Source organism: Bradyrhizobium sp. USDA 4461 (genome assembly GCF_054055655.1).
In genome coordinates this window covers 6,295,433-6,406,979 of the sequence record NZ_JBSRXM010000001.1, presented here as the reverse complement: position 1 = coordinate 6,406,979, position 111,547 = coordinate 6,295,433, and the positions used below count along the sequence as shown (strand labels likewise).

The following is a 111,547-nucleotide window of genomic DNA, read 5'->3' as shown; positions in this document are numbered from 1 at the left end:
GATAGTCCCCTGAAACGGGTCCTGCGTCCCCGCCTGCTCGAGCAAGCCGTCATAGTCGCCGATGCCCGTCTCCGCAGGATCCTTCTCGAGATCGCGCTGCCCGCCCACGGCCCATCGCTCCTGACTGTCATTCTGGTCAAGGCTGCCGAGGCTCGGCTCAATATCCGCAGTATCGTGCTCGGCGTCGGGGGCTGCCGGCGCCTCGACAAAGTACTGCCGGCCCGCGTGTGTCTGGTCCATCATGCGGTCGAAGGTCCCAAGGTCAATTTCCCGATCGTCGCCTCCACCTCCCATACCGAGACCTGGATACGCTTCCTGGAAGCCGAGCCACGGTTCGTCGTCGTCCGGCTCACGCTCCATGTGATTATCGGTGTCGTCGAGAAACCGGATCAGCCTGGCGATCTCGTCCATGGCCTCGCGGCGCAGGCGCCAGATGGTCTTGAATATCTGCTCTGGGGGAATGTCGGTCTTGAGGAAGAGCGCACCAGCGGAGTCCGCTGCCGTTTGTGGAGACGTGCTTAAGGGTGGCGTGCTAAGCACGCTGTCAGCCTGGGTCATTTGGATTCCACTCCTTCGTGGCCTCGGGTTAGGGCCGAGATGGAAGTTCGCGGCTTCCTCTCGGCTCGATTTTATGGTAGCACCGTAATTATGGCAAAGTCAATTATGGTAGCACCAAAAAAGAAGCGCGGCCGGCCACCCACCGGCGGGCGCGACCCTGGAGTGCACATCCGTCTTCCCGAGGCGATGATTGAGGCGATCGACGCCTATTCGGCCACTGAAGCCTTGAGCCGCTCCGAGGCTATCCGCCGGCTGGTCGAGATTGGCTTGACGTCGGCCACTGCAGTCCGACCCAAGAGCGAAAGCCAGCGCCAGCGTGCTCGCGACATGGCAGACAAAGCAATCGACAAAATAGCGGACCGCACCGCCAGTTCGGAAGAGCAAGCCGACCGCAAGCGCCAGCTCGTCAAGGGGCCCGACGAATTCCAAAAGGTGCGGCGCGACCGCAACCGGAAATGATCCGCCCGAAACGAGCACCCTTCGTCCTGATAGGATCGAAAGCCGGCGCCGTTCGTTGATTCAAAGGAGGTGCAGCAATGGCACACGATCGAGAGCGAAGGAGCATGCCGACAGGCGCAGAAAGAGAAGCTCGTAAGGTCTTCAGGCAGGCGGAAGCCAAGGAAGCTTTGACTGATTACGCCAAAGCGCAAAAGGCATTCCACGAGAACCGAGAGCGCCTAAAGGCAGAACGGCTTGCGCGAGAGGCAGAAGCCGCCAACCGCGCCAAAGCAGGCTAAGCGCCAGCGGCTGGATGCCCACGCAAGACCAAAGTTTGGGCCGCCCACGGTGGAGGACGAAATGGCTCGGGCCATAGCATTGATCCCGCCTTCGGGCCTTCCCTTTCCCGCCACTTTCGTCTCAACTTGAGACGAAACTCTTTCTGTGATCTTGATCCATTCGGCGAAGCCCCCTCCACGCGTTGATGGTGATAGGACGGGCAAACTTTCAGCGATGTTTGGGCTAGACCGCCGCCCGTTGTTTATATCCGCGCTCCCATGGCAAGCTCGGCATCTTCAATGCGAGCGCCCCATCTCCTAGCAGTGCCTGGACAAGCAACATGACTGACCACGCGAATGGCATTGCCCATCCACCTTCCACGAACCAGAAATTTTTTCGAACCATCCAGTAGTGGGTCGCTCCAAGCATCATTGGGAGCGTGTACAAGCTGACCCAACGCGCATAGACGCCCAGCAGCAGCAAAATTGCAGACGCGAATTCGGCGCTAAGGGTGTATGCAAGCACCCAGTCCGGGTAGCCCGCTTTAACAAGCCCCTGCCACCAGGCGCTGATCCCTCTCAGAAAAAATTTGCCGTACAGCGCGGCGATGAAGTATCCGCTAATGGTGATACGCAACAGCAGCGCCGCATAAGGCGCGGTTCTTTGATCAATCATCTGTCGCTCCTTAAAATGCGCGAAGCCAGTCGACTCTGCATCGCAGATTGAGAATGACAACGCCTAATCGGACCAGGCTGATTCCGTAAAACTACGGCAACGGCCTGCGTATAACAGCGACCGGGCTCAGCCCAGCGGCCATCAGCGTTTGAGATTGCTTCCCCTCTATCTCTCACCAGCCTCCCATCGTCTCAAGGAGATAACGTCCATTCGAGTCAGCTTGCTGTCGACTTTGATCGGCGCGTCCAATGACCTAAGGCCGAACTTGCCAACACCATGCTTGTTGGCTTCGCGATAGTGCGCCCTCACAAACTCTTTGACCCGAGCCTGCACCTGATCCAGTTGCAATGAGCCCTCTAGAATTGCCAGGAAGATGGATTGAATGACGTCGTCCCTGATGTCGTGTGGCAATTGATACGGCACGAGTCGAGCGACGCGCTGATATTCTTGCTGCGCCGGCGTGAGGGTGACCTCGCGATGCGTGACCATATTCGATCGAGGCCGAACGAGTAAAATCTTGGTCGTGTAAAGCCTGTCGAACTCCGGATTGTTCTGTCGAAGTATCTTCAGCTTGTTGAAACCGAAGATCCGGTCAGGAGATCCGTTGCCACAGAATTGAACCGCTCTCTGACCCGCGTTGATCGCGGCCGTCACGCGCTCGACCTGTTCTGTGGTCGGCGGGCTCGGCTCAGCATTGCGCCGCAGTATACAAGTCATGCACCTGCGAAAACCGGTTCTCTTTTCGATATAGAGATTGGTTCCGGACAGGGGATGGCCGGCCTTGCAGTGCGTCTGGTTTCGCTTCAGTGCGCCCTTGCGCTTATTTGAGGCCACGAGATTTGCCGCTAAGAGCGGCAGCGCGATCTCCGCATAGGCCGGATGAGAGTCGCAATATGCTTTGAACTTAGCCGTTGGCAAATGATAAGGACGCAGCGTGCTGCCGGCTCGAAAGCCTTCGAGCATGCGCGTTGCCTTTTCATCGGTCAGCCCTTTCCTCTGAATAACTCCCTTCGGCGAATGCCACATTGTTTCCCTCCACTTGGCGCGGGACAGCGTCGGGAAACAAGAAGGGTGAGTCGCATCAAATATTTGGGCAGCAAGGGTGACGCTCGTCCGGTGTTCTCCACTGCAAAAAATCGCACGACGTGAACGACCGACGGGTCGGATTAACCCTTGCGCTCAACTCCTGGCTGATTCAGAATCTTGGAAGTTCTCACCGGGAGCTAGACGATGGCAACCATCGGCACCTTGGCTTTTCTCGCAGTAGTCGGCATTCCTGCAGCATTGTTGATCGCGGCTCGCTTCAACGCACGCGCGGCCTACCGGAAGCAAATGACCGAAAATGCTCTGCGCTCAATGGGCAATTAGGCCCGGCCGCGGCGCTTGCCCATCGCCCGGTGAATTGCGGGTATTGCGGGGACATCAAGTCAGAGAAGCATTCCAACCTCCTGAGATCAGCAGAAGGCTCAAGGCTGCGTGGAGGCGCGCCCCGATGCCGAACCGTGCCGATCAGTGGACTCAGCAGGAAGACGCGATAATCAAGGAGTTTGCTCCAGCTGAAGCGGCGCGGAGGCTGCAAGGTCGATCATGGGGAGCCTGCCGGGCCCGGCGAAGGGCGCTCGGTGCCACCACACCGAAGCGTTGGACAGCCGAAGAGGACGCAATCATATGCGCGAACTCGATTGCGCGGGCAGTCGAGTTGCTTCCTGGCCGAACGCAAAATGCCGTACAGGGCCGACGTAGCGCGATGGGCTTCTCCACACAGCCGCGGTGGTGGACGCCTGCGGAGGATAGGAAAATTCGTAGACACGCGGCCAAGCCAATTCGGGAATTGGCAAAACTGTTCAAGAACCGCACGCCCGAAGCAGTGAGGGTCCGGAGAAAGGCACTAGGATGCAACGCCTATGTAAACTCATGGACTGGCGCCGAACTGGTCAGGCTTCGGAAAATGTGGCCTTCGTGCAAGCGCGCCGATCTGAAAGGTGCATTTCCACGTCATTCCGAAAGCTCGATTCTTCAGCAGGCAAAGCGAATGCAGTTGAAGAAGGACAAGCCAGCATTGCCTGATGATCTGCGACAGCAAATCAGGCGTCGAGCCGAAGAGGACAAAATCAGCATCAAGAAGTTGAGCCGGCAGCTTGGTTGTGGCGAATACTTCGTTGGTCCTCGCCGCAAGTCCAAAGGCGATGACTTCAATAAGATCGCGCTTGCCGTCGATTTTTTTGGCGGTCGACTCGTCATCGACTGGCAGGACGAGTGAGTTTTCCGCACCCACTTGACGGCGCAGTAGCTCACCGCTGTTGAGCAGGCCTTTTGCTACTTCCTTGCTCCGCAATCGCCCGACCAGCAACCTTACTTAGGGTGTTGTTCCGTCGACTGTCCAAGTTTGCTCGTTGGAATTATCGATGATCTTCAAAGCCGATGAGCGGGCGAAACTCGCCATGTAGCAATGATGGACACTCAGGATCCGTTCTTGCAGTTCCTGATCTGACTCTATCGCTTCGATGCTCAGCCCGATTTCAATACACTTGTCGATCAGGAAATGATGCGAATGTTCGGTTGTGCCGCTATAGTCCATCAGGCTCTTGGTTACTGCCTCTGCAGCGGTCAGCGGATCTGAAGCGCCTGATAGCATGTTGTGCTGCAGCCATTCCTTCACCATCGTCCGAGCTCCCTCGACCGATCGTTCGCAGTCGGAGATAAACGCGGGCGGGTACTTCGCGAATACCTGTTGCCACAGGAGGGCCTTCATCTGGTCCTTCTTTATCTCGTCCATGGCACGATCAACCTCGGCCAAGATGCCCATCGCGGCGAACCCGCGTATTTGCGGATCGGTCGGGCCCAAGCAAGAGTGCTTCCCAAGAAGGATGGTCTTCGTCGCGCAGGCCATCATCGTACCGGCTGACATAGCCATGTGCGGCACTATCGCTCGCAGGTCTTTGCCGAAGATCTTGTAGAGGTATTCGACGATCCCTCGGGCGGCCTCGATCCCGCCGCCCGGCGTATGCAGGATCAGATCAAGCCCCTTGTCCTTGGGCAGACCATGGATGACGGCCATGAAGCCGTTCATGTCGAGGTCGCTGATCGCGCATTCCGCGTGGAAACGACCTTCCTTGTCCCGCTTCCAAAGGAAGCCGGAATAGTACCCAATGACGGGGCGCCCCGTCTTGGAAGTCAGAGCCTTGAGGTATTTCTTGCGGACTTGGTCGTGCGCATCGGGCGCACTAAGACTATCAATCTCTTGATTTATTTCGTTCCACGCCGGCATGATCGGTCCGCGTTGTGTGTGACCTGACAGTGACCGGAGTGTAATCGGAGTAGGCCGAGAAGTTAGTTTCCCATGCGGCCTCGTACGAGCCCAAGGTAGCCTGATGGCCGCCAACGGCTATTCCGAGTGTGCCTAGTACGGCTTCGCGATTTCCCATGACGGCCCCATGTCGTTGCTTGTTGGACGCCCTGCTTCTCGTCCGATTCTGGCCTGAGTCTGGCTTGCCTATCATGGAAATCCCTCAATGGGCATGGTTTTTTCTACCAAACCACAACGGAGCTTGCCGTACGCGGGTTCCGGGTAGGAGGCCCGATTCGCGGTTAACACACCGTTGACCATATTCATTCAGCCTGATTTTGCGTACACGAGCTGCGACTTGCCCCCTCTCGCATCCCCCACCGCCGGCCCCTCCGATGTCAGACCCCACCGCCGAGACTGCCCGTCTGATGAAGGTCGCCGAGGCGGTCGTGTACGAAATGGACCGTCAGGGCGTCGCCAACATGCTGGCTGATCGAGGCTTCAAGATCATGGATCTGGCCAAGGTCGTGATCCGCGCCGCGGACGGCGATGTGATTCCATTCTGAAAGCCGTGATGGCAGAAGACGACCGCGGCCGGATCATCAAGCATACTCCGGTCGCTCCCAGTGAGGGCTCACCCGTCCGCCGAATAGAAAAGGGGCCGCTCGCGTAAACGGCCCCCTGCCGGAAATTCTCGAAATACTGATCTTCGCTGAAATCCTGCCCCGGCCCGAAAATTGTAGCCCACTTCGCACGCGCAGCAATCCGGCAAAGCACGGTAGCGCCAAAATGGAAAACCCCGTCACGCTGAGACGTGACGGGGCCGAATTCCAAGGCATCAATATGCAGGTGATCCGGACGGGCAAGGTCAGGATCGAGAAGTAAGGTAACTTAGATACCCTAATTATTTCTTATGAGGTCATCGAAATATCGACCGGTCTTTTACGGGGCCGGCGTAAGCTTGATGTCAGCTGAAATGTGTAGATACATAGGACTGCAACATGGAGACGACAGTTATCGCCCGGCGGCTTCAGGCTGCCGGGCGTTATTCGACGGCCATCTTAATTTGTTCTGTCGACCGGTCGAACTAAACAGCCCCCGACGGTTCGAACTTTTCCTCCGCCCGTCGTCATTAGCTACGCCATGCCCATGACAGAAGCCGACCCCGATCGATTGATGAGGGTAAGCGAGGCGATCGTGCGCGAGCTAGACCGTCAGGGCGTCGCGGATGCGCTTGTGAATGTCGGGTTCGACGCATTGGAACTGGCCAAGGTAGCAATTCGTGCGGCCGACGGAGTGGTGGTGCCTTTTCGGAAGCCGTCGTCCTGACTCCTGATTGACCAAAGTCTCGCATTTCCAGCACACGCCGGACGCCAGTCCTAGCGGCTTCCAGATCGCCGGATTCAGCGCGATCAGGGCCGCATGGGCTCGAAATCCCGGGAGTATATGTTCGGCGCCACCGTCCGGCATCTGGCCGAACGGGCTGTGGAGGCACGCCGGGATGCCGACTCGCTTGCCTGTCAGGCATGGAATGCCCGCATGCTCGCCTTCCAGGGACCAGCCCAGCCATCCCCTGCCCTCGGCGATGCTCTGAACGCCGGCTACGGCTATCTCGAGGTGAAGTGCCTCGGCTGCGACACCCATCAGACGGTCGCACTGGACATCGTCAGACGCCCAAAGTGGACGCCGATCCACGAGTTGGAACGGTACATGCGGTGCAAGCAGTGTTCGCGCCGGAACGGCCATCCGTTCAAGCGCAGCCACCTGGTGGCATTGCGGACGAACAAAATATCCGCGCTGAACCCGCCGTCGACGTGGTGGCCGGGAGAGCGGTGACACACTGCGGCGCCGCCAGAAGGACGTCCCCTCCGCCTCAGGGTTTACGAGGCTGTTGGCTCTCCGGACGCACTGCCTTGTTGCTTTCGGGCATCGCATCTCGGCCCTCATCCCCGGTAGCGTCCTTTCCGCCAGAGGTGGACGTTCCGCTTCCGCTGCTCGTGCTTTGGGACATACCGGTAGTGCCCCGGGGGTCTCTGCTTGGTGTCATCGAGCTGGCTGCCGGATCACCGGTGACAGCACCGCGGCCGCTGGGACTCCCTGAAGGCTGCGCAGAGACGGCTGAAAGGGCGAGGACCAGGAAGGCCGGCGCGGCGGCTAGAAGTTTCATAGTGATTGGCTCCAAGATTTCTCCCGGGCAACTGAAGGAAAACGGTCCGCGTTCCTATTTGGCGTGGCCATTGCCGCCCTCTGCTCGTTGAAAGAAACAGCAGCGCCTACCCGGCGCTGAGCGCGATCCCCATCCGGCGTGAGAACTGCGCGTTCCGGCGAAGCTCAATTGAAACAATCGGCGAAATCTGCTGGTAATATTTAACTACTAGCCTCTCCGCATTGATTTGGGGAGAATTTCAGATGGTTGCTCTTTCGAAGCCCGTAACGGATCTCCGGGCCACGCACCGGCCGATGTCGAGCCTTGCGGTGGTCACTCTATTCAGCCTTTTCGGTTTGGTGCTGTCGATCGCCCTTGCGCGATACGGGATCGACGTCGGCGCCGGCCTGTAACGAACATTGCATGGCGCTATGCTGGCACGGCCTTACACTCCGAACGAATGTCTCATCTGAGCCGCCATACGCTGGACGGCGTCGGTGTACTGACCGTGGTTGAAATGCTGGTCGGCGACGTAAAGTGCCAAAAGGATGCCGAAAGCGAGCAACAAGCCCTTCATGAAATCACGCTCCTTTAAGGTCTGGGCGGCTCCGGATGTCGTGACGATTCCTGGGTTCTAGCTGGCGCTTCGGTCCGCGTCGGCTCCGGCAATCGGCTTGCCTCCACCGTTCTGTTGTCGCGTACCATCCAACCCGCCAGTCGAACGTAACCGCGCCTCAACAAGGGCACGAGCCGTTCCCGTGGCGGGTCTTGATCCATCGATAACCAGGATCGCAGCGCGGCTTTAAAGAGTTCTTTATGGATGTATCCGGAGAACTCCGGGGTCGAATGGAAGCCCCCGCCAGCAGCTTGGGGAGAGTGGAAGCGCCACCAATCGAGCCGCCCTTACGCTAAAACGCGATAAAGAAAAAACCCAGGAGCAATAGGGTGAGCAAAACAGACACTCCAGCTGCCATCTTTAGCGCGTTGCTGGGCTCCGCGGATCGGTTCATGTCGTAGACTGTAGTCTGGGACCGCGCAGCCATTCGGTCATGCTTGCACCAGCCTCAGCTTGCCGCGCCAGCTTCAACAGCGCTTCCTTCTCGGTCCCTGGGGCCAGCATTGCGGCTTGGTCGCGTAATTCCTTGGCTCGCTCGAAAAGGCGCTCTTCAAGTGAGTTGGTTTGCTTGACGCGACGGCGTACTTGACCCATGCATTCCCCTCCCAGCTAGGTTCCTGCGGAACGGGAATGTAAGTTTCATGTAAGCTATATGTTCCCCCAATCTTCGAGCTAGAACTTCAATAGGTCCGCTCTGAGGTGGCCAACCGCTCGGGCGTTCGATGCGAGGAGAACCTTCCCGAAGCTTTATGCGTGACCGTCAGCGAGCTGCCTTGCCCGCTCACCGCGGCGAACGTTTGTGGGACTATCAATTTTGATGGGAATCAAACGTCGGATCAGGTTCACCGCCGCCTCGGTACCCTTCCGACGTTCAGGCCCGGTTTCGCTGGTCGGGCACTTCGGACTGATTACAGGGTGTCAGGCGTTCGGAGCGGTGAGGATCGGTCTTCGTTGATCAACTCCTGCTCGGCCAAGCGCCAAAATTCTTCGTCGCGACCATCGGGCTTTCCCGCTTTTTCCCACAGCTCATAAGCTCGCACCGCTACCGCCTCGTCAATTCGTTTGTTCATGCGGCTTGCGTCCTGCTCCGCCGGTAGGCATCGATGGCGCGGTTCGCCAGCATAAGTTTGCGCCGCTCACCAGCCAGCGCGAGCTTTCCTATCGCGGCCACGAGGAAACTGGTTGCTTCATAGCCATCAATAATCTCGCCGGAACCATGAAGGAAATTCCAAGCGATCCGGACGGCATCCTCTATAGTTGCCTGTACGCTCTCACTGGTCATGGTGAACTAACTCTGGACGGAACACCGCGTTCCTATAGCGAAGGGCGCAGTCGCTGAGGCCAAGTCTACATGATGAGAGGAAGGCGTTCAGCCGACCCGATCAAGCCCTGCCCTACGACTAACGGCGAGTACCGGAAACTAAGAGCCTGACGGGTCCAGCTAGTCGCGCCGATTGTTCAGTTTCTCTTCCGCTTTTTGCGAGGCCGCGAGTGCTGCTTCGCTGGCAGCCAGGATTCGATAACCATGCTCCATCCGCTCAAGAAAATAGCGCGTGAACGTGTCGTCGGCTGTCTCTCTGGCCCGACGGTACTGTTCAGCCCTCTCGAGATAATCGTCCGCGCTCATGAACGGAAAAATCCATCAGCGTTCGGACCGTTCCAGAGCGCCAGGAGCAGTGCCCAGCGGCCCGACATAGGCGCGAGCGCGCCTCGCGGCCTCGCGCCTTCCTCGCCGATGAGCCGAGCGGCCCCTCGTCCCGGGCGCCGATAGCATTCAACGCCGGACATAGACTAAACCCTTTTCATCCTGCCGCTCCCACTTATTCCCACCGTGACCTTCCTAAAAATCCTCCAGCGTAAGGCTTTAAGGAACGGCGAGCTCTTGGAAGTGTTTAAGCTCACACGGCTGTAACCGCACAGGTGCGCGCGACTAAGATGTACAAAGACGCGATCATGGACGAGTTGAGGCAGATTGAACTCGACGTGGTCGAAGGTGAAAGGCGGCTCGCTGAGCTTGAGGCGTTGCTGATCGAATCGAAGCGGCTGAATCAAAACGTCACCAAGGTTGAAGCCGAACTCGAAGTGATGCGCAAAAATCAGCTCGACAGAGAGCAGAACCGCCAACGCCTGCTTTCGCTTCTACACCCCTAGTAGGCATTATTGATGACCCCCCGAGAGCGCAAAGACATGCCTTGGATTATCGCCGCCGCCGCTTTGTCTTTAGTCGTCGCGGCCGTGGCGGGAGGAATGACCTATTTTCATTAGCCAGATCGGGTGCCTGCAGGGGGCGAACCCGCTCGTTTCACTCCTCCTTCGGAGGGTAATCCGTTCCAAACTTCTGTACAAAACAGCACACGCGAGGCCCCGGCTTCCAATCCCTCTGGACGCCAGGGCCTATCACCCGCCTCTCCGTCATGATCGTCCGCACAAAACATTGTTCTTAGCTACACCACGTGCTGCGCCCGTCACTGCGCGTTCTAGGAACGACTCGGACCCCACCGGTTTGCCGGATGGGGCACATTCGGAGGAATACCCATGAGAATTACGAAAGTGGTTTTGGCGACGGCGTTTATCTTTGGATCGATTGCAGCGGCGTCCGCTCAAGGTGGAGGCGGCGGCGGTGGTGGGGGTGGCAATTCGCCCTCTCAGAAGAGCGGTCAGGGCGCTTCAAGCAGCCCGGCGTCGGCAAATCCTGGCGCAACGGCCAATGACACTGCCGAAAAGGGTGGGATGAAGAGCGGAACGGGAATGAAGAGCAGTTCTCATAAGCGCCATAAACGCCATAAGAAATCGATGTAGTGCTACATTGACCTGGAATTTTGGTCCCGCCGCCAAAGAGCGTCGGGACCATTTATGCGGGACGTGCGATGCGTGCGCCCGCCGACCAGAACGTGCCCATGGAGCCGCGACCTTTTGACCATCTCGCGCACGTCCTGAACCCTATCAATTGGTCAGCAATGCAGCTGCTCAGAGCCATGGGCTCAGAAACATTATGAGCTTCTGGCCATGAGGCATGCCGGTTGGCAGATTCGGTTAGCGCCGCCGGGCGACCCAGATCCCGATCAAGAAGGCGACGAAGAGCGACTGCAGGGGCGCTTTCACGGCAACCTCACGCAAGCGCTCGGCCAAGCGCAGAGCAACGTCCTTCGAAGGCTGCTGCGGCTGTCGACCGGGCGCTTCGAAAGTCCGACTGCTGCCGTCCTGCTCCTCGATTAGCCCAGAAGCTTCCGTCATGGCCGAGGTTTCTTTCATGTCCATGCGGCTCTCCTTATTGCAGGGCCAGGCGGACTTCCGCGTCGGCTTCGCGGTGAGCCGCTTCGCTGTCGTTCTGGCAAAACGCAAGCTAAGATCGCCAGTTCCAATTGCGGACCTCGATCGACGGAACGATCGCGACTGTGACAGTTTGAATCAGCTCATCGTTTGTGGAGTTGCGTTGTGGCGTTTCAGCGGAGGAAGCCCGAGCCGATCGGGACCAAGGCGCGCTTTCCCGGCTTCATCGCGCCGGCACTGGCGACGCCGATCGAGAAGGTGCCGAGCGGTACCCGCTGGATTCACGAGATCAAGTTCGATGGCTACCGCGTCCAGGTCCACCTCGCCAACGAGGAAGTGAAGATCTTCACCCGGCGCGGGCACGACTGGACCAAGCGCTTCAAGAAGGTCGCCGAAGATGCCTGGCACATCTCGGCCGCCTCCGCGATCATTGACGGTGAGATCGTCGTTCCGGCTGCAGATGGCACCACCGATTTCTCGGTGTTGCAGAACGAGTTGCGCGGGCACTCGACCAGGATCGTGCTGGTGGCTTTCGATCTGCTCTATCTCAACGGCCGCGATCTGCGGAAGCTGCCATTAACTGAGCGCAAGGCCGTGCTGAAGAAGCTCATTGCTGGCACGGAGATTCAGTTCAGCGAAAGCTTCGAGGTCGACGGGCCTGAGATGTTCGCCCATGCCTGCAAGCTCGGCTATGAGGGCGTCGTATCGAAGGTCGCCGACAGCGTCTATCCGACCGGCACCCGCAGCCGCGACTGGGTGAAGAAGACGTGCGTCCAGCGCGAGACACTGACCATCGCCGGCTTTGCACTCGACGGCAACGACTGGGACGGCATCTATGTCGGCCGGCGCGAGGGCGGCGAGTTTATCTATGCTGGCAAGGTCGACCATGGCTTTGACAAAGCCTCGGCTGCCGATCTCCGGAAGCGCCTGACCCCGCTGATCCGACAGACGCAGCCCTACACCAAGCGCATCCGGCACAAGGGAATCTGGGTCGAGCCAAAGATCCTTGCCGAGATCGAGTACCGGGCCAGATCCGCCGAGGGGAAGGTGCGGCATCCGTTCTTTCGTGGCGTGCGGGAAGACCTATGAGTGAGCCCGCCTGCATCCTGTGTGACGATACCGGCTGCGTCGCGAGAACCACCCGGATCAGCCTTTGGATCGGCAATCATGCTTGTCGGTGCGGCGGCGCCGGTGCTCCCTGCCCCAAGTGCAACAGGCCGAAGCCGGACAATGAATCTCGTCGGCTGCCACGAGGGTTTCGGAGCATGTTCCGCGGGCGCGGCCGCCGATAAGTGACGCGGAAAGGTTAACTGCACGCCTGACGTGTAGAATGCTTGCTCGCTAGGAAGGTGCGAGATAGTCTCTCGACCATTGCAGGGCAAAAACATTTTTGTGGTGACGCGTTTGGAATTTCAACAGACTGAGCGCGGCCCCGATTTGAGTCCGTACCGGTCCAGCGCAGAGCGCAAACGTCTTTTCGATCCAGGTTTGCGCTGGATCATCGCAATCGGGTGCGCGATCGCTGCCTTCGCGCCATTTGATACGATATTCGCTGCGGCCACCTTCGGGAGCATGCTTGCCCGAATCGCGCTGATTGCCGTCATGGCCTGGACAGGCTGGCTCGCAGCATCACGATCCGGATGCGGCCTACACATCGAAGGACATAGCGCCAAGCGTCCATTCTGGATCGGCACTATGGCTGCGCTCGCCGTCGCGGTCTATGTCGCCGTGCTCGATTGTTACCTGTTCAGGGCGAAGTTGCGGCCCGAACTCGTCGAGCTGCTGCAGCAGCCGCTCTATGTGCGACTCATCGGCTTCATGATGCGCGCCTTTCTCGAGAACATCATCTACCGCCTTTTTGTGTTTTCCGTCCTCGCCTTCGCGCTGAGCAAACTTCGGCTGGCCTCCACTCCGAACATCGCCGTGGCGATGATCATAGCGCAATGCATCAATATCTCGTTCAACGTGGTGGTTTTGGAACCCGTCACCGCGTCACTTCTGTTTTACGACGCCATCCGCTACGTCGCGCCCGGCGTACTCTGGGCGTGGCTCTATCTCCGCTTCGGCTTCGTAACGGCTGAGGTGGCGTCCGTGGGATGTCACATATTCCTGCAGCCAATGTTCAGCGGATTCCTGCGCTAGCTTGAAGTTTCATTGTTTAGTCGATGTCGGACAGCTCTGCTGGGCGCGATCTGCTGGTCGCCTGTTGCGCTGGCCATCTCGTCACCTCTCGCCTACTGTTGAGGAAGCACTGGCAGCCAAAAAATTTCGCCGCCGGGGACGCTCCACCGCGATCCGCAACCTCAAGCCACCAAGTTCCTATAAACGCAATTGGGCGCACGCTCGGACGAGAAATTGATCCCGTCAGAGAGGCGCCGCTATGGCCAAGAACTATACCCTCCCATCGTTCGATGACATGACGGACGAACGTCCCCTCATGTTCGATGATCTTCCGGATTGGGCCGGCAAGGAGTGGGATCAGCGCTTCCCGCGAGCTGATGCTGCGCCGGTTCAGACTTCAGGTGAAGACCAGTGGGCCGGTGAGGAGTGGGATCGGCAGTTTCCGCGGGCAGACCAGCAACCACAGCGCCGCGCAGCACCGCAAAATGGTGAACAATCCTACTTGTCCGACGCCGACGTCGGATTGCTGTCCGACGATCAGTGGCCGGGAACGGAGCATCCGCCGGAACGCCCCCAAGCCGAGAGCAAGTTAAAGACATTCGGGCGCGAGGCTGCGCATGGTGCCTTGCCAGCTGCCGGCGGTGTTGCCGGTGCCGGAGCGGGCGTTGCGCTAGGTACGGCTGCAGCGCCATTCCTTGGCCCCTTTGCGCCGGCCGGGCCCATCATTGGCGGATTGATCGGTATGATCGGCGGTTCTACCGCGACCGATAAAGCGCAGGCGATCGCCCTTGACGCTATTGGCTTCAACGATGACGCGCAGCGTGCCGCCAACATCCAGGCGAACCCGAAGACGGCGTTTGTCGGCGGCATTGCTCCGGCCGTCGCAACAATGTCTCCCGCAGCCGGCGCCCGTGTCGGTGAGCGTGTCCTCGGCGGCGCGCTCATGGGCGGTTTCGAGGCCGGGCAGGAACTCTACAACGAAGGCTCAGTCGACCCGACGAAGCTGGCGGTCGCAGGCGCCGCGGGCGCAGCGTTCCCGCGCTTCAACCGCGCTGGTGAAGCCCTGTCCGGCGCTGGCGCTCGCGCAGTTGGCCGCGTCGCCGGCCGCCCCAATGTCGACCTCAACCCAGCTGCCCAGCCGGCACAGGAAGAGGCGCAGGTATCGCAGCAGCCCGCCGTCGAGGGCGAAGCTGCGACCGTCCAGCCCGCTCCTCCCGAGACCGGCGACACCGTAGGCAATCCACAATCCAGTCCGGAGCGGTCGGAGCGCGTTTACGGAAAAGACAACGCGCCGTCCGAACAGGGCGACATGCTGACCACAGGGGATGTGGATCCGGCAACGGCGGCGGCGTTGCTGGATCAACTCGAGGGAAAGCCTGCCCGCCAATCTGCGCCACAGCCAGTACAAGAGCCCAACCAGCAGCAAGTGGTTCGTCCCGCACAACAGGTTGAGGGTGTGCAGCTGCCATCATTTGACGAGATGCCAGGTGAACCCGAACCCGGCGCATCGATGCCGGCCGCCATGAAGGACGATAAAGTCCAGGGCGAAGTCGGCGCCGAAGGACTACCCGGCACGAAGCCCGACCTGCCCGAGACAGTGCGCGACTCCAAGTCGCCCACCGTGCGCGGCCTGATGGACAAGCTCCTGAAAGACGAAGGCGGCTGGGTCGACCACGGCAAGATTGTCGACGACCTGAAGTCCAAGCTCAAGGGATCGGCCTTTCTCCATTCATTCCTCGAGCCGGGACGCAAGCCGACCAAGAGCTACATCGCCCGCGGCGTCCACGATGACAATCTCAGCCCCCAGGAGGAATACGCACGCTCGCTCTCGGACGAACTCTACAAGGTGCGCAAGGCGAAAGAACAACACGTCATTGACCTGCAGAAGTGGGCGGCGTCACTGCCGGAGGAGCTGAACAACCCAAAGACGCTCGAGCGGATGTATTTTGCGCGCGAGGCCGGCAAGATCGGCCAGCTCGATCCGCATGAACAGGCGCTCTATAATCAGCACCTGAAACCCCTCTTTGACGAAAACGACCGGCTTTTCGATCAGGTTTCGAAGCTTGATCCGGACATGCTTGGTCCCAAGATTACGGAACACATCTACCGCATCGGAAAAGGCGACTCGCCGGAGCGAAACATCCTGAACCCGGGTGAGAGCGCCGATCCGATCGAGGGCACGTATGCGCTCGCCACGCGTCCTCGCGGCACGATGCTCGATCGCAAGTTCGTTGCGTTGGAGAGCCCGGAGGGTCGTCGCTATGTCATCTCGCTAAACCATGACGGCTTCACATTGTGGAACAATGGCCGACCGATGAAGGTGGTCGACCCCGGCTTCGAATACAAGAATGGCGAGAGCTATCAGTTGGGTCACCGCGACTTCACGATGAAGGAAGCGACGACACCGGAGATCGAAGAGCACGCCCGCGTGGCCGGCGGCGGCAAGCCCGAATATTACCACAACGCCGCCCTCTCCGCCTCTGCGGCCAATCTCGACCTTGGCGAGATTGCGCGGCACCTGCAGTTCCTGCAGGATCTTAAATCAAACCCCGAATTCCTGAAGCACGCCAAAAAGCCAGGCGAGAAAGCACCGGACAACTACATCGAGACGCGGCTCCAAAACTTCAAGGGCTGGAAGATGGACCCGCAGCTTGCGTATGTCATGGATGACTTCGCCCGCCCAGGGATCAACGAGCCTGCAATCAACCGCCTGCGGCAACTGAGCCAAGCCGTCACCAAAACGATCTTCTGGATGCCGACGGCGCACATCCGCAACGTGGGAGAACATTGGTTCGTTGAGCGCGGCTTCCGATGGCTCCCCGGTACTGGCGGTTATAAAAGCCTCGCCCTGGATGGCCTGAAGGCGATCAAGTCCGTCGTTCGCCAGGACGAATTGCAGAAGCAGTTGCGTGAGAGCGGAGCCGGTACGATCTACGGCGGCGTGATTTCGCGCAGCGCTCTCGAGAATCTCGCAAAGGGATTTGGGGAAGCGGTCAAAAAGAACCCGTCAAGATGGGACCCTATTGCGCGCCAGTTCGGCGTCGGTCCAAGCGATCTTGTGAAGGCTGTTTACAAGGCTTCAAGCCACGCCATGTGGGCCGCTAACGATATGTTTCTCACTCATTCCGTGCTCGAGCACATGCGCGACGGAATGTCGATGCAGGACGCCATCACGAAAGCGGAGCGACACATTCCGAACTATCGGATCCCAACCACCATCATGGGCAGCAAGCAAGGAGCGCGGATCTTCTCTCAGATTTTGTCCGAACCTACTTTCATGGTCTTCGGCCGCTACCACTATGGGGTCTTCAACTCCTACGTCAACATCGCCAAGGACCTCGTGCGCGGATCTCGCGGCAACAAGCTGGACGCGATCGGAAACTTGTTCGCCATGGGGCTGCTCTCATTCGCCGTCTATCCGGTTCTGGATAAGGCCGCGCGGTGGATCAGCGGCAACGACCACGCAAGCGCCTCGCGGCGCGGGCCTCTCGCGATCCCGTACCATCTTTACGAAGCGGCACGGGGCAAGGAAAACCTCACCACGGCAGCACGCGATACATTCACCCTGTCTCCGGCGCTCTCGACAGCCATGTCGCAGCTTTCAGGTCTCGATTGGCGCGGGAAGCCAATCATCGAACCCGGGGATGTTGCCAAGGCCGCCCGTGGCGATTGGCGCGGTGCAGCTAGAGCGGTCGCGCAGGAGGCTGATTTCCTGGGGCGCGGTCTGGTCTCGCCCTACTCCACCCTGACCACTACGATCAACAAGAACCAAAGCATCGCCGGCGGCCTGCGGGACCAGGCTCTCGATATCAGAAACCCGAGTCAGGGCGCGATCCGCTACGACCAGCAACTGCCCAGGAAGCTGCAAGAATCGGCGATCAACCGCCAAAAACATCCTGTTGGGCTAGCTGAGCGATTGGCGAACAAGGTCACTCGGCCCTAGGACAGCGGAGTGGTCATGTCCCACGCCGCGTGTTAATCTTGGTCATCGCCATCGTATTTCGAGGTCATTGCACCATGATTAGCAAGGCCGACGCGATTATTATTGGTTCTGGCGCATTGGGCGCGGCGACTGCCTACTACCTCAGCAAACGTAATGGCCTCAGCGTCGCTCTGATCGATAAGCATGAGATCGGATCGCAAACGTCACCCCGCGCGGCAGGCATGGTGAGCTGCGTTCGCAAAGGCGAATTGATGATAGGCCTCATCAAGGACGCATGTCGGAAGATCGAAACGTTCACGGAAGAAACCGGGCAGCCTCTAGATTGGGTGCACTCGGGCAGCCTCAGAATCGCGCGTCGCCCGCAAGACGCGGAGGTTATCAAGGGCGACCTTGAGCGAGGTCGCCGCATGGGCCTTGATGTCGAGTTGATCTCTCCAGAGCAGGCCAATCGGCTCAATCCATTCTTGAAGCCGACAGGCGTTGAAGCGGCGATGAGGATAGGTGACGACAGATACTTCGACCCGGCGCAGGTTGCCATTGGCTTCGCCAAGGCCGCCGCGGCTAATGGCGCAATCTTGCTACCAAAGACCGACGTACGTGCCGTGAACATCGTCGGCGGCGCGGTGATCGGCGTGACCACGGCGAACGGTGTCATTGAAAGCCCTGTCGTTGTCGATGCGGCCGGCGCATGGACGCGGCAGGTCGCGGAGGCAAGCGGGATCCGCGTGCCGCTGGTGCCGACACGGCAGCAATTGATCGTCACCGAGCCCCTGGATGGCGCGCGTGCCGACCTGCCGATGATCCGCATCATGGATGCCGCCGTGTATGTACGCCCGTGTCAGGGTGGATTCCTGTGGGGCGTCTACGAGGAAACGCCGCGCTTCTTCGATATGGAGAAGCTTGGGACCGGCTTCGACATCAAGGACATGCCGCTCGACATCGGCGTGCTTCATGCAGCCGCCGATGAGGTGAAGGATCAGCTCCCGTTCCTACAAACCGCCAAGGTGCGCGAATTGCGCGGCGGCATTCCGACGATGACCTCTGACGGCCACCATGTCCTCGGCCCAGCCGACGGCGCGAGCGGCTTCTATTTTGCCAGCGGCTGCAACGTCGCCGGTCTTTCGATCTCGCCGGCCGTCGGTGAGGCGCTTGCGGCCTGGATCGTGGACGGCAAGCCGCCTGTCGATCTATCACCGATGTCGGTCACTCGGTTCAAAGACCAATCGTGGTCTGAAGCACAATTGCAAAAGGAAGCCGCCTGGCAGTATCGGCACTTCTATGGTGCGGTCTGAATGCTGCTTCGGATCAAGCCGCGAAGAACTCAGGTTGAACACATCTTGTCCGCCCTGCCGCGCAAGCGGACCACCGTCAAGCACGGCTCAACCTCGCAGATGGGCTAAGAAGCCAGTTCGGATGGGATTTCACGTCGGAACGGCGACTTCGCATTCAAGGCCTTCCGAGCGCCAGTCAAAGCGCACCATACCGCCAAGTGGTTTGATGGTTCCTTCGATGAGGCGACTACCAAAGCCCTTGCGTTGTGGCGCATTTACGCTCGGTCCGCCCAGTTCGGTCCAGCGGAGCACCAGCTGTCGATTGTCGGCGCGCGACCAGGCCAATTCTATCCAGCCTTTTTTGTCGGATAGCGCTCCATACTTGATAGCATTGGTCGCCAACTCATGCAGGACAACAGCAATCGCTTGCGCCGCGGTAGGTTCTAACACGGTTTGAAGACCGTCCATCCGGACCCGCGTGCCGTCTTCATCAAGATAAGGGGCAAGTTCCTGCTTGGCGATCGCCGAGACTTCAGCGCCTATCCACCGCGTTTCAACAAACAGCGAGTGAACATTTGCCATCGCTTGGATACGCCCGCTGATCACCTCCTTGAGACCTTCGGAAGTGTCGGACTGAGAAAGATTGATGATTGCCTGTACGTTCGAGAGGATGTTCTTGCTTCGGTGCTCCGCCTCGCGAGCGAGAATGCTAATCTGCTCCTGAGCCCGCTTCTGCTCGGTAATATCCCTGGCAATCTTCGATGCGCCAACGATGTTGCCGTGGGCATCTTTGACCGGAGAAACAGTGAGCGAAACGGCGATTGAGCTACCATCCTTACGTCGCCGAACAGTCTCAAAGTGGTCGATCCGTTCACCACGTCGGATGCGCGTTAAAATCTCACGTTCTTCGCTTAGCCGCTCCTCGGGAATCACAAGCGTAATGGGCCGACCTACCGCCTCAGAGGCCGAGTAGCCAAAGATGCGCTCGGCCGCCTTGTTCCAGCTCGTAATAATGCCGTCCAGATTCTTGCTGACGATCACGTCGTCGCTGGACTCAACTATAGAGGCCAGCAGATTGGCCAAGCGCTCGGCACGTTCGCGGGCCGGCTCGTTGACGAGAGGCCCGCGTTGAAGTCCCGACTGGTCTTTGGATATCAATGGGGAATTCCCGAAACGTGGATGCTGCACTGCCGTTAGCGACTAATCATAGCACCAAAAACGGCCTAAATGTCTCCGTTGGATCCGAAGCAGTAAGCCTAGGTTAGAGCAGACGCCGGACTCGGTTTTAAAACACTCCCTGGGCCGGTGCTTTCGCCCGCTGCAGCAGCACCTGAAATCCGCTTGCGCGCGCCCTGAGGTTGCGCTTGGATGGAGTCTGGCCTGGAGAGCGAGTTGTGCGCATACTGGCGTTTGTCGCGCTTTGCGGCGCATTGGTTGCCGCGTCTGCGAGCGCTGAAACGGTCGACGTCAAATATCGGGGCGCGGTTGATCTCAAACCGTTCGCCTGCACCGACATAGCCCGTAGCAGCTTTATTCAGCGCGTCTGCTACGACAAGGCGCAGAGCTATATGCTCATCAATCTTCGCGGCACATACTACCACTATTGCGAACTACCGCCGGCCGTACTCGACGCATTCCTTGCCGCGCCTTCGATGGGACAGTTCTACAATCAGAACATCAAGGGTACCGGTGCGGATGGGCCGTATGACTGCCGAACGCATAGGGTTCCGAAGGCCGCCGCGCCTGATCCAGCAGGCATTGCTATGGCGTTACTGGGAGATTGAGGCTCATGGCTGACCTGTCTCCGCTGATACTGATCGTTGCGACGCTGAATTTAAATATCTCCGAAAGGATCAACATCGTCTCTCAGCCATCGCAGAACCTGGACCAATGTCAGCAAGCTGGCGAACTTGCAATTAAAGCCGGGACCCAGTTGGCGGGCTCTTGGTCTTCCTATGTGTGCCACGACAACACTCGCCAACAGGCAATAATGCGCGCGCTGGGCGTGATTGCCTTTGTGAAATCAGACGGCAACATAAAAATATCTGAGGGCTACAAGCTGACGATGGAGGAGTGCAAGACCATGGGGATGGCGACAGTCGCGACAGGGTTGTTCCCGAGGGGAAGTTGGGTTTGCTACGACTTGAAAGACTTTGAGCAAGCCCCACCGTAGTGAACGCCGCGCTACCCAATGTTGCTAGTGGACAACGACATCCCCGCTCCTATAAAATCGCCATGACTGAAAAGCTTGGTTTAGCCACAGGCGGTGATGCGAGCCCTGAGAAGGCCGTTCGCCTCACAAGCCCCGCATACCAAAAGGCCCATGGGTCGGCGCCCCACGCCAGCAAACCCTGCGGAGATACGGCATCGGCCGAGTACATCACGGCAGAGATCAGCGCCAAGCTGGCGTGCGTGGTGGCCTGTCCGCCGATATAAAACGTCGCCGCGGCCGGTGTCGTCAGGGCGTTCACGCCGAAGGTCATGCCGGACCACGTCTCACCGGTCAGAAGATCGACCATCACGCCTGCCCAGCACGCCGTCGAGACGGAAGCGGATGGGTATTCGCTCATCGCGACAAAGTATGGTCGTCCCACCACATAGCTAGGAAATCCGGTGATGGCCTGGACGTTTCCGTGCGTGTAAATCTTGAACAACAAGCCGCTGCTGGTTGTCAGTCCGTAGTCATTATTGCTCGACGCCCCATTGCCTGTGTAGAATACGCCCCCAAACGTCACTGACGCATCCTGAGGCGTAACGATCGCAGCCATGGTCACGCCAGAGACCGGCGTGTCTATGATCCCTGTAGCAGTGAGCCCTGCCCCACTCGGGAAGTACACGCCGGCACCTTGAAGCGGTGAGATCTGAGCGACCGGCGATCCGCTGACGGTAGCTCCCTTTCCTGTCAGCAAGTTCACAAATGAATTGCCAACCGGAACACCGACATAGCGCAGATGCGGCGTATAGGCAGGATGATCGCGATTGATCTCGGCCCGGAAGCCTGGATAGACCAATCGATTGCGCGGGATAATTAGCCCCATGACCGATCATGCGTTCAGGTTTTGATTGTATGTTCGGTATTTCACGGTTTGTGTTCCGCTGGTCAGCGCAAAGCCAGAATTGTTCTGGAGCGCGAGACGGAACGAGCCCGGCGGCAGCAGAATTCCCTGAACAGCGCCCACCAGCAATGTTTGCGACGCCGCAGCTATCAGCGGAATTACACCGCACGGCGCGAACGTTGGTGTCACCGTCGCCTGCGTTCCAGCCGTCAATTGCCCGTCACCATACGTCGAACTATCATCAAGCAATTGATAGAGCCACAGCGCCAGTGTCGCGCCAGAGGCAATTGTCGATGACGCAATCGCGCAGCGCACCGACACGTCCATAAACTGATCGAGATTGGTACCGTTGGCGATGTCACTGACGGTAGACAGAACCGTCTTGCCGTTTGCCATCGACACGAGATCGGAGGAATTGATGCCGGTGGTCCAGGTTAGCCCGGCGCCATTGCCCCCGGTCCATGCAGTACGACTGGTCATGGGGTCTTCTCATCTACGGGCACCGACCCGTTGTTTAAACGCCAGGTCAACAGACCAAGCGAGATCAACCAATGTGTCGGCCTCCTTGCGGCTTCGTTTACAAATTCGGTTTCGAGGTCCTAGGTATTTTTGGGGCACTGTTAAGCGCGCGCGAGGCCCCCGGCCTGTCCAGCTACCCCCAGGGAGGTCCATCGAGCGCCTACGCGTGAAGCCGGCGCGGTGTGGGGCGTCGTTTGGATCTCGAAGCGCTGCGGGAGAAATTTAGAATTTGGACGGCGCGACGATCAGCGTTAGCCGGGATGCCCGCCGCGCACTTCGGGTGAAGTTGATGCTACAGCCATCAGTTCTTCATACGCGCGTCACGGAGCCGACGTGCTCCGAAACGCACGGGCGAGCTTATCTCGTATGACAATGAACCAAGCCCACAGCTTCGCAAACCAGTGAAGCTTCAGCAGCTTTGGCTTCACCACCGCGAACAGTCGTTCCACAATGAGTAGACTGGCGGCATACGCTGCGATGATCATCGCTGTGCCGCTGATCCAGTGGCCTTCACCAGCCACCGCTAGAGCGATGAGTTTCAAAGGCTCAACCAGACAGACCGGTACGGCTAACAGCGCGAGTGATTGGTAGGGACCAAGTTTCTCTATGGCTTGCCGCAAGCTAGTCACTCCCAACATACGCATCTCCCCCCTCATACGGATCCGTCCGCCGAGATTTTTTGCCGCCGGTCGCGCCACAGATCCGCCGACCTACGTTTATTTTCCGACTCGAGCCCGGGGGGGGGTCCCGTCGCGGCCAAGAGCTGACATGGCTAACAACGGGACCAGCGCAGCCAGTTGACCAAGTGCGGCGCGCGCTTTTGAGGCTGCAACTGTGCTGCTGTGCTTTCGTTCCTGGGCCGACCGGGAGCAACGTGTCGGGCTCGCAGCTGTCGGGCGGCCACGGGGACCTCGCCGCCAGCGCGCGCGTTTACGCACCCCATGACCACCATAGACATCATTCGCGTTCGCGACGGGACCTATGCCGTCACCCTCAACGACGACGTCGTCGCGGTCGGACTAACCAAAGCCGCCGCGTGGCGCGCGGCGGAGGAGCTGGTGATGTCCGACACCGCCGAGGACGCGCTTCTATCCCCCGCCCCGCGTCCCCAGCACCGGCAAGGCCGGACAGCGAACTCATGGCCTACGCAGCAACGCGGCCCGCTTGAAATCAGATGCGAGCGGCGTTCCGCTTGCGGAGTACCTCGGCAAGGTCGAGCAGACCAATCTTGCTCATAGCCCCGGTTTGTAGTATTTTCCTGAGATATAACTACAAATCATGGTTAAGGCCATGTCCGAGCAAGAGAAACGCCAGCGTAAGGCAGCCATTGGTTACACGCGGACCAGTTCGGCCGCCAACGTCGGCGACGACAAAGACTCGGTGGTTCGGCAGCGCAAAGCCATACAGGCGTATGCAAGCCGCGCGGGCTACCGCATCGTTGCCTGGCACGATGATCCGGCCGTCAAGGGCGCCGATGCTATCGACGCCCGGCCGGGCTTCGCGGCGGCCTTAGAACAGATCGCCGGCAATGGCATCCGCACCATCATCGTCGAGACTGCCAACCGCTTCGCTCGTGATCTAATTGTGCAGGAAACCGGCTTCCGGCGCCTGCAGGCTGACGGCATCACGCTAATCGCTGCGGACAAGCCGGACTCGTTTGTCGACGATACACCGACCGCGGTGCTGGTGCGGCAAATCCTTGGTGCTGTAGCGCAGTTCGACAAGGCGATGACGGTGGCAAAGCTACGTGGCGCCCGTGAGCGCAAGCGCCGCTCTGGCGCCCGTGTAGAGGGCCGCAAGCCTATCGCTGAAAGCCATCCGGAGGCCGCTGCGATGGCTCGGCAGCTGCGTGCACAACAGCCACGCATTTCCCTGCGGGACATCAGCAAGGCGATGGCGGAGGCTGGCATCGTCACCAAGCCCGGCAAGGGAAAGAAGCGGCCCGGCGGACAGTCCTACAGCGCGAGCGCGATTGCGGCGATGCTGGCCTGATCCTCCTCAGATTCGCCGGCTGCGCGGCTTGCCGGCAGACCTAGCGGGCGGCCCGCGCGTCACGTCGACAGAAGCAAGGATGTGCCAAAGGCCAACAAGCCGGCGGATGCCACCACCAGGCCGTCGAACATCGCACAGAGAACGTCGAATTCGCGTTCGTGCATCTGCCAATCCTGCGCTTGCTGACTGCGTCTCCCAAACTGATACACCCGGCTGGGGCTCATAACCCAGCAGCTAAGGGTGGTACCGTAGTCGCACGGGGGCGTAGTCCCGCGCCGGAGATTGAGGCAGCCTGCCCCCATGATCTCGCGCTTGGCGCCGGGGCGTGAGGGCCTAAGGGCGTTTGGGAGTTATTGGCTCCGCTTCTCGGTCCATCTCAGTATGCCCAGCACGAGCATGCCGATCGGCCAAACAATGAAGATAACTCTCTCCCAATCTTTGTACGCCCGATATTGATCAGCGGTATGAGAATAGCCCCGCGTCGAGCAATAGGCGCTATGGCAGTCGTGCGGTAGGCAGCCGCCATTCGCGCACTCCCGAATTGGACCATCTCCAAACCGGCCCGCACCGTAGATGAACAAAATCATCATGGGGACGCTGACCACCCAGGCAATGGCCCGCCGACCAGACTTGAATGAAAACCTCCAACCCATGCCGCCGAATATGCGCCGTAGGCCGCCGACATGCCAGTGTGGAAGATTTGTGGACCGCCCCGCCTGCCCGGCACGACCGCTGCCAGCGGGCCTCGTAAGATAAGCGCTACCTTGTCCCGATAAGTCCAGGACAGCGGGGCCGCGGGCTCTGCCGTTCGCGATGACCAGGCCAAGAGGGGATAGAATGAGCTTTGCCAGCAGGATGAAAGAGGCCAAGGCGCGGCTCGAGGCTGCCGAAGGGTACGATGATCCCTGGTGTACGCAGCTCGAGCCCGAGCTGAAAAACGTGGAGTCCATTTCGACCCACGCCATCATGGATCTGCTCCGAGTCAATGCAACGACTGCCCGAGGGCGACGCCTTGCCGCCGTCATGCGCACGCTGGGCTACGTGCCGATCCGAAGCCGCCGCCTGATGCCTGGCGGGTTCAGAGACACGTGTACGCGCGGCTGGGCCAAGCCCCTAAGGTCCAGTTCGGCGCACTGAAAGAAAAGAGCCGGAACGGGTTACCGGCCGAATTGCGCGCCAAATGCACCAGACATACCTCTCCCCCTTTCCGCCTTCAGTATGGGGCCAGCCCTTCCTGAAGCTCCTGACTAGGGAGAGGACCTCGTCGGCCCCGCGTACTAGTTTGCCCTTCCGACCCTCATGGGGTTCAGCACGGCGTTGCCCCCGCCGTGTCCGCCCGCCAAGCCCTTCTGGAAGGGGCCGGCGCTTGAGACGATTTTTTCGGCTCGTCTCGCAAGACGCCCGGGGCGGGTTGTCATCCCGCTGACGGAGCGACTTGCCTTGCAACCGTTCCCGGGGTTACCGGGCGCCTGAAGGCCGCGGGAAGGAATGGGGACACCTGAACCCGCGTGTTTTGATTCCGGTTCGATCAAACGATCGTCGAGCACACCGGCGTCACTCACCGCTTCGAGGTGCGGTGCCCTGCGGTCATTCATCTGCGGATGCGAGGTTTGGCCTCACGTTGCCGGCGACAGGATCATGGCCGATCTCGACCTGTCGCTATTCTCGCGACGATCGGCTGTGGTTCGTTTGATTTGCGGCGGGAGCCTCCGAGCAGACCCGCAATCACGTGCCACGGCCGATCGAACGTGGTGGTTCGTATCAGCGCGTGGGCCCGCCAAAGCTGGGTATACCCAGCGCATCGGTGAGCTTGTCGATGAATTCTTGCTGGCAGTTGGGGGCAACGAAGATCAAGTTGTCCTCGCCCGGCCATTGCCTCTGTCGAATTACGAGATCGCCGCTGTCGTTGAAGTAGATTGCAGTGGCTAATTGCTCCCGGAGCACCATCGCCCCGTCGACAGACCAATCGAAGTCATCTCGAGCGCCAGCGGCTGGCACCTCGGCGGCTGGGGAATTTCCGCGCTTCAACTTCCCCACTGGGGAATTTTGAATTTCCCCACGGCGCGCCCTGACGGTCTTATGGTCGCAGCCAATTTCTTCTGCGATGGACCGAGCGCTGCGCGTTGGATCGGTCGCTATCGCCGCATCGATTGCCGCGCGCGTTTCCGCCCTGGTTGCTTTGTGGGAGGTTAGATTTTCCTTGCGTTCTGAAACGGCTTCTGCCAAAGATAGCACATTCATATTTCGATCCCTGTCGAGATGTGGTTGCGATGCTCTCCCTAGGTGGTGGCCGAAAGAGAGTAGTGAGAGTTTCAAGGCGCCTCCGGCTTCGTCACCCGGGGGCGCTTTTGTTTTTGAAGTACAACTCGGAAGACACAGCGCTCCTCCGAGCGGAGACGCCCTGCCATCGATCAGACATGTGCACTATGGTGTGTGGTGGTGGGAGGCGTTTGTGACCGCGGCGACGCAGCGATGAGTGACTCAACCCATCGGTCCAAATCAGAGGCCCTGTAGAACGGAATCCTTCCTACATGGATGACGTCCGGTCCAACTCCACATGATGCGTACCGCGCGAGCGTTTGCACACTGCGGGCAATTCCGAAATTGTCTAGCAGGTAGTCTGACGCCTGACGTCGGCGAAGCAGTTTGCGATTTTCCATGATGGCCACCGTTTCGAGTTTCTCGGGATCGCCGAGCGTTGCCTTGCAATGTTGTGGGTGGTGCTTGTGGCTTCGTTTACGGGCCATCCGCGGCGGCGGCGCCCAAGTGCGACGGCGGCAGCAAGGCGTCGCGGTCGCGAGGGCATCCGGGGCTCTGGCGACGTCCGTATCGAAAGCAGCCCAGCGCCGCCTCATGGAACACCGTTACGAAACGGCGACCTTGAATATCGTCACCCGATGATTTGCGATTCCTGCTCATGGGCCGGCCCTCCAGCCCGATAGGATCGTTTGCAGGGACTCCAGCTCAGCGGCGTTGACTGTTTCGCAACGTGCCCACGCAACGGGCTCGATTAGCCCCCTGACTGCTGCCTCGACACAGTCGCGGAGATCACGCGGATCCATCGCGTCGAGTTCCCAACACCGCTGACCGTATCGTTCGGCGAACCATCGATAGCGGGGGTCCTTGCGCTTGTCCGAGACCGGGAACGACGGCAGGCCGATCACCTGGTTCGCCGTTAACGCAATCCGCCTGAGGTCGATGTGACTGCCGCCGTACTCAGCGAGTCGCTGCGGCAGATCGTGCTCGGACATGAACAGGCCGCTCGGATCGCGGTCCCCAACGTAGAGCGCCACCATGGGACGCCCGTCATCGTCGCCGGCGATATCATAGACCGCGGTCGCGCTGCCAAACCCGTGCATGACACGAAATCCAACCGCGTAATGGTCGAGCACGGGTTTTAGGACGCCCCGGATCGTGCCTTTCTCAGACCAGACTTCAACGCGGCAGGGCTGCTGATCCCAGAAGTCGCGGCGATAGGACCGGGCAACGGTGCGAGCGTATGCTGCGGGATCTTTCCACGTCGATACCCGCTCGAGTTCTCGGGTCTCGTCGACGATCCATTCCCATGGGATGAGACCTTGCTCGCGCGCAATCCGCAGCAGACGGTAAACCTTCTGCATCTCGTTGGTGGACATGGACGTGATAAGCCCGCGCGTGAACAGCTTGTAACCGATGCCGCGTCCGGTGATCGGCTGAGCCTCCTCGGCGATGTCGCGCATCTGCGCAATCAGATCGAGCGAGGCCTTCGCCATGCCGCGGCCGGGCTTTTTTGATCCTGTTTGAAAATGCTCATTCATGACAACGCCACCACGGAACAAGCCAAGAACACGCTCCGGGACTTTTTCCGGGACTTTGCGCCGTCAGACCCTGATTTTTGCTGTCTTTCGGCCTGTTTTTGTTCGCGGAGCCCTATTCCGGTCGGCCCGCAAAACTCAAACAATTCAATGGGTTTACAGGTAAAAACACGGCCTGCGCCGCTTACGCATTCCAGTTCTGGAAGCTCGGATGCACCAGCGCCTCCGGCGCAATCGCGAGCACGATCAGCGCCGCCACCGCCAGCGTGCGGAAGGTGATGGCGCGGCGGTCGACCATCACCGCGATCAGCACCACCGCCGTCATGAAGAACGATCGCTGGGTCGCGACCTCGGCTCCCGACAGCAGCAGATAGAACGCCGCGGCGACGAGCGCAGCCGCCGCCGCCCATTTCTTGATCGGGTATCCCGCCGTCAGCGCCGGAAACAGCGCCAGCAGCGCGCGGATCGTGAAAAACACCACGCCCGCGACCACGGCCATGTGGTAGCCGGAGATCGACAGCACATGGCCGAGCCCCGAGATGAACATCGCATCGTTGACCGGCGTCGTGATCGCGTCGCGCCGGCCGGTCAGCAGGGCGGTCGCGATCGCGCGCTGATCGCCGTCGAGCGTCGTGCGGATCCGCGCGTCGATGGCATCGCGCAGCCACTGCATGAAGGCGGCATAGCGCAGCGCGAGGCCGCCGGCGGCCGGCGGCTCCCTGGTCTTGACCGCGCCCATCGCGAAGCCGGAGGCGCCGATGCCCTGGAAATACAGGTCGCGGCCGAAATCATAGGAGCCCGGACGTTGCGGCCCGAGCGGCGGCATCAGCCGCGCCTTCAATTCCACGAAGCTGCCGACGTCGGGCGCGGTGCCCTTCTTCACCGAGAGCCTGACGCGCTCGAGTTTTGGCACCTCGCGCTGGCTCTCCATCGATACGACGCGCAGCACGAAGCGGTCGGTCTTCTCGCGGATATCGCGCGTCTCGACGAAGCCGGTCAGCGCTACGGAATATATCGGACGCGCCAGCACGCCGTGGGCGATCCGCGCCGTCTTCCATGTCGCCATCGCAAAGCCCGCAGCGACCGCAGCAAGTATCACGACGGCGGGAAACACGCTGCGCCGCCGCAGCAGCAGCGCCAGCAGGCAGAGCGCGATCGCGACGCTCGCCGCGACCGGCAGCACCGGCTCGTGCTCTGCCGCGAAGTAGAACGCAATGCCGGTGCCGAACGCCACCGGCACCCACGGCAACAGCCGTCCGGCGCCGGCTTCCGCGCGCGCCCATTGCCGCAAGGTCTCGACGTAAGGCCGCCAGATACTGGCACGTACCGGAAGATAGCTGCCAACCGGCGCAGCCGCCCGCGGCGGCCACGTCCCCGCGTAGCCGCGTTTGCCGCCCGGCGTCGTGCCCTGCTCCGCCATTCCGCTCGCGATCCCTGCCGGGCAGCAGGCTAGCGGATGCCGCAGTCACCCGACTAGCGGAACGGAACCGAAACACGCAACCGAAGGCTGTGATCTCCGGGGACAGGGGACGCGCTGAGGTGCGCTAGATCAACGGCGTCTGTGACGAGACGTGATGGCAGGCGATCTTCCAGCCGCCGTCCTCGCGCGCGATCACCCAGGTGATCTTGACGGCGAGCGAAGGCGCATCGCCGTCGAGAAAGAACGACGCGATGCCCGCCATGTTGACGAGATCGGTATTCACCCGCTCGGTCCTGACCTCGCTGAAGCGAACGCGCGGCGCCTGCCAGCGCGGCAGGCCGTCGAAATAGGCTTTGACGTCGTCGCGGCCGCGATACAGCGTCGGGTTCGAGCCGAAGAAGAACGCGTGCTGCGAGTACAGCGCGGCAAGCGCCTCCGCGTCGAGCTTGCTGAATCCCGCGGACCATTTCGCGACTATGGCGGAGGCGATGTCGTCGCTTTCACTTGGCATCGATCGCCCCGTCAGCTGTCCTTGCCGGACTGTTCTAGCCCTTGTCTAACCCTTGTTGCCGCCGACTTCCTTGGCGAAGGTGTCGCGCAGCCCGATGGTGCGATTGAACACGAGCCTGTCCGGCGTCGAATCCGCGTCGCGCACGAAATAGCCCTGCCGCTCGAACTGCATCACCTCGGGCGAATTGCTCTCGGCGATCGCAGGCTCGACCCGCGCATCGCTGAGCACTTCCAGCGACTGCGGATTGAGGTCGGCGACGAAATCGGCGGCGTTCGGGCTCGGATTGGCGAACAGCTGATTGTAGATCCGGATCTCCGCCGGCTTCGACTGCGCCGCCGGCAACCAGTGCATGGTCGCCTTGACCTTGCGGCCGTCCGGCGCGTTGCCGCCCTTGGTCGCGGGATCATACGTCGCGCGCAGCTCGACGATCTCGCCGGCGTCGTTCTTGATCACGCCGGTGCACCTGATGAAGTAGGCGTAACGCAGCCGCACCTCATTGCCGGGTGACAAACGGAAGAACTTCTTCGGCGGATTCTCCATGAAGTCGTCGCGCTCGATATAGAGCTCGCGGCCGAATGCGATTCTGCGCGTGCCGGCGTCCGGATTGTCGGGATGGTTGATCGCCTCGATCTCCTCGACCTGCCCTTCCGGATAGTTCTCGATCACAACCTTGAGCGGTCGCAGCACCGCCATGCGACGCAGCGATGTGCGGTTCAGCTCCTCGCGGATGCAGAATTCGAGCATGCCGACATCGACCACGCTGTTGGCCTTGGCGACGCCGATGCGCTTGATGAATTCGCGCACCGCGGCCGGCGGCACGCCGCGGCGCTTGAGACCGGCGACGGTCGGCATCCGCGGATCGTCCCAGCCCGAGACGTGGCCGTCACGGACCAGCTGGGTCAGCACACGCTTGGACAGCAGCGTGTAGGTCAGGTTCAGCCGTGCCATTTCGTACTGGCGCGGCTTCGAGGGCACCGGCAGCTTGTCGAGCAGCCACTCATAGAGCGGACGGTGATCCTCGAACTCCAGCGTACAGATCGAATGGGTGATGCCTTCGATCGCGTCCGACTGGCCGTGGGCGTAGTCGTAGCTCGGATAGATCGACCATTTGTCGCCGGTGCGCGGATGGTGGGCGTGCAGGATGCGGTACAGCACGGGATCGCGCAGGTTGATGTTGCCGGCCGCCATGTCGATCTTGGCGCGCAGCACGCGGGCGCCGTTGGGAAACTCTCCGGCCTTCATGCGGCGGAACAGGTCGAGGTTCTCCTCGACCGAGCGGTCGCGGAACGGCGAGTTCTTGCCCGGCTCGGTCAGGGTGCCGCGCGACGTGCGGATCTCCTCCTGCGACTGATCGTCGACATAGGCATAGCCGGCCTTGATCAGGCCTTCGGCCCAATCATACAGACGGTCGAAATAATCCGACGCGAAGAAGAGGTTGGTGCCCCAATCGTAGCCGAGCCAATGGACGTCGGCCTGGATGGAGTCGATGTATTCCTGCTCCTCCTTGGTCGGATTGGTGTCGTCGAAGCGCAAATTGCACTGGCCGCCGAACTCCTGCGCGATGCCGAAATTCAAGGCGATCGACTTGGCGTGGCCGATATGCAGGTAGCCGTTCGGCTCCGGCGGGAAGCGGGTCACGATCCGGTTGTGCCTGTGGGAGGAGAGATCGGCCTGGACGATGTCGCGGATGAAGTCGCGCCCTGCCTCTGCCGTCGTGTCAGTCGTCATCAAAGGGTTCCCTGGAGGAGTCAGTTCAACCTTCTGCCAAATTCGTGCCCTCCGGCCAAGCCTGGTTTGAAGCTGGTTTCAGGTCTGGTTTGGCGGGCAAAAGGCCAACCGAGGCTTTAGTTATGTCCGGTTCCTGCTATACACCACCGCCGTTCCCAGCATACGTCTCGTTCGATCATGACCAATCCCGTCGTTACCCGCTTCGCCCCCTCACCGACCGGCTTCCTCCATATCGGAGGTGCCCGCACCGCGCTGTTCAACTGGCTCTATGCCAGGAAGCTCGGCGGCAAGATGCTGCTCCGGATCGAGGACACCGACCGCGAACGCTCGACCAAGGAGGCGATCGACGCCATCCTGGACGGCCTGAAATGGCTGGAGCTCGACTGGGACGGCGACGTCATCTACCAGTTCAGCCGCGCCGCCCGCCATCGCGAGGTCGCCGAGGGCCTGCTCGCTGCCGGGCGGGCCTATTACTGCTACGCCACGCCGGAGGAACTGGCCGCGATGCGCGAAAAGGCGCGCGCCGCGGGCCGCACCCGTCTCTATGATGGCATGTGGCGCGACCGAGATCCGGCGACCGCGCCGTCCGACGTCAAGCCGACCATCCGCCTCAAGGCGCCGCAGACCGGCGAGACCGTGATCGAGGACCAAGTCCAGGGCCGCGTGGTCTGGCAGAACGAGAACCTCGACGACCTCGTCCTGCTGCGCGGCGACGGCACCCCGACCTACATGCTCGCGGTCGTGGTCGACGACCACGACATGGGCGTCACTCACATCATCCGCGGCGACGACCACCTGATCAACGCCGCGCGCCAGAAGCAGATCTACGACGCGATGGAGTGGGAGTTGCCGAGCATGTCCCACATCCCGCTGATCCACGGCCCCGACGGCTCGAAACTGTCGAAGCGGCACGGCGCGCTCGGCGTCGACGCCTACCGCGCGCTGGGCTATTTGCCGGCCGCCTTGCGCAACTACCTCGTCCGGCTCGGCTGGAGCCATGGCGACCAGGAGATCTTCTCGACCCAGGAGATGATTGACGCGTTCGACCTCTCGGGCATCGGCCGCTCGGCGGCGCGGTTCGATTTCGCCAAGCTGGAGAACCTCAACGGGCACTACATCCGGCAGAGCGACGATCAATCCCTCGTGACCCAGTTCGAGCGCGTGCTGGATTATGTTCCTGAAGGTGCCGCGCTGAGGGCCAAGCTCAACGATACGACCCGTGCGCAATTGCTGCGGGCGATGCCGAGCCTGAAGGAGCGCGCCAAGACGCTGATCGAGCTGATCGCGGGCGCCTACTTCATCTTCGCCGATCGGCCGCTTGAGCTCGATCCGAAAGCGGCGGCGCTGCTCACGCCGGACACGCGCGCGCTGATCGGCCGCCTGCGAACTGCGCTGGAAGCCGTCAACGACTGGACGGCGGAAAGCACCGAGACCGCCATGCGGAATTTCGCCGAACAGAACAATCTCAAACTCGGCGCCGTCGCCCAGCCGCTGCGCGTGGCGCTGACCGGACGCACAACGTCGCCGGGCATCTTCGACGTGCTGGCCGTCCTGGGACGCCAGGAGTGCCTCGCCCGCCTCGCCGATCAGGCGGCGTGATCCTGCATGGACCCCCTCCAGGGTCCATCTTGCAGCGCACATTGCAATGAGCTACCCATCCCCGGACGCCTTCTCAACAAGCCGTTCCGCCCCGCCATGGGCCGCAATTTAGCGACTGGGCAAGGTCGGTTTTCGCAACGAATTCATCGGGGATATCGCGATGGACGCAAAATCCAGCAAGACAGCCACACTCACCATCGGCAACAAGAACTACGATTTCCCGATCCTGAGCGGCACGGTTGGGCCTGATGTCATCGACATCGGCAAGCTCTACGGCCAGGCCGGGGTGTTCACCTACGACCCCGGCTTCACCTCGACCGGCAGCTGCCAGTCGAAGATCACCTATATCGACGGCGACGCCGGTATCCTCGAATACCGCGGCTATCCGATCGAGCAGCTCGCCGAGCATGGCGATTTCCTGGAGACCTGCTACCTCCTTCTCCGCGGGCAGCTTCCGACCCCGGCGCAGAAGAAGGAGTTCGACTACATGGTCACGCACCACACCATGGTGCATGAGCAAATGGCCCGCTTCTTCCAGGGCTTCCGCCGTGACGCGCATCCGATGGCAATCATGGTTGCCGCGGTCGGCGCGCTGGCTGCGTTCTATCACGACTCCACCGACATCAACGATCCGAAGCAGCGCGAGATCGCTTCGATCCGCATGATCGCGAAGATCCCGACCTTGGCTGCGATGGCCTACAAGTACACGGTCGGCCAGCCCTTTGTGTATCCGAAGAACTCGCTCTCGTTCGCCGAGAACTTCCTCAACATGTGCTTCGCGGTGCCCTGCGAAGACTACAAGATCAATCCCGTTCTCGCCGACGCGCTGGACAAGATCTTCATCCTGCACGCCGACCACGAGCAGAATGCCTCGACTTCGACGGTGCGTATCGCCGGCTCCTCGGGCGCCAACCCGTTCGCCTGCATCGCGGCCGGCATCGCCTGCCTGTGGGGACCGGCCCATGGTGGCGCCAACGAGGCCGCACTGGCAATGCTGGCCGACATCGGCACGGTCGACAAGATCCCCGACTTCATCGCCAAGGTGAAGGACAAGAACAGCGAAGTCCGCCTGATGGGCTTCGGTCACCGGGTCTACAAGAACTACGATCCGCGCGCCAAGATTATGCAGAAGATGTGTCACGCGGTGCTGAAGGAGACCGGCCACGGCGACGATCCGATGCTCAAGGTTGCGCTGGAGCTCGAGAAGATCGCGCTCAGCGATCCCTACTTCATCGATCGCAAGCTGTATCCGAACGTCGACTTCTATTCGGGCATCACGCTGAAGGCGATGGGCTTCCCGACCTCGATGTTCACCGTGCTGTTCGCGGTCGCCCGCACCGTCGGCTGGATCAGCCAGTGGAGCGAGATGATCGAGGATCCGCAGCAGAAGATCGGCCGTCCGCGCCAGCTCTACACTGGCGTCGCGCGCCGCGACTATGTGCCGATCGACAAGCGCAACTAAGCTGCATCACTGGGAATACCGAGACGGCGCCGTCATTCCCGATGGCGCCGTTTTCGTTTGCCGCGCGCAACCTCGGTTGCGAGCGCGTCGAGGCGCGGCAGCCAGAACGCCCTGAACCGGTCGAGCCAGTCGTCGACCTCGCGCAGCCGCCCCGGCTCCACCGCATAGATGCGGCGGGTACCGTCGGCGCGCACCGACGCAAAGCCGGCGTCCCGCAAGATCCGCAGCTGCTGCGAGACCGCCGACTGCGTGATGCCGAACTCGCGCTGCACGACCACGACGACCTCGCCCGAACTGTGCTCACCGGTCGCCAGCAACTCCAGGATGCGCCGGCGGACGGGGTCGCCGAGAATGTCGAAAGCGTGCATGGGCCGCTAGCCCCCGCCGCCCGGCTCGGGCTCGCCGCAGTAGAACGCTGTCGTGTTGGCCCCGGCCCTGCGCGCCGCCGCCTCGTCCGTGCCCGCCTTGATCGAGGCGCTGCACCAGTCCGCGCTGCTGCGGCGAATGAAGTCCTTGCCCTCCTCCGAGCCGGGCCACGCCGCCGCGGCCGCGCGATCGAACTGCCCGCCAGGGCCTGCGGCAATGTAGAGCGCGAGCCCCATCAGGGCGAGGTCCCAGCCGACGCCGACGGCGCCGGGCCCATAGCGATCCCAGAAGTCGCCCTCGATCAGCGAGAGATGCTCCAGCTCGAGCCGCGTGCCGCCGGCATTGTCGTCAGTCAGGGTCACGGTGACCCAGCTGATCGTGCCCATCGCCTCCCAGGTCACCGCAAGCCTGCGCGGCGGTTCGCAGGTCGTGATCTCGCCGCCTGCCTGCCCCTGGAACTGGTAGCGGCCGCCCAACCTCAGATCTCCCGAGATCGGCAGGAACCAGCGCGGAATGCGCTCGGGATTGGTCAGCGCATCCCAGAGATCGGCGATGTCGGTGTCGTAGCTCCGGGTCGCAATCACCGCCCGCGCGGGTTTGCCATCGCGTTCCCGGACGGCGACGTCGCGAACGACGGCTCCGACATAGGCAACCGGATCGATCTTCATGGCGGGCTCTCCCGTAATATTAAACATAGCTAATATTAGCGTTATCTAAAATTCCAGCGCAAGCGAAACCGTTGCGGCAGGATGTCGCCGCGGACGAGGTCATCGATTGGCTAACTCGAACGCCGGTCCATCTCGGCCAGCACGATGTCGGCGGCGCGGACGCTGGGCGGCTGGTCGCCGGTCGACATCTTGCCGTCCATCGTCGCGAATGCCACGAGCTGCCGCAGCCGATCGGGCGAATCCTTGAGCACGTCGCCCAGTGCCGCCGCGAGCTTGTCCGGCGTGCAGTTCTCCTGCAGGAACTCGGGGATGATGTCGCTGCCGATCACGAGATTGGCGAGGATCACCGACGACACCCGGATGGCGCGGCGCAGGATGAACGCCTCGGCGGCGCCGACGCGATAGGCCGTCACCATCGGAATGCCCGACAGCGCGAGTTCCAGCGTCACCGTGCCCGACTTCGCGAGCGCCGCCCGGGCTGTGCGGAACGCGGCGCGCTTCTCGGTCTCGCCGATCGCAAGCCGCGGCACCACCGGCCATGACGCGGTGCCTTCGCGCACCATCGCCTCGAGATGCGGCATGGTGGGCAGCACGAGCTCGAACGGCGTCTGTGTGCTGAGCCGGCCGAGTGCCGCGCCGAACAGCGCGAGATGATGCCGGATCTCGCTGCGCCGGCTGCCCGGCAGAACCAGCAGGACCGGCGGTTGCGCGTCGCGCCGCTTCTGCTCCTCCTCGTTCGGCCGCAGCGCCGCAAGCTGCTCGGTCAGGGGATGACCGACATAGCTGCACGGCGGTCCTTGCAGCTTGCGGTATTCCTCCGGCTCGAACGGCAATAGCGCCAGCACGTGATCGACATAGGTTCGCATCGCGCGTGCCCTGCCCGGCCGCCAGGCCCACACCGATGGCGACACGTAGTCGACGATCGGAATGTCCGGATTGCGCACGCGAACGCGACGGGCGACGCGATGGGTGAAGTCGGGGCTGTCGATGATGACCAGCATGTCAGGCGCGTCGGCGAGCACGGCATCGGCGGTGCGGCGGATCAACCGCAGGATCTTCGGCAATTGCTTCACGACGGCGGCAAAGCCCATGATCGAGAGCTCCTCGATCGGAAACAGCGGCGTGATGCCCTCGCCGGTCATCGCGCGGCCGCCGACGCCGGAAAACGTCACGGCGTCGCCGAGACGTTCGCGCAGCACCTTCATCAGCGCCGCGCCGAGGCGATCACCGGATTCCTCGGTCGCGATGAGGAAGACCTTGCGGCTGGTGGTGGGACGAGGCGCCTGCATCAGCCGGCCAGCCCGATGACAAACAGACCTTTGGCGTCGGCAGTCTCGATCAGCGCCTGCGGCTCGGCCGCAAGCGTGTTGCCGGCGATCACCGCGATCCCCGCGATGCCGGCCGCCGCGGCGCCCTCGACCGTGCGCGGACCGATCGTCGGCAGATCGAAGCGCAGATCCTGCTTGCTCTTCGGCGCCTTCACCAGCACGCCGCGGCCGGCCTTGGCGCGGATACGTCCCTCGGCGCGCAGCCGGGCCACGCGCGCGAGCAAGCCGTCGGTGCCTTCGATGTCCTCGACCGCAACCACATGGCCGTCGATCACCACGGCCGCCTGGCCGATGTCGAACGGGCCGAGCGCGTCGAGCACGCCGCGGCCGCGCCCGATATCGGCGAGCGCGGCGCTGTCCGGCGTCATCCGCGTCACGGCGCCCTCCGCGCATCAGGAGATCGGGCGCGACGTCCTTGATGCCGACCATGCGAAAGCCCTGCTGCTCGAGGATGCGCCCGACGCTCGACAGCAAATGATCGTCGCCGCCGCGAAAGGCGCGCACGACGTGGCCGAGCAGGCGCAGCGTGCCCCAGTCGAGCCGGATCTCCGACAGCGCGGGACGCACCAGGGTGCCGATGAAGATCAGGTCGCGGCAGCCTTCGTCGCGGAACAGCCGGGTCGCCCGCCCGAGCTGGCCGACCGAGATCCAGCGGTGGCGAAACTTCTGCAAGCGCGCCGGATCGCAGGCGCCGCGCAGCGCGAACAGCACCGGCGTGATGCCGCGTGCGGCGAGCTGATCGGCAACCGCGAACGGCATGGCGCCGCCGCCGGCAATCACGCCGACCGGCGAGGAAAGCGAGGGAGCCGCGGACGTCATGCTGGCGGCCATCCCCTGCTCATTTGCTATCGGCGGGAAGACAGAGCGGCCGGTGCTTGCCACCCTCGATGAAGGTGAGGATTTCCGCGATCGCGGAATCCTCGCTCGCGAGCGGCTGCACCGCGGCCAGCCGCTCGGCGAAGACGCCGGGGCCGTGGAACAGTTTTTGATAGAACGCGCGCACCGTGGCCAGCCGCGCCTTGGTGAACTGGCGCCGTCGCATGCCGATGATGTTGAGGCCTTCGAGCGCCGCGTACTGACCGTTGGCCAATCCGAACGGAATGATGTCGCCGCGCACGCCGCAGACACCGCCGATCATCACCTGCGAACCAACGCGGGTGAACTGGTGCACCGCCGACAAGCCGCCGATATAGACGAAGTCGCCGATCTCGCAGTGGCCGCCGAGCGTCGCCGAGGTCGCGAAGATCGCGTTGTTGCCGACCGTGCAGTCATGGCCGACATGGCTGTTGTTCATGAAGAAGCCGCGGTCGCCGACGCGGGTGAGCCCGCCGCCCTTGATCGTGCCGACATTCATCGTCACGCCCTCGCGGATCGTGCAGGCCTCGCCGACCTCGAGACGGGTCGGCTCGCCGCGATAGCTGAGATCCTGCGGCGGCCCGCCGAGCGCGGCAAATGGCGAGATGACGCAGCCGGCGCCGATCTTGGTGTGGCCGCTGATGGTGACATGCGCGATCAGCTTGCAGTTCACGCCGAGCACGACATTGGGGCCGATGATGCAGTACGGACCGATCTCGGTGCCGGCCCCGATCACAGCTCCATCCGCAATCCGCGCAGTGGGGTCGATCATGCTCATGCAGTTCAGATCCGGAATTCGTTAATGGCGCCAAAGCGCTACGCTGTCGATTGGGCGGTCGTTAGCGCGACTTTGCCCGCCCTGTCCAGTGACGTATCATGACCACCTGTTGCAAGAGAAGGTCGCAACCGATCCCATGGTCCGGGCCGCCGCGCTGATCCTCAGCCTGTTCTCTCTGCCGATCGGCCCGGAGACGGTCGATCTCGGCAACAGCACGACGGTCGATCTTTCGCGCTTCGACTGCCGCGACATCAATCGCAGCACGATGGTGCAGCGGGTCTGCTACAGCGCCGGCGAGCGCACGCTGCTGGTCGCGGTCAGGGGCAGCACCCAGCGCTATTGCGGCGTCCCCAGCGCGACCTTCGACGCACTGATGAGCGCGCCGTCGATGGGCGTCTACCTCAATCGCGTGTTACGAATCGCGGGCGCCGACGGCCGATATGGCTGCGCGAGGTCGTAACGGCTAGCGCCTTTCCCGCTCGGATGGAATCGGAGCGGGGCTCTAGATTCTTGTTTTAACGCATTCTCTTTACGCGAACCGGTTTTCACTTCGCTCGAAAATGCTCTGGTCAAGTCAATCCGTCAGCATCGCGCCGACATCGGCTTCGGCGACGACCTGGCCGTTGACCTTGGCATCGCCGTGAAACCACCACATCGTCTTGCGGCGGCCGAGCGAGCGCATGTGGTACTCGATGGTGTCGCCGGGCATCACCGGCTTCCTGAACTTGCACTTGTCGATGGTGAGGAAGTACACCGCGCGCGGCTTCGCGGTGCCTTCGACCGACTTGATGCCGATCACGCCGGCGGTCTGCGCCATCGCCTCGATCATCATCACGCCGGGATATACCGGCCGCTCCGGGAAATGTCCCTGGAACGGCGGCTCGTTGAAGGTGACGTTCTTGATGCCGATGCCGCTGTAGTCGGTGCGGATCTTGATCACGCGGTCGATCAGCAGCATCGGAAAACGATGCGGGAGCGTCTTCAGGATATCGTTGATATCCACGAGCTCGAATTTGACCGGTGCCTCCTCCATCACTCCTGTTCCTTGCCTTTGGCTTCATTGTCGCGCACCAGGCGCTCCACCGCGAGAATTTCCCTGAACCACTGCTTGGTCGGCTTGGCGAAATGCCCGCCCCAGCGGCCGTTGGGCGGGATGTCGTCCTTGACCGCGCTCATCGCCGTCACCTGGGCGCCGTCGCCGATCTTGAGGTGGTTGTTGATGCCCACCTTGGCGCCGAGCGCGACATTGTCGCCGATGGTCAGGCTGCCGGCGAGCCCGATCTGGGCCGCGAGCAGGCAGTGCCGGCCGATCGTCACATTGTGGCCGATCTGGACCTGATTGTCGATTTTGGTGCCCTCGCCGATCACGGTGTCGCGCAGCGAACCGCGGTCGATGGTCGAGGCGGCGCCGACCTCGACATTGTTCTGGATCACCACGCGGCCGGTCTGCGGCACCTTCACGTGCCCGGCCGGCCCGAAGAAGATGAAGCCGTAGCCGTCCTGGCCGATGTTGCAGCCTGGATGGATCAGCACGTTGTTGCCGATCAGCGCGAACTGAATGGTGGTCTTGGCACCGACATTGCAGTCGCGGCCGATCTTGACGTCGGCGCCGATCACCGCGCCGGCACCGATGATGGTGCCCGCGCCGATCTCGACCCGCGGGCCGATCACGACCAAGGGATCGACGATGACGCCGTCCTCGAGACGCGCGGTGGGATCGATGATCGCCGACGGGGCGATGCCCTCGGTGTCGAACCAGGATTGCGGCCGCAGCGCGTCGGCATGCCAATCGCGGGTCAGTTCGACGAACGCGAAGAACGGCTTGGCAATCCGCAGCACCGCCGTGCCCTTCGGCACCTGCGCCTCGAAGCGCGGGCTGACCAGGCAGGCGCCGGCCTTGGTCGCGGCCAGCTGGTCTGCGTATTTGAGATTGTCGAAGAACGCGAGATGCATCGGACCGGCCTCGTCGAGCGAGGCCAGCCCCCTGATCTGAAGCGCGCCCCGTTCGGGGTCGACCAGTTGCGCCTTCGTCAGCGCGGCAATGTCAGCCAGCGATGACGAAGGAGGACTTTTGAAGAAGCTCGGCTGCGCCATTCCATCCGTCGCAGTCCGATCGAGCAGCGGTATTAGAACGTCGTACCGCCGCCAAACCGGAATTCTTGCACGCGGTCATACGCACCCTTGGTCAGCGGCACCGCGTAGTCGAAGCGCAGCGGACCAAACGGCGACTGCCAGATCAGACCGACACCGACCGAGGTACGGACAACCTTGCTGTCGTCATACTGCAGGCCAAGGCAGGTGCCCGGAGACGGCGGGTTGTTGGTCGGCTTGATACAGCCGGGCGTGTTGACCTCGCCCGTCGCCGTCCACGACGTCGGACCCTGGTAGTCGTACAGGCCGCCGGCGTCGGCATAGACCGCGCCCTTGAGCCCGACTTCCTTCGGCAGGAACCAGAACGGCATCTGCAATTCCGCCGACACGCCCCAGTACTTGGTGCCGCCGATGGCATCCTGGGTGCCGTAGGGATTGATGTCGCGCGGACCGATGCCGTTCGGCGCGAAGCCGCGGACCAGGTTCGGACCCATCTGGAAGTGATCCAGCATGCGCAGCTCGGTGCTGCCCATCTTGTTCAGGATACCGCCCTGGGCGTGGATCACGCCGACGATGTCGGAGACCAGCGGGGTGTAGTACTTCGCGTCGATCGCGCTCTTGATGTAGCTGACGTCGCCGCCAACGCCCGCGAAGTCCTGCTTGAAATCGATGATCAGGCCGTCGGTCGGGTTCTTGTTGTTGTCGAGCGTGTTGTAGTTGAGCGTGTAGCCCAGTGCCGAGGTGATGGTCGCACCGGCCGCCAGTTCCTTGCGGACCGGCAGCGAGGCTTCGCCGTCGCTGTAGCACCACAGGCCGTTGGCCGAGGCGTCGGTGGCACCGAGCGCGTTGGCGGCGGCTGCGCCGTTCGCCTGCACCCAGGCCGGCGACGGGTTGAACGCCAGCAAGCCGTTGCTGGTGTTCATGTTACAGTTGGCCAGCGTCGACGGCAGGGTGATTTCCTGCTGATAGATCGAGTAGCGCAGCTGCAGCGACAGGTCTTCCCGCAGGCTGAAGCCGAGGCGCGGGCTGAAGCCGAGCGTCTTGGTGCCGTAGGCGATGTAGCTGTTGGACAGCTGCTGGCGCTGATAGAAGTCGAGGCCGAGCGCGACGCGGTAGTCGAGCAGATAGGGCTCGACGAACGACAGCGAGTAGCCGCGGGCATACTGGCCGTAGGTCACCGACGCCTTCGCGAACAGGCCGCGGCCGAGCAGGTTGCGCTCGGAGACGCTGACTTCGGCCAGCGCGCCGTCGGTGGTCGAATAGCCGCCCGACACCGAGAAGTCGCCCGTCGACTTCTCCTCGAGATCGACGATCAGGATGACGCGATCGCTGGAGGAGCCCGGCTCGGTGGTGATCTTCACCGTCTTGAAGAAGTCGAGGTTCTTCAGCCGGCGCTCGGCGCGGTCGACCAGCGCGCGGTTGTAGGCGTCGCCTTCCGAGATGTCGAATTCGCGGCGGATCACGTAGTCGCGGGTGCGGCTGTTGCCGCGGATGTTGATGCGCTCGATATAGGTGCGCGGGCCTTCGTCGATCGCGAAGGTGATCGACACCGTGTGATTGTCGAAATTGCGATCGCCGCGCGGCCGCACAACCGCGAAGGCGTAGCCGCGGCGGGACGCCTCGATCTGCATTTCCTCGACCGACTTCTCCAGCGCCTCGGCGTTGTAGAGCGAGCCGACATTGACGCGCGAATAGGAGCGCAGCGCGTTCGGATCGAGCGTATTGATCGACGAGGTGAAGTTGACGGATGCGACGCGATACTGCTGGCCCTCTTCGATCTTGAAGGTGACCAGGAAGCCCTTCTTGTCGGGATCGTATTCGGTCAGCGCGGCGACGACCTGGACGTCGGCATAGCCGTTCTTGAGGTAGAAGCGGCGCAGCAGGTCGCGGTCGGCCTCGACCCGGTCGGGGTCGTAGACGTCGTTGCCGCCGAGGAAGCTCAGCAGGTTCGATTCGCGGGTCTTGATGACGTCGCGCAGGCGGGACGCCGAATAGGCATTGTTGCCGATGAATTCGATCGACCGCACGCCGGTCTTCACGCCTTCATTGACCTCGAAGATCAGGTCGACGCGGTTGTTCGGCTGCTCGATGATCTGCGGATTGACCCGCACGTCGTAACGGCCGGAGCGGCGGTAGATTTCAGCGATGCGCAGCGCATCCGACTGGACCATCGGGCGCGAGAAGGTGCCGCGCGGCTTGGACTGGACTTCGGCGGTAAGCTGCTCGTCCTTGATCTTCTTGTTGCCCTCGAAGGCAACGCGGCCGATCACCGGGTTCTCGACCACGACCACGACGAGGCGGCCGCCCCGTTGATCGATATGAACGTCCTGAAACAGGCCGGTCTCGATCAGCGCTTTCAGGCCGTCGTCGATCTGGGCCTGGCCCAGCCGACCGCCCGGTCCGGGATGGAAGTAGGAGCGGATGGTTTCCAGCTCAACGCGGCGGTTCCCCTCCACCGTGATCGAATCGACGGTCTGCGCTTGCGCAGGCGCAGACACAGCTACGGCCGCCAAGGTGGCAGCCACCGGCACGGCGAACATGACCAAGGCGGCGAACAGCCCCCCCCTCACTCGCATTCCAAACATCATGCGCAACGCGCCCTTATCTTAGCAATGCCGGATCGTTCCCCAACGACCCGACAGATTCCCAACCTGCCGCTCAGCTTGTAACCAAATTTGCCAAGGGGGCAAACTTACTACAGCAGAACATTTCCATTTTCGTACCAAGACGTTGCCCATTGGCAACGCCACAAAAAAGCCTGCTTCAGGACCCGGCGATCCTGAGGATGTCGTTATAGGTCGCAAACACCATCAACATCAGAACCAAACCCAGCCCGATTCGGAAACCCACCTCCTGCGTCCGCTCCGACAACGGGCGGCCGCGAAGCGCCTCCGCGCTGTAGAACAAGAGGTGTCCGCCATCCAAAAGCGGGATCGGGAACAGGTTCAGCAGGCCGATCGAGACCGACAGGATGGCGCAGAGATTGACCACGAACTGGAACCCGGCACTCGCGGCCTGCCCCGACAGCTTGGCGATTCCGATGACCCCGCTCACCTCGCCCGGATTACCGGTCCCGACGAACAGCGACCCCAGGAACTTGAAGGTGCTGGCAATGATGTACCAGACCTGCTCGACGCCGATCTTCAGGGCTTCGAAGACGCCGACCGGGGCGCTGGATGCCTCGCCGACCTGAGCCTTGTGCTCGATTCCGAGCACGCCGATTCGGTGGGCATTGCCGAACGGGTCCTTGACCTCCTTCAGCGCCGGCGCCGCCTTGAGCGAAACAATCGCGCCATCCCGCTTCACCTTGAAGCCAAGCTCTGAACCAGCGTTCGACGCTACGATCCGTTGCATGTCGGCAAAGCTCTGGATCGCGCTGCCGTCGATCTCCACGACGACGTCGCCAACCTTGAAACCTGCATTCGCCGCGACGCTCTCGGCCACCAGGCCGTCAACCCGGGCGATCGTGCTCGGCTTGCCGTAGTAAAGCGCCATGCCTGCGAAAATCAGGGCGCCGAGGATGAAATTCGCGACCGGGCCCGCCGCAACGATGGCGGTGCGCTTGCCGACCGACTTGTGATGGAAGCTGCCCTCGCGCTCCTCCGCCGTCATGGCGGCGAGCGTCTCGGCCTGCGGCGTCGATGCCTCGCTGTCATCACCGAAGAACTTGACGTAACCGCCGAGCGGGATGGCCGAGATCTTCCAGCGCGTGCCATGCCGGTCGTTGAAGCCGGCAAGCTCCGGTCCGAAGCCCAGCGAGAAGGTCAGAACCTTCACGCCAGCCCAGCGCGCGACCAGAAAGTGGCCGAGCTCGTGAAAGAAGACGACGATGGTCAGGACGAACAGGAAAGGAACGATGTAACCCAGGAGCCCATGGCTCAACGCATTGATACTATGAAGAAAATACTCGGGCATCAGATTCCCCTCGACAAGAGCCATCAGGCTCCGTCCCCAACCCTCTAGGTTGCCTTTAAGGCAATTTGAGGCAATAGGGCGGCAGCTTTATTTCTCGCGATATGGTCAACGGAAATCGCGTCATCCGCCGAGTGCAGCGGTGGCTGATTCCCGGACCGTATCCAATCGTTCAGCGTCGCCTCGACCAGCCGGGCGATCGCTCCGAACTTGATCTTGCCGGCAATAAACGCGGCGACCGCGATCTCGTTCGCGGCGTTGTAGACCGTCGTCGCACCATGCCCCATCCGCAGCGCCTCGTAAGCCAGCCGCAGCCCCGGGAAGCGCTGGAAGTCCGGCGCCTCGAAGGTGAGCTGTCCGATCTTGGCGAGATCGAGCTTGGCGGACGGGCCGACGACGCGGTCGGGCCAGCCGAGGCAGTGCGCGATCGGGATCCGCATGTCCGGGGTGCCGAGCTGTGCCACCACCGAGCGGTCGGAGAACTCGACCATGCCGTGGATGATCGACTGCGGGTGCACCAGCACGTCGATCTCGTCCGGCGCCAGCGCGAACAGATAGGACGCCTCGATGACCTCGAGGCCCTTGTTCATCATCGAGGCGGAATCGATCGTGATCTTCTGCCCCATGCTCCAGTTAGGATGCTTCAGCGCCTGTTCCAGCGTCGCCTGCTCGATGTCGGCGGGCGCCCAGGTGCGGAACGGGCCGCCGGACGCGGTGATGATCACCCGCGTCAGTTCTTCGCGATTGCCGGACGCCAGCGCCTGGAACAACGCATTGTGCTCCGAGTCCGCCGGCAGGATGCAGGCGCCGGCCTTCTTGGCCCGTTCCATGAAGATGTCGCCGGCGCAGACCAGGCACTCCTTGTTGGCGAGCGCGACGGTGGCGCCGCGATCGACCGCGGCAAGCGCCGGCTTCAGTCCGGCCGCGCCGCTGACCGCCGCCATCACCCAATCCGCCGGCCGCGCGGCGGCCTCGATGATCGCGCTCTCCCCGGCCCCGCATTCGATCCGGGTTCCAGCGAGCGCGTCCTTCAGTTCTGAAAGCTTCGCGGGATCGCCAATCGCGGCGAACCGTGCGCCGAACTCCTTGGCGAGCTTGGCGAGACCCTCGACATTGCTGTTCGCGGTCAGAGCCTCGACCTGATAGCGGTCGCGCGCGCCACGCAGCAGATCCAACGTGCTGTCGCCGATCGAGCCGGTGGCACCGAGGACGGTCACGGTCCGCACGGCCGACGCCGCCACGGCCTTGTTGTTACGCAACGGAACTGCGCTCATCTCATCACCAAACCATAAGACCGCGGCCGACGCCATCGGCGCCACCACGGAGAAAGCCGAAAATCGCCGCCACAATGACGGCCGCGACGAATCCGTCCAGGCGGTCCAGCAGGCCGCCATGACCGGGAATGATGTGGCTCGAATCCTTCACCCCGAACCGCCGCTTCACTGCGGATTCGAAGAGATCGCCGAGCTGCGAGACCACCGACAGCACGGCGCCGAGCGCCAGCAGCGGCCCGGTCGTGCCGATCTCGAAGGCGGCAAAGCCGGCGGCAACCGCGAGGCTCGCCACGAAGCCGCCGATCGCGCCGGCCCAGGTCTTCTTCGGACTGACGCGCACCCAGAGCTTCGGCCCGCCGATGCTGCGGCCGGCGAAATAGCCGCCGATATCGGTGACCCATACGATCAGCAACACGAACATCAGCGCGGCAAAGCCCTTCGCCGGATCGAGACGCAGCAGCACCGACGCGATCTCGGCCCCCGCCGCATAGAGCAATCCGGCGACGGCCCAGCCACGCCGCACGCCCGATGTCAGCACGACGGCAACCACGCCGACCAAAAGCACGTCCAGGGCCGCATCGACGCGGCCGGCCATCAGGCAAACTCCGGCAAGCAGCAGCGCGAGGGCACCGGGCACCACGACGCGCGGCTCCCGCCCGAGCCCGGTGACGACAAGCCATTCCACGTACAATCCGATCGCCGCCACCGTCACCAGCAGCGACCAGGCGATGCCGCCCAGATAAGCCAGCGCGATCGCGAGCGGCGCCAGCACCAGTGCCGCAACCACGCGCATCACGAGGTTGCGCGACCCCTGCTCGTTTGCTGCCGGCGGCTGCTCGCTTGCTGCCGGCCGTTGCTCGCTTGCTGCCGCCGACGCGGCTTCGCCCTCGGTCACGAGCCGGTTTTCACAGCGAGGCCGCCGAACCGGCGCTCGCGCTTGCCGTATTCCGCAATGGCGCCTTCGAGCGCCGCCTTGTCGAAATCCGGCCAATGGATCGGCACGAATACCAGTTCGCTGTAGGCGGCCTGCCACATCAGGAAGTTCGACAGACGCTGCTCGCCGCTGGTGCGGATGATCAGGTCGGGATCCGGGATATCGGGCGCATCGAGATACTGCCCGAGCGTGTCGGCATCGATGGAGTCAGCGTCGCGCTTGCCTTCCGCGACTTCACGGGCAAGCCGCCGTGCGGCGGCGGCGATCTCCGCACGGGAGCCGTAGTTGAAGGCGACAACGAGGTTGAGCTTGTCGTTGTTCCTGGTCAGCTCCTCGGCCTCGTTGAGCAGCGCGCAGATATCGGCATCGAGACCGTCACGCTCGCCGATCACGCGCACCCGCACGCCGTCACGGTGCAGCGTCGCCAGATCGTTGCGGATGAAGCGGCGCAACAGGCCGAACAGATCGCCGATCTCGGTGGCCGGGCGCGACCAATTCTCCGAGCTGAACGAAAAGATCGTGAGGTAGACGATGCCGAGTTCATGGGCGGCACGCACCACGCGGCGCAGCGCCTCGACGCCGCGGCGATGGCCCTCGACGCGCGGCAGCCCGCGCGAAGCGGCCCAGCGTCCGTTGCCGTCCATGATGACAGCCACATGCAACGGACTGCCGGAGCGATCCGGTCCGTCGGTTGCTGGGGCGGCGGCGTTCGACATAGGCTCGTTCCCGTAGGCCCTCAGACCGTCAGGATTTCCTTTTCCTTGGCGGCAAGCAGCTGATCGACTTCGGCGATCACGCCGTCGGTCGCCTTCTGCACCTCGTTCGACAGGCGCTCCTGATCGTCCTCGGAGATCTCGTGATTCTTCTCGAGCTTCTTGATGATGTCGAGGCCGTCGCGGCGCACGTGGCGGACCGCGACCTTGGCCGCTTCGGCGTATTTGTGCGCGACCTTGACGAGCTCCTTGCGGCGCTCCTCGTTGAGTTCGGGAATCCGCAACCGCAGCACCTGGCCTTCGGTCGCCGGCGACAGGCCGAGGTTGGAGTCGACGATCGCCTTCTCCACGGCCTTGACCATCGTCTTGTCCCAAACCTGCACCGAGAGCAGGCGCGGCTCGGGTACGCTGATGGTTGCAACCTGGTTGAGCGGCATATGCGAGCCGTAAGCCTCGACCTGGACCGGCTCCAGCATGGATGCCGCGGCGCGGCCGGTGCGCAGGCCACCGAGCTCGTGCTTGAGCGATTGTGTGGCGCCCTGCATGCGGCGCTTCACGTCGTTGATGTCAAACCCAGCTGCGGCCATGACGTTTCTCCCTTCACTAGAAACCGGCTATCGACGCCCTCGGGTCCAAAAAGCTTGGACCTTGAGGCGCGGCAATCAGCCGGCGACGACCGTGCCGTGTCCGGACCCGCGCAGGATCGCACCGATCGAACCGGGCTCCGCGATCGAGAACACGATGATAGGCAGCGACGTCTCGCGAGCAAGTGCGAAAGCGGTCGCGTCCATGACCTTGTAGCCGCCCTCGATCGCCTGCGAATGGGTCAGGCGGTCGAAGCGCTTGGCTTTGGGGTCCTTCTTCGGATCGGCGCTGTAGACGCCGTCGACATTGGTGGCCTTCAGCACCGCCTGCGCGCCGATCTCGGCCCCGCGCAGCACGGCGGTGGTATCGGTGGTGAAGAACGGATTGCCGGTTCCACCGCCGAGCAGGACGATGCGTCCCTCGGCGAGATATTTGTGCGTCGCAGTACGGGTGAACAGCTCGGAAATCTCCGGCATCACGAAGGCCGACAAGGTCCGCGCCGGGTTGCCCTTGCGCTCGATCGCCGCCTCCAGCGCGAGGCAGTTCATCATCGTGGCGAGCATGCCCATGGTGTCGCCGGTCGGCCGCGACACGCCGCGCGAGGAGACCTCGACCCCGCGGACGATGTTGCCGCCGCCGATCACGACAGCGACCTCGACACCGAGCTTGCGGGCTGCGATCAGGTCATCGGCGACGCGGTCGACCGTCGGCTGATCGATACCGAAGCCCTGGGAGCCGGCCAGATATTCGCCGGACAGCTTGATCACCACGCGACGATAGATCGGCTCGGCCATGATGCGATCGCTTTCTTATCCCGCGCAGGCAGGCCTCCGGCGCGAAGCGCCGGAGGCCTTGGTGTCAGCGGTTACTTCTTGCCGCTGGCGGCCGCGACTTCGGCGGCGAAGTCGCTCTCCTGCTTCTCGATTCCCTCACCGAGAGCATAGTTCACAAAGCCAGCGATTTTGATCGGGCCGCCGACCTTACCCTCAGCTTCCTTCACCGCCTGGGCAACCGACTTGCCGCTGTCGTGGATGAAGGCCTGATCGAGCAGGCAGACCTCCTTGTAGTAGGTCTTGAGGCCGGAATCGACGATCTTCTCGATGACGTTCTCCGGCTTGCCCTGCTGGCGGTACTTGTCGGCCAGCACGTCCTTCTCGCGCTTGACGGTCTGCGGATCGAGCCCGGCCGGGTCGAGCGCGAGCGGCTTCGCCGCCGCGACGTGCATGGCGAGCTGGCGGCCGAGCACGGCGAGCTCGTCGGCCTTGCCGGTCGACTCCAGCGCCACGATGACGCCGATCTTGCCGGCGCCCTCGATGACCGCGTTATGGACATAGCTCGACACCACGCCCTGGCTCACCTCGAGCGAGGCGGCGCGGCGCAGCGTCATGTTCTCGCCGATGGTGGCGATCGCATCCGAGATCGCGGTCTCGACGGTGGCATCGCCGACCTTGGACGCCTTGATGGTCTCGACGTCGGCACCATGCTTCAGCGCGACCTGGGCGATCATCTTGACCAGGCCCTGGAATTGCTCGTTGCGCGCAACGAAGTCGGTCTCGGAATTGACCTCGACCAGCACGCCCTTGGTGCCGGCGGTCAGCGCGCCGATCAGGCCCTCGGCGGCGACTCGGCCGGCCTTCTTGGCGGCCTTCGAGAGGCCCTTCTTGCGCAGCCAATCCTGCGCAGCGGTCATGTCGCCGTTGTTCTCGGTCAACGCCGCCTTGCAATCCATCATGCCCGCGCCGGTCGACTCGCGGAGATCCTTGACCATCGCTGCTGTGATCGTTGCCATCGTTCAATGTCCTTCTTGCCTGTACAGAAACCGCGGCGCCCGATGACGCCGCCGTCTGCAACAGGGAAATCGTTGTTCGTGGAAGCAAAGCGGCGGCCGGGCAGACCCCGGCCACGCCGCGTAACTCTTATTCCGCTTCGGCGAGCGTCTTGGCCTGGGCGACCCAGGCGTCGGCACGGCTCGGCAGACCGACTTCTTCGCCGATCTTGTGCGCGGTGTCGTGGTCGAGCTCGGCGAGCTGCCAGTAGTGGAAGATGCCGAGGTCGTTGAGCTTCTTCTCGATCGCACCGGACACGCCGGTGAGCTTCTTGAGGTTGTCGGCGGTGCCGCGCGGACCGGCGAGGCCCTGGAAGCCGGACGGCGCAGCCGCCGGGAGGTCTTCCTGCACGGGCGCAGCCGATGCACCGATATCGATTCCGGACTCGCCCTGGGCGCGGGAGATGCCGTCGATGGCGGCGCGCGCCACGAGGTCGCAATACAGCGAGATCGCGCGGCCGGCGTCGTCATTGCCCGGCACCACATAGGTGATGCCCTTCGGGTCCGAATTGGTGTCGACGATCGCGGCGACCGGGATGTTGAGCCGCTGAGCTTCCTGGATCGCGATGTCTTCCTTGTTGGTGTCGATCACGAAGATCATGTCGGGAAGACCGCCCATGTCCTTGATGCCGCCGAGCGAGCGGTCGAGCTTGTCGCGCTCGCGCTGCAGCGTCAGCCGCTCCTTCTTGGTGTAGGAGTTGGCTTCACCCGACGACAACACGTCGTCGAGATGACGCAGGCGCTTGATCGAGGCCGAGATCGTCTTCCAGTTGGTCAGCGTGCCGCCGAGCCAGCGCGAATTGACGAAGTACTGCGCCGAACGCCTCGCCGCGTCGGCAACGCCGTCCTGGGCCGAGCGCTTGGTGCCGACGAACAGGATGCGGCCGCCCTTGGCGACGGTATCGCTGACCGCCTGGAGCGCACGGTGCAGCATCGGCACGGTCTGCGCGAGGTCGATGATGTGGATGTTGTTGCGGGCGCCGAAGATGTAATCCTGCATCTTCGGGTTCCAGCGATGGGCCTGGTGGCCAAAGTGAACGCCAGCTTCAAGCAACTGACGCATAGAAAAATCGGGCAGCGACATAGTGATAATTCTCCGGTTGGTTCCTCCGGAAACGTGTGAGCAGACGAGCCTTATGGCCCGGCTGCCACCGGACGGCCTTTTGAGCCATGTTTCCGTGTGAGATGGCGCGCTATATAGCGCGATTTGCGCCAGAAGCAAGGAAATACGGCCGGTTACACCCGCCGGCTGAGCCCAAATCGTGCCGAAACGGCCCCGTTTGGCGGCCTAATGCCTATCGCAAGTGCGCGCGGCCAAAATATCGAAAAACAACCCCATGCAAAGGAGCAGGCCCGCGACCGACGTGGTCACGCACGATTCAAATTTTGTCTTTTGACCTTGGGGCGGGCAAACATCCGCCCACGCCGTCGTTGCCACCGTGCGCGGCGATGAACATGGCGACGGCCGACCGGCAATAGGATTCGATTTCGTCGTCGTGCTCTGCTTTCGCCTGATCGAAGCGTGCGATCATCAGGAGATCGGATCCTTTGAACAGCGCGGCGAACAAGCGGGCGGACCGGAGAGGATCGGGCACGTTCAGAACCGCCTTCGCGTGCAACTGACGCAACAGGACCTCGATTTCGGCGATGACATGGGCGGGGCCGGCTTCGAAATGGAGCTTGCTCAACGCGTTTTGACTCGTCTTGTCGGCCATGACCATGGCTTCGAGGCTGCGGACGTCTGATCTCAACAGCGTGCGAAGCAGCGATGATCCCACCGCCACGAGCTGATCTTCGACCGAACCGTCGACGCCTTCAAGAAGGGCCTGTGGTGCAAACAACTGATGGCAGCCGGCCGCCATGGCCGCGCTGAACAGCGCCTCCTTGTTCTCGAAGTGCCTGTAGATGCTGAGCTTGGATATCTTCGCCCGCTGGGCGACCTTGTCCAAGGTCGTCGCTTGAAAACCCAACTCCACAAAGAGCTCGCGCGCGGCGTCGACGATCGTTTGGCCAAGCGCCTCGTTGACGGGCCGGCCGCGCCGGCCCTGGCTGTTTTCGGTCACGGCAATTCCAGTACTTGACAGTATTCTAATTGTTAAATTACGATACCATGCAGTATCTGAAGTGTGCAAGCCAATGCGCAGGAGCCCATCACCATGGATGACGTCGTCATCATCGGCGGCAGCTTTGCCGGTCTCGCGGGCGCCCTGCAGCTCGGCCGTGCCCGCCGCGCGGTTACCGTTCTCGATACCGGCCTGCCACGCAACCGCTTCGCCGGACACTCGCATGGCCTGCTCGGCCACGATCACAAGCCGCCGCTAGACATTCTGGCCGAGGCGCGACGGCAGTTGGCGCGTTATCCCACGATCAAGCTTGTCAGTGCCCGGGCCGACAGCGTCTCCGGCGCCATCGACAATTTCTCTGTCCTTACTGGCGATGGCGAAAGCTTTGGGGCGCGTCGTCTGATCCTGAGCTATGGCGTCGCCGACCAGATGCCTGATGTTCCGGGCTACGCCGAAAGCTGGGGCACGTCCATCGTGCCATGCCCCTATTGCGACGGCTTTGAAGTCGCCGGCCAGCATTGGGGCCTCGTCTGGTCCAGCCCGCAGTCGCACAATCAGGTCAGGCTGTTCCACGATTGGACTGACAAGTTGACGCTCTTCGCCGATGGTCACGACATTCCGCCCGATATCCAGGCCGATCTGGCGCGCCGCAACATACCTCTCGTCGATGGCCGGATCGTCGAGGTCGCCCATGACAAGGGCCATATCGCCGCCGTCAATCTCGATACCGGCCGCAACGTCGCGGTCGACATCCTGTTCGCCAATCCGCGCAACAAGCCGTCCGCGAGCCTGCATGAAGCACTGGGCCTTGCCACCGTGGCTACGCCCGCCGGCATCGTCCTCAAGGTCGACGAACGCCGTCAAACCAGCACGCCTGGCATCTACGCCGCCGGCGACCTCACCACGCCCTTCTTGCCCTCGGTCACCCAGGCATCATCGCAGGGCGCGATGGCGGGTATCTTTGCCCAGCAGTCGATGGTGGTTTGAGAGAACCAATGAACAGCTTCGCCGGGAAATGGGCTCTGATCACCGGGGCGTCGAGTGGCCTCGGCCTCGACTTCGCAGATCTCCTGGCTGCGCAGAAAGTCAATCTCGTATTGGCGGCCCGAAGGCGGGAGTCGATGGAAAAGCTTGCCGCCGATCTCCGCCGCAAATACGGGATGGACGTGCTGGTCGAGGCGATCGATCTTGCCGCGCCGGGCGCCGCCAGCCACTTGAAAAGCAGTCTCGATGCGAGGTCGGTGACGATCGACATCTTGCTGAACAATGCCGGATACGGCTTGCACGGCGCTTTGTTGGACACGCCGATCGAGCGCACGACAGACATGATCCAGCTCAACATCACGACGCTCACAGAGCTGACCTACCTGTTCGGCCGTGACATGGCCGCGCGGCGCTCTGGACATATCCTTCTCGTCGCCAGCCTCATGGCCTTCCAAGCCGTTCCCAGCTACGCGGCCTATGCGGCGACCAAGGCATATGTACTCGCCCTTGGCGAGGCCCTGCACGACGAACTCCGCCCGCATGGTGTGGTTGTTACCACTCTCTGCCCGGGGCACACCGCGACGGGCTTCGATGCGGCAGCCGGCGCAGCCACAACGGCCTTGCTGCGCCTCCTCACCATGAAGCCTCGTCCGGTCGCCGCGAGCGGTGTGCGGGCGCTTATGGAAGGTAAGGCCTTGGTGATCGCGGGCCTGACGAACAAGATGGCAGCCTTTTCAAATCGTCTGACGCCGCGATCAATGCAAAGGGCGACGTTGAAAAGAATAGTGGACGGTTAACTCCCGGGGCGCTGGCGTGTGGAGCTCATCGAACAAGCGGGGCTCTGAAGGCTGACGATGCACACGGAGCTTCGACCCGGATCTTGTCGTTCCTCTCAAGGATCAGCGGGGAATCGAGCGCTTCATCCCGTTCGCCCTCGCTGCTCGCTGGAGAGGATGCGCGCTTTGACATCGGACGGTTCAGAGAACAAGGATATGTCATGGCACAGTACAATGCCGATCGGATCGCCGGCTGGAATGACCAAAGCGGAGAGCGTTGGCTCGCCCACCAGGCCCGGCTCGACGCCATAGCGGCGGTGTTCGGTCAGGCCGCGATCGAAGCCGCCGCGCCCGCGATGGGCGAGCGCGTGCTGGACGTCGGCTGCGGCGCAGGCGCGTCGAGTCTGGCTCTGGCTGCCCGCGTCGGCGCGGGGGGCCAAGTACTGGGCGTGGACATATCCGAACCGCTGATCGCCCGAGCGCGCGCGCTCGCGCCACAGGATGCGCCAACCCTGTTCCGCGTCGCCGACGCCAGCAGCGCCGAGCTGCCCGAGGGGGCGTTCGACATCCTGTTCTCGCGTTTCGGGGTGATGTTCTTCGACGATCCGACAGGCGCGTTCGCCCATATGCGCCGCGCGCTCAAGGCGGGCGGGCGGGTCACTTTCGTCTGCTGGCGTGGCGCGGCCGAGAACGATTGGATGCGCCTGCCGATGGGCGCGATCAAAGGCATCGTCCCGGCGACCGCGCCGCCCGATCCCGAAACGCCCGGCCCGTTCTCGTTCGGCGACCGGGGGCGGGTGGCGCGCATCCTGACGGGGGCCGGCTTCACCGATATCGCTATCGCGCCCTTCGATGCTTCCGTCCCGTTTGGCGAGGGCGCGACGCGGGACGCGGCGATCGACGACGCGGTGAAGATGACGTTCGAGGTCGGCCCGCTGTCGCGCGCGCTTGTCGATCAGCCCGACGACATCCGCGCCCGCGCCTCGGCCGCGGTTCGTGCCGCCTTCGCGGACTGCCCCGGCGAGCGGTCCGTGATGATCGACGGCGCGACGTGGATCGTCACGGCGCGCAATCCTCCAAGCTGAGGGATTAACAGGTTTCGACGCGACGGCCGGCGAAACTGCCTCGCGGGCCTGGCGAATAAGACGGCCGCTTTCTCGAATCGTCCGACGCCTCTAAGGGCGCAAAGCGAACGTGGTCTGCGTTGCATCACGCGGCCAGGCTTTATGGGTACAAGGGCCGAATTGAAATGTCTTCATTTTGCGTCTGGGTACGCGCAGCGAAACATCGCCCCTTTGGAAGCCGAATGCGATCGCCTTGCCCCTACACCGTCTCGACGTCGACCACGCCGGCGACCGCCTTGATCGCGCCGGCGATCTGCGGCGAGACCTTATAGCGGCCGGGCAGCTTCATCTCCACCTCCGTCCCGAGGTCGAGCATCATCACCAGCAAGACGTCGCCGTCGGCTGCACCGACAGGCGCAGCTGACGACGCGGGCTTGGCTACCTGTGGCTTTGCCGCACCGCCCGGCACGGGCGCGGCGTCCGGCATGTTGAGCCGGCGCGCGATCGAATCCAGCGGCCTGGTGTCGCGGACGAAGATGCGCAGGCCCTTCTGCGTCTTGGCCGCGGCATGATCCAGCGGTTCGGCGTGCAGCACCCTCGCCCGCACGTCCTCGCCCTGCAGCTCGGCGCCGAGCTGCAGCAGCACGGCCGCGCCCGGCTCCAGCACGTCGCGGTACTGCGCCAGCCCTTCCGAGAACAGCACCGCCTCGAAATGGCCGGTCGGGTCCGACAGGCCCATGATGCCCATCTTGTTGCCGGTCTTGGTGCGCCGCTCCATCCGCGACACCACGGTTGCCGCGACCTTGCCCGCGGTGGCGCCGGTTTTCACCGCGCGCGAGAACTCCGCCCAGGATTGCACCCGCAGACGCTTCAGCGCGGTCGCGTAATCGTCGAGCGGATGGCCCGACAGGAAGAAGCCGATCGCATCATATTCGCGCCGCAGCCGATCCGCCGGCAGCCACGGCTCGACCTGCGGCAGGATGATGCTCGGCGCATCAGGCGCGCTGCCGAACATGTCGTTCTGGCCCGAGGTCGCCGCCTCGTGGCTGCGCTGGCAGGCGGCGAGGATCGCGTCCGCTCCGGCGAACACGCGCGCGCGGTTCGGATCGAGCGTGTCGAACGCGCCTGCCGCCGCGAGGCTCTCGATGATCCGCTTGTTGACCGCGCGCGGGCTCACCCGTGCGGCGAAATCGGCCAGCGAGGTGAAGGCGCCGCCCTTGTTGCGCTCGGCGATGATCTGCTCCACGGCCTGGATGCCGACGCCCTTCAGCGCGGCGAGCGCGTAGTAGATCGTGTTGTCGCTGACCTCGAAGGTCGCGCCGGAGCGATTGATGTTGGGCGCCTCGACCTTGATGCCGAGCCGCTGCGCCTCGGAGCGGAATTCGGACAGCTTGTCGGTGTTGTTGAGTTCGAGCGTCATCGACGCCGCGAGGAACTCGACCGGATAATGCGCCTTCATGTAGGCGGTGTGGTACGACACCAGCGCATAGGCCGCCGCGTGGCTCTTGTTGAAGCCGTAGTCGGCGAATTTGGCGAGCAGCTCGAAGATCGTCTCGGCCTGGCCCTTGCCCACGCCGTTCTTCATCGCACCGGCGACGAAGATGTCGCGCTGCTTGTCCATCTCGGCGCGGATCTTCTTGCCCATGGCGCGGCGCAGCAGGTCGGCCTGGCCGAGCGAGTAGCCGGCCATCTGCTGCGCGATCTGCATCACCTGCTCCTGATAGATGATGACGCCGAAGGTCTCCTTCAGGATCGGCTCCAGGATCGGATGCAGATATTCCGGCTCCTCGTCGCCGTGCTTGCGCGCGCAATAGGTCGGGATGTTCGCCATCGGGCCCGGGCGATACAGCGCCACCAGCGCGATGATGTCCTCGAAGCGGTCCGGCCGCATGTCGATCAGCGCGCGCCGCATGCCCTGGCTTTCCACCTGGAACACGCCGACCACATCGCCACGCGCCAGCATCTGATAACTCGGCGCATCGTCGATCGGCAGCGTCGCGAGGTCGACATGAACGTCGCGCTGCTTGAGCAGCTTCACCGCGACGTCGAGCACGGTCAGCGTCTTCAGGCCGAGGAAGTCGAATTTCACGAGGCCGGCCGGCTCGACCCATTTCATGTTGAACTGGGTGACCGGCATGTCCGATTTCGGATCGCGGTACATCGGCACCAGCTTGCTCAGCGGCCGGTCGCCGATCACGATGCCGGCGGCGTGGGTCGAGGCGTGGCGCGTCAGGCCTTCGAGGCGCTGCGCGATGTCGAACGCGCGTGCCACCACCGGATCCTCGTCGCGGAACGCCTGCAGCTTCGGCTCGCCCTCGATCGCCTGCGCCAGCGTCACCGGGGCCGCGGGATTCTGCGGCACCAGCTTGGTCAGCTTGTCGACCTGGCCGTAGGGCATCTGCAGCACGCGGCCGACGTCGCGCAACACGCCGCGCGCCTGCAACGTACCGAAGGTGATGATCTGCGCCACCTGGTCGCGGCCGTAGCGCTCCTGCACATACTGGATCACCTCGCCGCGGCGGTCCTGGCAGAAGTCGATGTCGAAGTCCGGCATCGAGACGCGTTCGGGATTGAGGAAGCGCTCGAACAGCAGCGCGAAGCGCATCGGATCGAGGTCGGTGATGGTCAGCACCCAGGCCACCAGCGAGCCGGCGCCGGAGCCGCGGCCCGGTCCGACCGGGATGCCCTGCGCCTTGGCCCACTTGATGAAGTCCGACACGATCAGGAAATAGCCCGCGTATTTCATGCGGGTGATGACGTCGAGCTCGAAGGCGAGCCGCTTGCTGTAGTCCTCTTCCGTCATGCCCGGCGACAGGCCGTGCACCCGCAGGCGGTTGGCGAGCCCCTCCTCGGCCTGGCGCTTCAGCTCGGCGGCCTCGTCGGCCGCGGCATCGGCGCTCGCCGCACCGCCGACCGTGAAGAACGGCAGGATCGGCTTGCGGGTCTTCGGCCGGAACGAACAGCGTTCGGCGATCTCCACCGTCGAGGCCAGCGCCTCCGGAATATCGGCGAACAGCACCGCCATTTCGGCGCGGGTCTTGAAGCGGTGGTCGGGCGTCAATTGCTCGCGGTTGGTCTCGGCGATCAGATGGCCGCCGGCGATGCACAGCAGCGCATCGTGCGATTCGTAATCGTCACTGCTGGCGAAATACGGCTCGTTGGTCGCAACCAGCGGCAGGCCCTTCGCATAGGCGAGATCGATCAGGCCGCCCTCGGTGCGGCGCTCCTTGTCGGCGCCGTGGCGCTGCAATTCGATGTAGAGGCGATCGCCGAACAGGCCGGCCAGACGCTCGCAGCGGGTGGCCGCAAGCGCCGCCTGCTCTGCCCGCAGCGCCAGCGCGATCGGCCCGTCGGGGCCGCCGGTCAGGGCGATCAGGTCTTCGGCGGCGTCGGTCAGCCAATCGATCTTGATGTGCGGGGTCTGGTTGACCGGTGTCTCCAGGAACGCCCGCGAGTTCAGCCGCATCAGGTTCTGGTAGCCGCGCTCGCGCGCCGCGAGCAGCACGATTCGCGTAGGCCCGCTCGTCGCCAGGATGCTCCGCGTCGTGGGGTCGACGTCGCCGAAATCCACTGCCAGCTCGCAGCCGACGATCGGCTGGATGCCGTAGCCGGCCATCTTGTCGGAGAATTCCAGCGCCCCGAACATGTTGTCGGTGTCGGTGAGCGCCAGCGCCGGCTGGCGATCGGCCTTCGCAAGCTCGCCAAGCTTGGCGATCTTGATCGAGCCCTTCAGCAGCGAATAGGCGGAATGAACGTGAAGATGGACGAATCCGGCATTCGGCATGGCTGCTTACGGGATCTCTTGAGGCAAGGCTCGAGGCAAGGATAGTGCGAGTGCCTCGGCCGGAACGCGAAAGCATCAGGCCCGACTCGCGTCCCCATCGTGGGGCCTCGATCCCGCCAAGTCCACGCCGAACCCGGCGTGGCTGCAGGTCCTCCCGCTTTTCCCCAGGGGGTACCGATGCCCGTGTCCCGCGGGCACAATCTTCAGAACTGGGTGATCAGCTGGGCCCAAACCGCGATCATCCCCACGAACAGCGTGATCGATGCCAGCGCCGCAGCTTCCTGCACGAAAATCTTCAACATGGCCGCTCTCCCTGAACTGGAACGTATGCAGAACATTGTTCCTTTTTTGTTCCGGGAGTCAAGCAAGGGTGGTGGGTGAGCTTGAAAACTGACCTCGAAAGAATTCCCTTGGTTAATCATGGCGGGAGCTGGCAGCGAGGGCCCACGCCGCCCCGCAGCTTCGCATTGCCGGGCGCTTTCTCAGGACGCCTCAGCCCAGGGCAATCCCGTCCAGCCAACAAAAAACCCCGGGCTGAAGCCCGGGGTTTTCGCCGTCGCTTGGATCAAGCGAGCGATCAGTCGTTGGCTAAGTACTTGGCTCAGTACTTGGCAATGATCGGACCACCGAACTTGTAGTTCAGGCGGCCGAGGACCATGTCGGTGTCGCCACCGGTGTGGAAGCCGGTAACCGCAACACCAGCCGGGGTGACGAAGGTCGCGCCATGGGTGTCTTCGAAGATGTGGTTGTATTCGACGCCGAGCGACCAGCCCTGGGCGAAGGCGAATTCGAGGCCAACACCAACCGTCGGGCTCCAACGGGTGTCGTAGCCGGTCGAGGACGCCAGCGCGCCGCCGGGAGCCAGGAACTGGTAGTTGCGGTCGGTAACCGCAGCACCGCCCTTGGCGTACAGCAGGACGTTGTTCCAGGCGTAGCCGATCTGGCCGGTGAACAGGCCGAACGCATCGGTCTTCGAGCGAACGACACCGCCCGGGACGACCAGGTTGCCGGTGCTGCCGGAGAAGTCAGCCCAGTTGCCCTGAGCTTCCAGACCGAACACCCAGCCGCCGGTCTGCCAGCGGTAGCCGATCTGGCCACCGACGGTGCCGCCGTTGGCATCGTAGCTGCCGACGCCACCGAGGCCGTCGACCGAACGGTTGTCGTGGCTCTGGCCCCAACCACCGTTGATACCGATGTAGAAGCCGGTCCAATCATAAACAGCGGCAACCATGGGCGGCGGAGCCTTGGTGTAAGGGCGAGCCGCGAGGTCAGCCGCGGAAGCAGCGGTCGCGCTGAGCGCGATCAGGCTGGCGGTGACAAGCAAAATCTTCTTCATTTTTCCCGTTCCAACTTTTCTACAGGCCCCCAAGGCCGCGAGACACCCTCATAGCAGCCCGGAACGGAATTGCTGTAACTTCGCTGCAACAGGCAGGCCCAAACGACTTCGCTCAAATTTGAAGTTAATACTGTATTACAAGCCACTTCCTGGAACCTCTGCCACACGGCTGCCGCATAATTTTCACAATTCAAATCCGCGCGCGCAACTGCGCGCAAGATCGTGTTGACCGGCACCAGCTTGTCCGATTTGGATCATCGCCGAAATCGAATCTTCGCAGCAAAAGGAATGCACATGCGGACGATGATATTTGCTGCTGCGGCCTCGGTGGTCGCCCTCGCTACGCTCAACCCCGCTCCGTCACATGCCGTCGGCGTGCGCTACCCGTTCTGCATTCAGGGCGACCGTTATCCCGGGTCTGAGCAACTGCTCTTATCCGTCGTATCAAGCGTGCCTCGCGACAGCCAACGGCATCGGCCAGACCTGCGTCGCCAACCCCTATTATGCCGGCGACAACGACCCGCGCTCGTATCTTCACACGCCCGCGCGGGAGCGCGGTGACAGCTTCTTCGATCTGTTCATCCACTGACAGTCCGGGCTTCGGGCAACGGCTGCGGAATGCGGCTTGATGCACAATTCCCGCAAGAGCTTCTATGACTCTGATGCGCAGCTTGATCCTCGGACTCGCGGCCCTTGGCATCGTCGCGAGTGCGCCGGCCAACGCGCAGAAATACGATTCGACCTCGCCGGTCTGCAAACGCAACTACCGTTGGGGCGGAGAGGACACCGACTGCGGCTACACCTCGATGGCGCAGTGCCAGGCATCGGCGTCCGGGCTGGGAGCGATGTGTATCGACAACCCCTACTATGTGGGTCCGCCGGTCGACCATCGGACGCGGGCATCCGGCAGACGGTCCCGCCCGGCCTATTGAGAATCCAGGCGCCTTCCGTGCCGCTTGAAGTACAGCGAAAAGGGCTTCGAATTCTATGGCTTAGCGCGCGCTCTTAACGCGGGGCGTCACCCGCTTCGTGCAACAATGCCGCTATTCGAGCTCGACGATCTGTCCGTTCGACAGCGACACCCGGCGGTCCATCCGCGCGGCGAGATCCATGTTGTGGGTCGCGATCAGCATCGCGACGCGGGTCGCCTTCACCAGTTGCATCAGCGCGTTGAAGACATGATCGGCCGTGCCCGGATCGAGGTTGCCGGTCGGTTCGTCGGCAAACAGCACCCGCGGCGCGTTGGCCACCGCGCGTGCGATCGCCACGCGCTGCTGCTCGCCGCCCGAGAGCTCGGCCGGACGGTGGGTGATGCGGTCGCCAAGTCCGAGATAGGCCAGGATCTCGGTCGCGCGCTTGACGGTCTCGGAGCGTTTGAGGCCGCGAATCATCTGCGGCAACATGACGTTTTCGAGCGCCGAGAACTCCGGCAACAGCCGGTGCGATTGATAGACGAAGCCGATATCGGAACGGCGAATCTGCGTACGGTCGACATCGGACATCTGCGAGGTCGGCGTACCCGCGACATAGACCTCGCCGTCATCGGGGGTCTCCAGCAGACCCGCGATGTGCAGCAGCGTCGACTTGCCCGATCCCGACGGCGCCACCAGCGCCACCGATTGGCCGGGCCACAGCGCCAGCTTGGCGCCGTTCAGGATCGTCAGCGTCGCCTCACCCTGCCGGTATTCCCGCTTGATGTCATGAAGATAGATGACCGGTGTGTCTTCCGCCCCCTCCGCCATGTGCGCTCCTATTCGTACCGGAGCGCATCGACCGGATCGAGGCGCGCGGCGCGCCACGACGGGTAGAGCGTCGCCAGGAAGGACAGCGTCAGCGCCATGATCACGACGGCGAGTGTCTCACCGAAATCGACCTCAGCCGGCAACTTCGACAGGAAATACAGTTCGGGCGAGAACAGCTCGGTGTTGGTCAGCCATGACAGGAATTGCCGGATCGATTCGATGTTCAGGCAGATCAACATGCCGACCGCAAAGCCGGTCAGCGTTCCCACCACACCGATCGAGGCACCGGTGATCAGGAAGATCCGCATGATCGAGCCCTGCGAGGCGCCCATGGTGCGCAGGATCGCGATGTCCTGCCCCTTGTCCTTCACCAGCATGATCAGCCCGGAGACGATGTTGAGCGCCGCAACCAGCACGATCATGGTCAAAATCAGGAACATCACGTTGCGCTCGACCTGCAGTGCGTTGAAGAAGGTCGAATTGCGCTGCCGCCAGTCGACCAGGAAGACCGGCCGCCCGGCGGCCTCCGTCACCAGCTTGCGGTAGGTGTCGATCTTGTCCGGATTGGTGGTGAACACCTCGATCGAGGACACGTCGTTGTTGCGGTTGAAATAGGCCTGCGCCTCGGCCAGCGGCATGAACACGAAGGTCGAATCGTATTCCGACATGCCGATCTCGAACACCGCGGTGATCTTGTAGGGCTTGATGCGCGGCGTGGTGCCCATCGGCGTCACCGCGCCCTTCGGCGACACCAGCGTGATCATGTCGCCGGCGTGCAGCGAGAGCTGGTCGGCGAGCCGGCGGCCGATCGCGACCCCCTGCCCCTCGTCAAAACCCTCGAGCGTGCCTTGCTTGATGTTCTTGGCAATCGAGGTGAGGTTGTTGAGGTCGTCGGCACGGATGCCCCGGATGAACACGCCGGCGGCGTTGAACGGCGATGAGCCGAGCCCCTGCCCGTCCACGACAGGCGCGGCAAGGCGAATGCCCTGCACCTGGCTGATGCGGTCGGCGACATCCTTCCAGTCGGTCAGCGGCGATTCCAGCGGCTGCACCAGAAGATGTCCGTTGAGGCCGAGGATCTTGTCGAGCAGTTCCTTGCGGAAGCCGTTCATGACCGCCATCACCACGATCAGCGTGGCAACGCCGAGCATGATGCCGAGGAACGAAAATCCGGCGATGACCGAAATGAAGCCTTCCTTGCGGCGCGCGCGCAGATAGCGTCCGGACAGCAGCCATTCGAATGGCGCAAAAGGCGGGGTACGGACTGGCTCGTTCATGGTCTCATCCATCTCTCGATAATCCCATGATTCGGGCCAAATGTGGCCGGATTACCCCGCCGACAGCGCAGCGTGAATAAACTTTAACCCGCGAGCTTCGCGACTACGTCGGCGGGGGTCATGTTGTCGCGCGAGCCGTCGCTGCGGCGCTTGACCTCGACCTTGCCGTCCGCAAGCCCCTTGGGTCCGACCAGAATCTGCCAGGGGATTCCGATCAGATCGGCCGCGGCGAACTTGGCGCCGGCACGCTGATCGGTGTCGTCGTAGAGCACGTCGACGCCCTTCGCCGAGAGCTCGCGATAGAGCTGCTCGCAGGCGCCGTCGACCGCAGCATCGCCCTGCTTGAGGTTGAGGATCGCGGCGCGGAACGGCGCCACCGCCTCGGGCCATTTGATGCCGGCGTCATCGTGGCAGGCCTCGATGATCGCGCCGACCAGACGCGACACGCCGACGCCGTAGGAGCCGCCATGGATCGGCACGTCGACGCCGTCGGGGCCCGCCACCATCGCCTTCATGGTGTCGGAATATTTGGTCCCGAAATAGAAGATCTGGCCGACCTCGATGCCGCGGGTGTTGAGCCGCTTTGCTTCGGGCACTTCCCGTTCGAAGCGCGTGGCCTCGTGAACGTCCTCGGTCGCAGCGTAGACCGAGGTCCACTGCTTGATGATCGGCGTCAGATCGCCGTCATAATCGACGTCCTCGCCCGGCACCGGCAGGTCCAGCACATCGCGGTTGATGAACACGCCGGACTCGCCGGTGTCGGCGAGCACGATGAATTCGTGGCTGAGATCGCCGCCGATCGGGCCGGTCTCGGCCCGCATCGGGATCGCCTTCAGGCCCATCCGCGCGAAGGTGCGCAGGTAAGCCACGAACATCTTGTTGTAGGAGCGCCGTGCGCCGGCCTCGTCGAGGTCGAACGAATAGGCATCCTTCATCAGGAATTCGCGACCGCGCATCACGCCGAAGCGCGGACGCTGCTCGTCGCGGAACTTCCACTGGATGTGGTAGAGGTTCAGCGGCAGGTTCTTGTAGGACTTGATGTAGGAGCGGAAGATCTCCGTGATCATTTCCTCGTTGGTCGGGCCGTACAACAGCTCGCGCTTGTGACGGTCGAGGATGCGCAGCATCTCCGGGCCATAGGCGTCGTAGCGGCCGCTTTCGCGCCAGAGATCGGCGAGTTGCAACGTCGGCATCAACAGCTCGAGCGCACCGGCGCGGTCCTGCTCCTCGCGCACGATCTGCTCGATCTTCTTCAGCACCCGGAAGCCGAGCGGCAGCCAGGCATAGATGCCGGCGGCCTCCTGCCGCATCATGCCCGCGCGCAGCATCAGCCGATGCGAGACGATCTCCGCCTCTTTCGGGTTTTCTTTCAGGATGGGCAGGAAAAACCGCGACAATCGCATGGCGTTACTCGGGAATCAGGAAAGCATGGGAAGAGCTGCAGTGAAACCGGATCGGGTGTGAAAACACAAGGCCGCCGAATGACAAAAACCCTTCAAATCAGGCGATTTTCGGCCCTTTGATCGAATTGCGCCCTGGCAAAGCGCCGAGCTTGCCGACCGCGGCTTTACCTGACCTCGAAATCGTCTTCCAGTGTCACTTTCTTGAAATCGCTCACCAGGGCGTCGATCTGCATGTGCCAGCGCCCCGGGACCGTCAACGGCACCTTCTTCACGTGCCAATAGCCGTCGGGACCGCGCGCGGCGGCGCGTTCCATCGGTTCGATGCCGCGCTCGGGCAGGCTCAACGTCACCGTCGCTTCCTTGGCGGCGAACGGGCTGGCATCGCCGTTCATCAGCTGCAGCACGAAGTCATTCTGCCCGACCTTGCCCGGCCCGATCAGCACCTGGAACATCGCCGCATCGGTGTGGATATGCACCGCCAGCGGAACATCGGTCGACATCGCCAGCACGCGCGGCGGCGGCGTGAAGCGCCACAGTGCGACGAGACCGAGGATGGCGATCATCAGCACGAATTCGACCGCGATCGAACGCTGCAGCGGCCGTGTCCGGTGAAATTCGCGCGCGATCGCCGGTGTGAACACCAGCCGGTTCAGCGCGGCGAACCCGAGCAGCAGCGCGACGAGCACAAGTTTCGCGACCAGGACGTTGCCATATGCGGTGTCGATCAGCGCGCCAAAGCTGTCGAGCTGGACGATCGCGAGCGCCAGGCCCGACAAGGCGATCAGTGCGACCACCGGCACCGCGAGCGTCGAAAACCGCCGGAGCACCCGCAGCAGCGTATCCTTGCGCTGCCAGGCAAGCACGGCCAGCGGAGCCAGGGCCCCCATCCAGAACGCCAGGCCGACGCCATGGATGAACAGCGCCGTCCGGGTCAGCCATTGCGGAGAAGCGGTCGCGGCATGGCCGCTGACGGCGAACGACAGCCCGACGCAGATCATCGCGACCGCGGTGCGGATGAAGGCCGCGCGGAATGACGGGCTGCGCCAGGCGATTGCCGAGATCAGCATCGCGGCAATCGCGAGCAACAGGGCCGGAAACAGGCTGGTGCCGGCGGCGCTGGCCCATGCCGCCCAGGTCAGAAGTCCCGAGAGCGGCAGGTTCAACAGGTCGACGCCCTGCAGGCCGAGTGAAGTGACCGCGCCGGCAAGGCCGATCTTCAGCGCCGACATGATCAGCCGCTCGCCGGCCGGGCCCTGCCCGATCCAGGCGGCAAAGAACACACCGCCGACGCCGGCGAACAGTCCGAAATAGAGCGCGAGCCGCGCCAGCCAGATCAGCGCGTGGAGCACGCCATCGCCTGATGGCGCCGCCGAGCCGGTGACGACGCCGATGGAGAACAGCAGTGAGCCCGCCACCGGGTGGCCGTCCTGCGACACCACCCGATAGCTCACCACCTGCGTGCCCTGAGGCAGACCTGCCGGCAGCGTCACTATCACCGATTGATCGACGGCGCGGAACGCGACGTCGCGCGGCTTGCCCGCGGCATCGAGCAGGCTAACCGCCGTCGGCGCCACCGCTTCGTTGAAACGGAGCACAACCGTCTTCGGTGCTTCCGCCACCACGCTGCCGTCCGCCGGCTCGGCCGCGATCAGGACGGCATGCGCATGGGCCGCGGTCGCAAGGCACAGCGCCAAGAACAACGCCAAGAACAACGCCGAGAGCAGCACAGCAAGACTTGCTTTCACTGCGCTTGCGACCCGCCGCATGGCCTTACGACTTCGGTAGCAGCTTGACGCCGGGCGCCGGTGTCTTGCTGCCATGGTCGTGCCCACCACCCTGCCCCTCGGCCGGGATATCGATCCAGCGGCTGACACCCTGCTCGCATTCCTGCACGACGGGGAAATACAGCGTGGTGTTGGGCTTCAACGTGTCGGTGAGAAACGTCTGCATCACGAACTCGTCGTAGTTTTGGTCCGCGAGCTTGCCGCCGCTCCAGGCGACTTCCGTGACGCCCTCGGAGAGCTTGGCACCGTGATAGTCGTATTGCGCGGCGTACTTGCCGGTGACCGTATCGAGACTCCAGCCGGGCTTCGGCATCGGCTTGACCCCGATCACGCCTTCCGGAATCTGCACGCGAATCTTGACCGTCGCCGATCCCGCGCAGCCATGCGGCACCGCGAACACCGCCTTGTAGTACGAACCGACCGTCGCCTGCTTTCCTTCGAGCGTGATATGCGCAACGGCGGGCGACGCCGCGAGCAGCGCCGCCGTGGCCATGAGGAGCGTGTGTGACCGCATGGCCGCCTCACATCTTCTTCATGTCCATGTGACCGGAATGGTCGCCATGGCCGGAATGATCGCCGCTGCCCGGCGCCTGCGCGCCGACCGCCTGCACATCGAGCGAGACCGGGACCTTGCCGGCCTTCTCGAACTCGAGCGTGACCGGCACCTTGTCACCCTGCTTCAGTGGGTTCTTCAGATCGAACATCATCAGATGATAGCCACCGGGCGCGAGCTTCACGGTCTTGCCCGGCTCGATGGTCAAACCTTTGTCGAGCGCGCGCATCTTCATCACGCCGTTGTCCATCGACATCTCGTGGACCTCGACCTTGCCGGCGATATCGGCTGTGCCCGACACCAGCCGGTCAGCCGTCGTCCCCTTGTTCTCGATCGTCAGATAGCCGCCGCCGATCTTGGCACCGTTCGGCGTCGCGCGCGTCCACGCCTGGGTGATCACGAGGTCGCCGGCCTTGACGTCCTCGGCGCGCGCGGACGTCGACACCAGCGCCGCGGTCAGCGCGGTGAGAGCGAGGATGCGGGAGAGCATTTTCATGGCGGCGGATTTCCTTTCAGGTTGAGATCGTCGCGTTATCGGATTGCTGCGGTCTGAGCTTCAGACCATTTGTTGAGATCGGCCATTTCGGCCGAGCCTTCGATCGTCGTGATCGTGCCGTCCCGCGCGATCAGCATGGTTCGCGGAATGTCGCCTTGCCAGGTCGGATCGATCTCGAATCTCAACCGCTCGGCAAAGCCGTCGTCGAAAATCCAGTTCTCGGCCGATCCGAGCCCGGCCTTATCCAGCATCGATCGGGTCGCCTCCGGGAGGTTCGGCACCAGATCGGCGCTGATCGTGACGACGTCGATACCCGGGTGATCCTTCATGAACTGACCGAGCTGCGGCAGCTCGACCTTGCAGGGGCCGCACGTCACGCCCCAGAAATGCACCAGGGTCAGATGACCGGCATGGGTATGCAGCAGCTTTTGCCAGCTGCCGCGTTCGAACGGCTTTGGCGCGCCCTCGCCTGCCGCCAATGCGGACGGCAGCGTCGCGAGCAGCACAAGAGCCGCGAGCAAATGACGCGTCATGGTTCGCCCTCGATCGCTTGAAAATGGTAACCCTCGGCCTTCGTCATCCACGACAAATAGGTCTGGCGGCCGTCCGAGACGAGCAGCGGATGGTCGGAGCTGTCGACGGTCCCGGCGATCACGGCTGGTGGCGACCAGGTCGCTCCATCGTCGTGCGATGTCATCAGATTGATCGATGTCGTTTGCCCGTCGAATTCCTTCCAGGCCATCACGAGCCCCCGCGGCCCCGCGATGATTTGCGGCCGCGACGGGCTCCGGTTCGGCTGACCGACCGGAATCGGATCGGAGAAGGTTTTGCCGCCGTCGCGCGACCGCGCATAGAACAAGCCCTTGCGCGCCTTGCCATTGGTGTACCACGTCACGTGATACGTCCCTTCGCGCGAAATGGTCAGGCTCGGACCATGGTGCGGACATGCCGCGATCTGCCAGTCGTCGCGGCTCACCCGATGCAGCTCACCCGGCGTTGCGAGATCGGTGAATGTCACGATCGCATGGTCGCGCACACCGCCTTCGAAGATGTTCCGGAACACCACCACCGGATGGCCTGCGCCGTCGAACGCCAGCGCGAGACGGCAGCATTCGCAGGTATTGTCCGCCACCAGCTGCGCATCGGAATAGGTCGCGCCGCCGTCCTTCGACGAGGCGAAGAACAATCCGGCCCCATCATATTTCTCGCCACGCTGCTGCGCCGGGACGCGGTTGCGCTTGTCGAGCCACACCGCAAACACGGCGCCGGCGGAATCGAAGCCGATCGCCTCGAACCGCTGGCTCTCATTGTTCGCGGTGATCGGCTTCGGCGGCTCAAAGCTGCGCCCTCCGTCGGTCGACCGCGTGGTCAGCACCTGACCGTTGAAGGCCTGATCGCGAAAGATCGAAAACGCCACGGCGATGCCGCCCTTGGCATCAATTGCAAGCTTCGGCCGCGCATCCGGCCCCCAATCCAGGTTGAGACGGTCACGGGTGACCTGCACCGGGGAGGAAAAGCTCGTGCCCTGGTCCTTCGAGCTTGCGACCGAGATCTGGCCTCCGGCGATCCACGTCAGCCACAACGTGCCGTCCGGCCCAAAGGCCGGCGTGACCTTGCTCGCGCAACGCAGGCTGGTGTCTTCGCAGGCCGCCTCGGAGGCGTGCTGATGGCTCATCTGCGCGCTGGCAAGGTTCGGCAGGGCCGCAAGCATCATCGTTGCGAACACCGTCAGAGCCGCAGACTTGCGGTATGTCATCGATGCGCTGCTCATTTGAACGCGATCCTCATGCCTGCCACGAAGGCGCGCGGCGATCCGGCATAGATCGAGTTGGTCGCGTTCGCCAGTACGCTCGCGGGATTTTGAATGCCGGCCGCGGTCACCGAATTCGCGATGTTGTTCGCCGAAGCCACATAAGTGCGGTCGAACACGTTCCGCACCTCGAGATACAGATTCAGCGACTTGAAATAGTCGGAGATCAGAGCCGTCGTGTAGTGAACATTGAGATTGACCAGCTCGTAGCCCGGCGCCTTCAGGAGATTGGCGTTGTCCATGTAGAAGCTGTCCTTCCACTGGACTTCGACGAACCCGCCGAGCCCCTGCAATGGGCCCGACAATTGGTCATAGCCCAACCGGGTCGTCAGCTCGTTCGGCGAAATGCCGGGGATCTTGTTGCCAGCCCGATTGAAGCTGAACACCGCACCGTTGGTGAGGTTCTCGACGTATTCCGTGTAGACCTCGTCGAGATAGGTATAGGCCGCCGTGAACCGCCAGCCCGGCAGGAATTTCCAGTCGGCGGCGAGTTCGACGCCGCGGTGCTCCGATCGTGGCGCATTGAACGTGTAGGAAACGCCGGAGATTGGCGTGGCCTGCGAAACCAGCTCGTCCTTGAAGAATTCGTAGAACCCGGTGACGCTGACCTTGAGCGCATTGTTCGGCGTCCAGTCGGCGCCAAGATCGTAGCCGAGATTCTTCTGCGTCCGCAGCTGGGTGTTGTTGCCCGACGTGCCGTCCGGCAGGACGAACAGGTTGCTGACTTGCGGTGTGCCATAGCCCGTTGCCACGCGGCCACGTAGTTGCCATTCGCTGTTGAGCCGGTAGAGCAACGCGAGCTCAGGCGCGGTATTCTGGAATTGCCGGTCCGCGGTCGTGATCGCCGTGGTCGTCGCCCCGGCCGCACCGGTGTAGGTATAGGCGGTGTTCCGCCCTGTGAGTTTGGTGGTCTCCCAGCCGATGCCGGCGATGGCCGTCAACGCAGGCGTGAGCTTCAATTCCTCGCGCGCGCGCAGGCCGTAATTCGCCGTCGTGCTGAACAGATTGCTGGACAGGCTTCCGAGCGTCGCATTGCCGCCCGGCATCACATTGCGGGTGTCGCTCGAGGCCGTGAGCGTGTTGTAGAAGCCGCCGAAATAAGTCGTCGAATCCAGTCCGAAGATATCGCCGCGCCTGACCACGTCGCTCATGTAGTTGTAAGACGGGAAGTCGCCGATCGCGCTGGTCGATCCCGTCGGCTGGCTGATGTTGCGGTCGTCGAATACGAACTGGTTGCGCCAGGTGGTCTGGTTGTCGAAATCGTGCTCCCAGCGGCCGCCGACGATGGTGCGGCGGTCGTCGCGTCCGAGGCCCGCCTGGACCGCGGTTTCCTTGTCGGTCCCCGCCGCGGAGTTGAAGCCATTGTTGAACAGGGTCACGGTTCCGCATCCCGGCGCGGCGGTCGCGCCGGTCGTGCAGCCCTGCTGGAACGGGTTTTGAGTGAACTGATTGAGCGACGAGCGGATCGGCAGCCGCGCGGTCAGATCATTATTGATCAGCTTGAACGTGAAACGGTCGTCCGGCGTCACCTGAAGTGTGCCGAGGAAATTGACGGTCTGGGTGTTGAACCAGCTGTTGCCGATATAGCCGTCGCCGCGGGCGTCGCTCGCGAACAGCGAGCCCTCGAAATTGCCGACCTTCTTGCCGGCAGCCAGATAGTTGTTGAGATAGCCGAAGCTGCCGCCGTCGACGCCGTACTCTACGCCGTCGATCGTGCCACCCGGCCGGGTCCGGAAGTTCAACGCACCGCCGGTGGCGTAATTGCCGTACAGCGCCGACGATGGGCCGCGGACCACGTCGATTGCGCCATAGGCATGCGGATCGATCAGGTCGCTGCGCGACAGGCCGTCCGGCTGGGTCACCGGGAAGCCGTCGTCGAAGATGACCAGGTTGCGGATGCCGAAACCGTTCCGGGCGTTCGACCCGCGGATCGAGATGCCGAAATCGCGTGGGCCGTTGCCCTGCTTGATCGAGATGCCCGGACTGTCGCGCAGCACGTCGGCGACCGAGAACGACGGCCGGTTGTCGAACTGGCTGCGGTCGATGGTGGTCTGGGTCTGGCCCGTGGGCGCCCGGTTCAAGCCGTCGCGGGTCGCGCCAAGAGTCTCTCCTGGTCGCGCGCCGCCAGCCGGGGCTGCGGCCACGGCCGGTGCCGCTGCCAGCTTCGGGACACGCCGGACCGATGCCGCCCGCGCGCGCGGTTTCGGCGCCGCCGGCTTGGCGCGCGCCGCCCGCGGCGATGGGGCGTCGACGGTGACGGAGGGCAGCGTCGTCTGCGCCTCCGCCTCGAACGTGAACGTGGAAAGGGCCGCGCCCAGCACGAGCGCACCTGCCCCGCCGCGCGGTTGAAACCGAAACATGGATGAATCCTGACACCGGCTGTTCGGCCGGCTTGTTCAAGGGCACTCGCCGGCGCGGACGCGCACCGGCAGCGGGAACGTGGTCAGGAGAACAGCGGCGGCGCGCGGGCTTGCGCGGTGAGGCCCGCCCGCGAACGATCGAGCTCGCTGGCGAAATCGAGCCAGGAGATCCGGCTCGGCACGCGTTCGACGGCCTGGATCGCAACTTGCGGATGATCGACCGGCGCACCGGTCTGCAGCACGCTGCAGGCGGAGCAACAGCCGTCATGGGCGTCGTGACCGGTCTGGTCGCCGTGAGCGGCTCCGGAACCGGCGTCGCCGTGGCAGATGGTGGCGGCCGCCAGCGGATCGGACAGCGCAAGGCTCGCCGCCCAGCAGGCCCCGATCGGTGCGAAAATCTGCACCAGCAGGGCAACCAGGACGATGGGCAGAAAATTCTTCAGCCGCCGGCGCATCGCAAAATCCATCCGGAACGGACCTAACCACCACGGCCGTCGGAAGTCGAGATCGTGGACGCGCCCGGTTTCTTCCAACTGACGGAATTAGCCGAGCGTGACACTTGCGTCACGGCAGTCCCGACACGGTCGTATCCCCTTACCCCATCACGTGTTTTCAAGCGACTTTCGCAACCGGCGGTGGCGCCATCCCAATCATTTCGCAAATTGCTCGAAATTTGAACAATCGTTGCCGAAAATGGTGACAAGGCTGGAAAGATGGTCTACCAATTCGGGCTCAGGCCAGCCGCGAGGTGTGTCCTGGTGGTCCAAGTCTCGGGAGGAGCCCGACGCGCACAAGCAGCGTCACCCCATCAATCAAGATCAAATCGAATTTTTGGGGCAAATAGGGTCGACACAATTTTTGGAGCAGGGCTTGGAGCCCTGCTCTTTTTTTATGTGATGATCGCATCGTGCAATGACCTCATCAGCGAATCCAATCGAACGTAGTTTCGAACTGGCAGCCGCACTCTGCGATGATCTAACGCCGCGCGTGTACCAGCGCCTGTTTCGCGAGCATCCCGAGGCGCAGGCGATGTTTCGCAGCGAAGGCAGCGAGTCCGTGAAAGGCTCGATGCTAGCTTTGACGATCGAGGCCATCCTCGATTTCGTCGGCGAGCGGCACGGACATTTTCGTCTGATCGAATCGGAAGTGTTCTCGCATGACGCCTACGGCACGCCGCGCGAATTGTTCGTCGCGTTCTTCGCCGTGATCGCGGACTGCCTGCGCGACATCCTCGGCGAGCAATGGTCGCAGGAGATCAATGCTGCGTGGCACAAGCTGCTCCGCGAGATCGAGGCCGTCGTGCTGCAATAGAAACATCTGGTAGACGCGAAGGCGTAGCGTCGCCGTTCCGATTGTGACACACTCCCTTTATCCGCGGCGCGTGCAACTGACGCCGACGGTCAGAAAAAACATGAGGGAGCAAACAATGCCAGGAATCGACAAGCGAATCGACAAGGGCATCGACAAGGGGATGGACAAGGCGTCGACGACGCGGCGCGACCTTCTGCAGATGGCGGCCGCAGGTGGAGCTGCAGCCGGCCTGCTCGGCGGAATGGGCATGACGACGTCCGCGCTCGCAGCCGAGACGGGACGTTCGGAAAAGCCGCTGAAGGCCGCATTCTCCAACGCCGGGCTGCAGGCGACGTGGTGCGCGCAGGGCAAGCAGGCCGCAGAGTTCTGGGGCAAGCTGTTCAACGTCGAGGTGACCTGGTTCGACGGCCAGCTCGACGCCGTCAAGCAGCGCGCCGCGATCGACAACATGGCCTCGCAGAAATGGGACTTCGTCGCGATCCAGGCCTTCGGCATCGGCACGCTGACCCAGCCGGTGCAGAAGATGATCGACGCCGGCACGCCTGTCATCGACATGGACACGCTGATCGCGCCGCTCGATCAAATCAACGTCCATTCGTTCCTGGCGCCCGACAACGAGTTCATGGGCGCTTCGGTGACGCAGGCGCTGTGCAACGCGATCGGCGGCAAGGGCAAGGTCATCATGACCCAGGGCGCGCTCGGCCACACCGGCGCGCAAGGCCGCGCCAAGGGCTTCAACTCGGTCGTGAAGCAGTTCCCGAACATCGAGGTGCTCGACACCCAGCCCGCCGACTGGGACGTCTCCAAGACCGCCCGGCTCTGGGAAACCTATCTGACGAAATACTCGCAGATCGACGCGGCGTTCTTCCACAATGACGACATGGCGCTCGCCGCCTACAACATCATGAAGGCGCGCAACCGCACCAACATCCTGATCGGCGGCGTCGACGCCATGCCGCCGGCGATCCAGGCGGTCAGCGAAGGCCGCATGTTCGCGACCGTCCGCAATCCGTCCTGCCGCATCCATGGCGGCGCGATCGTCGCGGGCGTTGCCGCCGTGGTCGGCGGCGAGAAGAGCGGCCAGGGCATCCCGAAGAACGTCGTCACCGACGGTCCCGTCGTGACCAAGGCCAACGCCGCCGGCATGCAATGGATGGAGGATCACTTCCTGATCTGAGCGCGGCCTCATGTCGCAAGGACGCTCGGCGATCCTCGAGTTGAACCAGATCACGAAGGCCTTCGGCGGTGTCGAAGCCCTTCGTGGGGTCGACTTCGCGCTGCACGCCGGCGAGATCCATGGTCTCGTCGGCGAGAACGGCGCCGGCAAAAGCACGCTGATGAAGATCATCGCCGGCGTGCATCCGGAGTTCTCCGGCCGCTTCATGCTCGACGGCAAGGAGACCCGCTTCCGTTCCACCCGCGACGCGCACGCCGCCGGCATCGGCATGGTGCATCAGGAGCTCAGCGTCGCGCCTGACCTCACGGTCGCCGAGAACGTCTTCCTCGGCAACCAGCCCACCAACCGCCTCGGCTTCGTGCAGTGGCGGCGGATGGCGCGCGAGGCCGGCGAGCAGCTCGCTCGGTTCGGTATCGACGTCGATCCGATGACGCGGCTCGGCGATTTGCCGATCGGCTTGCAGCAGCTGATCGAGATCGCCCGCGTGCTGTTCTCCGGCGCGCGCATCATCATCCTGGACGAGCCGACCTCCGCCCTCTCCCCGCCCGAGGTCGAACGCCTCTTCACGACCTTGCAGAAGCTTCGGGACGAAGGCACCAGCATCGTCTTCATCTCGCATTTCATCGAGGACATCCTGCGCGTCTCCGATGTGGTGACCGTGTTCCGCAACGGCCGCAAGATCGCCGAGACCGCCTCCGCCGACACCACCAAGGGCGCGCTGATCGAGGCCATGATCGGCCGCGGCGGCGAGGCGCTGGAGCACAGCTACACCGACGACCTGATGCTCCCGCAATCCGGCGGCGGCGCGACGGTCCTGAAGGTCGACCAACTGTCGCTTGGCCGCACCCTGCAGGACGTCTCGTTCGAGGCCCGCGCCGGCGAGGTGCTCGGCATCTACGGCTTCATGGGCTGCGGCCAATTGGAGCTGTCGCGCATCCTGTTCGGCAAGCTGCGGCCCGACGGCGGAACGCTCGCGGTCGACGGCGCCGCGAAAACCTTCCGCAGCACCGCAGCCGCCCGGCGCGCCGGCGTTGCGCTGGTGCCGGAGAGCCGCCGCGCCATGCTGTTCCACCAGGAGCCGGTCTACAAGAACATCTCGATCAGCATCCTGGAGCGGATTTCGGCGCTGCTGCTCAAGCCGATGCGCGAGCGGGCCATCGCCCAGCGCCAGGTCGAGCAGTTGCAGATCAGGCCGCCGGTGGTCGGCCTCGATCTCGGCATGCTCTCCGGCGGCAACCAGCAGAAGGTGGCGCTGGCGAAATGGCTGACCTACCCGCCGCGCCTGCTGGTGCTGTGCGAGCCGACCCGCGGCATGGATGTCGGCGCCAAGAACGACGTCATCAACATCGTGCGCGACCTCCGCGCCAAGGGACTGGCGATCATCGTGCTCTCGACCGAGCCGGAAACGGTGCTGTCGCTGGCCGACCGCATCCTGGTGCTGAAGCGCGGCGCGGTGGTGCGCGAATTCGCCGGCGAAGCGGTCAGCAAGGATCGGCTGCTGGAGGCGGCGTAGAGCATGATCCGGAAACGTGCGAAGCGGTTTTCCGAAAGGATCATGCGCAAGTAAATCAAGGAAGCGCGATGAGCGGCTCATCGCGCTGAATGGAGTGGAATAATGGCAAGCAGTGACAGCGCGACGGCACCTGCGGATCACAAGCGGCCGCGCGGGCTGGCGTCCTTCCTGCGCTCGCAGATGCGCAACATCGCGCCGTTCCTGACGCTGATCTTCCTCAGCGCCTTCTTCGCGATCGCGAGCCCGTCGTTTGCGACCATCGACAATGTCGGCAACATCCTGACTCAGGTGTCGGTCACCGGCATCATCGCGGTCGGCCTCACCTTCGTGATCCTGTGCGCCGAGATCGACCTGTCGATCGCCAGCATCGCCAACGTGACCGGCATTGCGGTGGCGTATTTCACGTTGCAGGAATCCTACGTCAACATCGCCAACGTCCCGATGCCGGGCATCGTCGCGATCATGCTGGCGCTGGCGCTGTGCGCGCTGCTCGGCCTCGTCAACGCACTGGGGCTGACCATGATCGGCATCCCCTCCTTCATCATGACGCTCGCCATGATGCAGATCGCAGCCGGCGTCTCGGCGCTTTTGGTGCGCGGCCAGATCGCCTACAAGGTGCCGGACCTGATCACGACGCTCGGCTCGGGCTCGATCGGCGGCATCCCCTGGATCGTGATCGTCGCCGCGATCATGCTGCTCGGCGGCCATCTGGTGCTGACCTACACGCGGTTCGGCCGCTACGTCTACATGGTCGGCGGCAACCGCGAGGCTGCGGAATTTGCCGGCCTCAACGTCAAGCTCATCCTCGGCGCCGTGATGGTGATCTCGGCGGTCTGCTCGGGGATCGGCGGCATGCTCGGCGTCGCCCATTTCGGCAGCGCGCAGCAGAACGAGTTCGACACGTATCTTCTGGATTCGATCGCGGCCGTGGTGGTCGGCGGCACCAGCCTGTTCGGCGGCCGCGGCGGCATCGGCAACACCATCGTCGGCCTGTTCGTGCTCGGCGTGCTCAACAACGGCCTCGACCACGTCAATATCGACAGCTTCCTGAAGATCCTGATCCGCGGCCTGATCCTGCTCGCGGCCCTGATCATCAACGTGTATGCGCAGCGGCTGCGCGAGCAGGCGGCGGATTGAGGATGATAGAGATGAACACGCGTCTCTCTCCATTTGTCGATATGGCGGTGCATCCTCGGCTTTCGCCAGGACGACGAGGATGAGGACGCAGCTTCGCGTTCTCGCGACATGAATTGTCCGAGCTTCGCTTGTCGTTCCGCCCTCTCTCCTTGAAGAGGGCGCAGGGAAAGCCGGGTGCCGATCGCACCCATGGGCCCCGAGCAATGGGGTAGAAAGCTCGGGGCAGGACCACAGGTGTAACCGGAAACAACCCGGCCTTCCCTGCGCGATGGGTTACGGCTTATACGTGCTCTCCCCGGCGAGACTGGGCTTGTTTGTCACCGTCTTCGCAACGCGCATTGCGCAATCGGAAGAGACACCTACCACTAGGGCGTCAGGCCTGCACGATTTCGCCGTCCGCCTCATGCGCACTCGTCAGTTGCGCAATCGGCGTCCACCGCATCTCGACCCGCGTTCGTGACGACCGCGAAGCGCCCCTCGATCGGGCGAGATGGGTGGATTTATACACTGAGTTGTCCTTCGGATAAAGCGAAATATTTTTGTCCAAGGGGCTTGCGCCGTCGGGCAAATCAGTGGCATGGGCACCTGCAGCGAGCCGCAGGCCAGCAAGCCACAAGCGGCCAACCGCGCGCAAGCACGTGTCGATCTTGCTCAAGCATTCAGGGCGTCCGGCGAGCGCTGTCAATGGCGCCAGGTTCTGCTATGCTGATCGCGTTCGGCAACGTCGCGGGGCAGTAGCGGTGATCCATCCGGGGGTCAGTACTGGGGAATCGCCGCCGCAGAGGCGCGTGCTCGCTATTCTGGCCGCTGATGTTGTCGGCTATGCCCGCCTGACCGAGGTGGCGGAGGAAGCTACCCACATTCGCCTGCGCGCGCTTCGCTTTGGCGTGATCAACCCGTGCATCGTCTCCTACCGCGGCAAGATCGTGAAGAATACGGGTGACGGCTTTCTCGCCTCGTTCGATTCCTCACTCGATGCCGCGCGATGCGCGGTCGCCTTGCAGCATGAAGTCGCCGCGGCACAGAGCCAAGAAGGACATGATCGGAAGATACAATTCCGGATGGGTCTGAACGTTGCACGGACCATCGTTGAATCGGAGGACATTTTCGGAAAGGGCGTCAACATCGCGGCGCGGTTGGAGCAGTCAGCGCCGGCCGGCGGCGTGGTGATTTCAGATGGGATGTTTCAGGAGATCAAGGACCGGCTCGAGGTGGCTGTCGAAGACCTCGGCCTGCTCCGGCTCAAGCATCTTTCGCGGCCGGTCCACGCTTATTCTCTCCTGCTACCGGAAGCCGAACGCTTGCCGCCGAGCCGGGCGAGCCGCCAGGCCAAGGTGCCTTTCATCGCGGTCCTGCCGTTTCGTACGCAAGGAAGCCCGGAGGACGATTACTTCGGCGACGGAACGGCCGACGAGATCGTTGTGGCGCTTCAGAGCATCCGTGGGCTGTTCGTCATTTCAAGCACGTCCACGCTTCCCTATCGTACCGGCCCCATCGACAGCCAGAAGGTCGGCCAAGAGCTCGGCGTTCGTTATGTGTTGAGCGGCAGCATCCGCCGCGCCGACAAGCAGCTTCGCATTGGCGTGGAACTGAAGGACGTCGAGGCCGGGATCGTGCTGTGGGCAGATCACTATGACGGAAATGTCTCCGAGCTATTTGAGTTTCAGAGCCGCATTGCGACGCGCATCGTGTGGAGTATCGCCCCCCAGGTCCGCGAGGCGGAGCTGAAGCGGGCACTCCGCAAGCGTTCGGACAATCTCAATGCCTATGAGTTGCTGATGAAGGCGATCGACTTCATGTATCGCATGAATTTCTTCGACTTCAGTCGAGCGGGCGAATTGTTGCAGGCCGCCATCGCTTCGGATCCGAACTATGCGACCCCCTATGCCTATGCCGCGCTTTGGCACATTCACAATGTCGCGCAAGGTTGGGGCGCCGAGGGCGGCCCCGACGCCGCTGAAGGGGCACGTCTTGCCGCCGCCGCGGTCGATCGTGCTCCGGCCGACGGCTTCGCGTTGGCGGTTCTTGGACACACCAAGGCACTTTTATTCAAAGACTACGATGCCGCACTCGACCTCTTTGATAGAGCATTGAGCGCTTCTCCCGGAAATGCTATGGCTTGGACGCTTAGCAGCGGCGTGTACGGCTACCTTGAGGAGGGGCAATCGGCAATCACGCGCGCTGAACAGGGATTGCGGTTATCGCCGGCCGACACACAGGCATATTTTTACCTGATGTTCCTCGGCCAAGCGCATTACATCAGTGGCAATTTTGATGAAGCGGTCGTCTGGGCACGCAAGACCGCTGCTCTAAACGGACGGCTATCCGCCAACTTGCGTGTCCTGGCAGCCGCCTATGTTGCAAATGGCCGAGGCGCAGAAGCGCGGGCCGTCGCCAAGACGCTTCTTGAAATACAGCCTCGCTTCCAACTTTCGGCCTACAGCGAGAGGTGTCCATTCAAAGAAGGTCTGCGGGAGCGCTTCATCGATCATTTGCGGCAAGCGGGTTTGCCAGACTGAAGTCGTGGTGCATTTCACAGCGAACGACAGGAGTCCGTGATGGGGGGCAATTGGTTCGGAGGAAATTGGTTCGGAGGCAACTGGACAGGTGGCTCGGGCGCCGGCAATGCAACGCCGGTGTTTGCGATGCGGGCAGATCGGCCCCTTGCCGAGATCGCCATACCGCGGGCGTACAACGCGAAGTTCACGGAAGCGGAATGGGATCCGGATCTGCGCGCCACGGCGATCCTGCCCGAGTTCCTGGCGCAGCAGATCGGCGGCCAGCACTGGCAGGCGGCGGTCGCGCTGCCACCACCCACCTACCCGGTCACGACGCAGATGATCGACGAACTCCTGGTGCTGGCTGTCGCGGAGCGCCCCGAAGCGCTCGGCGAGATCGTGGAGGAAGATCAGAATTTTCAGCTGCGCTGGCTGCAGCTTCTCAACATCAATGCCGCATCCCGCCCGCACACGTTCCTGCTGATGAAGATCATGGCCCGGATCGGCGAGTTCACCATGGTCCAGCTCAAGCTTCAGTATTCGAACATGGCTGGTGCCGGCGCCCCACCCTATTGGTACCAGCCGCGACCAAACCAGGTCTGCCCGACACTGTATCCGCCGGTCCCGGTCCCGGGGCATCCAGCCTATCCGGCCGGGCACGCGCTCATCGGCACGCTCACGTCCGCGTGCCTTTCCGATCTGCTGCCTCAATACAGCCAGGCATTGAGCGCGTTGGCTGCGCGAGTCGCGATGAACCGGATGATCGCGGGATTGCATTATCGCGAGGACATCGACGCCGGCGCCAGGTCAGCGCTCGCGCTGAAACCGTTCCTCACGGCTTGCCCGTTCTATGCGGCCACGTTCGCGCTCGCGCAGACCGAATGGTAGCGAGATCGCGCCCAACCTGAACCACTGGACCAGGAAGGAGCCATGAACCCCTGGAAAATGCCGACCGGCTATGTACGGGTGCTGGCGCAGCGCAATCAGCACGACACGCTAGTCCAGGCCGCGAATGACATGCTGGAGGGCCGGAGCCCAACCCGGCAAATGCGGAGTTACGCCGACGCGAATGCGACGCACGACTTCGTCGTCGACACTGAATTCGGCGCCGTGCCGATCTGGGACGGCGCCGATCGCCGACCTGCTGTCTCGATCAACGACAGGGGCGCAAAGGCACGCTCGCTGCTTGCCCTCGATAAATCGAAGAAATTCCTGATCCGCGCCTACGTTGCTCCCGCGAGCCTCGCCAAACCGGATTTCAACGATGGCGAGCCGGTCTGGTCCGACGCGGATCTCCGCGGCAACTATGCCTTACCCCCGGCAAACCAGGCCACCGGCGACACCCACCAGGTTCGGCAAGACCTCGACACGGCGACGTTGCAGGACAACGGACTCTATGGTGGAGGCGTTGCCGTCGCCATCGTCGATACCGGCATCTACAGACCGCACCTTGCCAAGCGGCTTGGCTTCAACCCGGCGCTTGATGTCGGCAATTCCTGGACGCCCCCGACCCTGGCCACGACGCCGGGTCTCAATCGCATCGGACATGGCACGATGTGCGCTTATGGCGTGCTCGCGATCGCCCCGAACGTGACGCTGCTCGATTATCCGCTGCTGCTCGGACGGCCGGCCGGGGAGCACACTGTCAGCGCAACGATCGGAGAAATGATCCGTGGCTATTTTGTCCTGATCTGGCGCTGGGCGATCATCGGCACCATTTCGCAGAGCGCGCTCGTGGTCAACAACAGTTGGGGCATCTTTCATCCGAGCCTCGACGAATTTCCGCCCAACGATCCCAGGCGTTACATCGACAATCCCAATCACCCCTTCGCACTGTATGTCTGGTTGCTGACGGCATTCGGGGCCGACGTGGTTTTCGCCGCCAGCAATTGCGGCAACGGGTGCCCGAGCGCTGTATGTCTGCAACGCACGGCGGGAATGATCATGGGCGCCAACGCGTATGACGATGTGCTGACACTCGCCGGCTGCGATATTCACGACGTGCGCGTCTGTTATTCCTCGCAAGGACCGTCGATCGCGGGCATGCCTCCACAGAAGCCGGACATCACTGCCTATACGCAGTTCCTTGGTTCGAAGGTGCTACGAGGCCCGCGCGGCTTCGAGCCGGACACCGGAACGTCGACATCATGCGCCGTCGCATCCGGGTGCATCGCCGCGCTGCGAACCCGGCAGCCCCCGACGGCGACGGATCCTGCAAGCATGATCGCAGTGTTGCAGGCGACGGCGTCGCCGGCAGGCGGCGCCGTGCCCAATTACGACTACGGCTATGGCATCATTCGGCCGGTGGCGGCGGGGCGGAGCCTCGGTATTATTCCGTGATCCGCAAGCGGCCGGCAGAGCCGGCTGTTGCAGTCGTGGCAGGATTTCCGAAGAGGCCCGGCCGAGCCGGCGCTAGACTAGCCTCTGCCGGGCAGCGGAGGATTACTCTTTTGTCGGCGGCGACGGTACATCGCGAGATCTTCGGGCCGCGATCATCTGGCGAAATCCGGCTGCCAGTGGCGTAGCTCGCGCGCGGCGTAGGTGACGGTGCCGATCGTCGTGAACGACGCCGGCTCCAGCATCATGTTGCGTGCGAGCTTCAGCGCCCGCGCCTCGCAGATCGCGCGCTGCTTCTCGTCGGCGATCCATTCGAAATCGATGTTGTGCGCGAGGCCGAGGATGCGCCGGATGGTCTTGGCGGCGGCGAAGCCGACCGTGTCCTGAAACAGCCGCGCCATGTAGGCCTGCCGCTCCGCCTCCAGCCGCGCCGCGCCCGCCTCGCCTGCGAACAGCGACAGCGGATAGCCGTCGCCTTTCGCATCGTCGCGCCAGAGCGCGAGAAATTTTCGCGAGAACTCGCTCCAGACGCCCTCGATGGTGGCCAGGAGCCAGGCCTCGAACGCGGCGCGATCGCCCGCGGCGCGCTCGTGGCCGGCGGAGGCCAGATAGGCCATCAGCAGGTTGCCGATGACGGCGCCGATGTCAAAACCCATCGGGCCATAGAAGGCGAATTCGGGATCGATCACCCTGGTCTCGGTCTCCGTGACCATGATCGAGCCGGTGTGCAGGTCGCCGTGCAGCAGCGCCTCCGGGCTCGCCATGAATTTCAGCTTGAGCCTGGAGATCGCGACATGAAGGTCGAGGTCGTCGCGGAAGGCTGCCGCCGTCGCGTCGAGATAGGGCGCGGTCCAGCGGTTCTGCTCGGCGATGCGGTAGGGATCGGTGAAGATCAGATCCTCGGTGATCTTGCAGAGCGCGTGGTTGCCGGCGAAACCGGCGATCCCCTGCTTCTTCTCCGCGGCCGACAGCGCCAGATCGGACGTGAAGAACAGCGTCTGCGCCAGGAAGGTCGAGATATCCTCGACGAAGCGCGGATAGCGCGTGGCCCCGATCAGGCCCTTGCGCATTATGATGTGCGGCTCGAGCAGCTCCATCACGGTGAGCGCAAGCGGCGCATCATGGTGCAGCACCGCCGGCACGAGTTTGGGCGCCATCCGCGCCTGATGCACCAGCGCCAGATGCTCGTAATGCGCCCGCGACAGCGGCAGCGGCCAGCTCTCGCCGACCAGCCGCACATAGGGCAGCGCCTGCTTGACGGCGATGCCGCCGCCCGGTCCCTTGACGATGAAGACGAGATTGAGGTTGCCGTCGCCGACCTCGCTGATCGACCAGTCGGCGGGGGCGCCGCCGAGGTGGGTGACGATGGCGGGAAGCCCCGCGAGATAGTCGCGCAGATCGGCTTCCCGCAGGATCCGATATGCGCTCTGCCCTGGGGCCGATTGCGCCTGCAGGTTCATCGTGGTCGCCTCCTCCGCATCGCCGGGGTGAGGTTGATCCTCACTCCATCGGCATCCTTGAAATTCCAATTCGTAGCCCGGGTGAGCCAACGCGCGCCCGATGGCAGGCTCCCCGGTACCCGGTAAAAGTGTTCCCGCATGTCGCTTCGCTCATGCGGGCTACGAACCTATTCCTCCGAACCGTTCTCTAGAACGGCATTCCCATCAGCCTCGACAACCGCTCGACCGAGAGATAGCCGGCATAATAGGCCCACATCCCGATCGCGAAGATCACGGCCGACAGCAGCGTGGTCCACAGCAGCTTGCGGCCCATTCGCGCCAGGATCGGCGCGCCGGGGTCGGTGCCGGGCGCGCCGACGCCGTCCTCGTGCTGGCTGCGCACGCCGAACGGCAGCGTCAGGAACAGCACGAGCCACCACAATACGAAGTAGATCGCAAGGCCGGTGGAGATCTGGTACGCCATATTGGCCTCAGGCCTGCTCGATCTCGACCAGGGCGCCGGAAAAATCCTTGGGATGGAAGAACAGCACCGGCTTGCCGTGCGCGCCGATCTTCGGCTGGCCATCGCCGAGCACGCGTGCGCCCTCGGCGATCATGCGATCTCGCGCCGCGATTATGTCGGGCACGTCGTAGCAGACATGGTGGATGCCGCCGTCGGCATTGCGCTCGACGAATTTCGCGATCGGCGAGGCCTCGCCGAGCGGCTCGATGAACTCGATCTTGGTGTTGGGCAGCGTCACGAACACCGTGATGACGCCGTGTTCCGGCAGCGGCACGGCGTCGGAAATCTCGGCGTTGAACGCCGTGCCGTAGATCTTCGCGGCTTTCTTGGCATCCTTGACCGCGATCGCAACGTGATTGAGCCGGCCCAGCATGTTTGTCTCCCTACCTTATAGAGCTCAAGCGCGATGCGACGATCGTGCTCCAGCTACTTGTCTTTCCATGATCTTTCGGAAATCGCCGCACGCTTTCCGGATCATGCTTCAGGCTCAGACCGTCAGGACGTGCACGACGCAGATCGGCTTCTTGCCCCATTGCTCGTTCAGCGCGGCCCGCACCGCCCGCCGCACCGACTCACCCAGCGCATCCGGATCGCGCCGCCGCGGCTTCGGCAGGCCCTCGATCGTCGATACCACCACATCGAACACGATGTCGTCGAGCAGTTCGCCCGCCGCATTGTTCTCCGGCATGCCGACCAGATCAACCTCGGGATCGTCGACCAGCTCGCCCTGCGCGGTCATGGCGATGGCGACGAAGGCGCAGCCGGCAAAGCCCATCCGGCGCCGCTCGACCACGGCGCGCGACTTGGAATCCTCCAGGATGGTCCCGTCCTTGTAGAGCCGGCCCGCCGGCACTTCGCCGACGATGCCGGGCTCGCCGGGCCCGAGCTTGACCAGGTCGCCGTTGCGGCAGGTCAAGACCTTCGGCACGCCGGCGGCGCGCGCCAGCTTGGCGTGCTCGGACAGATGCAGCGCCTCGCCATGGACCGGGATCAGGAGCTGCGGCCGCACCCAGGAGATCATGTCGCGCAGCTCGTCGCGGCGCGGGTGGCCGGAGACGTGCACCAGGTGCTCGCGGTCGGTGACGATCTCGACGCCCTGCATGACCAGGTTGTTGATGATGGAGCCGACCGCCTTCTCGTTGCCGGGAATGGTGCGGGAGGAGAAGATCACAGTGTCGCCCTTGTTCAGGGTGACCTGCGGATGGTCGTCATTGGCGATCCGGGCCAGCGCGGCGCGGGGTTCGCCCTGGCTGCCGGTGCACAGCGCCAGCACCTTGTCGGCCGGGAAATGGCCGTAGTAGTCGGCGCTGCGGAACTTGTGCGAGGCGTCGAGATAGCCGCATTCGCGGGCGACCTGGACCACGCGCTCCATGGCGCGGCCGACCACCACGACCTCGCGATCGGCGGCGTTGGCGGCATCCGCCACCGCCCGCACGCGGGCGACGTTGGAGGCGAAGGTCGTGACCGCGACCCGGCCCTTGGCCGCCTTGACCAGCTTCTTGATCGTGGCCGCAACCTCGGTCTCCGAGGGCGACCGGCCGTCACGCACCGCGTTGGTGGAATCGCCGACCAGCGCCAGCACGCCCTCGTCGCCGAGTTCGCGCAGACGCCGCTCGTCGGTCGGCTGGCCGATGATCGGGGTCGGATCGATCTTCCAGTCGCCGGTGTGCAGCACGGTGCCGACCTCGGTCTTGATCGCCAGCGCGTGCGACTCGGGAATCGAATGCGCGACCGGGATGAACTCGACATTGAACGGGCCGATATCGACCCGTCCGCCCGATGGGATCACGGTGACCGGAATTTTCGGCGGGTTGCGCTCGGCGGCGCATTTGGCCTCGAACAGCGCCGCGGAGAACTGCGTCGCGTAGATCTTGCAGCCGAGCTTCGGCCAGAGATCGATGATGGCGCCGAAATGGTCCTCATGGGCGTGCGTCAGCACGAGGCCCATCAGGTTGTTGCGTTCCTTCTCGAGGAAGCGGACGTCCGGCATGATCAAATCGATGCCCGGCAGATGCTCCTCGTCACCGAAGGAGACGCCGAGATCGACCGCCAGGAACGAACGCTGGTGGCGGTTGCCAAGGCCATAGATCGACAGGTTCATGCCGATCTCGCCGACGCCGCCGAGCGGTGCAAAGGTGAGCTCGTCGGGTCGCGCCATCAGTTCGCCCTCACCGAGGCTGCGTTGCCGAAATAGACCTCGCCGGCCGTCACGGGCATGCGCTGTCCGTCAGCGGAACGGACGATCAGGCAGCCGGTCTCATCGATCGTATCGAAGGTGCCTTCAAGGGTCGCGCTGCCGGTCTGGACCGCGACCTTGTCGCCGAGCCCGGCGGCACGCTCCAGCCACAGCCGGCGGATCTCGGGGAAGCCGCGGCCATCGTCCCAGATGCCGCGAAACTCGACCCAGGCGTCCGACAGTGCGGTAAACAGCTCCTCGGCACCGATCTCGACGCCGAGCGCGGCCAGCGACACCGCCGGCGTCGGCGTTCCCTCGGGTGCGGCGACGACATTGGTGCCGATGCCGACCACGACCGCAAGCCGATCGCCGATCGCTTCGGCCTCCAGCAGGATGCCTGACAGCTTCCTGCCGTTGGCCAAGACGTCGTTCGGCCATTTCAGGGTGAATTTCGGGGTGCCCGGCCCGAGCCGCAGCGCGGCCTCGATGCTGACTTTCCGGAGTGCTGCTTCGAGCGACAGCCCGGCGGCGAAACCGAGCGTGGCGGCGACCGCCGGCTGGACGTCCGTGACCTCGAGGATGCTGCTGGCGAGGTTGCCGCGCGGCGCGACCCAGACCCGCTGGCGGCGGCCGCGGCCGGCGGTCTGCTCCGGCGTCACGAACCACATCGGCCCCTGCTCGCCGTCGCGGGCGCGCAGCATCGCCTCGGCATTGGTCGAGCCGATCTGATCGAAGGCGGCGAGCCGATAGCCCGCCGTAATGGCCCGGGGTCCGAGCGTGAAGGTCATGTCGGAGTTATGCGCATGATCCGTTCCGAAAGCCAGCATCCCGTTTCGGAACCGTCCGCGTCAGAATAGCGACTTCGCGGCCGCCGTGGCCACGCTCACCAGCGGGCCCGGATAGGCGAAGAAGAAGATGTTGAAGATGCCGGCGACCGCAAGCACGGTGCGCAGCTCGACGCGGACCGGATCGAGCTTGCCGAGCGGCTGGTCGAAATACATCACCTTGACGATCGACAGATAGTAGAACGCGCCCACCACGCTGGTCAGCACGCCGATCACCGCGAGCGTGAACAGATTGGCCTTGATCGCGGCGACGAACACGTACCACTTGCCGAAAAAGCCCGCGAGCGGCGGCACGCCGGCCAGCGAGAACAGCAGCATCGCGAAGACGAAGGCGATCAGCGGGTTGGTGCGGGACAGGCCGGCGAAATCGCTGATCTGCTCCAGCGCCACGCCATTGCGCTTCATGGCCAGGATGATCGAGAACGAGCCGAGCGTCATCGCGACATAGATCGCGATGTAGACCAGCACGCCCTGCGCGCCCTCGACGGTGCCGGCAGCCAGGCCGACCAGCGCGAAGCCCATATGGCCGATTGAGGAATAGGCCATCAGGCGCTTGATGTTGCTCTGGCCGATCGCGGCAAACGAGCCCAGCGCCATCGAGGCGATCGCCACGAACACCAGGATCTGCTGCCACTGGGTGACGATGCCCGGGAACGCGGTCAGCGTCGCTCGGGTGAACACCGCGAGCGCCGCGACCTTCGGCGCGGAGGCGAAGAACGCGGTCACCGGGGTCGGCGCGCCCTCATAGACATCGGGCGTCCACATGTGGAACGGCACCGCCGACACCTTGAAGCACAGGCCGGCGAGCAGGAACACCAGGCCGAACACGATGCCGATGCTTCCCGTGGTCGCGGCCGCCGCGATGCCGGCGAAGCTGACCGTGCCGGTGAAGCCGTAGATCAGCGAGGCGCCGTAAAGCAGCATGCCCGACGACAGCGCGCCGAGCACGAAGTACTTCAGACCGGCCTCGCTCGACTTGGCATTGTCGCGCGCGCTGGCCGCGACGACGTAGAGCGCGAGGCTCATCAGCTCGAGGCCGAGATAGAGCGAGATCAGATCGCCGGCCGAGATCAGCACCATCATGCCGAGCGTCGACAGCAGCACCAGGATCGCGAACTCGAAATTGCGGGTCGACGGCTGCGACAGGTATTCGGTCGACAGGATCAGCGTCGCCGCCGAAGCGATTAGCGCCAGCACCTTCAGGAAGCGGGCGAAATCGTCGACGATGAAGCTGCCGCCGAAGGTGACGAGCTTGCCGGCCGGCAGCCAGAGCTCGAGCACGCCGGTCAGGATCAGCAGACACACCGCGAGCGCGGTGACGAGGCGCGTGGTGCCCTGCCCGCGATAGGCCCCGATCATCAACAGCACCATGGCGCCGACCGCGAGCACCAGCTCCGGCAGCACCGGCTGCAACTGATAACCTGCACTGGAAAAGCTCATGGGCGGAGGCCTTACTGGACGGTCAGCGCGGCTGCCTTCACGGCAGTCACGGCGGTTTGGTAATTGTTGACGAGTTGCTGCACCGAGGCCGCCGACATGTCGAGCACCGGCTTCGGGTAGACGCCGAACAAGATGGTCAGCGCGATCAGCGGGAACAGCGTCACGCATTCGCGGAAGGTGAGATCCTTGATCGACATCAGCGACGGCTTGACCAGCGCGCCGAACACCACCTTGCGGTAGAGCCAGAGCGCGTAGCAGGCCGACAGGATCACGCCCGTGGTGGCGAAGAACGCGGTCGGCAGCGAGATCTTGAAGGTGCCGAGCAGCGTCATGAACTCGCCGACGAAGCCGGAGGTGCCGGGCAGACCGACATTGGCCATGGTGAAGACCATGAAGGTCAGCGCGTAGAGCGGCATGCGGTTGACGAGGCCGCCATAGGCCGCGATCTCGCGGGTGTGCATGCGGTCGTAGACTACGCCGACGCAGAGGAACAGCGCGCCGGAGACGATGCCGTGCGAGACCATCTGGAACATGCCGCCGGCGACGCCCTGCGTCGTCACCGCGAAGATGCCCATGGTGACGAAGCCCATATGCGCGACCGAGGAGTACGCGATCAGCTTCTTCATGTCCTCCTGCATCATCGCCACCAGCGAGGTGTAGATGATGGCGATGACCGACAGCGTGAACACGAACGGCGCGAAGTCGTGGCTGGCCAGCGGGAACATCGGCAGCGAGAAGCGCAGGAAGCCGTAGCCGCCCATCTTCAGGAGGATCGCGGCCAGGATCACCGAGCCCGCCGTCGGCGCCTCGACGTGCGCATCAGGCAGCCAGGTGTGCACCGGCCACATCGGCATCTTCACCGCGAACGAGGCGAAGAACGCCAGCCACGCCCAGGTCTGCATCGAGCGCGGCACCGCGGTGTGCATCAGGGTCGGGATGTCGGTGGTGCCGGCGTTCCAGTACAGCGCCATGATGGCGAGCAGCATCAAGACCGAGCCGAGGAAGGTGTAGAGGAAGAACTTGAACGACGCATAGACCCGGCGCGGACCGCCCCAGACGCCGATGATCAGGAACATCGGGATCAGGCCGCCCTCGAAGAACAAATAGAACAGCACGAGGTCGAGCGCCGAGAAGGTGCCGACCATCAGCGTCTCCAGGATCAGGAACGCCATCATGTATTCGCCGACGCGGCTCGTCACCGACTTCCAGCTCGCGATGATGCAGAGCGGCATGATCGCGGTGGTCAGGATCACGAGCGGCAGCGAGATGCCGTCGACGCCCATGTGATAGGTGATGCCGGTGGCGAGCCAGGACGCCTTCTCGACGAACTGGAAGTCGGTGTTCGCGGCATCGAAGCGCGCGACCAGGATCAGCGACACCGCGAAGGTGATCAGCGTGGTCCACAGCGCGATCCAGCGCGCCGTGCGGTTGGCGCTCTCGTCGCCGCCCCGCGCCAGCAGATAGACCAGGATCGCGCCGACCGCCGGCAGGAAGGTCGTGACCGAAAGGATGGGCCAGGTTGTCATTTACTGGCCTCCCAAGCCGAACATGAACCAGGTGATCAATCCGGCAGCTCCGATCAGCATCGCGAAAGCGTAGTGATAGAGGTAGCCGGTCTGCAATTTCACGACGTTGCGGGTGACGTCGAGCACGCGGGCCGAAACGCCGTCGGGACCGAATCCGTCGATGACGAAGCCGTCGCCCTTCTTCCACAGCGTATAGCCGAGCCACTTGGCCGGACGGACGAAGATCCAGTCGTACAGCTCGTCGAAATACCATTTGTTGAGCAGGAACTGGTACAGCATCGGCTGCTGGTTCGCGAGCTCGACCGGCAGGTACGGCCTGCGGATGTAGAACAGGTACGAGACGAACAGGCCGAGCGCCATCATCACGGTAGGCAGCGGCGCGAGCCAGCTCGGCATGTGCTCCATGTCCTCGAGGATGTGCGGGTTCATCTTGATGGACTCGCGGAAGAACTCCTCGACGCCGTGCGGGCTGGCGAACACTTCCTTGAACGGCAGGCCGGCCAGGATCGAGCCGGCGGCGAGCACGCCGATCGGCACCAGCATCCAGACCGGGCTCTCATGCGCAGCCTCATAGTGCTTCTGGTCGTGCGGCTCGCCGAAGAACGTCTTGAAGATCAGACGCCAGGAGTAGAACGAGGTCAGGCCGGCGGCCGCGATCGTCAGGAGATAGGCGTAGGTCGCGAACGGATTGTGCGCCGCATAGGCAGATTCGATGATCGCGTCCTTGGAGAAGTAGCCGGCGAACAGCGGGAAGCCGGTCAGCGCCAGGGTGCCGATGCACATCACCGCGAAGGTGTACGGGATCTTGCGCCACAGGCCGCCCATGTTGCGGATGTCCTGCTCGTGATGCATCGCGTAGATCACCGAGCCGGAGCCCAAGAACAGCAGCGCCTTGAAGAAGGCGTGCGTGAACAAATGGAACATGCCGACCGAATAGGCCCCCGCTCCCATCGCCACGAACATGTAGCCGAGCTGCGAACAGGTCGAGTACGCGACGATGCGCTTGATGTCGTTCTGCACCAGGCCGATCGTGGCGGCGAAGAACGCCGTGGTCGCGCCGAAGAACATCACCACCGCCTGCGCGGTCGGCGACAGCTCGAACAACGGCGACAGCCGCGCCACCATGAAGACGCCGGCGGTGACCATGGTCGCGGCGTGGATCAGCGCCGACACCGGGGTCGGGCCCTCCATCGCGTCCGGCAGCCAGGTGTGCAGCAGGAACTGGGCCGACTTGCCCATCGCGCCCATGAACAGGAACAGGCAGGTCAGGGTCAGCGCGTCGACCTGATGGCCGAAGAAGTCGACGGTCTTGCCGGTCAGCCCGGGCGCGGCGTGGAAGATGGTCTCGAAATCGGTCGAGCCGACCAGCGCGAAGATCGCGAAGATGCCGAGCGCGAAGCCGAAGTCGCCGACGCGGTTGACCACGAAGGCCTTGATCGCAGCCGCATTGGCCGACGGCTTCTGGTACCAGAACCCGATCAGCAAATAGCTCGCGAGACCGACGCCCTCCCAGCCGAAGAACAGCTGCACGAGGTTATCCGAGGTCACCAGCATCAGCATCGCGAAGGTGAACAGCGAGAGGTAGCCGAAGAAGCGCGGCCGGTTCGGATCCTCGTCCATGTAGCCGATGGAATAGAGGTGGACGAGCGCCGAGACGGTGTTGACCACGACCAGCATCACGGCGGTCAGGGTGTCGACCCGCAGCGTCCAGGCCACCTGCAGGTCGCCCGACGTGATCCAGGGCAGCAGCACGACGCGGGCGTCATGGTGCATGAAGCCGACATCGACCAGGGTGAACCAGGACAGCGCCGCCGAGACGAACAGCAGACCCGTGGTAATCAGCTCGGCCAGCCGCGAGCCCGCCGCCGGCGGCTCGGAGACATGGTGGTCGTCATGGCCGCCATGCTCCATCGGCTCGTCGTGCGAGACGTGAACCTTGGATGCGTCCTCGCCGATCGTGTTGACGGGCTTCTCGCTGTGCGAGACGGCGGCATGACCGTGCGTATCATCGTGATGGTCGACGGTGTCGCCGCTCGGGCAGCGCGCATGCGCGCCGGTCAGCGCGATGATGCCCGCGAGAATGGCTCCCAGCAGCGGCAGGAAGACGATTGCCTGTATCATCGGATTCTCTCACTGCGCATGATCTCCTGACAAACGAAGGCGTTTGTCGGGGAAAACCGGCATCCACTTTTCCGGATCATGCGCGCCTAGCCCTTCATCAGATTGACGTCTTCAACCGCGATCGAACCGCGGTTGCGGAAATACACCACCAGCACGGCGAGGCCGATCGCGGCCTCGGCGGCGGCCACCGTCAGCACCAGCAGTGCGAACACCTGGCCGACGATGTCGCCGAGGAAGGTCGAGAACGCCACCAGGTTGATGTTGACCGACAGCAGGATCAGCTCGATCGACATCAGGATGACGATGATGTTCTTGCGGTTGAGGAAGATGCCGAGGATCCCGAGCGTGAACAGGATCGCGGCGACCGCCAGATAGTGCCCTAGCCCGATCGTCATTTCACCCACTCCGCCGCATCGGCATCCTGCAGGCCCTGCCCCGATGCCACCTTGCGCATCGCCATCGCCATGTCCGGCGTGCGCGCGTTCTGCACGTTGATGTTCTGCCGCTTGACGTTGGCCTTGTGGCGCAGCGTCAGCACGATAGCGCCGATCATCGCGACCAGGAGCACCATGCCGGCAAGCTGGAAGTAATGGATGTACTTCGTATAGAGCACGAGGCCGAGCGCCTCGGTGTTGCTGACATTGCTCGGGATCGCAGCCGTGATCGTCTTGGTCACCTGCGGGTTGATCACCCAGGCGCCAACGACCAGCAAGAGCTCGAACATGAAGATGCCGCCGATCACGATGCCGATGGGCAGGTACTGGATGAAGCCCTCGCGCAGTTCGACGAAGTCGACGTCGAGCATCATGATGACGAACAGGAACAGCACCGCGACGGCGCCGACATAGACCACGATCAGCATCATGCCGAGGAACTCGGCGCCCATCAGGATGAACAGGCCGGAGGCGTTGACGAACGCCAGGATCAGATACAGCACGGAATGCACGGGATTGCGCGAGACAATCACCATGACCGCGCAGGCCACGCAGACCGTGGCAAACAGATAGAAGAACAGCGCCGGAAGGATCATGCCCTCACCTCACCGGTACGGCGCGTCGAGCGCGATCGACTTCGCAATCTCGCGCTCCCAGCGGTCGCCGTTGGCGAGCAGCTTGGCCTTGTCATAGTACAGTTCCTCGCGGGTCTCGGTCGCGAATTCGAAATTCGGCCCCTCGACGATGGCGTCGACCGGGCATGCTTCCTGGCACAGGCCGCAATAGATGCACTTCACCATGTCGATGTCGTAGCGCACCGTGCGGCGGGTGCCGTCGTTGCGGCGCGGGCCGGCTTCGATCGTGATCGCCTGCGCCGGACAGATCGCCTCGCACAGCTTGCAGGCGATGCAGCGCTCTTCGCCGTTCGGATAGCGGCGTAGCGCGTGCTCGCCACGGAAGCGCGGCGAGATCGGGCCCTTCTCGAACGGATAGTTCAGCGTCGGCTTCGGCTGGAAGAAATAGCGCATCGCCAGGAAGAACGCCGAGACGAATTCCGAGAGCAGAAGCGAGCGGGCTGTTGCGTTGACATTGACACTCATGACGGCCTCACTTCGGCGCGATGCCGGCGAACTGCAGCACACCGGCCACGATCACCACCATCGCCAGCGACAGCGGCAGGAACACCTTCCAGCCGAGCCGCATCAGTTGATCGTAGCGGTAGCGCGGCACGATCGCCTTCGCCATCGCGAACATGAAGAACATGAAGAACACCTTCAGGGCGAACCAGACGATGCCCGGAATCCAGGTGAACGGCGGCAGGTTGACCGGCGGCAGCCAGCCGCCCAGGAACAGGATCGACGCCAGCGCGCACATCGTGGTGATCGCGACATACTCGCCGAGCATGAACAGGAGATACGGGGTCGAGCCGTATTCGGTCATGAAGCCGGCGACCAGCTCGGATTCCGCTTCGACCAGGTCGAACGGCGGACGGTTGGTTTCCGCCAGCGCCGAGACGTAGAACACCACGAACATCGGGAACAGCGGCCACACATACCAGTTCAGGATGGTGAGCTGCGGGAGGCCGATCAGGTGCGCGAGGCCGCGCGTGTTCTGCGCCTCGACCACCGCCGACAGGTTCAGCGAGCCGACGCAGAGCAGCACGGTGATGATGACGAAGCCGATCGAGACCTCGTAGGACACCATCTGCGCCGCCGAGCGCAGCGCGGCCAGGAACGGATACTTCGAGTTCGACGACCAGCCGGCCATGATGACGCCGTAGATCGACAGCGACGAGATCGCGAAGATGTAGAGGATGCCGACATTGATGTCGGAAATCACCCAGCCGAGGTTGAACGGGATCACGGCCCAGGCGGCCAGCGCCAGCACACAGGAGACCAAAGGCGCCAGCAGGAACACGCCCTTGTTGGAGCTGGACGGGATCACAGGCTCCTTGAGCACGAATTTGAGCAGGTCGGCGAAGGATTGCAGCAATCCGAACGGCCCGACCACGTTGGGGCCGCGGCGGATCTGCACTGCCGCCCAGATCTTGCGGTCGGCGAGCAGGATGTAGGCGATCGCGATCAGGAGCACGACGAGCAGCAGCAGGCTCTCCGCGACCATGATGATCAGCGGCCAGAGGAAGCCGGTCCAGAACGCGCTTGCGAAGAAATCAGCCATCAGGTCACGCTCACTCCGCTGCCGTCAGCATTTTGCCCGACGCCAGCCGCGAGCATTCCGCCATCACGGCAGAGGCCCGCGCGATCGGGTTGGTCAGATAGAAATCCTCGACGGTCGGCTTGAATGCCGCCTTGTCGACGCTGCCGCCCTTGCCGGCCTGCGCCCTGACGTCGTCAGCGTTGCCGGCCTCGATCTGGTCGAGCCGCATCAGGTGCGGATAGGTCTTGAACATGGACTGGCGCAGCGCCTGCAACGAGTCGAACGGCAGCTTCTTGCCGAGCACGTCGGACAGCGCGCGGATGATCGCCCAGTCCTCGCGGGCTTCGCCCGGCGGGAACGCGGCGCGGTTGGCGATCTGCGCCCGGCCCTCGGTGTTGACGTAGATGCCGGACTTCTCGGTATAGGCCGCGCCCGGCAGGATCACGTCGGCGCGATGCGCGCCCTGGTCGCCATGGGTGCCGATATAGACCACGAAGGTGCCGTCCGGCGCCTTGATCTCGTCGGCGCCGAGCAGAAACAGCACGTCGAGCGTGCCGAAGGTCGTCATCTGCGCGGCGGTCAGGCCGCCGGTCGCAGGTGAGAAGCCGATATCGAGCGCACCGGCGCGCGAGGCGGTATCCTGCAACACGGCAAAGCCGTTCCAGCCGTCCTTGAGCGCGCCGACATCGACGGCGAGCTTGGCCGCCTGCGCCAGCACCGCGGCGCCGTCATGCCTGGTGTAGGCGCCGGGGCCGACCAGGATGATCGGGTGCTGCGCGTTCTTCAGCACGTCGGCGAAGGAATGCTTGCCTGCGACGAGATCGGCCAGGGTATCGGTGCCCGCACCGAGATAGTCGATATCATAGGTGAAGTCGGCCTTGGCGCCGATCATGCCAACCTTGAGCCCGCCGGCTCGCCAGCGCTTGCGAATCCGCGCGTTCAGCACGGCCGCTTCCTTGCGCGGATGCGAGCCGATGATCAGGATCGCGTCGGCCTGCTCGATGCCGGCAATGGTCGGGTTGAAGATGTAGGAGCCGCGGCCCGCCTTGGCGTCGAAGGCGTCGCCGCCCTGCACCGCCAGATTGACCGAGCCGAACCCGGCGAGCAGCTGCTTCAGCGCGTACATTTCATCGACCGCGGCGAGATCGCCGGCGATCGCGCCGATCCGCTTGCCGTCGCTGCGGCCGACCTTGGCCGCAATAGCGGCGAAGGCTTCCTGCCAGGTCGCAGGCTTGAGCTGGCCATTCTCGCGCACGTAGGGACGGTCGAGGCGCTGCGTGCGCAGACCATCGACGACGTGGCGGGTCTTGTCGGAGATCCACTCCTCGTTAACCGCCTCGTTGATGCGCGGCAGGATGCGCATCACCTCGCGGCCGCGGGTGTCGACGCGGATCGCGGAGCCGACGCCGTCCATGACGTCGACCGACTGCGTCTTGCCGAGCTCCCAGGGCCGCGCCGCGAACGCATAGGGCTTCGAGGTCAGCGCGCCGACCGGGCAGATGTCGACGAGATTGCCCTGCAGCTCCGAGCTCAACGCGTGCTCGAGATAGGTGGTGATCTCCATGTCCTCGCCGCGCCCGGTCGCGCCCATTTCCGGCGCGCCGCAGACTTCGGCGGAGAAGCGGACGCAGCGCGTGCACTGGATGCAGCGGTTCATCGAGGTCTTGACCAACGCGCCGAGATACTTGTCCTCGACCGCGCGCTTGTTCTCGGCGAAACGGCTGGTGTCGACGCCGTAACCCATCGCCTGGTCCTGCAGGTCGCACTCGCCGCCCTGGTCGCAGATTGGGCAGTCCAGCGGATGGTTGATCAGCAGGAACTCCATGACGCCTTCGCGCGCCTTCCTGACCATCGGCGAACGGGTCGAGATCTCCGGCGGCTCGCCCTTCGGGCCCGGACGGCAGTCGCGCACGGCCCAGGCGCAGCTGGCGACGGGCTTCGGGCCGCCCTTCACCTCGACCAGGCACATCCGGCAATTGCCGGCGATCGAAAGCCGCTCGTGATAGCAGAACCGCGGAATCTCGGCGCCGGCCGCCTCGCACGCCTGCAGCAGCGTGTACTCGGCCGGCACATCGATCTCTTTGCCATCGACGATGATCTTGCTCATGTGTCTTCTCTACTCCGCCGCGACCATGTGGACGGGATCACGAACGCCCTGATCGTCGAGATCGGCCTTGTGCGAATATTGATCGATGCGCTCTTCGATCTCGTGACGGAAATGCGCAATCAGCCCCTGGATCGGCCACGCGGCTGCGTCGCCGAGCGCGCAGATGGTATGGCCCTCGACCTGCTTGGTGACCTCGAGCAGCATGTCGATCTCGCGCTTGTGGGCACGGCCCTCGGCCATGCGGGTCAAGACGCGCCACATCCACCCGGTGCCCTCACGGCACGGCGTGCACTGGCCGCAGCTCTCGTGCTTGTAGAAATACGAGATGCGCGCGATCGCCCGGATCAAATCGGTCGACTTGTCCATCACGATGACCGCCGCGGTGCCGAGGCCCGAGCGCAGCTTGCTCAGCGAGTCGAAATCCATCGGCGTGTCGATGATCTGCTCGGCCGGCACCATGCGCACCGACGAGCCGCCGGGGATCACGGCCTTCAGATTGTCCCAGCCGCCGCGGATGCCGCCGCAGTGCTTCTCGATCAGCTCGCGGAACGGAATCCCCATCGCCTCTTCGACGTTGCAGGGCCGCTCGACGTGGCCGGAGATGCAGAACAGTTTGGTGCCGACATTGTTCGGCCGGCCGATGCCGGCGAACCAGGCGGCGCCGCGGCGCAGGATATCGGGCGCGACCGCGATCGATTCAACGTTGTTGACGGTGGTCGGGCAGCCATAGAGGCCGACATTGGCCGGGAACGGCGGCTTGAGCCGCGGCTGGCCCTTCTTGCCCTCGAGGCTCTCGAGCAGCGCGGTTTCCTCGCCGCAGATATAGGCGCCGGCGCCGTGCGCGACGTAGATGTCGAACGGCCAGCCGTTGATGTTGTCCTTGCCGACCAGCTTGGCGTCATAGGCCTGGTCGATCGCGGCTTGCAGGCGCTCGCGCTCGCGGATGAACTCGCCACGGATGTAGACGTAGCAGGCATGCGCGCCCATCGCGAAGCTCGCGAGCAGGCAGCCCTCGACCAAAAGATGCGGATCGTGCCGCATGATCTCGCGGTCCTTGCAGGTGCCGGGCTCGGACTCGTCGGCGTTGACGACGAGATAGCTCGGACGGCCGTCCTTGGATTCCTTCGGCATGAACGACCACTTCATGCCGGTCGGGAAGCCCGCGCCGCCACGGCCGCGCAGACCCGATGCCTTCATCTCGTTGATGATCCAGTCGCGGCCCTTGTCGATGATCCCCTTGGTGCCGTCCCAGGCGCCTCGGCGGCGCGCGCCCTCGAGGCCCCAATCATGCAGGCCGTAGAGGTTCTTGAAGATGCGGTCCTTGTCGTCGAGCATAACAAAAACTTTCCGAACATCACCGATTGGCTTGGGAGTAAGCGAGCCCGGCGGCGCAGCCGCCGAACACGATGGCCCACAACAGGCTGGATTCCAGCGTGGCGCTCAGGCCGTAACGTTGCAGCAGGAACATGAAGCCGGCCGCGACGGCGGTATGCAGCGCGATCGTGCGCCAGGCCTGCATCGCTGCGCCCCTCCCTGCCCCGTCTTCCTGCCCGTTCGCCCGCACCTGAAAGCCCCGCATCAGGTGGTTTCCTTCAGCGTCGTCGGCCCGCCTGCGGGCGCCGAGAACTGACGGTCGATCTGCGGGCCCGGCTTCGGCGGATTGCCGGCGGCAAAGCCGTCGAGCACCTTGCCGAAGCTTTCCTTGGTCAGGTCCTCATAGGTGTCCTTCCAGATCAAGACCATCGGCGCGTTCACGCAGGCACCGAGGCACTCGACCTCTTCCCAGGAGAAGTTGCCGTCCTTCGACAGCTGGAACGGATCGTGATGGATGCGATGCTGGCAGACCTCGATCAGGTCGGCCGCGCCGCGCAGCCGGCACGGCGTGGTGCCGCACACCTGGACATGCGCCTTCTTGCCGACCGGCGAGAGCTGGAACATGGTGTAGAAGGTCGCGATCTCCAGCATGCGGATATGCGGCATCTCGAGCAGGTCGGCGACGGCGCGGATCGCCGCTTCCGAGACCCAGCCGTCATGCTGCTCCTGCACGCGCCACAGGATCGCGATCGCGGCCGAGGCCTGGCGGCCCGGCGGATATTTCTCGATCTGCTTCTTGGCCCAGGCCAGATTCTCGTCCGTGAACGTGAAGCTCGCGGGCTGCAATTCCTTCGGGGCAAGGCGCCGGACGGACATCGATCAAACTCTCAATTAGCGCGCGGTGCGGATACGGACATCGTCACCGGTCGACCTCGCCGAACACGATGTCCAGCGAGCCCAGGATGGCGGAAACGTCGGCCAAGAGATGGCCCTTGCAGATGTGATCCATCGCCTGCAGATGGGCGAAGCCCGGCGCGCGGATCTTGCACTTGTAGGGCTTGTTGCTGCCGTCGGCGACGAGATAGACGCCGAACTCGCCCTTCGGCGCCTCGACCGCAGCGTAGACCTCGCCAGCCGGCACGTGGACGCCTTCGGTGTAGAGCTTGAAGTGATGGATCAGCGCTTCCATCGAGCGCTTCATCTCGCCACGGCGCGGCGGCGCGATCTTGTTGTCCTCGACCACGACCGGGCCCTGCCCGTCCGGCGCCTTCAGCTTCTGCACGCATTGCTTCATGATACGCACCGACTGGCGCATCTCTTCCATGCGGATCAGATAGCGGTCGTAGCAGTCGCCGTTCTTGCCGATCGGAATGTCGAAATCCATTTCGGCGTAGCACTCATAGGGCTGCGACTTGCGCAGATCCCAGGCCGCGCCCGAGCCGCGCACCATCACGCCGGAGAAGCCCCACTCCCAGGCTTCCTTCAGCGGCACCACGCCGATATCGACGTTACGCTGCTTGAAGATGCGGTTGCCGGTGAGCAGCCGGTCGAGGTCGTCGACGACTTTGAGGAACGGATCGCACCACGCCTCGATATCGTCGATCAGCTTCGGCGGCAGGTCCTGGTGCACGCCGCCGACGCGGAAGAACGCCGCGTGCATGCGCGAGCCCGAGGCGCGCTCGTAGAACACCATCAGCTTTTCGCGCTCTTCAAAACCCCACAGCGGCGGGGTCAGCGCGCCGACGTCCATCGCCTGCGTGGTGACGTTGAGCAGATGCGACAGGATGCGGCCGATCTCGCAATACAGCACGCGGATCAACTGGCCGCGGCGCGGCACGGTGATGCCGAGCAGCTTCTCCGCCGCGAGGCAGAACGCATGCTCCTGGTTCATCGGCGCGACATAGTCGAGCCGGTCGAAATACGGAATCGCCTGCAGATAGGTCTTGTGCTCGATCAGCTTCTCGGTGCCGCGGTGCAGCAGGCCGATATGCGGATCGACGCGTTCAACGACTTCGCCGTCGAGCTCCAACACGAGGCGCAACACGCCGTGCGCCGCCGGATGCTGCGGACCGAAATTGATGGTGAAGTTGCGAAGATTTTGCGGTTGCTCGTTCATGGCTTCGGCTCCGCCTTGGCCTTCTCGTCACCGGGAAGCGGATAGTCCGCGCCTTCCCAGGGCGAAAGGAAATCGAACTTGCGGAATTCCTGGTTGAGCCGGACCGGCTCGTACAGCACCCGCTTCTCCTGGTCGTCGTAGCGAACCTCGACGAAGCCGGTGAGCGGGAAATCCTTGCGCAGCGGATGGCCGTCGAAGCCGTAATCCGTCAGCAGGCGGCGCATGTCCGGATGGCCGGTGAAGATCACGCCGTAGAGGTCGTAGGTCTCGCGCTCGAACCAGTCGGCGCCCGGGAAGACGCCGATGATCGACGGCACCTGCGTGGTCTCGTCGGCCTGGCCGCGCAGCCGGATGCGGGTGTTCAGCGTCGGCGACAGCAGATGGTAGACGACGTCGAAACGCCTCTCGCGGCTCGGATGGTCGACCGCGGTGACGTCGGTGATGTTGACGAAACGGCAGCCGGGATCGTCGCGCAGAAACGTCACGACGTCCACGATTCTGCCAATCTCGACGTCGATAGTCAGTTGATTGAACGCAACCGAGTGCGCCGTGGCGGCGCCCGGAAGCGCGCTCACGATCGTCTGCCCAAGGGCGTCGAGCTTGCCGTCGTCCATGCCTGAAACCTTAGCGTTCGATGGTGCCGATACGGCGGATCTTCTTCTGCAGCAGCAGCACGCCGTAAAGCAGCGCTTCCGCCGTGGGCGGGCAGCCCGGCACGTAGATGTCGATCGGCACGATGCGGTCGCAGCCACGCACCACCGAGTAGGAATAATGGTAGTAGCCGCCACCATTGGCGCAGGAGCCCATCGAGATGACGTAGCGCGGCTCCGGCATCTGGTCGTAGACCTTGCGCAGCGCGGGCGCCATCTTGTTGGTCAGCGTGCCCGCGACGATCATCACGTCGGACTGCCGCGGCGAGGCACGCGGTGCAAAGCCGAAGCGCTCGACGTCGTAACGCGGCATCGAGACCTGCATCATCTCGACCGCGCAGCAGGCGAGACCAAAGGTCATCCACATCAGGGAGCCGGTGCGCGCCCAGGTGATCAGGTCATCGGCGGCCGCGACGAAGAAGCCCTTGTCGGACAGCTCGTGATTGACCTCGAGGAAAAACGGATCATTGGCGCCGACCGGCTTGCCGGTCGACGGATCGAGAATGCCCTTCGGGGCGGTGGCGATTGCAGGCTTGGCGATCGCCGGCTGTAGCGCGGTGGGGCTCAATCCCATTCGAGCGCACCTTTCTTCCATTCATATGCAAACCCGACCGTCAGTACGGCCAGGAACACCATCATCGACCAGAAGCCAGTGACGCCGAGCTTTCCGAACGCCACGGCCCAGGGAAACAGGAACGCCACCTCGAGATCGAAGATGATGAAGAGGATCGCCACCAGATAGAAGCGGACGTCGAACTTCATGCGGGCATCGTCAAAAGCGTTGAATCCGCATTCATAGGCGGACAGCTTTTCCGGGTCCGGCGATTGGAACGCGACCAGGAACGGCGCGATCAGGAGCGCCAGACCGATCAGGCTGGCAACTCCGATAAAGACCACAAGTGGAAGGTAATTCTGCAGGATGCCGGTCATCGGCGAGGCCTTCTTGCTGCGGTTTCGGACGTCCCGCAGATTCGTTGATTGGAATTGTTCTTGCAGGCTTTAGCGCAGCGCAACAGGGGGCGCAAGACAAGCAATTTTGACGCTTTTACCGTCGTTCCCGCGGGCTCTCGGCCTCATCGGGCGGATGCGCTTGCCTCTTCGGGCAACGCCGCGGCGGCGATCCCGTGCCCTGCAACCTCGCCATATCAGCCCAGCTCCCGTTCGGCAGCGAGCATCTCGGCGGCCGTGGCAGTCAGCCGGTCGATGTGTCCGAGCAGCAGTGCAAGTTCCTGTGGATCAAGCTGTTCCAGCAGGCGCCGGTTTCGCTCCTGCGCGCCGGCCACGATGGCGTCATGGGCGGCGAGGCCAGCCTTGGTCAGGGAGATCAGGGTCTCCCGGTTGTCGCGCGGGTTGGCCGCCTTGGACACCAGCTTGCGCGCCACGAGTTCGGCGAGCGCCCGACTGATCTGCCCCTTGTCCATGCCGACGGCCTCGGCCAGCCGCACCACGCTCATCGGCGGGCGCCGCCCGAGCGAGACCACCAGGCCGAACTCGACCGAGGACAGGCCGGTCAGCCGCTTGTAGCGCAGCATCGCGCCGCGCCTCAGCAGATTCGCCAGCACCATCAGCCGTGACGACATCATCGCGGTGACCGGCGCGAGCTCCGCGTCGATGATCGCCTCCGGCGGCAACGCCTTCTCAGTCCTGAGCTTCTCGGTCATCGCCAACCTCTGCCAACAAAGCCCGCCACTGCCAAGCTAAACGAGATCGTTGACAATGTCATCGATATATCGTTGACTTCATCAACGATGAAGCGGCCGCAGGCGTCAGACCCGCGGCGGGAGGAGACATAAATGACCGTCACCCAGCGGGATCACGACCTCGGCACGGCCTATGCGATGAAGCCGTCCAGCACCCGGACCGAGCTCACCTCGGTGGTGCGCGGCACGCCGATGGGCGAGCTGTTGCGCCGCTACTGGCACCCGATCGGCCTCGCCGGCGACGCGACCGATATCCCCAGAAAAGTCCGCGCGCTCGGTGAGGACCTGATCCTGTTTCGCGACAAGCACGGCCGGGTCGGCCTGCTGCACGCGCGCTGCTGCCATCGCGGCACCACACTCTATTACGGCAAGGTCGAGGAAGACGGCATCCGCTGCTGCTATCACGGCTGGAAGTTCGACACCGAGGGCCACTGCCTCGAACAGCCCTGCGAGCCCGACGGCGGCCTGTTCAAGGACAAGGTGCGCCAGCCCTGGTATCCGGTGCGGGAGCGCTACGGCCTGATCTTCGCCTATATGGGCCCGGCCGATAAGAAGCCTGTGCTGCCGCGCTACGAGTGCCTGGAGACCATGGACGACGGCGAATTCGTCGAGGCCGACGATTCCTCGATCGGCGGTGGCGGCCCGGCCGTGATCCCCTGCAACTGGCTGCAGCATTTCGAGAACGTGGTCGACCCCTACCACGTGCCGGTGCTGCACGGCTCGTTCTCGGGGCCGCAGTTCACCAACATGATGGCCTCGATCCCCGAGGTGAAGTTCGAGATGTCGCCGCGCGGCGTCGCGGTGCGCTCGATCCGCAAACAGGACGACGGCAGGATATTCTATCGCGTCAGCGAGGCCGCCCTCCCGACGCTCCGCGTCGTCCCCAATCCGCGGGTCGCGCAATTCGCCCGCGTCGAGTCGATCGGCTGGACCTTGCCGATCGACGACACCTCGTTCCGCATCTATGTCGCCGGCCGGGTCAAGAACTCCGGCGATATCGGCCGCATGCGTTCGAAGTTCAACGGCAAGTTCTGGTGGGACATGACCGAGCGCGAGCACCAGCAATTCCCCGGCGACTACGAGGCGCAGGTCGGCCAGGGCCCCGTGACCGTTCATTCCGAAGAGCATTTCGGCCAGAGCGACCGCGGCATCCTGATGATCCGCCGGATGCTCTCCGACCAGCTCGAGGCGGTCGCCGCCGGCCGCGACCCGATCGGCGTGTCGTTCGACGCCGATGCCGGGCCGGTGCAGTTCGAAGCGGGAAACTACATCCGCGAGGCCTGAAGGCTCGCGCCCAAGCAAACAAGAACAACAAGACAATCGAGGGGAGCAAGTCATGGTCGACGTCGCACCGCAGGCGGCTGTGCCAACGCAAGCCGCGGCCGCGCCTTCCGCGCGCCGCTACTACGCCCTTGCGCTGCTCACCATCATCTACGCCCTCAACTTCCTCGACCGCACGATCTTCAACGTGCTGATCGAGCCGATCAAGAAGGAGTTTGCGCTCAGCGACACCACGATGGGCCTGCTGGCCGGGTTCGGCTTCGTGCTGTTCTATTCGCTGCTCGGCATTCCCATTGCGCGGATGGCCGATCGCCTCAACCGCCGCAATATCGTCGCTCTCGCCTTCGCGTTCTGGAGCGCCATGACCTATCTCTGCGGCATGGCCTCCAACGTCACGGCGCTGGCACTGGCACGGGTCGGCGTCGGCATCGGGGAGTCCGCCGGCACGCCGGCCTCGCAATCGATGATCGCCGATCTGTTCGACAAGAACGAGCGTCCGCGCGCGCTCGGCATCTACGCCATCGGCACCTATCTCGGCGTCTTCCTCGGCTATTTCATCGGCGGCTACGTCAATCAGCATTATGGCTGGCGGATGGCGTTCTTCACCGCGGGCCTGCCCGGTATCGCGCTCGCCGCGGTGCTGTGGCTGACCATCTCCGAGCCAAAGCGCGGCGCAATGGCCGAAACCTTCAAGGCCGAGCCGATCGGGCCGACCTTGGGTTTCCTGGCATCGCAGCCGAGCTTCGTCATCGTGCTGGTCGGCTTCTGTCTCACGACCTACACCAATTACGCCACCGCGGTGTGGATCCCGCCGTTCCTGGCACGCATCCATCATCTCAGCAGCGCCGAGATCGGCAGCTATGCGGGCACCTTCAAGGGTCTCGCCGGCATGGCGGGCACTTTGATCGGCGGCCTCGTGGTGGCCGAAATCGGCCGGCGCGACGACCGCTGGAAGCTGTGGGCGCCGGCGATCATGTCCGGCCTCGCCGGCCCCGTCTTCGCGCTATGCATGCTGACGCAAAGCTTCACGCTGATGGTCGCAACCCTGGCGCTGACGTCGTTCATGGTCGGCTTCCATCTCGGCCCGATCTTCGCGATTGCCCAGACGGTGGCAAAGCCGAGCATGCGGGCGCTGGCCTCGGCGCTCGTGTTGCTCACCGCCACTTGCTTCGGCCAGGGCGTCGGTCCCCCTCGCCGTCGGCATGATCAACGACGCCCTGAAGGGCAGCTACGGCGTCGACGCGGTGCGCTACTCGCTGCTGTCGGCGGCGGTGACGACGACGCTCGGCGCGCTGCTGTTCGTCTGGGCCGCGCGCTGGATCCGTGCGGATATCGCGCGCGCGAGCTAAAGCGTTTTCGAGCGAAGTGGGTACCGGTTCGCGCCAAGAAAACGCGTCAAAACTCTAAGCGTCGATGAAGGCCAGCAAGTCGGCCATCAGGCGCGCGCTGTGCGTCAGCGGCAGAGCGTGCGGCGCACCTTCATAGACGACGAGCTTGCTTCCCCTGATCAGCTTTGCGGTCTTCGCGCCGGTCAGCTCGAGCGGTGCGCTGGCATCCTTGTCGCCCTGCACGATCAGCGTCGGGCGATCGATGGCACTCGCCGCAGTGCGCAGATCGGCAAAGGAGATCGTCTTGCGGCAGGCCAGCGCCACCGGCAGTGGCACGCTCAGCATCATCTCCCTGACCCAGGCCCGCGTGGTTTCGGGCGTGTCGGGCATGAAGAACGGCGCCTCGTTCTCACCCATCCATTTCGAAAAGTCCTGCGCGATCGCGGCATTCTGCGCCTCGACCATCGCTCGCGGCACCGCGTCCGGATTGTCGTCGGTCTGGATGAGATACGGCGTTGTCGGCGCCACCAGCACCAGCCGCGCGATACGGTCCGCGCCGTGATGCGCCAGATAGTTCACCGCCTCGATCGATCCCATCGAATGCGCGACGATGGTGACGTCGCGCAGTCCGCGCTGCTCGATCACGGCAGCGACGTCATCGGTCAGCGTGTCGAGATCGTATCCCGTGGTCGGCAGGTCGGAACGGCCATGGCCGCGCCGGTCCGGCGCGATGCAGCGATAGCCTTTTGCATTCAAGGCGACGATCTGGTTGCCCCAGACACTGGAATTGAACGTCCAGGCGGCGAGGAACAACACCGGCCGCCCCGAGCCCCAATCCTGCACGAACAGTTTTGTGCCGTCCCTGGCGGTCGCATAAAGCGGTTGGTTGGCCATCGTGTCTCTCCCTGTGCGGATCGATCGGCGCCATGTCGCCGATGCACCGACCATCGCAAAAGGAGGCCGCGCGCGCGATTACGCGTCAGGTAATCACGCGCATGATGTCAGACTGGGCTCAAGTGAGCTTGCCGGTGTATTTCTCCAGCGCCGCCCAGGCGTCCGCGCCGTAGGTCTTCTGCCACTGCGTGTAGAAGCCGGCCTTCACCAGCGCGGCCCTGAACTGCACCGGATCGGGCTTGTTGAAGGTCATGCCCTTCCCGGTCAGTTCGGCCTGCAACGAGCGATCCATCTCGATCAGATCGGCCCGCTCCTTCACCGCCGCCGCGTCGAACGTCGTGTTGATGAGTTCGCGCAGATCGGGCGGCAAGCCGGCCATGGCGCGGCGGTTGCCGATGATCCAGTAGCCGCTCCAGCAATGGTTCGACAACGCGCAGTATTTCTGCACCTCGTAGAGCTTTCCGGTCGAGACCTGCGCCAGCGGATTCTCCTGCCCTTCGACGATGTGGGTCTGCAGCGCCGAGTAGAGCTCGCTGTAGGAGATGCTCGACGGCAATGCGCCGAGGCCGGAGAACAGCGAGGTCAGCAATGCCGTCACCGGCACGCGGATCTTGAAGCCCTTGAGGTCGTCGACGCTGTTGAGCTGCCGGCTCGACGACGAGGTGATCTGGCGGAAGCCGTTGTCCCAGACCTTCTTCAGCGGCACGACGCCAGACCTGGCGATCGCCTCGCGCACGAGATCGCCGACGCCGCCGTCCATCGCGGCCCAGACCTGGTCGTAGGACTGGAAGGCAAACCCGATGCTCGGCAAGCCTGACAGCGGCACCAGGATCGACAGCGTCAGGCTCGGCGCCGCCATCAATTCGATACCGCCGGCCCTGACCTGGGACAGCATCTCGGGGTCGCCGCCGAGCTGGCTGTTCGAAAACACCGTGATGTTGACCCGCCCGGACGACTGCGCCGCAACGTCCTTTGCGGCCTCGACGAGACGGATTGTCAGCGGATGGGTTTCCGGCGTGTCAACGCCGAGCTTAAAGTCGAACTCGGCAGCGGCAAGGACTCGTTTGCCAAACAGCGTGGCGGCGACGGCGCCAGAGCCGGTTCCCAGCAAGCCCCGGCGCGTCATTTTCATTGTTTTCATTATTGTTTTTCTCCCGAGCGCGTTCGGCGCCTGGAGCCAGTTTCGGCCCTCCGCCTGTGTGACGCAAGGCACGGTGAAACCAATCCGCCCGTGGCACGAAACCATTTCCGGGAACTCACGAAACGATCCGGAAACAGATGGGGCTTACCAGTAGCTGCCATAGACGGCGCATAGACGCCCGGAGGCGACCATGAACCACTCGATCCATTCAGCCGATCGCGCGACCCACCTCAAGATTGTGGTAGTTGCCCTCGTTGCGGCGATCGGGATTGCAGCTTTCGGCATTTCGGCCCGCAACAACGCGGATTTCACCCAGACTGCCCAGACCACCCAGGTCATCAAGGCCGGCAAGCCGGTGGCGATCACCTCGTCGGGCACCTCGACCGTCCGCTAAGGATTGCGTCAGGCTTCCGCAAACAAGACGGCCGCCTTCGGGCGGCTTTTTTGTTGCGGCTCCAACGCCGCGACCGGCGGCCGTGTCGTGCGTCTCGCTCCGGTCGGGATGGAGTGGCCTTTGCCGGCAAGTTCGGCTACGGCGATTGCAGGACCACCGAGACCGGGGCGCGCGAGATCGACGTGCGCCAGGTCGCAACCCGGCTGAGCGCCGCGAATGACTGAGCCTCGCCTGCCCGGCGAAATCATCGCAATGCCGCGGGATGCTTCCCGCCTTGGCGGATCGCACACGCTGCTCGGACTGCCGACGTCGCTGCCGCTGGTGCTCGACCTCGACGGCACGCTGATCAAAGGCGACCTGCTCTATCTCAGCTTTGTCTCGGTCCTGCGCCGCAATCCGCTGATCGTCGTGTCATGCGCCGCCTGGCTGACGCGCGGCCGCGCGGCGCTGAAGCGCCAGCTCGCGCTGCGCCAGCGCATCGACTGGAGCGAGATCGAGTTGCACCAGGACGTTGTCGCGCTGGCCGAGCGCGAGACGGCGGCCGGCCGCCGCATCGTGCTGGCGACTGCGGCCGACGCCTTGCTCGCGGACCGGCTGGCATCGCGTCTGCCCTGGATCGACCAGGTGCTCGCCTCCGACGGCGCGCACAATCTCAAGGGTGCCAACAAGGCCGATCTGCTGCGCACGACCTTTCCGGAGGGCTTCATCTACGCCGGCGACAGCGTGTCCGACCTCGCGGTCTGGGCGCATGCTGCCGGCGTGATCACCGTCAATGCGCGGGACCGCGTGCGCACCGATGCGGCCGGGCTCGGCAGGCCGGCGCTGCATTTGCCGGGCCGCGCGACGGCGGCGAAATCTTAATCGCGTCCTAACGCAGTCGTTCGATTGCGATCCGCTCCGCGATCCCCGTTTTAAAAATTGTTCCGTATGGTCTGTCTCAACAGGGGCGCAGGCCACAATGAATTTACAGCAGCAAGTCATTTCGACCGGCTTCAAGATCACCTGCACGGATTGCGGCAGCCTGGCGATCAAGGTCGCCGATCCGGCGCGCGCGTCCGGCGACACCATCATCGAATGCCGCCGTTGCAGCGCGGTGCGCGGCACGGTCGCCGATCTGCACATCCTGGCCCGGCGCGGCCGCGACCTGTTCGAATTCTAACCCCGGCGACGCCGATGCTGTCAGACCCGAAAGCGACCATGCAGAGCGACGTTCCCATGGACACGGTCTGGTCGATCCTGGAGGCGGCCAACGAACTGGGCGACACCCACACGGTCGACGCCTGCCGCCGCGTGATCGACGCCAATTTGCGCGGCGATACGCCGGGACAATCCGACCTGGAGGCCCTCGCCGCATTCTTTGCCTGATCACGGCAACGTGTGGCCGTCCATGACTTCAATACGGCACTGCGATGACAGGACGCCGGATAGAAACACACCAACACAGACCGAGACGTCGCTTAACTTTGCTTAACTTGCATCGGCCGAGTCCGGCTGGCTAGCTGCCACAAGCTTTCAATTCGGACGGACCGATGCCATTGACGCGCGATGACCTGGCTGTCGGTGTCACGATCGCCGGCTTCTTCGTCCTCAGCGTCGCCTCGCTGATCGCCTGCGGGCACGCGTTCCCGGCGATGCACGTCTGGCGATCCGACCTCACGGCGCAGGCGGTGCTTGGCACCGCGATCATGGTCGTGTTCATCCCGGCCTTCGTCGCCGGACGATTCAGCTTCGGCTATCTGGTGAGCTTCTCGCTGCTGTCGGCCGTGTTCGGCTTCGTCTGGCTCAGCTTCTTCAGCGCATTCGATTATCCGCACGCGACCGCCCGCTGGGCCATGATCGCCGCACTGGCCGCCGCGATGGTCCCCCTGATGGTCCAGACGGTCCCGCTCCGGCGGCCCGACCTGTCCGATGCGGCCGTCAAGCGCATCGCCATCGTGCTGCTGGCATCGTCGTTCGCGGTGCTGATCGGCGACATCTCCTACGGCGCCAATTTCGGCAATCCCTACGGCGCGGCGCGGAACGCGGTGGCGCGGCCGGCGCTGTTGAACTATCTGACCGGGATCATCATCGGCGCGGTGCTGCCCTATCTGTTCGCGCATTTGGCGTCGCGCAGGCAGTGGCTGCCGGCCGCCGGCGTGCTGCTGATTGCGCTCAGCTTCTATCCGGTCGTCAACAACAAGACCGTGCTGCTGTTGCCGCTCTGGCTGCCGTTCCTGTTCTGGCTGTTCGGCCGGTTCGACCCGCGGCTGGCCACGGTGCTCGCCTTCGTCATTCCGATGATCATCGGCCTCTTGGCGTTCGTCGTTCTCGGCGCCGACAGGAACTATGTCGTGTTCAGCGCCATCAATCTGCGCTTCGTCGCGATCCCGTCGCTCGCGCTCGATCAATACGCCGACTTCTTTGCCCATCATGAGCTCACCCGGTTCTGTCAGATCACCGCACTGCGCCACTTGACCGCCTGCCCGTATGGCGAGCTCGGTCCGACGCTCGGCGCGATCTATCGGGACGGCAATTTCAACGCCTCCTTCCTCGCCACCGAAGGCATCGCCTCGGTCGGTCTCGCGCTCGCGCCGGCATCGGCCCTCGTCTGCGGTCTGATCCTGGCGGTGGGATCGATGGTCTCGCGGCATCTCTCGCCACGCTTCACCGCGGTATCGTCAGGCATCGCCGTGCAGGCGGTCATGAACGTGCCGCTCACGACCGGCCTGCTGTCGAACGGCATCGCGCTGCTGTTCCTGCTGTGGTGGCTGACGCCCGAACAGCAGGCGGCAGCTTCGCATCGTCGAGAGCAGGCAGCGCAGGCCGGCGACGCCGTCGGTCTTGCCGCCTGATCGTTCCGTTTCGATCGGACGTGCGGTCGGGGGCAAGAAAGCGCGAAGCGGCCGAACAACAGGCGGCCGAACGTCTCACACTGGCGTGTGACACTTCTCAACAGCGGCAACGATCAGGGAACTAAGCTAAGGTTTTGATTTTGCGCTTGAATTGATGGCGCGAGAGACGGGACTCGAACCCGCGGCCTCCGCCGTGACAGGGCGGCGCTCTAACCAACTGAGCTACTCCCGCGGATGCTGATCATCGGACTGATCCGCGCAGGACCGAGGGCATAAAGGCCCGCATCCCGTTAGTCAAGGACGTTCCGGATCCCTGCACAGCGCCGCCGATTTTACGCTGTGGGACGCGCATTGTCGGCTATTTTCAGGGGGAACGGTGGTGTCGGCAAAGCCCCGAATCGAATAAGGCCTGATACGTCTGGGTTTCCTGTGGCCGGCCCGGCGCTGCCCATCCCCAGAACTGGCGGCTTTCAGGACTTTTCCAGACGCATTTTCCCGACGCGAACGGCGCGCCATTCGCGTGAAAGCAGCAATCCAGCCATTCAGCAACGAGGAGGGCCACACATGGCGAAGAAAGCAGCGACCCCGGCGACGATCACGCTGAAGCACCTGGCGGCGGCCATCGCCGAAGAGCAGGAACTGTCCAAGAAGCAGGCCGAGGCGATCCTGACCGACATGGTCACCCGCATCACCAAGCACCTCAAGAAGGGCGAGCGCATCAGGATCGTCGGCCTCGGCATCCTCCAGGTCCGCAAGCGCGCCGCCCGCATGGGCCGCAACCCGGCGACCGGCGAGCAGATCCAGATCAAGGCCAGCAAGAAGGTCGCCTTCCGCGCCGCCAAGGAGCTGAAGGAAGCGATCTAGGCGCTTTACGCTCCGTTGATCTCAAGCGCCATTCCGGCTCGTGCGCGGCCCCGGAGTGGCGCTTTTCTGTTATAGCTCTGTCTCCTGATGCATCCTGCCTGCGCGAACCGAACTCGCCCGGGCGCTTTGTTCCCGTCCCTCTCCTTGCGCGGTCTTCATGCTGGCACCGGCCCTCGACTTCAAGCACACCGTCACCGAGCGCTTCCTGCGCTATGTCGTGATCGACACCCAGTCCGACCCGGATTCCCCCACCACGCCCTCCACCGAGAAGCAAAAGAATCTCGGCCGCCTCCTGGTCGCCGAATTGCAGGCGATGGGGATATCGGACGCGCATCTTGATCCGCACGGCTACGTCTATGCGACGATCCCGGCCAACACCGACAAGGCGGTGCCGGTGATCTGCTTCTGCTCGCATATGGACACCTCGCCGGATTGCACCGGCAAGAACGTCAAGCCGCAGGTCGTGACGAACTACCGCGGCGGCGACATCATGCTGCCCGCCGACGCCTCGCAGGTGATCCGCGCCGCCGAGCACGAAGCGCTGGCCGACCAGATCGGCAACGACATCATCACGACCGACGGCACCACCCTGCTCGGCGCCGACAACAAGGCCGGCCTCGCTGAGATCATGGATGCCGCGCATTTCCTGGTCACCAACCCGCAGGTGAAGCACGGCACCATCAAGATCCTGTTCACGCCGGACGAGGAGATCGGCCGCGGCGTCGACAAGGTCGATATCAGGAAGCTGGGCGCCGATTTCGGCTACACCATGGACGGCGAGACTGCGGGCCATATCGAGGACGAGACCTTCTCGGCCGACGGCGCCAGCATCATCATCGAAGGCGTCG

Annotated in this window: 111 protein-coding genes, 1 tRNA gene and 4 pseudogenes (2 of these 116 cut by a window edge); 43 read left to right on the top strand and 73 right to left on the bottom strand. The window is 63.4% G+C overall.

The window, feature by feature from the left end:
- On the bottom strand, window positions 1-558 hold the 5' portion of the coding sequence (locus ACVINW_RS30105; protein ID WP_456754619.1) for a hypothetical protein. It extends 6 nt beyond the left edge of the window; 558 of the gene's 564 nt are visible here — the first part of the coding sequence; it begins with the start codon at window positions 556-558; the stop codon falls past the left edge of the window.
- Window positions 559-597: 39 nt separating this feature from the next.
- Here ACVINW_RS30105 and ACVINW_RS30100 point away from each other — a divergent pair, with 39 nt between their 5' ends.
- Together ACVINW_RS30100 and ACVINW_RS30095 are read left to right on the top strand one after the other, a co-directional pair.
- A complete protein-coding gene (locus tag ACVINW_RS30100; RefSeq protein WP_456754618.1) occupies window positions 598-1,017 on the top strand; it encodes a ribbon-helix-helix protein, CopG family in 420 nt (139 codons plus the stop codon).
- Between the two features lie 104 nt (window positions 1,018-1,121).
- Entirely contained in the window at window positions 1,122-1,295 is a 174-nt protein-coding gene (locus tag ACVINW_RS30095) for a hypothetical protein (RefSeq protein WP_456754617.1), read from the top strand.
- Between the two features lie 223 nt (window positions 1,296-1,518).
- Here the strand turns inward: ACVINW_RS30095 and ACVINW_RS30090 are convergent, their stop codons facing one another.
- Window positions 1,519-1,950, bottom strand: coding sequence for a DoxX family protein (locus tag ACVINW_RS30090; protein WP_456754616.1), 432 nt, complete (start codon window positions 1,948-1,950; stop codon window positions 1,519-1,521).
- A 165-nt stretch (window positions 1,951-2,115) separates the two neighbouring features.
- Entirely contained in the window at window positions 2,116-2,976 is an 861-nt protein-coding gene (locus ACVINW_RS30085; protein WP_456754615.1) for a hypothetical protein, read from the bottom strand.
- Window positions 2,977-3,180: 204 nt separating this feature from the next.
- Here ACVINW_RS30085 and ACVINW_RS30080 point away from each other — a divergent pair, with 204 nt between their 5' ends.
- Entirely contained in the window at window positions 3,181-3,318 is a 138-nt protein-coding gene (locus tag ACVINW_RS30080) for a hypothetical protein (RefSeq protein ID WP_456754614.1), read from the top strand.
- 124 nt (window positions 3,319-3,442) lie between these two features.
- Entirely contained in the window at window positions 3,443-4,210 is a 768-nt protein-coding gene (locus ACVINW_RS30075; RefSeq protein ID WP_456754613.1) for a hypothetical protein, read from the top strand.
- Between the two features lie 96 nt (window positions 4,211-4,306).
- Here the strand turns inward: ACVINW_RS30075 and ACVINW_RS30070 are convergent, their stop codons facing one another.
- A complete protein-coding gene (locus ACVINW_RS30070) occupies window positions 4,307-5,218 on the bottom strand; it encodes an SDH family Clp fold serine proteinase (protein WP_456754612.1) in 912 nt (303 codons plus the stop codon).
- Between the two features lie 446 nt (window positions 5,219-5,664).
- Here ACVINW_RS30070 and ACVINW_RS30065 point away from each other — a divergent pair, with 446 nt between their 5' ends.
- The 4 genes from ACVINW_RS30065 (at window position 5,665) to ACVINW_RS30050 (ending at window position 7,795) form a co-directional block, all read left to right on the top strand.
- Window positions 5,665-5,802 carry a hypothetical protein gene (locus ACVINW_RS30065; protein ID WP_456754611.1) on the top strand — a complete coding sequence of 46 codons (138 nt, stop codon included), beginning with the start codon at window positions 5,665-5,667 and terminating at the stop codon, window positions 5,800-5,802.
- A 583-nt stretch (window positions 5,803-6,385) separates the two neighbouring features.
- Window positions 6,386-6,565, top strand: a complete 180-nt coding sequence (locus tag ACVINW_RS30060; RefSeq protein ID WP_456754610.1) for a hypothetical protein — start codon at window positions 6,386-6,388, stop codon at window positions 6,563-6,565.
- 93 nt (window positions 6,566-6,658) lie between these two features.
- Entirely contained in the window at window positions 6,659-7,072 is a 414-nt protein-coding gene (locus tag ACVINW_RS30055; RefSeq protein WP_456754609.1) for a hypothetical protein, read from the top strand.
- Between the two features lie 573 nt (window positions 7,073-7,645).
- Window positions 7,646-7,795, top strand: a complete 150-nt coding sequence (locus ACVINW_RS30050) for a hypothetical protein (RefSeq protein ID WP_456749497.1) — start codon at window positions 7,646-7,648, stop codon at window positions 7,793-7,795.
- Between the two features lie 32 nt (window positions 7,796-7,827).
- Here the strand turns inward: ACVINW_RS30050 and ACVINW_RS30045 are convergent, their stop codons facing one another.
- From ACVINW_RS30045 to ACVINW_RS30025, 5 genes are all read right to left on the bottom strand, one after another.
- Complete coding sequence (locus ACVINW_RS30045; protein ID WP_456754608.1) at window positions 7,828-7,959, bottom strand: hypothetical protein; 132 nt, start codon at window positions 7,957-7,959, stop codon at window positions 7,828-7,830.
- 429 nt (window positions 7,960-8,388) lie between these two features.
- Window positions 8,389-8,592 carry a hypothetical protein gene (locus ACVINW_RS30040; protein ID WP_456754607.1) on the bottom strand — a complete coding sequence of 68 codons (204 nt, stop codon included), beginning with the start codon at window positions 8,590-8,592 and terminating at the stop codon, window positions 8,389-8,391.
- 314 nt (window positions 8,593-8,906) lie between these two features.
- Window positions 8,907-9,068 (bottom strand): DUF2934 domain-containing protein, encoded by a 162-nt coding sequence (locus tag ACVINW_RS30035; RefSeq protein WP_456706837.1) that lies wholly within the window; start codon window positions 9,066-9,068, stop codon window positions 8,907-8,909.
- A complete protein-coding gene (locus ACVINW_RS30030; RefSeq protein WP_456754606.1) occupies window positions 9,065-9,280 on the bottom strand; it encodes a hypothetical protein in 216 nt (71 codons plus the stop codon). Before ACVINW_RS30030 ends, ACVINW_RS30035 begins: the two co-directional genes overlap by 4 nt.
- Window positions 9,281-9,439: 159 nt before the next feature.
- Complete coding sequence (locus ACVINW_RS30025; RefSeq protein ID WP_456754605.1) at window positions 9,440-9,625, bottom strand: hypothetical protein; 186 nt, start codon at window positions 9,623-9,625, stop codon at window positions 9,440-9,442.
- Window positions 9,626-9,933: 308 nt separating this feature from the next.
- Between ACVINW_RS30025 and ACVINW_RS30020 the strand changes: the two genes are divergently transcribed.
- Together ACVINW_RS30020 and ACVINW_RS30015 are read left to right on the top strand one after the other, a co-directional pair.
- The gene (locus ACVINW_RS30020) at window positions 9,934-10,149 is read left to right on the top strand and encodes a hypothetical protein (protein ID WP_456754604.1); all 216 of its coding nucleotides are present in this window, start codon (window positions 9,934-9,936) and stop codon (window positions 10,147-10,149) included.
- Between the two features lie 384 nt (window positions 10,150-10,533).
- A complete protein-coding gene (locus ACVINW_RS30015) occupies window positions 10,534-10,797 on the top strand; it encodes a hypothetical protein (protein ID WP_456754603.1) in 264 nt (87 codons plus the stop codon).
- A gap of 234 nt (window positions 10,798-11,031) precedes the next feature.
- Here ACVINW_RS30015 and ACVINW_RS30010 read toward each other — a convergent pair whose 3' ends face one another.
- Complete coding sequence (locus ACVINW_RS30010; protein ID WP_456754602.1) at window positions 11,032-11,256, bottom strand: hypothetical protein; 225 nt, start codon at window positions 11,254-11,256, stop codon at window positions 11,032-11,034.
- Between the two features lie 177 nt (window positions 11,257-11,433).
- On the opposite strand from ACVINW_RS30010, the gene ligD reads away from it, so the two are divergent.
- From ligD to ACVINW_RS29990, 4 genes are all read left to right on the top strand, one after another.
- Window positions 11,434-12,357, top strand: a complete 924-nt coding sequence (gene ligD, locus ACVINW_RS30005) for a non-homologous end-joining DNA ligase (RefSeq protein ID WP_456754601.1) — start codon at window positions 11,434-11,436, stop codon at window positions 12,355-12,357.
- A 282-nt stretch (window positions 12,358-12,639) separates the two neighbouring features.
- Window positions 12,640-13,410: a hypothetical protein gene (locus ACVINW_RS30000; protein WP_456754600.1), complete on the top strand. Its 771-nt coding sequence runs from the start codon at window positions 12,640-12,642 to the stop codon at window positions 13,408-13,410.
- Window positions 13,411-13,648: 238 nt separating this feature from the next.
- Window positions 13,649-17,332 (top strand): hypothetical protein, encoded by a 3,684-nt coding sequence (locus ACVINW_RS29995; RefSeq protein ID WP_456754599.1) that lies wholly within the window; start codon window positions 13,649-13,651, stop codon window positions 17,330-17,332.
- A 74-nt stretch (window positions 17,333-17,406) separates the two neighbouring features.
- Complete coding sequence (locus ACVINW_RS29990) at window positions 17,407-18,624, top strand: NAD(P)/FAD-dependent oxidoreductase (RefSeq protein WP_456754598.1); 1,218 nt, start codon at window positions 17,407-17,409, stop codon at window positions 18,622-18,624.
- A gap of 129 nt (window positions 18,625-18,753) precedes the next feature.
- On the opposite strand, the gene ACVINW_RS29985 is transcribed toward ACVINW_RS29990, so the two are convergent.
- Window positions 18,754-19,761 (bottom strand): PAS domain S-box protein, encoded by a 1,008-nt coding sequence (locus tag ACVINW_RS29985; protein ID WP_456754597.1) that lies wholly within the window; start codon window positions 19,759-19,761, stop codon window positions 18,754-18,756.
- A 236-nt stretch (window positions 19,762-19,997) separates the two neighbouring features.
- Between ACVINW_RS29985 and ACVINW_RS29980 the strand changes: the two genes are divergently transcribed.
- A complete protein-coding gene (locus ACVINW_RS29980) occupies window positions 19,998-20,387 on the top strand; it encodes a KTSC domain-containing protein (protein ID WP_456754596.1) in 390 nt (129 codons plus the stop codon).
- 5 nt (window positions 20,388-20,392) lie between these two features.
- Window positions 20,393-20,776 carry a hypothetical protein gene (locus ACVINW_RS29975; protein WP_456754595.1) on the top strand — a complete coding sequence of 128 codons (384 nt, stop codon included), beginning with the start codon at window positions 20,393-20,395 and terminating at the stop codon, window positions 20,774-20,776.
- Window positions 20,777-20,825: 49 nt separating this feature from the next.
- Here the strand turns inward: ACVINW_RS29975 and ACVINW_RS29970 are convergent, their stop codons facing one another.
- The 3 genes from ACVINW_RS29970 to ACVINW_RS29960 all read right to left on the bottom strand — a co-directional run bounded on the left by ACVINW_RS29970 (window position 20,826) and on the right by ACVINW_RS29960 (window position 22,816).
- Complete coding sequence (locus tag ACVINW_RS29970) at window positions 20,826-21,641, bottom strand: hypothetical protein (RefSeq protein ID WP_456754594.1); 816 nt, start codon at window positions 21,639-21,641, stop codon at window positions 20,826-20,828.
- A 6-nt stretch (window positions 21,642-21,647) separates the two neighbouring features.
- Window positions 21,648-22,139, bottom strand: coding sequence for a hypothetical protein (locus ACVINW_RS29965; protein WP_456754593.1), 492 nt, complete (start codon window positions 22,137-22,139; stop codon window positions 21,648-21,650).
- Window positions 22,140-22,498: 359 nt separating this feature from the next.
- Window positions 22,499-22,816 carry a hypothetical protein gene (locus ACVINW_RS29960; protein WP_456754592.1) on the bottom strand — a complete coding sequence of 106 codons (318 nt, stop codon included), beginning with the start codon at window positions 22,814-22,816 and terminating at the stop codon, window positions 22,499-22,501.
- A 652-nt stretch (window positions 22,817-23,468) separates the two neighbouring features.
- Between ACVINW_RS29960 and ACVINW_RS29955 the strand changes: the two genes are divergently transcribed.
- Together ACVINW_RS29955 and ACVINW_RS29950 are read left to right on the top strand one after the other, a co-directional pair.
- Window positions 23,469-24,170 carry a recombinase family protein gene (locus tag ACVINW_RS29955; protein ID WP_456754591.1) on the top strand — a complete coding sequence of 234 codons (702 nt, stop codon included), beginning with the start codon at window positions 23,469-23,471 and terminating at the stop codon, window positions 24,168-24,170.
- An 837-nt stretch (window positions 24,171-25,007) separates the two neighbouring features.
- Window positions 25,008-25,307 (top strand): hypothetical protein, encoded by a 300-nt coding sequence (locus ACVINW_RS29950; RefSeq protein WP_456754590.1) that lies wholly within the window; start codon window positions 25,008-25,010, stop codon window positions 25,305-25,307.
- 624 nt (window positions 25,308-25,931) lie between these two features.
- Here ACVINW_RS29950 and ACVINW_RS29945 read toward each other — a convergent pair.
- The 5 genes and pseudogenes from ACVINW_RS29945 to ACVINW_RS29925 all read right to left on the bottom strand — a co-directional run bounded on the left by ACVINW_RS29945 (window position 25,932) and on the right by ACVINW_RS29925 (window position 31,623).
- Window positions 25,932-26,411, bottom strand: coding sequence for a hypothetical protein (locus ACVINW_RS29945; protein WP_456754589.1), 480 nt, complete (start codon window positions 26,409-26,411; stop codon window positions 25,932-25,934).
- Between the two features lie 674 nt (window positions 26,412-27,085).
- Window positions 27,086-27,967, bottom strand: a complete 882-nt coding sequence (locus tag ACVINW_RS29940; protein WP_456754588.1) for a hypothetical protein — start codon at window positions 27,965-27,967, stop codon at window positions 27,086-27,088.
- A gap of 196 nt (window positions 27,968-28,163) precedes the next feature.
- A pseudogene (locus ACVINW_RS29935) lies at window positions 28,164-29,384 on the bottom strand (ComEC/Rec2 family competence protein); the annotation flags it as partial.
- 124 nt (window positions 29,385-29,508) lie between these two features.
- Window positions 29,509-29,895, bottom strand: coding sequence for a YybH family protein (locus ACVINW_RS29930; protein WP_456754587.1), 387 nt, complete (start codon window positions 29,893-29,895; stop codon window positions 29,509-29,511).
- A 45-nt stretch (window positions 29,896-29,940) separates the two neighbouring features.
- A complete protein-coding gene (locus ACVINW_RS29925; protein WP_456754586.1) occupies window positions 29,941-31,623 on the bottom strand; it encodes a glutamine--tRNA ligase/YqeY domain fusion protein in 1,683 nt (560 codons plus the stop codon).
- A gap of 177 nt (window positions 31,624-31,800) precedes the next feature.
- Here ACVINW_RS29925 and gltX point away from each other — a divergent pair, with 177 nt between their 5' ends.
- Window positions 31,801-33,222 (top strand): glutamate--tRNA ligase, encoded by a 1,422-nt coding sequence (gltX, locus tag ACVINW_RS29920; RefSeq protein WP_456754585.1) that lies wholly within the window; start codon window positions 31,801-31,803, stop codon window positions 33,220-33,222.
- Window positions 33,223-33,382: 160 nt separating this feature from the next.
- A complete protein-coding gene (gene gltA, locus ACVINW_RS29915; RefSeq protein ID WP_456754584.1) occupies window positions 33,383-34,684 on the top strand; it encodes a citrate synthase in 1,302 nt (433 codons plus the stop codon).
- 32 nt (window positions 34,685-34,716) lie between these two features.
- Here gltA and ACVINW_RS29910 read toward each other — a convergent pair whose 3' ends face one another.
- From ACVINW_RS29910 to lpxA, 5 genes and pseudogenes are all read right to left on the bottom strand, one after another.
- Window positions 34,717-35,052 carry an ArsR/SmtB family transcription factor gene (locus ACVINW_RS29910; RefSeq protein WP_456754583.1) on the bottom strand — a complete coding sequence of 112 codons (336 nt, stop codon included), beginning with the start codon at window positions 35,050-35,052 and terminating at the stop codon, window positions 34,717-34,719.
- Between the two features lie 6 nt (window positions 35,053-35,058).
- Window positions 35,059-35,718: an SRPBCC family protein gene (locus ACVINW_RS29905; protein ID WP_456754582.1), complete on the bottom strand. Its 660-nt coding sequence runs from the start codon at window positions 35,716-35,718 to the stop codon at window positions 35,059-35,061.
- A gap of 110 nt (window positions 35,719-35,828) precedes the next feature.
- Complete coding sequence (gene lpxB / locus ACVINW_RS29900; RefSeq protein WP_456754581.1) at window positions 35,829-37,007, bottom strand: lipid-A-disaccharide synthase; 1,179 nt, start codon at window positions 37,005-37,007, stop codon at window positions 35,829-35,831.
- A pseudogene (locus ACVINW_RS29895) lies at window positions 37,007-37,865 on the bottom strand (LpxI family protein). The gene lpxB and the pseudogene ACVINW_RS29895 overlap by 1 nt, the downstream one beginning before the upstream one ends.
- 19 nt (window positions 37,866-37,884) lie before the next feature.
- Window positions 37,885-38,679 carry an acyl-ACP--UDP-N-acetylglucosamine O-acyltransferase gene (lpxA, locus tag ACVINW_RS29890; protein ID WP_456754580.1) on the bottom strand — a complete coding sequence of 265 codons (795 nt, stop codon included), beginning with the start codon at window positions 38,677-38,679 and terminating at the stop codon, window positions 37,885-37,887.
- Between the two features lie 109 nt (window positions 38,680-38,788).
- Between lpxA and ACVINW_RS29885 the strand changes: the two genes are divergently transcribed.
- Window positions 38,789-39,139: a KTSC domain-containing protein gene (locus ACVINW_RS29885; protein ID WP_456754579.1), complete on the top strand. Its 351-nt coding sequence runs from the start codon at window positions 38,789-38,791 to the stop codon at window positions 39,137-39,139.
- A 114-nt stretch (window positions 39,140-39,253) separates the two neighbouring features.
- On the opposite strand, the gene fabZ is transcribed toward ACVINW_RS29885, so the two are convergent.
- The 12 genes from fabZ to ACVINW_RS29825 form a co-directional block, all read right to left on the bottom strand.
- Window positions 39,254-39,712 carry a 3-hydroxyacyl-ACP dehydratase FabZ gene (gene fabZ / locus ACVINW_RS29880; RefSeq protein ID WP_456754578.1) on the bottom strand — a complete coding sequence of 153 codons (459 nt, stop codon included), beginning with the start codon at window positions 39,710-39,712 and terminating at the stop codon, window positions 39,254-39,256.
- On the bottom strand, window positions 39,712-40,773 hold the full coding sequence (gene lpxD, locus ACVINW_RS29875) for a UDP-3-O-(3-hydroxymyristoyl)glucosamine N-acyltransferase (RefSeq protein ID WP_456754577.1): 1,062 nt from the start codon (window positions 40,771-40,773) through the stop codon (window positions 39,712-39,714). The genes fabZ and lpxD overlap by 1 nt, the downstream gene beginning before the upstream one ends.
- A 32-nt stretch (window positions 40,774-40,805) precedes the next feature.
- On the bottom strand, window positions 40,806-43,358 hold the full coding sequence (gene bamA / locus ACVINW_RS29870) for an outer membrane protein assembly factor BamA (RefSeq protein ID WP_456754576.1): 2,553 nt from the start codon (window positions 43,356-43,358) through the stop codon (window positions 40,806-40,808).
- Window positions 43,359-43,533: 175 nt separating this feature from the next.
- Window positions 43,534-44,685, bottom strand: coding sequence for an RIP metalloprotease RseP (gene rseP, locus ACVINW_RS29865; RefSeq protein ID WP_456754575.1), 1,152 nt, complete (start codon window positions 44,683-44,685; stop codon window positions 43,534-43,536).
- 44 nt (window positions 44,686-44,729) lie between these two features.
- On the bottom strand, window positions 44,730-45,956 hold the full coding sequence (dxr, locus tag ACVINW_RS29860; protein WP_456754574.1) for a 1-deoxy-D-xylulose-5-phosphate reductoisomerase: 1,227 nt from the start codon (window positions 45,954-45,956) through the stop codon (window positions 44,730-44,732).
- Window positions 45,957-45,960: 4 nt separating this feature from the next.
- Window positions 45,961-46,851, bottom strand: a complete 891-nt coding sequence (locus ACVINW_RS29855) for a phosphatidate cytidylyltransferase (RefSeq protein ID WP_456754573.1) — start codon at window positions 46,849-46,851, stop codon at window positions 45,961-45,963.
- On the bottom strand, window positions 46,848-47,606 hold the full coding sequence (locus ACVINW_RS29850) for an isoprenyl transferase (RefSeq protein ID WP_456754572.1): 759 nt from the start codon (window positions 47,604-47,606) through the stop codon (window positions 46,848-46,850). Before ACVINW_RS29850 ends, ACVINW_RS29855 begins: the two co-directional genes overlap by 4 nt.
- A 20-nt stretch (window positions 47,607-47,626) precedes the next feature.
- Complete coding sequence (gene frr, locus ACVINW_RS29845; RefSeq protein WP_456754571.1) at window positions 47,627-48,190, bottom strand: ribosome recycling factor; 564 nt, start codon at window positions 48,188-48,190, stop codon at window positions 47,627-47,629.
- Window positions 48,191-48,265: 75 nt separating this feature from the next.
- Entirely contained in the window at window positions 48,266-48,982 is a 717-nt protein-coding gene (pyrH, locus tag ACVINW_RS29840; RefSeq protein ID WP_456754570.1) for a UMP kinase, read from the bottom strand.
- Window positions 48,983-49,053: 71 nt separating this feature from the next.
- Window positions 49,054-49,977, bottom strand: coding sequence for a translation elongation factor Ts (gene tsf / locus ACVINW_RS29835; RefSeq protein ID WP_456754569.1), 924 nt, complete (start codon window positions 49,975-49,977; stop codon window positions 49,054-49,056).
- A gap of 127 nt (window positions 49,978-50,104) precedes the next feature.
- Window positions 50,105-51,097, bottom strand: a complete 993-nt coding sequence (locus tag ACVINW_RS29830) for a 30S ribosomal protein S2 (protein ID WP_456754568.1) — start codon at window positions 51,095-51,097, stop codon at window positions 50,105-50,107.
- A 295-nt stretch (window positions 51,098-51,392) separates the two neighbouring features.
- A complete protein-coding gene (locus ACVINW_RS29825) occupies window positions 51,393-52,076 on the bottom strand; it encodes a TetR/AcrR family transcriptional regulator (RefSeq protein ID WP_456754567.1) in 684 nt (227 codons plus the stop codon).
- A 93-nt stretch (window positions 52,077-52,169) separates the two neighbouring features.
- On the opposite strand from ACVINW_RS29825, the gene ACVINW_RS29820 reads away from it, so the two are divergent.
- From ACVINW_RS29820 to ACVINW_RS29810, 3 genes are all read left to right on the top strand, one after another.
- Window positions 52,170-53,063: an NAD(P)/FAD-dependent oxidoreductase gene (locus tag ACVINW_RS29820; protein WP_456754566.1), complete on the top strand. Its 894-nt coding sequence runs from the start codon at window positions 52,170-52,172 to the stop codon at window positions 53,061-53,063.
- Window positions 53,064-53,071: 8 nt separating this feature from the next.
- Window positions 53,072-53,857 (top strand): SDR family NAD(P)-dependent oxidoreductase, encoded by a 786-nt coding sequence (locus ACVINW_RS29815; protein WP_456754565.1) that lies wholly within the window; start codon window positions 53,072-53,074, stop codon window positions 53,855-53,857.
- A gap of 200 nt (window positions 53,858-54,057) precedes the next feature.
- Window positions 54,058-54,921 (top strand): class I SAM-dependent methyltransferase, encoded by an 864-nt coding sequence (locus ACVINW_RS29810; RefSeq protein WP_456754564.1) that lies wholly within the window; start codon window positions 54,058-54,060, stop codon window positions 54,919-54,921.
- 238 nt (window positions 54,922-55,159) lie between these two features.
- On the opposite strand, the gene dnaE is transcribed toward ACVINW_RS29810, so the two are convergent.
- The gene (gene dnaE / locus ACVINW_RS29805) at window positions 55,160-58,684 is read right to left on the bottom strand and encodes a DNA polymerase III subunit alpha (RefSeq protein WP_456754563.1); all 3,525 of its coding nucleotides are present in this window, start codon (window positions 58,682-58,684) and stop codon (window positions 55,160-55,162) included.
- A 601-nt stretch (window positions 58,685-59,285) separates the two neighbouring features.
- Window positions 59,286-60,020 (bottom strand): outer membrane protein, encoded by a 735-nt coding sequence (locus tag ACVINW_RS29800; protein ID WP_456754562.1) that lies wholly within the window; start codon window positions 60,018-60,020, stop codon window positions 59,286-59,288.
- A 288-nt stretch (window positions 60,021-60,308) separates the two neighbouring features.
- Between ACVINW_RS29800 and ACVINW_RS29795 the strand changes: the two are divergent.
- The 3 genes and pseudogenes from ACVINW_RS29795 to ACVINW_RS29785 all read left to right on the top strand — a co-directional run.
- Window positions 60,309-60,380: pseudogene (locus ACVINW_RS29795) on the top strand (DUF3551 domain-containing protein); the annotation flags it as partial.
- Window positions 60,381-60,384: 4 nt separating this feature from the next.
- Entirely contained in the window at window positions 60,385-60,609 is a 225-nt protein-coding gene (locus ACVINW_RS29790; RefSeq protein WP_456754561.1) for a DUF3551 domain-containing protein, read from the top strand.
- Between the two features lie 64 nt (window positions 60,610-60,673).
- Entirely contained in the window at window positions 60,674-60,952 is a 279-nt protein-coding gene (locus ACVINW_RS29785) for a DUF3551 domain-containing protein (RefSeq protein ID WP_456754560.1), read from the top strand.
- Between the two features lie 111 nt (window positions 60,953-61,063).
- Here ACVINW_RS29785 and ACVINW_RS29780 read toward each other — a convergent pair whose 3' ends face one another.
- From ACVINW_RS29780 to ACVINW_RS29735, 10 genes are all read right to left on the bottom strand, one after another.
- On the bottom strand, window positions 61,064-61,762 hold the full coding sequence (locus tag ACVINW_RS29780) for an ABC transporter ATP-binding protein (RefSeq protein WP_456754559.1): 699 nt from the start codon (window positions 61,760-61,762) through the stop codon (window positions 61,064-61,066).
- 8 nt (window positions 61,763-61,770) lie between these two features.
- Window positions 61,771-63,051 (bottom strand): lipoprotein-releasing ABC transporter permease subunit, encoded by a 1,281-nt coding sequence (locus tag ACVINW_RS29775; RefSeq protein WP_456754558.1) that lies wholly within the window; start codon window positions 63,049-63,051, stop codon window positions 61,771-61,773.
- Window positions 63,052-63,122: 71 nt separating this feature from the next.
- On the bottom strand, window positions 63,123-64,442 hold the full coding sequence (gene proS / locus ACVINW_RS29770) for a proline--tRNA ligase (RefSeq protein ID WP_456754557.1): 1,320 nt from the start codon (window positions 64,440-64,442) through the stop codon (window positions 63,123-63,125).
- A gap of 164 nt (window positions 64,443-64,606) precedes the next feature.
- Entirely contained in the window at window positions 64,607-66,148 is a 1,542-nt protein-coding gene (locus ACVINW_RS29765) for a copper resistance CopC/CopD family protein (RefSeq protein WP_456754556.1), read from the bottom strand.
- A gap of 64 nt (window positions 66,149-66,212) precedes the next feature.
- Window positions 66,213-66,740, bottom strand: a complete 528-nt coding sequence (locus ACVINW_RS29760; protein WP_456754555.1) for a YcnI family copper-binding membrane protein — start codon at window positions 66,738-66,740, stop codon at window positions 66,213-66,215.
- 7 nt (window positions 66,741-66,747) lie between these two features.
- Window positions 66,748-67,275 carry a copper chaperone PCu(A)C gene (locus ACVINW_RS29755; protein WP_456754554.1) on the bottom strand — a complete coding sequence of 176 codons (528 nt, stop codon included), beginning with the start codon at window positions 67,273-67,275 and terminating at the stop codon, window positions 66,748-66,750.
- Between the two features lie 35 nt (window positions 67,276-67,310).
- Entirely contained in the window at window positions 67,311-67,808 is a 498-nt protein-coding gene (locus ACVINW_RS29750; RefSeq protein ID WP_456754553.1) for a TlpA family protein disulfide reductase, read from the bottom strand.
- The gene (locus tag ACVINW_RS29745) at window positions 67,805-69,031 is read right to left on the bottom strand and encodes an exo-alpha-sialidase (protein WP_456756536.1); all 1,227 of its coding nucleotides are present in this window, start codon (window positions 69,029-69,031) and stop codon (window positions 67,805-67,807) included. Before ACVINW_RS29745 ends, ACVINW_RS29750 begins: the two co-directional genes overlap by 4 nt.
- Before the next feature lie 11 nt (window positions 69,032-69,042).
- Window positions 69,043-71,445 carry a TonB-dependent receptor family protein gene (locus ACVINW_RS29740; RefSeq protein ID WP_456754552.1) on the bottom strand — a complete coding sequence of 801 codons (2,403 nt, stop codon included), beginning with the start codon at window positions 71,443-71,445 and terminating at the stop codon, window positions 69,043-69,045.
- 83 nt (window positions 71,446-71,528) lie between these two features.
- Window positions 71,529-71,900 (bottom strand): DUF2946 domain-containing protein, encoded by a 372-nt coding sequence (locus tag ACVINW_RS29735; protein ID WP_456754551.1) that lies wholly within the window; start codon window positions 71,898-71,900, stop codon window positions 71,529-71,531.
- A gap of 457 nt (window positions 71,901-72,357) precedes the next feature.
- Between ACVINW_RS29735 and ACVINW_RS29730 the strand changes: the two genes are divergently transcribed.
- The 4 genes from ACVINW_RS29730 to ACVINW_RS29715 all read left to right on the top strand — a co-directional run bounded on the left by ACVINW_RS29730 (window position 72,358) and on the right by ACVINW_RS29715 (window position 76,583).
- Window positions 72,358-72,756, top strand: coding sequence for a globin (locus ACVINW_RS29730; RefSeq protein ID WP_456754550.1), 399 nt, complete (start codon window positions 72,358-72,360; stop codon window positions 72,754-72,756).
- 115 nt (window positions 72,757-72,871) lie between these two features.
- Window positions 72,872-73,933: a sugar ABC transporter substrate-binding protein gene (locus ACVINW_RS29725; protein ID WP_456754549.1), complete on the top strand. Its 1,062-nt coding sequence runs from the start codon at window positions 72,872-72,874 to the stop codon at window positions 73,931-73,933.
- 10 nt (window positions 73,934-73,943) lie between these two features.
- Complete coding sequence (locus tag ACVINW_RS29720; protein WP_456754548.1) at window positions 73,944-75,446, top strand: sugar ABC transporter ATP-binding protein; 1,503 nt, start codon at window positions 73,944-73,946, stop codon at window positions 75,444-75,446.
- Between the two features lie 102 nt (window positions 75,447-75,548).
- Window positions 75,549-76,583, top strand: coding sequence for an ABC transporter permease (locus ACVINW_RS29715; RefSeq protein WP_456754547.1), 1,035 nt, complete (start codon window positions 75,549-75,551; stop codon window positions 76,581-76,583).
- A 373-nt stretch (window positions 76,584-76,956) separates the two neighbouring features.
- On the opposite strand, the gene ACVINW_RS29710 is transcribed toward ACVINW_RS29715, so the two are convergent.
- On the bottom strand, window positions 76,957-77,238 hold the full coding sequence (locus tag ACVINW_RS29710) for a hypothetical protein (protein ID WP_456754546.1): 282 nt from the start codon (window positions 77,236-77,238) through the stop codon (window positions 76,957-76,959).
- Between the two features lie 133 nt (window positions 77,239-77,371).
- Between ACVINW_RS29710 and ACVINW_RS29705 the strand changes: the two genes are divergently transcribed.
- Genes ACVINW_RS29705 through ACVINW_RS29695 form a run of 3 tightly spaced genes read left to right on the top strand, consistent with a single transcriptional unit; the run spans window position 77,372 to window position 81,421 of the window.
- A complete protein-coding gene (locus tag ACVINW_RS29705; protein ID WP_456754545.1) occupies window positions 77,372-79,102 on the top strand; it encodes an adenylate/guanylate cyclase domain-containing protein in 1,731 nt (576 codons plus the stop codon).
- Between the two features lie 39 nt (window positions 79,103-79,141).
- Window positions 79,142-79,969 carry a phosphatase PAP2 family protein gene (locus ACVINW_RS29700; RefSeq protein WP_456754544.1) on the top strand — a complete coding sequence of 276 codons (828 nt, stop codon included), beginning with the start codon at window positions 79,142-79,144 and terminating at the stop codon, window positions 79,967-79,969.
- Window positions 79,970-80,011: 42 nt separating this feature from the next.
- On the top strand, window positions 80,012-81,421 hold the full coding sequence (locus ACVINW_RS29695) for a S8 family serine peptidase (RefSeq protein WP_456754543.1): 1,410 nt from the start codon (window positions 80,012-80,014) through the stop codon (window positions 81,419-81,421).
- Between the two features lie 152 nt (window positions 81,422-81,573).
- Here ACVINW_RS29695 and mtnK read toward each other — a convergent pair whose 3' ends face one another.
- The 21 genes from mtnK to ACVINW_RS29590 form a co-directional block, all read right to left on the bottom strand.
- On the bottom strand, window positions 81,574-82,878 hold the full coding sequence (gene mtnK / locus ACVINW_RS29690) for an S-methyl-5-thioribose kinase (protein WP_456754542.1): 1,305 nt from the start codon (window positions 82,876-82,878) through the stop codon (window positions 81,574-81,576).
- Between the two features lie 187 nt (window positions 82,879-83,065).
- A complete protein-coding gene (locus tag ACVINW_RS29685; RefSeq protein ID WP_456754541.1) occupies window positions 83,066-83,341 on the bottom strand; it encodes a DUF1467 family protein in 276 nt (91 codons plus the stop codon).
- Between the two features lie 7 nt (window positions 83,342-83,348).
- The gene (gene mce / locus ACVINW_RS29680; protein ID WP_456754540.1) at window positions 83,349-83,753 is read right to left on the bottom strand and encodes a methylmalonyl-CoA epimerase; all 405 of its coding nucleotides are present in this window, start codon (window positions 83,751-83,753) and stop codon (window positions 83,349-83,351) included.
- 114 nt (window positions 83,754-83,867) lie between these two features.
- Window positions 83,868-85,538: a ribonuclease J gene (locus ACVINW_RS29675; RefSeq protein WP_456754539.1), complete on the bottom strand. Its 1,671-nt coding sequence runs from the start codon at window positions 85,536-85,538 to the stop codon at window positions 83,868-83,870.
- Window positions 85,538-86,344: a biotin--[acetyl-CoA-carboxylase] ligase gene (locus tag ACVINW_RS29670; protein WP_456756535.1), complete on the bottom strand. Its 807-nt coding sequence runs from the start codon at window positions 86,342-86,344 to the stop codon at window positions 85,538-85,540. The genes ACVINW_RS29675 and ACVINW_RS29670 overlap by 1 nt, the downstream gene beginning before the upstream one ends.
- 60 nt (window positions 86,345-86,404) lie before the next feature.
- Window positions 86,405-87,841, bottom strand: coding sequence for an NADH-quinone oxidoreductase subunit NuoN (nuoN, locus tag ACVINW_RS29665; protein WP_456754538.1), 1,437 nt, complete (start codon window positions 87,839-87,841; stop codon window positions 86,405-86,407).
- Window positions 87,842-87,852: 11 nt separating this feature from the next.
- Window positions 87,853-89,367, bottom strand: coding sequence for an NADH-quinone oxidoreductase subunit M (locus ACVINW_RS29660; protein WP_456754537.1), 1,515 nt, complete (start codon window positions 89,365-89,367; stop codon window positions 87,853-87,855).
- Window positions 89,368-91,488, bottom strand: a complete 2,121-nt coding sequence (gene nuoL / locus ACVINW_RS29655; protein ID WP_456754536.1) for an NADH-quinone oxidoreductase subunit L — start codon at window positions 91,486-91,488, stop codon at window positions 89,368-89,370.
- An 86-nt stretch (window positions 91,489-91,574) separates the two neighbouring features.
- Window positions 91,575-91,883: an NADH-quinone oxidoreductase subunit NuoK gene (gene nuoK / locus ACVINW_RS29650; protein WP_016841823.1), complete on the bottom strand. Its 309-nt coding sequence runs from the start codon at window positions 91,881-91,883 to the stop codon at window positions 91,575-91,577.
- The gene (locus ACVINW_RS29645) at window positions 91,880-92,518 is read right to left on the bottom strand and encodes an NADH-quinone oxidoreductase subunit J (RefSeq protein WP_456754535.1); all 639 of its coding nucleotides are present in this window, start codon (window positions 92,516-92,518) and stop codon (window positions 91,880-91,882) included. The genes nuoK and ACVINW_RS29645 overlap by 4 nt, the downstream gene beginning before the upstream one ends.
- 9 nt (window positions 92,519-92,527) lie before the next feature.
- Entirely contained in the window at window positions 92,528-93,022 is a 495-nt protein-coding gene (nuoI, locus tag ACVINW_RS29640) for an NADH-quinone oxidoreductase subunit NuoI (protein WP_018271854.1), read from the bottom strand.
- Between the two features lie 7 nt (window positions 93,023-93,029).
- Window positions 93,030-94,100: an NADH-quinone oxidoreductase subunit NuoH gene (gene nuoH / locus ACVINW_RS29635; RefSeq protein ID WP_456754534.1), complete on the bottom strand. Its 1,071-nt coding sequence runs from the start codon at window positions 94,098-94,100 to the stop codon at window positions 93,030-93,032.
- Window positions 94,101-94,110: 10 nt separating this feature from the next.
- A complete protein-coding gene (gene nuoG / locus ACVINW_RS29630) occupies window positions 94,111-96,186 on the bottom strand; it encodes an NADH-quinone oxidoreductase subunit NuoG (RefSeq protein ID WP_456754533.1) in 2,076 nt (691 codons plus the stop codon).
- A gap of 9 nt (window positions 96,187-96,195) precedes the next feature.
- Entirely contained in the window at window positions 96,196-97,521 is a 1,326-nt protein-coding gene (gene nuoF / locus ACVINW_RS29625) for an NADH-quinone oxidoreductase subunit NuoF (protein WP_194454135.1), read from the bottom strand.
- 19 nt (window positions 97,522-97,540) lie between these two features.
- On the bottom strand, window positions 97,541-97,765 hold the full coding sequence (locus ACVINW_RS29620; protein ID WP_456754532.1) for a hypothetical protein: 225 nt from the start codon (window positions 97,763-97,765) through the stop codon (window positions 97,541-97,543).
- Window positions 97,765-98,376, bottom strand: a complete 612-nt coding sequence (gene nuoE, locus ACVINW_RS29615; RefSeq protein ID WP_016847752.1) for an NADH-quinone oxidoreductase subunit NuoE — start codon at window positions 98,374-98,376, stop codon at window positions 97,765-97,767. Before nuoE ends, ACVINW_RS29620 begins: the two co-directional genes overlap by 1 nt.
- A gap of 43 nt (window positions 98,377-98,419) precedes the next feature.
- Entirely contained in the window at window positions 98,420-99,616 is a 1,197-nt protein-coding gene (locus ACVINW_RS29610; protein WP_456754531.1) for an NADH-quinone oxidoreductase subunit D, read from the bottom strand.
- On the bottom strand, window positions 99,613-100,230 hold the full coding sequence (locus ACVINW_RS29605) for an NADH-quinone oxidoreductase subunit C (RefSeq protein WP_456754530.1): 618 nt from the start codon (window positions 100,228-100,230) through the stop codon (window positions 99,613-99,615). The genes ACVINW_RS29610 and ACVINW_RS29605 overlap by 4 nt, the downstream gene beginning before the upstream one ends.
- A gap of 10 nt (window positions 100,231-100,240) precedes the next feature.
- Entirely contained in the window at window positions 100,241-100,840 is a 600-nt protein-coding gene (locus tag ACVINW_RS29600; protein ID WP_456754529.1) for a NuoB/complex I 20 kDa subunit family protein, read from the bottom strand.
- The gene (locus ACVINW_RS29595) at window positions 100,831-101,196 is read right to left on the bottom strand and encodes an NADH-quinone oxidoreductase subunit A (RefSeq protein ID WP_456754528.1); all 366 of its coding nucleotides are present in this window, start codon (window positions 101,194-101,196) and stop codon (window positions 100,831-100,833) included. Before ACVINW_RS29595 ends, ACVINW_RS29600 begins: the two co-directional genes overlap by 10 nt.
- 215 nt (window positions 101,197-101,411) lie before the next feature.
- Complete coding sequence (locus ACVINW_RS29590; protein WP_456754527.1) at window positions 101,412-101,927, bottom strand: MarR family winged helix-turn-helix transcriptional regulator; 516 nt, start codon at window positions 101,925-101,927, stop codon at window positions 101,412-101,414.
- Window positions 101,928-102,059: 132 nt separating this feature from the next.
- On the opposite strand from ACVINW_RS29590, the gene ACVINW_RS29585 reads away from it, so the two are divergent.
- Window positions 102,060-103,250 (top strand): Rieske 2Fe-2S domain-containing protein, encoded by a 1,191-nt coding sequence (locus ACVINW_RS29585; RefSeq protein ID WP_456754526.1) that lies wholly within the window; start codon window positions 102,060-102,062, stop codon window positions 103,248-103,250.
- 52 nt (window positions 103,251-103,302) lie between these two features.
- Window positions 103,303-104,596: pseudogene (locus ACVINW_RS29580) on the top strand (spinster family MFS transporter).
- Between the two features lie 54 nt (window positions 104,597-104,650).
- Here ACVINW_RS29580 and ACVINW_RS29575 read toward each other — a convergent pair.
- Window positions 104,651-105,469: an alpha/beta fold hydrolase gene (locus ACVINW_RS29575; protein ID WP_456754525.1), complete on the bottom strand. Its 819-nt coding sequence runs from the start codon at window positions 105,467-105,469 to the stop codon at window positions 104,651-104,653.
- Window positions 105,470-105,587: 118 nt separating this feature from the next.
- On the bottom strand, window positions 105,588-106,601 hold the full coding sequence (locus tag ACVINW_RS29570) for a TRAP transporter substrate-binding protein (RefSeq protein ID WP_456756534.1): 1,014 nt from the start codon (window positions 106,599-106,601) through the stop codon (window positions 105,588-105,590).
- Window positions 106,602-106,800: 199 nt separating this feature from the next.
- Between ACVINW_RS29570 and ACVINW_RS29565 the strand changes: the two genes are divergently transcribed.
- The 5 genes from ACVINW_RS29565 (at window position 106,801) to ACVINW_RS29545 (ending at window position 109,835) form a co-directional block, all read left to right on the top strand.
- Complete coding sequence (locus ACVINW_RS29565) at window positions 106,801-107,004, top strand: hypothetical protein (protein ID WP_212013533.1); 204 nt, start codon at window positions 106,801-106,803, stop codon at window positions 107,002-107,004.
- 216 nt (window positions 107,005-107,220) lie between these two features.
- Window positions 107,221-107,865: a haloacid dehalogenase-like hydrolase gene (locus tag ACVINW_RS29560; protein ID WP_456754524.1), complete on the top strand. Its 645-nt coding sequence runs from the start codon at window positions 107,221-107,223 to the stop codon at window positions 107,863-107,865.
- 97 nt (window positions 107,866-107,962) lie between these two features.
- Window positions 107,963-108,163: a hypothetical protein gene (locus ACVINW_RS29555; RefSeq protein ID WP_456754523.1), complete on the top strand. Its 201-nt coding sequence runs from the start codon at window positions 107,963-107,965 to the stop codon at window positions 108,161-108,163.
- 14 nt (window positions 108,164-108,177) lie between these two features.
- Complete coding sequence (locus ACVINW_RS29550) at window positions 108,178-108,369, top strand: hypothetical protein (protein WP_456754522.1); 192 nt, start codon at window positions 108,178-108,180, stop codon at window positions 108,367-108,369.
- A 164-nt stretch (window positions 108,370-108,533) separates the two neighbouring features.
- Complete coding sequence (locus tag ACVINW_RS29545; protein WP_456754521.1) at window positions 108,534-109,835, top strand: hypothetical protein; 1,302 nt, start codon at window positions 108,534-108,536, stop codon at window positions 109,833-109,835.
- A gap of 155 nt (window positions 109,836-109,990) precedes the next feature.
- Here the strand turns inward: ACVINW_RS29545 and ACVINW_RS29540 are convergent.
- A tRNA-Asp gene (locus ACVINW_RS29540) sits at window positions 109,991-110,067 on the bottom strand.
- 308 nt (window positions 110,068-110,375) lie between these two features.
- Here ACVINW_RS29540 and ACVINW_RS29535 point away from each other — a divergent pair.
- Together ACVINW_RS29535 and pepT are read left to right on the top strand one after the other, a co-directional pair.
- On the top strand, window positions 110,376-110,699 hold the full coding sequence (locus tag ACVINW_RS29535) for an HU family DNA-binding protein (RefSeq protein ID WP_349629985.1): 324 nt from the start codon (window positions 110,376-110,378) through the stop codon (window positions 110,697-110,699).
- A gap of 157 nt (window positions 110,700-110,856) precedes the next feature.
- Window positions 110,857-111,547 carry the 5' portion of a peptidase T gene (gene pepT / locus ACVINW_RS29530; protein ID WP_456754520.1) on the top strand. 566 nt of this gene lie beyond the right edge of the window, so the window shows 691 of its 1,257 coding nt (coding positions 1-691); it begins with the start codon at window positions 110,857-110,859; its stop codon lies beyond the right edge, outside the window.

Bases quoted from the DNA above. Each gene is read 5' to 3' on its own strand.
- ACVINW_RS30100 (WP_456754618.1), top strand. From the start codon at position 598: ATGGAAGTTCGCGGCTTCCTCTCGGCTCGATTTTATGGTAGCACCGTA.
- ACVINW_RS30095 (WP_456754617.1), top strand. From the start codon at position 1,122: ATGCCGACAGGCGCAGAAAGAGAAGCTCGTAAGGTCTTCAGGCAGGCG.
- ACVINW_RS30090 (WP_456754616.1), bottom strand. From the start codon at position 1,950: ATGATTGATCAAAGAACCGCGCCTTATGCGGCGCTGCTGTTGCGTATC.
- ACVINW_RS30085 (WP_456754615.1), bottom strand. From the start codon at position 2,976: ATGTGGCATTCGCCGAAGGGAGTTATTCAGAGGAAAGGGCTGACCGAT.
- ACVINW_RS30080 (WP_456754614.1), top strand. From the start codon at position 3,181: ATGGCAACCATCGGCACCTTGGCTTTTCTCGCAGTAGTCGGCATTCCT.
- ACVINW_RS30075 (WP_456754613.1), top strand. From the start codon at position 3,443: ATGCCGAACCGTGCCGATCAGTGGACTCAGCAGGAAGACGCGATAATC.
- ACVINW_RS30070 (WP_456754612.1), bottom strand. From the start codon at position 5,218: ATGCCGGCGTGGAACGAAATAAATCAAGAGATTGATAGTCTTAGTGCG.
- ACVINW_RS30065 (WP_456754611.1), top strand. From the start codon at position 5,665: ATGAAGGTCGCCGAGGCGGTCGTGTACGAAATGGACCGTCAGGGCGTC.
- ACVINW_RS30060 (WP_456754610.1), top strand. From the start codon at position 6,386: ATGACAGAAGCCGACCCCGATCGATTGATGAGGGTAAGCGAGGCGATC.
- ACVINW_RS30055 (WP_456754609.1), top strand. From the start codon at position 6,659: ATGGGCTCGAAATCCCGGGAGTATATGTTCGGCGCCACCGTCCGGCAT.
- ACVINW_RS30050 (WP_456749497.1), top strand. From the start codon at position 7,646: ATGGTTGCTCTTTCGAAGCCCGTAACGGATCTCCGGGCCACGCACCGG.
- ACVINW_RS30045 (WP_456754608.1), bottom strand. From the start codon at position 7,959: ATGAAGGGCTTGTTGCTCGCTTTCGGCATCCTTTTGGCACTTTACGTC.
- ACVINW_RS30040 (WP_456754607.1), bottom strand. From the start codon at position 8,592: ATGGGTCAAGTACGCCGTCGCGTCAAGCAAACCAACTCACTTGAAGAG.
- ACVINW_RS30035 (WP_456706837.1), bottom strand. From the start codon at position 9,068: ATGAACAAACGAATTGACGAGGCGGTAGCGGTGCGAGCTTATGAGCTG.
- ACVINW_RS30030 (WP_456754606.1), bottom strand. From the start codon at position 9,280: ATGACCAGTGAGAGCGTACAGGCAACTATAGAGGATGCCGTCCGGATC.
- ACVINW_RS30025 (WP_456754605.1), bottom strand. From the start codon at position 9,625: ATGAGCGCGGACGATTATCTCGAGAGGGCTGAACAGTACCGTCGGGCC.
- ACVINW_RS30020 (WP_456754604.1), top strand. From the start codon at position 9,934: ATGTACAAAGACGCGATCATGGACGAGTTGAGGCAGATTGAACTCGAC.
- ACVINW_RS30015 (WP_456754603.1), top strand. From the start codon at position 10,534: ATGAGAATTACGAAAGTGGTTTTGGCGACGGCGTTTATCTTTGGATCG.
- ACVINW_RS30010 (WP_456754602.1), bottom strand. From the start codon at position 11,256: ATGGACATGAAAGAAACCTCGGCCATGACGGAAGCTTCTGGGCTAATC.
- ACVINW_RS29995 (WP_456754599.1), top strand. From the start codon at position 13,649: ATGGCCAAGAACTATACCCTCCCATCGTTCGATGACATGACGGACGAA.
- ACVINW_RS29990 (WP_456754598.1), top strand. From the start codon at position 17,407: ATGATTAGCAAGGCCGACGCGATTATTATTGGTTCTGGCGCATTGGGC.
- ACVINW_RS29975 (WP_456754595.1), top strand. From the start codon at position 20,393: ATGGCTGACCTGTCTCCGCTGATACTGATCGTTGCGACGCTGAATTTA.
- ACVINW_RS29970 (WP_456754594.1), bottom strand. From the start codon at position 21,641: ATGGGGCTAATTATCCCGCGCAATCGATTGGTCTATCCAGGCTTCCGG.
- ACVINW_RS29965 (WP_456754593.1), bottom strand. From the start codon at position 22,139: ATGACCAGTCGTACTGCATGGACCGGGGGCAATGGCGCCGGGCTAACC.
- ACVINW_RS29960 (WP_456754592.1), bottom strand. From the start codon at position 22,816: ATGTTGGGAGTGACTAGCTTGCGGCAAGCCATAGAGAAACTTGGTCCC.
- ACVINW_RS29955 (WP_456754591.1), top strand. From the start codon at position 23,469: ATGTCCGAGCAAGAGAAACGCCAGCGTAAGGCAGCCATTGGTTACACG.
- ACVINW_RS29950 (WP_456754590.1), top strand. From the start codon at position 25,008: ATGAGCTTTGCCAGCAGGATGAAAGAGGCCAAGGCGCGGCTCGAGGCT.
- ACVINW_RS29945 (WP_456754589.1), bottom strand. From the start codon at position 26,411: ATGAATGTGCTATCTTTGGCAGAAGCCGTTTCAGAACGCAAGGAAAAT.
- ACVINW_RS29940 (WP_456754588.1), bottom strand. From the start codon at position 27,967: ATGAATGAGCATTTTCAAACAGGATCAAAAAAGCCCGGCCGCGGCATG.
- ACVINW_RS29930 (WP_456754587.1), bottom strand. From the start codon at position 29,895: ATGCCAAGTGAAAGCGACGACATCGCCTCCGCCATAGTCGCGAAATGG.
- ACVINW_RS29925 (WP_456754586.1), bottom strand. From the start codon at position 31,623: ATGACGACTGACACGACGGCAGAGGCAGGGCGCGACTTCATCCGCGAC.
- gltX (WP_456754585.1), top strand. From the start codon at position 31,801: ATGACCAATCCCGTCGTTACCCGCTTCGCCCCCTCACCGACCGGCTTC.
- gltA (WP_456754584.1), top strand. From the start codon at position 33,383: ATGGACGCAAAATCCAGCAAGACAGCCACACTCACCATCGGCAACAAG.
- ACVINW_RS29910 (WP_456754583.1), bottom strand. From the start codon at position 35,052: ATGCACGCTTTCGACATTCTCGGCGACCCCGTCCGCCGGCGCATCCTG.
- ACVINW_RS29905 (WP_456754582.1), bottom strand. From the start codon at position 35,718: ATGAAGATCGATCCGGTTGCCTATGTCGGAGCCGTCGTTCGCGACGTC.
- lpxB (WP_456754581.1), bottom strand. From the start codon at position 37,007: ATGCAGGCGCCTCGTCCCACCACCAGCCGCAAGGTCTTCCTCATCGCG.
- lpxA (WP_456754580.1), bottom strand. From the start codon at position 38,679: ATGAGCATGATCGACCCCACTGCGCGGATTGCGGATGGAGCTGTGATC.
- fabZ (WP_456754578.1), bottom strand. From the start codon at position 39,712: ATGGAGGAGGCACCGGTCAAATTCGAGCTCGTGGATATCAACGATATC.
- lpxD (WP_456754577.1), bottom strand. From the start codon at position 40,773: ATGGCGCAGCCGAGCTTCTTCAAAAGTCCTCCTTCGTCATCGCTGGCT.
- bamA (WP_456754576.1), bottom strand. From the start codon at position 43,358: ATGATGTTTGGAATGCGAGTGAGGGGGGGGCTGTTCGCCGCCTTGGTC.
- rseP (WP_456754575.1), bottom strand. From the start codon at position 44,685: ATGCCCGAGTATTTTCTTCATAGTATCAATGCGTTGAGCCATGGGCTC.
- dxr (WP_456754574.1), bottom strand. From the start codon at position 45,956: ATGAGCGCAGTTCCGTTGCGTAACAACAAGGCCGTGGCGGCGTCGGCC.
- ACVINW_RS29850 (WP_456754572.1), bottom strand. From the start codon at position 47,606: ATGTCGAACGCCGCCGCCCCAGCAACCGACGGACCGGATCGCTCCGGC.
- frr (WP_456754571.1), bottom strand. From the start codon at position 48,190: ATGGCCGCAGCTGGGTTTGACATCAACGACGTGAAGCGCCGCATGCAG.
- pyrH (WP_456754570.1), bottom strand. From the start codon at position 48,982: ATGGCCGAGCCGATCTATCGTCGCGTGGTGATCAAGCTGTCCGGCGAA.
- tsf (WP_456754569.1), bottom strand. From the start codon at position 49,977: ATGGCAACGATCACAGCAGCGATGGTCAAGGATCTCCGCGAGTCGACC.
- ACVINW_RS29830 (WP_456754568.1), bottom strand. From the start codon at position 51,097: ATGTCGCTGCCCGATTTTTCTATGCGTCAGTTGCTTGAAGCTGGCGTT.
- ACVINW_RS29820 (WP_456754566.1), top strand. From the start codon at position 52,170: ATGGATGACGTCGTCATCATCGGCGGCAGCTTTGCCGGTCTCGCGGGC.
- ACVINW_RS29815 (WP_456754565.1), top strand. From the start codon at position 53,072: ATGAACAGCTTCGCCGGGAAATGGGCTCTGATCACCGGGGCGTCGAGT.
- ACVINW_RS29810 (WP_456754564.1), top strand. From the start codon at position 54,058: ATGGCACAGTACAATGCCGATCGGATCGCCGGCTGGAATGACCAAAGC.
- dnaE (WP_456754563.1), bottom strand. From the start codon at position 58,684: ATGCCGAATGCCGGATTCGTCCATCTTCACGTTCATTCCGCCTATTCG.
- ACVINW_RS29800 (WP_456754562.1), bottom strand. From the start codon at position 60,020: ATGAAGAAGATTTTGCTTGTCACCGCCAGCCTGATCGCGCTCAGCGCG.
- ACVINW_RS29790 (WP_456754561.1), top strand. From the start codon at position 60,385: ATGCCGTCGGCGTGCGCTACCCGTTCTGCATTCAGGGCGACCGTTATC.
- ACVINW_RS29785 (WP_456754560.1), top strand. From the start codon at position 60,674: ATGACTCTGATGCGCAGCTTGATCCTCGGACTCGCGGCCCTTGGCATC.
- ACVINW_RS29780 (WP_456754559.1), bottom strand. From the start codon at position 61,762: ATGGCGGAGGGGGCGGAAGACACACCGGTCATCTATCTTCATGACATC.
- ACVINW_RS29775 (WP_456754558.1), bottom strand. From the start codon at position 63,051: ATGGATGAGACCATGAACGAGCCAGTCCGTACCCCGCCTTTTGCGCCA.
- proS (WP_456754557.1), bottom strand. From the start codon at position 64,442: ATGCGATTGTCGCGGTTTTTCCTGCCCATCCTGAAAGAAAACCCGAAA.
- ACVINW_RS29760 (WP_456754555.1), bottom strand. From the start codon at position 66,740: ATGCGGTCACACACGCTCCTCATGGCCACGGCGGCGCTGCTCGCGGCG.
- ACVINW_RS29755 (WP_456754554.1), bottom strand. From the start codon at position 67,275: ATGAAAATGCTCTCCCGCATCCTCGCTCTCACCGCGCTGACCGCGGCG.
- ACVINW_RS29750 (WP_456754553.1), bottom strand. From the start codon at position 67,808: ATGACGCGTCATTTGCTCGCGGCTCTTGTGCTGCTCGCGACGCTGCCG.
- ACVINW_RS29745 (WP_456756536.1), bottom strand. From the start codon at position 69,031: ATGACATACCGCAAGTCTGCGGCTCTGACGGTGTTCGCAACGATGATG.
- ACVINW_RS29740 (WP_456754552.1), bottom strand. From the start codon at position 71,445: ATGTTTCGGTTTCAACCGCGCGGCGGGGCAGGTGCGCTCGTGCTGGGC.
- ACVINW_RS29735 (WP_456754551.1), bottom strand. From the start codon at position 71,900: ATGCGCCGGCGGCTGAAGAATTTTCTGCCCATCGTCCTGGTTGCCCTG.
- ACVINW_RS29730 (WP_456754550.1), top strand. From the start codon at position 72,358: ATGACCTCATCAGCGAATCCAATCGAACGTAGTTTCGAACTGGCAGCC.
- ACVINW_RS29725 (WP_456754549.1), top strand. From the start codon at position 72,872: ATGCCAGGAATCGACAAGCGAATCGACAAGGGCATCGACAAGGGGATG.
- ACVINW_RS29720 (WP_456754548.1), top strand. From the start codon at position 73,944: ATGTCGCAAGGACGCTCGGCGATCCTCGAGTTGAACCAGATCACGAAG.
- ACVINW_RS29715 (WP_456754547.1), top strand. From the start codon at position 75,549: ATGGCAAGCAGTGACAGCGCGACGGCACCTGCGGATCACAAGCGGCCG.
- ACVINW_RS29700 (WP_456754544.1), top strand. From the start codon at position 79,142: ATGGGGGGCAATTGGTTCGGAGGAAATTGGTTCGGAGGCAACTGGACA.
- ACVINW_RS29695 (WP_456754543.1), top strand. From the start codon at position 80,012: ATGAACCCCTGGAAAATGCCGACCGGCTATGTACGGGTGCTGGCGCAG.
- mtnK (WP_456754542.1), bottom strand. From the start codon at position 82,878: ATGAACCTGCAGGCGCAATCGGCCCCAGGGCAGAGCGCATATCGGATC.
- ACVINW_RS29685 (WP_456754541.1), bottom strand. From the start codon at position 83,341: ATGGCGTACCAGATCTCCACCGGCCTTGCGATCTACTTCGTATTGTGG.
- mce (WP_456754540.1), bottom strand. From the start codon at position 83,753: ATGCTGGGCCGGCTCAATCACGTTGCGATCGCGGTCAAGGATGCCAAG.
- ACVINW_RS29675 (WP_456754539.1), bottom strand. From the start codon at position 85,538: ATGGCGCGACCCGACGAGCTCACCTTTGCACCGCTCGGCGGCGTCGGC.
- ACVINW_RS29670 (WP_456756535.1), bottom strand. From the start codon at position 86,344: ATGACCTTCACGCTCGGACCCCGGGCCATTACGGCGGGCTATCGGCTC.
- nuoN (WP_456754538.1), bottom strand. From the start codon at position 87,841: ATGAGCTTTTCCAGTGCAGGTTATCAGTTGCAGCCGGTGCTGCCGGAG.
- ACVINW_RS29660 (WP_456754537.1), bottom strand. From the start codon at position 89,367: ATGACAACCTGGCCCATCCTTTCGGTCACGACCTTCCTGCCGGCGGTC.
- nuoL (WP_456754536.1), bottom strand. From the start codon at position 91,488: ATGATACAGGCAATCGTCTTCCTGCCGCTGCTGGGAGCCATTCTCGCG.
- nuoK (WP_016841823.1), bottom strand. From the start codon at position 91,883: ATGACGATCGGGCTAGGGCACTATCTGGCGGTCGCCGCGATCCTGTTC.
- ACVINW_RS29645 (WP_456754535.1), bottom strand. From the start codon at position 92,518: ATGATCCTTCCGGCGCTGTTCTTCTATCTGTTTGCCACGGTCTGCGTG.
- nuoI (WP_018271854.1), bottom strand. From the start codon at position 93,022: ATGAGTGTCAATGTCAACGCAACAGCCCGCTCGCTTCTGCTCTCGGAA.
- nuoH (WP_456754534.1), bottom strand. From the start codon at position 94,100: ATGGCTGATTTCTTCGCAAGCGCGTTCTGGACCGGCTTCCTCTGGCCG.
- nuoG (WP_456754533.1), bottom strand. From the start codon at position 96,186: ATGAGCAAGATCATCGTCGATGGCAAAGAGATCGATGTGCCGGCCGAG.
- nuoF (WP_194454135.1), bottom strand. From the start codon at position 97,521: ATGCTCGACGACAAGGACCGCATCTTCAAGAACCTCTACGGCCTGCAT.
- ACVINW_RS29620 (WP_456754532.1), bottom strand. From the start codon at position 97,765: ATGCGGGGCTTTCAGGTGCGGGCGAACGGGCAGGAAGACGGGGCAGGG.
- nuoE (WP_016847752.1), bottom strand. From the start codon at position 98,376: ATGTCCGTCCGGCGCCTTGCCCCGAAGGAATTGCAGCCCGCGAGCTTC.
- ACVINW_RS29610 (WP_456754531.1), bottom strand. From the start codon at position 99,616: ATGAACGAGCAACCGCAAAATCTTCGCAACTTCACCATCAATTTCGGT.
- ACVINW_RS29605 (WP_456754530.1), bottom strand. From the start codon at position 100,230: ATGGACGACGGCAAGCTCGACGCCCTTGGGCAGACGATCGTGAGCGCG.
- ACVINW_RS29600 (WP_456754529.1), bottom strand. From the start codon at position 100,840: ATGGGATTGAGCCCCACCGCGCTACAGCCGGCGATCGCCAAGCCTGCA.
- ACVINW_RS29595 (WP_456754528.1), bottom strand. From the start codon at position 101,196: ATGACCGGCATCCTGCAGAATTACCTTCCACTTGTGGTCTTTATCGGA.
- ACVINW_RS29590 (WP_456754527.1), bottom strand. From the start codon at position 101,927: ATGACCGAGAAGCTCAGGACTGAGAAGGCGTTGCCGCCGGAGGCGATC.
- ACVINW_RS29585 (WP_456754526.1), top strand. From the start codon at position 102,060: ATGACCGTCACCCAGCGGGATCACGACCTCGGCACGGCCTATGCGATG.
- ACVINW_RS29575 (WP_456754525.1), bottom strand. From the start codon at position 105,469: ATGGCCAACCAACCGCTTTATGCGACCGCCAGGGACGGCACAAAACTG.
- ACVINW_RS29570 (WP_456756534.1), bottom strand. From the start codon at position 106,601: ATGAAAATGACGCGCCGGGGCTTGCTGGGAACCGGCTCTGGCGCCGTC.
- ACVINW_RS29565 (WP_212013533.1), top strand. From the start codon at position 106,801: ATGAACCACTCGATCCATTCAGCCGATCGCGCGACCCACCTCAAGATT.
- ACVINW_RS29560 (WP_456754524.1), top strand. From the start codon at position 107,221: ATGACTGAGCCTCGCCTGCCCGGCGAAATCATCGCAATGCCGCGGGAT.
- ACVINW_RS29555 (WP_456754523.1), top strand. From the start codon at position 107,963: ATGAATTTACAGCAGCAAGTCATTTCGACCGGCTTCAAGATCACCTGC.
- ACVINW_RS29550 (WP_456754522.1), top strand. From the start codon at position 108,178: ATGCTGTCAGACCCGAAAGCGACCATGCAGAGCGACGTTCCCATGGAC.
- ACVINW_RS29545 (WP_456754521.1), top strand. From the start codon at position 108,534: ATGCCATTGACGCGCGATGACCTGGCTGTCGGTGTCACGATCGCCGGC.